This window comes from Sulfuricystis multivorans (assembly GCF_003966565.1).
Lineage (GTDB): Bacteria > Pseudomonadota > Gammaproteobacteria > Burkholderiales > Rhodocyclaceae > Sulfuricystis > Sulfuricystis multivorans.
In genome coordinates, this window is the sequence record NZ_AP018718.1 from 1 (window position 1) to 111,340 (window position 111,340).

Here is a 111,340-nt window from a genome sequence, read left to right on the forward strand (position 1 = left end):
CGAAATGGGGAGTCGATCAGTCGCCGTGACGACGGCGAAGTTCCCGTCCTCCCTTGGTCATCGATATAAATATTCAAATAATTCAAAAAGTTGAATGAAAGAATTCTGGGCGGACTGTTTGGCGCGTTTCGAAAGCGAATTGCCGGCGCAGCAATTCAACGCATGGATCAAATCGCTGCGCGTCGAGACGGACGACGCTGAACGCCGGCTGCGTCTGCTCGCCCCGAATGGTTTCATTCTGCGCTGGGTGCGCGAGCGCTACCTCGATCGCGTCGAATCGCTTGCGCGGCAATATTTCCCGGAACCCATCACGATCGACCTCTCACTCGACGAGAAACCCACCGGCCTGCTGCAGGAATCCTCGGGCAAGGTTGCCGAAGGCATTGCCATCCTGCCTGACAGGAAAGAAATCGACGCAAGCAGAAAAAAATTCGCCGATCCGGTCGATCTGCCCGAATATGGGTTGACGCGGCTGAATCCCGATTTCACGTTCAGCACTCTGGTCACCGGCCGTTCCAACGACATGGCGCGCGCCGCTGCCCAGCAGGTCGCCGTGAATCCAGGCTCCTCATACAACCCGTTGTTCATCTACGGCGGCGTCGGATTGGGCAAGACGCACCTCATTCACGCCCTGGGCAATGAAGTGTTGCGCCACTCTCCGAACAAGGTCATCCGCTATCTCCATGCAGAGGACTACTATTCCGACGTAATCCGCGCCTATCAACAAAAATCCTTCGACACCTTCAAGCGTACCTACCGTTCGCTCGACGTCCTGCTGATCGACGACATCCAGTTTTTCAATGGCAAGGCACGCACGCAGGAAGAGTTCTTCTACGTCTTCAATGCACTGGTCGAAGCGAAAAAGCAGATCGTCATCACCTGCGACACCTATCCGAAAGACATCCAGGGCATCGAGGAGCGGCTGATTTCCCGCTTCGACTGGGGGCTGACCGTCCAGATCGAACCACCCGAGCTGGAAATGCGCGTCGCCATCCTGAAGAAAAAGGCAGCCAGCGAGTCGATCGAACTCGGCGACGACGTCGCCTTCCTGATCGCCAAGCATCTGCGCTCCAATGTCCGCGAGCTCGAAGGTGCACTGAAGAAGGTGCTCGCCTTCGCGCGTTTCCACAATCGCGAAATCAATCTCGAGCTCGCCAAGGAAGCGCTGAAGGACATCATCGGTGCTCACAACCGCCAGATCACCCTGGAACTGATCCAGAAGACCGTCGCCGACTATTTCAAGATCAAGGTCGCCGACATGTATTCGAAAAAGCGCAACCGCGCCATTGCCCGTCCTCGCCAAGTGGCGATGTGGCTGGCACGTGACTTGACACCCCACAGCCTGCCGGAAATCGGCGAGGCTTTCGGTGGCCGCGACCATACGACGGTGCTGCACGCCTGCCGCACGATCGCCGAGTTGCGCAACAAGGATAGTCTCCTCAACAAGGACCTGCTCGTGCTCTCGCAAACCATCAAAGGCTGAAAAAATTCACAACACCCGCATGAGCAAGACTTGGAAAAAATGTGAATAACTCGTCCGACTCGCTCACCCAAGGATTCCATCCACTTTCGTCCACAGCTTTCCACAACCCTATCCACGACCCGCAACGAATTGTCAATCCATTGTTTCATATGGATTTAAACTCTTCATCCACAGTTTCGCCCTTCCCTCAATATCATCATTAGGGGTTATCAAGATGCTTCTATACAAAGGCCCTCGCGATCAGTTGCTGGTTCCCCTGCAAGCGGTGTGCGGCATCGTCGAAAAACGGCACACCTTGCCGATCCTTTCGAACGTGTTGATCGAGAAGATGGGCGAACGCCTGATGTTGCTGGCGACCGACATCGAGATGCAGATCCGCACCTCGACGGTATCGAGCGGGCCTGAGGCTGCTGCCATCACGGTAGCAGCGCGCAAACTGCAGGACATCCTGCGTTCTCTGCCGGAATCCAGCGAGGTGAGCCTGACTCTCGATGACAAGCGCTTGCAGCTTACGGCCGGAAAGAGCCGCTTTAGCCTCCAGACCTTGCCAGCGGAAGATTTTCCGCGCATGGCAGAAGCCGGCACCAAGACGCTCACCCTGCGTCTGTCACAAAAACAGTTCAAGCGGCAGCTATCGCTGGTGCAGTATGCGATGGCCCAGCAGGATATCCGTTATTACCTGAATGGCCTGCTGATCAATGTGCAGGGCAACGAGCTGCGCTTGGTAGCCACTGACGGCCACCGTTTGGCATTCGCCAGTGAAACCATCGAACGCAGCGAACAGGAGCGAGTCGAGGTCATCCTGCCGCGCAAGGCGGTATTGGAGCTGTCACGCCAACTTGCCGACAACGACGAGACTCTGGAGATTTCCCTGACTCCGACACAGGCGCGCTTCACTTTCGGCAACGTCGAATTCGTCAGCAAGCTGATCGACGGCAAGTTCCCCGACTACGAGCGCGTCATCCCGCAGCACCAAGGCAAGATCGTGCGGCTCGGCCGGGCGGCCTTTCAGCACGCCCTGCAGCGTGCTGCCATCCTCACCAATGAGAAGTTTCGCGGCGTGCGGCTCGTGCTCTCGGCTGGCAGCCTGAAGATCATTTCCAGTAACTCGGAAAACGAAGAAGCTCAGGAAGAGCTGGAAATCGATTACGCTGGCGATGGGCTGGATGTCGGCTTCAACGTCACTTACCTGCTCGACGTGCTCAACAACATTGGCAGCGACCTGATCGAGATGCGTCTGGCCGACAGCAATTCCAGCGCCCTGATCACCCTGCCCGAGAACGACCGCTTCAAATATGTCGTGATGCCGATGCGCATCTGACGGTGAGAGATAGATGACGGAACAGGAAACACAAAACAGCGGTTACAACGAGGATTCGATCACCCAGCTCGAATTTCCGGACAACGTGCGGCAGCGGCCGGGCATGTACATCGGCGATACCTCCGATGGCACCGGCTTGCATCACATGGTGTTCGAGGTCGTCGACAATGCCGTCGATGAGGCGCTGGCAGGCTACTGCGATGACATCGTCGTCACCATCCACGCCGACAATTCGATTTCGGTGACCGACAATGGCCGTGGCATTCCGGTCGGTATCAAGTATGACGACAAGCACACGCCGAAGCGTTCCGCAGCGGAGATCGCGCTGACCGGTCTCCATGCCGGCGGCAAGTTCAACCAGAATTCCTACAAGGTTTCCGGCGGCCTGCACGGCGTCGGCGTCTCCTGCGTCAATGCCCTGTCGGAATGGCTGCGCCTGACGGTACGGCGAGATGGCAAGAAGCACTTCATCGAATTTCGCCGCGGTCTGCCCGTCGAGCGCATCATCGAGGTGCAAGACGGCGTCGAAGTCTCGCCGCTGAAAGTGATCGGCGAAACCAAGGGACGCGGCACAGAAGTGCATTTCCTCGCCGATGCGCAGATCTTCGGCAACATCGAATACCACTACGACATCCTCGCCAAACGGCTGCGCGAGCTGTCTTTCCTCAATAATGGTGTGCGTATCCGCCTCATCGACCAGCGCAGCGGCAAGGAAGAAGACTTCGCCTTCGCCGGCGGCGTCAAGGGCTTCGTCGAATACATCAATCGCAGCAAGAACGTGCTGCACCCGAACATCTTCCACGCCGAAGGCGTTTCCGGACCGATCGCCGTTGAAGTGGCGATGCAATGGAACGATTCCTACGCCGAGCAGGTTCTCTGTTTCACCAACAACATCCCGCAAGCCGACGGCGGCACGCACCTGACCGGCCTGAGGCAGGCGATCACGCGCGTCATCAACAAATACATCGAGGAAAACGAGATCGCCAAGAAGGCGAAGGTCGACATCGCCGGCGATGACATGCGCGAAGGCCTGACCTGCGTGCTGTCGATCAAGATGCCGGATCCAAAATTCGCCTCACAGACGAAGATGAAGCTGGTATCGAGCGAGGCCCTGCCGGCAGTACAGGAAGTCGTCGCCGCCAAGCTCACCGATTTCCTGCTGGAAAATCCCGTCGATGCGAAAATCATCACCGGCAAGATCGTCGAGGCCGCCCGAGCGCGTGAAGCGGCGAGGAAGGCCAGGGAGATGACGCGCCGCAAGGGGGTGCTCGACAGCATCGGTCTGCCCGGCAAGCTCGCCGACTGCCAGGAGAAGGACCCGGCGCTGTGCGAGCTCTACATCGTCGAGGGCGATTCCGCCGGCGGTTCGGCCAAGCAAGGCCGCGACCGCAGGTTCCAGGCAATCCTCCCGCTCAGAGGCAAGGTGCTGAATGTCGAGAAGGCACGCCTCGACAAGGTGATTTCCTCGGAACAGATCGTCACCCTGTTGACGGCGTTGGGTTGCGGCTTCGGCAAAGAAGATTACAAGCCCGAGAAGCTTCGTTATCACCGCATCATCATCATGACCGATGCGGACGTCGATGGCGCGCATATCCGTACCCTGCTGCTGACCTTTTTCTTCCGCCAGATGCCGGAACTCGTCGAGGGTGGGCACATCTATATCGCCCAACCGCCGCTCTACAAGATCAAGCACGGCAAGACCGAACGCTACCTCAAGGATGACAACGAGCTGAACCAGTATCTGCTCAGCCTGGCGTTGGAAGGCGCAGCCCTGATTCCCAGGGCAGGCGCACTGGCCATCGAAGGCAGTGCCCTTGCAGAACTGGCGAACAGCTATCTGACGTCGGAAGCGATCATCCGCCGCCTGGCCGATTTCGTAGACGGCGAAGCCCTACACGCGTTGATTGCCCATGACATCGCGCTGGATTTGAGTAGTGAAGCCGCTGCCCTCGCCAGTGCGGCTCGCATGCGCGCAGCGCTGTCGGACAAGCTGCAGGTGACGGTGGATTTCGATGCACGCAATGAACGCTGGCAATTGCGTCTCGCCAAGATGCGCCACGGTAACTTGCGCGTCAGTCTTATCGACGAAGAATTCCTCGTCTCGGGTGACTACGCGCAATTGCGCAAGACCGCCAGCCTGCTCGCCGGCCTGGTAGGCAATGATGCCGTAATCCGGCGCGGAGAAAAGTCACAGCAGGTAACGAGCTTCGCTGCAGCGATGCAATGGCTGTTTTCCGAAGTCGAACGCAATCTCGTCAAACAGCGCTACAAAGGGCTGGGCGAGATGAACCCGGAACAGCTGTGGGAGACGACGATGGATCCGAGCGTGCGGCGTTTGCTCAAGGTCAGAATCGAGGATGCGATCGCGGCGGACGAAATCTTCACCACGCTGATGGGAGACGTCGTCGAGCCGCGCCGCAAGTTCATCGAGGAAAACGCCCTCTACGCGCGCAATATCGACGTTTGAGGGCTTGTGAAATCGCTCCGCTACTAGAAGTTGGCGCCTGCCTTGTTGGCGAGGTATGCCACCGCGCGGGCGAGCTCTTCATCCGTCGCGTCGGAGCCCCCCTTGGGCGGCATCGCACCCTTGCCGGCCTTCGCAGAGGCGACGAGCGCATCGTAGCCTTGTGCAATACGCGGCCCCCAGGCAGCCTTGTCGCCCGCCTTGGGGGCGCCAGCGACGCCGGCTTCGTGACAGGCGCTGCAAACGGCCTTGTAGAGCTCTTCACCGCTGCGGCTGCCTTTTGCCGCACCTGCAGCAGACAATGGCGCGAGTTTGACCTTGGCGACCGGTTGGATGCGCAGGTTCGCGGCTTCCTCATCGGCGGCTTTGGGGGTGCTGCCCATCGCTAGGGCGATGGTAGGAATCACAACAAGACCGGCAAGCGCCAGCCGTCGAGCAAAACAATTTTGCATCATGCTATCCCTTTCCGGAAACGAATCGAGCGTTTTGGCCGCACGGGCCATTTCGAATTATCTGCGAATTCGCCCGGCTTGTGGGCTGGCCTCGTGGCCAGCCGATTTGGACCCGCGACGAAGCGGGCCAAGTCTGTCAGGCCGCCTTACCTGCCGACCGCTGCCAGGGTCGTTGCATCCAGCGTGGGAGCCCCAAGGTCGCCGATGCGACGCTAGCCTGTGATTTGTTCGTCGCCTTTCGAGACGCCGAGCCGTCGTAGCTTTTCCCACAGTGTCTTGCGGGTGATACCGAGCGCCTCGGCAGCCCGGGTCATGTGACCGCCATGCCGTTCTAGCGTCAACATCAGATAATCGCGTTCGCAGGCCATCAGATAGTCGGCCAGAGATGCGGAGACCGGCTGAACGGCCAGACCGACGTCCTGGCCATTGTCGAAAAAGGCCTCTGGGCCAAGCACCGGACCGGAGGCGAGAATGCAGGCACGTTCGACCGCATGCTTGAGCTCGCGCACGTTGCCCGGCCAGGAATAACTGAGCAGAGCCTGTTCGGTGCGCGGGTCGAGGCGTCGCCTCTCGTCGGGATGCTGGCGATTGAATTCATCGATGAAATGACGCACGAACCAGCGAATGTCGTCCGGACGCTCGCGCAGTGGGGGTATGCGCAAATGGATCACGTGGATGCGGTAATAGAGGTCTTCGCGGAACTTTCCTTCCTCGACCATGGCCTTGAGATCGCGATGGGTCGCACAGATCAAACGGAAATCGCTGGTGAGGGGCTTTTCGGCACCGAGGCGAACAAAACGGCGATCCTGAATGACACGCAGCAACTTGGCCTGCATCGACAGTGGCATCTCGCCGATCTCGTCGAGAAACAGGGTGCCGCCATCGGCCTGTTCGAACAGCCCGCGCTTGGCCCGCATAGCGCCAGTGAAAGCGCCTTTTTCATAGCCGAACAGTTCCGCCTCCATCAGCGTCTCCGGAATCGAGGCGCAATTGACGGCGACGAATTCGCCTGTGCTACCGACGGCGTGATGATGAAATAGACGCGCGACGTGTTCCTTGCCGGAGCCGGATTCGCCGGTGATCATCAAGGCAGATGCGTGGCGCGCCAGCCTGGGCAAGGATTCGGCAATGCGCCGCATCGCGGCGGAGACGCCGAGACTGATATCGTCCGCCTCGCCGCCGGCGCCATAGATTTCGGCGAGGCCGCGAACTTTCTGCACCAGGGAATCGACGTCGAACGGTTTGGTGACGTAATCGGCCGCGCCTGCCTTGAGCAGCTCGACGGCACGATCGATCGTGCCATAGGCCGTCATGAACAAAAACGGCGGCAAAGCCGGCTGCTGTGTGACGAGTTCCAGAAACAAATCGCCGCCATTCATATCTGGCAGGCGGATGTCGCTGACCACCACGCAGTAACGTTCGGCAAGCAACGCTTGCCGGGCCGCAGCAGCGGTCCGGTACCAGGAGACGTCGAAGCCTTCCAGCGAGAACAGCTGGGCGAGCGACTCGCCCATGATGGCGTCGTCCTCGATCAGGCAAAGGCGCGGTTTTCGATCAGGCGGGCATCTCATAGGGAATTTCGACGCTGAAAACGGTGTGGCCGGGATGGCTTTCGACGGATAGGCCGCCGTTGAGCTGGCGCACGATTTGATAGACGACCCACAAACCCAGACCATGACCGGAGCTACGGCCGCTGGTGAAGGGTTCGAACAGATAGGCCATCCGCTCTTCGGGAATGTATTCCCCGTCGTTGCCGACCGTCAAGAGCAGCCTGCCTCGATGTGCATGTGCCCCCAGTTGCACCTTCCCTCCTTCGGCAGCTGCGGCGATCGCATTGAGCAGCAAATTGAGCAGGATTTGGCGCACCAGGGTCGCTGGCAGCGGGAGCACGGCACCGATGTCGATTTCGGCCTCGATCTTGACCGAGCGCGCCTGGGCCTCACCTTCGACGAGGATCAACAGGTCATCGATGTCGGCGGGCTCGAAGGAACGATCCTGCATTTTGGTCTCGACCAGCAGTGCGGACACCGTGTTGCGGATTTGCGTCAATCCCCGTTCCAGCAGCGAAAGCATCTGTGTTGCCATCGGGTCATGACTGCCATGCTTTTGCCAGGTCTTGATCGCCGTCAGCATGCCGCCCAAAGGATTGTTAATCTCGTGGGCGATACCAGCCGACATACGGCCGACGGCGGCGAGCCGCTCGGAGACCAGCATCTGGTTTTCCAGTTCCTGCTTCTTCTTGAGCTCTCCAACCATGCGGCGGAAGGCGTCGCCCAGCTGGCCGATCTCGTCGCGGCTTTTCGGCAGCTCGGCGAGTCTGGCTGCTTCGAGCTGGTCGGGTACCTGGCGCATCGCTTCGGCCAGCGCCACCAGGGGTTCTCCGGTGCGTCGCGCCCAGATCCACGAGATCGGCATGATCAGGGCCAAGGCGAGCATCGTGACGAAGATCGCCTGCCCCACCAGTCCGATGAAACGCGGCAGGAAGGAAATCTTCGAGTAGCCGAGAATGACATGGCCCAGATTGACGCCATCGGCGACCAGCGGCGACATGACGTAGTAATATGGGGCGTCTGCCGGCTCGATGATTTTCTGATCTGCTGGATTGCCTTCGAGCATCGCCGCACGCAGTCTGCCATAGGCGCTGCCCTGAGCCGCCGGGCTGCTGCCGATCGGAAACAGGCGCGGCTGATTGGAGACGAAGACGCGAAATTCATTGTCCGTCACCAGCACGATCTTGGCCTGCAATTCAGGCGCGATGGCGGCGGGATCACGGGCAGATTGAATGATCTCCCAGGCGCGCCAGATATCGTCGTGCAGAACCGGCACGACCAAGGTGTTGGCCAGCACGCGCGCCAGGCTCTTCCCATGGGATTCGAGGTTCTGGCGCATCTCATCATACTGGCGCGCCACGAGTGCAGCCGTCACGGCGAGTGCGGTGCCGACCACGGCGAGCATCACGCGCAGGGGAATCTTCCAGCGCAGTGACAGGTCATCGAAGCGATATTTCATCGTCGCAGCCTTGCCGCCATTCTGGCGATGCCGTCGTAGAGCGACGGGTGGCCAGCGATGAAACCATCGAGTCGCATCTGACGGAGTAATTCAGCGCCTTCGGCATCCTCGGCCATGCCGAGCAGAAGCATCTGGAAACGGTGCAGCTCATCGGCACCGATACCGGGGCGCGCCACGAACGGTGTGTGGCCGAATTCCGGCGATTGTTCGATGACCCGGGTGCCTTCGGTCAGATGTGGATAGAGCTCGCGCAAGGTCTCCCAGACATAGCTGTCGACGGCGCCAGCATCGGCCAAACCCACGCCGACGGCTTCGACGACGCCGCGGTGTGACCAGGTAAAGAAGGTGCGCGCAAAGAAGGTAGCGGGGTTGTGGCCCTCGGTGATCAGCCGGTATTGGGGATAGAGAAAACCGGAATTCGAATCGGGATCCGAGAAGGCGAATACCTTGCCGCGCAGATCGTTCAGGCTGGCAGGCGAAGCCGCAGCGGACGCTGCGATCAGATAGGAGCGGTAGTAGGGTCGGCCATGCCAGAGCGGCACGGCGACGAGGTGGAGCTCGTCGCGATAGCGCACATAGGGATAACCGCAGATCCAGGCGAAATCGACCTTGCCGCCGCGGATCAGATCGATCACTTCGCGATAATTGCCGCGCTGGACGAAGACCACGCTGCGTTTCAGTTTGCGTTCGAACCAGTCGCGCCAACGCCCAAGAAAACTCACCTGATCGTCGAGGAAAACCGGTGTCAGGCCGATGCGCAACGGCTCATCCTGCGCACGCACTGCGCGAGGGATTGCCGCGGCAACCAGGAGCGCTTGGCAGATACGGCGACGGGAAAGGTTGGCCACGCTCATGCGGTCAATGATAAGCGCTGCAAGCTGGCTTGGACAGCGGCTCGGCAGCAGCCGTTACGCTGGCGTAGCAAGTTGCGGCGCAACATCCGTAATCATCGTTACGCGTGCGTAACGATGAGCGAAACGAGAGGCTGCGGCCTTTCGTTGAAAAATCTTTTCGGAAGAAGGACTTTGCCCGGCTTTCCGCTCCCTGGCCCGGATGTTGCGTAATAGCTGCCGCCGTTTCTGGTCTGCGGCGGTTTCCTCGTCGCCTGGCCGTCCGGCACACATCGATAACGCATCGCTGCATTCAAGAGGAGATAGAGCAGATGAGCGAGGAACTGAGGGTCTCGCCGATCGAGACCAGAGGCCTGGCCGGCAAACGGCGTTTCGCGATGGTCGTGGACACACGCCGCTGCATCGGCTGCATGGCTTGCCAGGTGGCCTGCAAGGCCGAATACGACACACCGCTGGGCGTCAATCGCACTTGGGTACCCTACAAGGTCGCGGGCAAGTATCCGAACGTCAAGAAACATTTCCTGCCACGCTTGTGCAATCACTGCGACGATCCGCCTTGCGTGCGCAACTGTCCGGTGGAGGCGACTTTCAAGGTCGAGGATGGTGGCTTCGTGCTGCAGCGCTATGAGCGCTGCATCGGCTGCCGTAGCTGCATGGCGGCCTGCCCCTACAACGCGCGCTTCATGCTGCCGTCGCACCGCACCTACACGCCGATCACCAACGTGGTCGACAAGTGCACCTTCTGCTTCCATCGCGTCACCCAAAATCTCGTGCCGGCTTGCGTGCAGACCTGCATCGGCCGCGCGCGCGTGTTCGGCGACATCAACGATCCGAACAGCGAGGTGTCCTATCTCGTCGCGAATAACCCGACCCAGGTGCTGCGTCCCGAGGAAGGCACCAAGCCGCATGTCTTCTACATCGGTGCCGACCGCAACCATACCGAGTTTGGCCGCGACGCCTACCGCAAGATCGAGGTGATGGAGCTCGAACGCGCGGCCTTCAAGAACCACTTCAAGATCTGAGAGGGACATCATGGGTGAATATGTCTGGTTCCACGACGTTTCGTGGCATGCGACTTACGCGATCTACTTCTTCGTCATCGGCATCCTCGCCGGGCTGTCCTTCCTCTCCTACGGTTCCTGGCGCACGCCGGCGCTGCGGCCGTTGCGCGAGAAGGCGGCCTATGGCTCCTTCGGTCTGCTGATCATTGGCGGTCTGCTCTTGATCGCCGATCTCTCGCAGCCGATGCGCTTCCTCAACATCCTCAACCCGGCGTATCTGCACTTCACCTCGCCGCTGGCCTGGGGGGCGGTCAACATCGTCGCCTTCGGCATCAGCTCGGTCCTCTACATCCTCGCACTGCAGAAGGGGGACGAGGCGAAAGGCAAGCTGCTGGCGCTGGTCACGGCGCTCTTGGCCCTCGGCCTGCCGGTCTACACCGGCTACGATTTGACCGTGCACCAGTCGCGGCCGCTCTGGAACACGCCCATCATGCCGGTGCTGTTCGTCGCGCTGGCCATCGCTTCCGGTTCGGCCGTCGGCTCGCTCATTGCCGGCGCCAATGCCGAAGCGCAGAAGGTGCTGCGCGAATACATGCTCTGGTCGGCAGGCGCCGTCGCGGTGATCCTCGTCTCGATCATGGGCACCACCAACTATGGCGGCGCGGCTTCCGAGCTCACCTTCATGATCATGACCACCGGCACGATGGGCTTGCTGTTCATCGGCGTGGGCTTCCTGGCTGGCAGCGTCGCACCGGCGGTGATGCTCTATGCGCCGATCGGCAAGAGCCAGGGCGTGCTGATGATCTCGGCCCTCTTGATCCTGATCGGCAGCGCCGCGCTGCGCTATGTGATCCTGATGGGCCCGCAACAACTGCAAACCCTCTACTGACCGCTTCGAGGAGAGAGAAAACATGGAAATGCCAAAAGTCACGCGTCGCACCTTCCTCAAGGTCAGCGCCGCCACCGGCACGGCGGCCGCCACCGCGCCGCGCCTTCTGCAGGCGATGGAAAACGAACTGGGCGGCAAGGACTTCGGTCCAGTCACCGGCGCCGAGCGTCAAGCGATTCCCTACACCTGTCACGTCTGCAACATCCAGGACGGCGCGATCGCCTATGTCGAAAACGGTCGCATCGTCAAGCTCGAAGGCAACCCCGAGCATGTATCCACGCGCGGCCGTCTGTGCGCCAAGGGCAATTCGGGCATGTGGTACACCTACAATCCGGATCGCGTGCTCTACCCGTTGAAGCGCGTCGGCGCGCGCGGCGAGGGCAAGTGGAAACGCATCACCTGGGACGAGGCGCTGACCGAGATCGCCCAGAAGCTCGACGCGGCGCTGAAGGAAGACCCGAATACGATCTTCCTCAAGTGGGGCCGCGACCGCACCGGTGGCGCGCTGACCCGCTTCATGCACACGCTCGGTTCCGACAGCACGATGAACCACACCTCGGTGTGCGAGTCGTCGAAGAAGGTTGGCCTGGAGCCGTCCTGGGGGCCGGACATCGAGACGCCGGACTTCGCCAACACCAAGTACGTGCTCAACTTCGGCTCCAACGTGCTGGAAGCCTCCTACTTCCACAATCCGCTCTCGCAGCGCGTCACCGAAGGCCGCATCGACAACCACATGAAGATCGTCACCTTCGATGTGCGCCTGTCGAACACCGCCGGCTTCTCGGACGAGTGGATTCCGGTCCATCCGGCCACCGACGGCGCGGTGGCGCTCGCCATTGGTCATGTGATCCTGCGCGACGATCTGCAGGATTCCGACTTCATCAATACCTGGACCAATGTCACAGTCAAGGAGCTCAAAGAGCACTACAAGCAATTCACGCCGGAGTGGGCGGAAAAGATCTCCGGCGTGCCGGCCGCGACGATCGAGCGGCTGGCGCACGAGTTCGCCACAGCCAAGCCGGCAACGGTGTTCACTTACCGGGGCCCGGCCAAGCACCTTTATGGTTCCTACAACGAAAAGGCCTGCATGATGCTGCCGATCCTCACCGGCAACGTCGAGACCAAGGGGGGGTATTGCCTGCCGCGCGGCATGGGCTGGCCACAACCCGACCCGAAGCCGCCCAAGCCGGCCAAGCATGCCTATTCGAACCACCATCATCATCCGCTCTATCCGCTGGCAAGCCACAGCGTGTCGCACCTGACGCCATTCGACATCGTCGAGGGCAAGCGCAAGGTGAATGTCTACTTCACCTACATGGACAACCCGACCTACACCAACCCTGGCGGGATGGCCGTATGGGGCAAGCTGTTCAAGGACGAGAAGCTGATTCCCTACTATGTCTCGATCAGCACGGTGATCGGCGAGGAGACGGCGCTGGCCGACATCATCCTGCCCGACTGCATGTTCCTCGAGCGCTGGGAGCCGGAATCGATGCCCAACTCGCTGTGGCCGTGGCTGGGCATCCGTCAGCCGGTGATCGCGCCGCTGGGCGAGACGCGCGAGACGCGCGTGATCCTGCGCGACATCATCCACAAGCTCGATCCGGACGGCTCGCGCGGCATGAAGAAGTACTGGAACTTCAAGGATGGCGAAGACTACATGCGCCAGCACTTCGACAACATCCCCGGCCTCAAGGAAGCCGGCGGTCTCGACTTCCTGAAGAAGAAAGGCGTCTGGCCGATCTACGGCAAGCTCAATCCGGCCACCGGCAAGATCAGCGACAAGACCGGGCGCGAGATCAAGGCCGAATACGAGCTCTACAAGAAGGAGCTGTCGGCCGCCGATATGATGGGCGCCACCGTCGGCAAAGATGGCGTGATCATGAAGAACGGCAAGGCGATCGGCGTGCAGCGCAACGGCAAGAACTACGTCGGTTTCCCGACCCCCAATCGCCTGATCAATGTGCGTGTCGATGAGTGGGCGAAGTATGGCTTCAACCCGATGCCGACCTTCAAGCGCATTCCCTGGCACGAGACGATGAAGGACGACGAGCTGATCATGACCACCTACAAGTTCAACGTCCATGTCCAGTCACGCACGGCGTCGGTCAAATGGCTGGCCGAGATCGCCCACAACAATCCGATGTGGATCAACACCGAGACGGCGAAGAAGATCGGCGTCAAGACCGGTGATCTGGTACGCGTCGAATCGAAGGTGGGGTATCTCGTCACCAAGGCCTATGTCACCGAGGGGATCCATCCGAAGACCGTCGCGATTGCGACCGGCTGCGGCCACTGGGAGTACGGGCGGCTCGCCACGCTCAAGCTCAAAGAGCAGCCTCAGTTCGGTGGAACCGAAGACCCGGACCTGAAAAACGTCTGGTGGGATGACAAGGGCGTGCATCCGAACGCGATCATCCCAGCCATCGCCGACCCGATCGGCGGCTCTCAGGCCTGGTACGATACGGTGGTCAAGGTAACCAAGGCCGGCCCGAACGACAAGTATGGCGACGTGCAGGGTGACTGGCAGAAGCATCTCGAAGCCTTCAAGGAAGGCCTACGCTATGCCTATACGGGTGATCTGCACCGCAAGATGCATCCGGAAATGGCCAGCTGGGCCGGGCCCGAGAGCGCCGAACACGAGGGCCACGGCTGACGCAAGGTCACAATCCTACGAGGAGAGCCGGCCGTCGCGCGTCCTCCCGCAGGCGGCCGGGATTTTCTGGCCCGCATTCCGTCGGGCCTCTTTTTCGTGAAATACAGAGCACAATGAGTAAGCCGACCACAGTATCCTCGACGGCAGCCAAACTTCGTAGCGCTTGCCGCGCTGATAGTCTCCCCGCCCGCGAGGGGGGCTTGAGGGTGGGCGGGTGTTCATTTTTGCGCATGGGGTTTTCATGCCTTCGCGGGTGATAATGTCCGTCATGCGCGTTAGAGAGGAAGCATCATGCTGATGGAAGCTTTGAGAATCGACGAGGGAGCAGCGCAGGAAATCGGCGTTGGCGAGACGGCAGCCCTCTTCGCCTCGCCTGCCGAGACCGCCGCCGAATGCCGAGCGCGCGCATCGATCTATCGTCTGCTGGCGGGGGTCTTCGTCGAAGAGGTCTCACCGTCTTTTCTGACGGCGCTCAGGCAAGAGGAACTCCTTGCGCAGCTGGAAGTTAGCGGCATCCGTTTCGATGACGATTTCCTGCGCACGCCGGCGGACGAGTTGATCGACGCGCTGGCCGTCGAATACACCGCGCTGTTCGCATCGAGCGGCGGTTTTCCTCCGGTCGAGTCGGCACGGCTGTTCGGGCTGCTCAGGCAAGAACCCGCCTTCCAGGCCGAGGCGACCTACCGGCGTCTCGGCTTCGCGCTGCAGTCGGGGAAGCACCCGGTCTTCCCGGATCAGCTCGGTGTCGAGCTCACGTTCGTCGCCGAGCTGCTGGAGCGCTCGGCGGCTGCCCTCGATAGAGGTGACTTGGCGGCGCAGCGCAAGCTCGACAAGGAGATCAAACGTTTCTGGGCGCAACATTTGGGCCGCTGGGTACGCGGTTACGCACGCCTGATCCAGCGCGCCGCAGCGCATTCCTTCTATCGTGAAATGGCGCGTTTTCTCGAAGGTTTCGCCACCGAGGAAATCCAGACGATGGGACTCAAGGTCGAAGATGCCGACCAGGGCCGGCTGGTGGTGCCGAAAGCCGAAGTCAAGGTCGAGTTCAACCCGGACGAGCCGGTGTGCAATGCCTGCGTCGGCGAGGCCGTGGCGCACAAGCAAGTCAAGGTGCAGCCGCTGCAGGATTTGCGCTGATAAACTCGAGTGCCATGAAGATTCTCGAACTCGCGCCGAAAGAACTGCCGCCGCCCGACCGGCAGGTGCTCACCGATATCGACTGGTCGGAAGCCGCGGCGATGTGGAATGGCAACCAACTCGGGCAGCTGCACGATTGGCTCAACGAGCGCTGGTCGCGACTGATCCGCAACAGCCCCGCCGGCATGCGCGATCCGGAGGCGGAGTTCCTCCAGGGGCTCGCCTATGCCACACTTGCGCTGTTCTTCACCCAGAACCGCAACCAGGAAGGCGCGCTGTTGATGATCGACGACGCAACGATGGCGCTGGCGCGTTACCGGCCGCGCTTTCTCGGCGTGCATGTCGAGCCGATCCTCGGCGCGCTGCAGGAATTGCGCCCGCTCTTGGTCGGGCTTGCGCCCGATGACGACTGTCCGCTGTATCCTTTCGTCTTTCCAAAGTTCGAATACACCGCTTGAGTTTGGATGACTGCAGAAGCCACTGAGAAGTCGGCGCTGGCGCTACGCCGGCTGCTGGTGTTCGACCCTGCGCGGGCAAGCGAGGTCTGCGCGCAGGATTTCCTGTTCGATGCGCCGGGTGCGGAGGCCGGCGCCGCCGAATGCGCGGGCATCGTCGTAGCGAAAGACGATGCTGCACGGGCCGACGCCTTGTTGGCCGCCGGCGCCCTCTGCGTCTTCGTCGGCGAGGCGGCATTGCGCGACAGCGAGTCCGTCCGACGGCTTGCGGCAGCTTACCCGGGCCGCATCGGTATCTACACGCCGGCGCGGCGAATGAGTGTCAGCTGGTCGTTCGAAACCGAATCGAATGCCGATTTCAAGACCGTCGCGCCTTCGCTTGCCGAACCCGCCTGGGAAGTTCTCACGGCCGACGGTTCGACCACTGGCACTCATGCCGCCTGGTGGCTCAAAGCGATGCGCGAGCTGGGCGCGTCGCAGTTTATCGTTCTTGCCGATGTGCGCGACGATGCCGATCTCAACATCCTTGCCGGCTTGGTCGAGGATTTCGGTGACAGCCTCTGGATCGCACCGCGGGATGAGGAACGGCTGCCGCTCGCCGACTGGCTGACTTACGGCCAATGCCGGCAGTTGGCCCTGGTCGAGGACGACTTCGCGCGCCGTGGCGAACTGCTCGGCGCATTCTTGCAACCCGCAGCCTTAGAAAGTGAAGAAACCGTTTCATGAAACTCAAACTCCTCCTCGTCGCTTTCGTTCTTTCCAGCACCGCCTATGCAGACGTCACGCCGATGAACAAAACACAGCTCGTCCATGCGCTCAAAGACGGGGCGCCGTGCTGCGTCATCGACGGCCGGGTGGAAGCGAATCGCAAGAAGCGTCCGCTTGGCGATGCCCTGCCTTACAAGGAAGGCTTGCAGATCAATCCGACCGCGGCGGTCGTCGTCGTCGCCGACAGCGACGAGCAGGCGCTGAAAATCGCCAGCGCGCTCGACACAGCTTATCCCGGCAAGCGCATCCTCTCCGTCAAAGGCGGGATCGACGCTTGGGAGGCGGCTCAAGTCGATCTGAGTCGCGAGGCAGCGAGCGGCCCGCCTGCCGGCTTGGGTTTCATGATTCCGAGAAATACCTGCGAATCGGGTTCGAGTATCCAGAATCTGAAGAGCAAATTCAAATGATCTGCTAGCCGCGTGGCGATCGCCTATCCAGAATTCCGCAATACGCGCTGTACGCGCTTCCGCTTTCGTTACAGCGAATGCCGGCGCTGCCTCGATGCCTGCCCGCACGAGGCGATCGTGCTTGCCGACGATGGCGCGCGTCTCGACGAGGCGCGCTGCCGTAATTGCGGCTTATGTATTCCTGCCTGCCACACCGGCGCCTGGGCCTCGGCAAGCTTCAAGCCGATCGATCTGTTGCGTCAGGCCATCAAGCAGCCGAGCTTTTCGGTCGCCTGCGCGCCCTCGGGCCTGGCCGCCGATGCGATCATCCCCTGCTTGGGCGCCCTGAGCGCGGCTTTCGTCGCCTATCTGGGCAAGCGGCGCATACCGCTCACCCTCCTGGGCAGCGGGCATTGCAGTCAATGCGAGCATGGCGCCAAGGGCGCAAGCCAGCTCGCCGCCTGTCTCGATGCCGCGGCACGGTTGCGCGAAGCAGCGCAGGAACCCGACAAGGAATGGCTCGAGCCGCAACTTTCCGATGCCGCTCCACGGGTCGGCCAGACAGCCGCAAGGCCAACACCGACGGCACGGCGGCAACTCTTTCGCCGCCTGCTCGGCCGCGGCGTCGAGGCGATCGCCGCGCCGCAAAGCGCCGCACCGCCGCCGGCTCCCGACAAGGCGATCCGCGCTGGCGCCTATGCCGGCACCGAGGAACGCGAGCTGCTGCAGATCGTCTGCGAGCGCAAGGACGGGCAGCCGACGCTGATCGAATGGCATGAGGCGTTGCCGCTGATGCAGCTGACGCTCAAGCCCGGCTGTACGAATTGCGAAGCCTGTTTCCGTGCCTGCCCGACCGGCGCGTTGCAAATCGTCGAGAACCCCGGCGAATGGTCACTGGCCGTTCAAGTGGATCGGTGCGTCGCCTGTGAGGTCTGCCTCGAAGTCTGTCAGCCGCGCGTGCTCGATGCCGAAGCGCGTTTCGACGCACGCCCCGAGCAACCCCCGCGCGTCTTGCACAGTCTGGTCAAGCAACGCTGCGCACGCTGCGAGCGCTTTTTCGTCTCTGCAACTCCGCAAGAGCATTGCCCGATCTGCGCAGACGACGAAGACGCTTTCGCGCAAATCTTTGGCTGAAACGGAGAAGCATGCAATGGAATGGGAATTCACCCCGGAAGACGTGGTCAAGGGCCGCTCGGGCTATGGATTGGCGGAATTCCGCCGCGACCTCGCCGAGGAAGTGTTGCAGAACATCGGCGGCGAAGATGTCGGGCGCTTCCAACGCGTCTATCACCTGCTCTACGACCTCTGCTATGCGCTGGCGACGAGCAAGGATTTCGAGGCGCATCTGGCCGCCTACGCCTATGATCCGCCGACCGTGCAGTTTTTGCGCGAAATGCAGCCCTTGATGGAAAACAACGTCGCGATGCTCGGCGCGATCCTGCAGCGTCAGATCATGGATCGCGTCGAGGCCGGCATGCCGCTGGAAGCCGCGGTGAACGACGTGGCCGAATGGCACCGGCAGACGGTGGCCGCCACCGATCCGGTGGTCAATTGATGGAATCGGCGCCCGCTTCGCGGATGCCGTGCTTCTTCATCTTCTCCCACAGGTTCTTGCGGCTGATGCCCAGTTGGGCGGCCGTTTCGGCGATGCGTCCGTGATTGGCGGCCAGCACCGAGAGGATGTGGCGGCGCTCGGCTTCGGCCACATGCGCGGCGAGCGTGGGTGCCGCCTCACCAGCGCCGACTTTTTCTTCCGCATCGGTGAAGGCCGAGGCAGTAAGCAGCGGGCCATCGGAGAGGATGCAGGCGCGCTCGAGCGCATGCCTTAGCTCGCGAACATTGCCCGGCCAATCGGCATGGATCAGCCATTGCTCGGCATCCGCATCGAGCCGGCGCACCCCGCCGCCTTGCGCAAATTCCGCCAGAAAGCGGTCGGCCAGCCACAAGATGTCCTCGCGCCGCTCGCGCAGGGGAGGGATGTCGATCTGCACGACATGAACGCGGTAGTAGAGGTCTTCGCGGAAACGGCCCTCCTCGACCATCTTCTTGAGGTCGCGGTGCGTGGCGAGAATCAGGCGGAAATCGATCTGGATCGTCTTCTCCCCGCCGACGCGCACGATGCTGCGTTCCTGTAGCGCGCGCAGCAGCTTCACCTGCATCGATAGAGGCATGTCGCCGATCTCATCGAGGAACAGCGTGCCGCCGCGCGCGAGCTCGAAGGCGCCGCGCCGCTCTTTCACCGCGCCGGTGAAAGCACCGCGCTCATGGCCGAACAGCTCGCTTTCCATCAGACTCTCGGCGATGGCGCCGCAATTGACGGCGATGAAGGGCTCCTTCTGCCCCGCAGCGGCCAGCTCATGCAAGGTGCGCGCGACGACCTCCTTGCCGACACCGGACTCGCCCGTGATCAGCACGGTGCGCGCCTGTTTCGCCAGCCGCGGCAGCATCGCTTCGATGCGGCGCATCGCGTTGGAGATGCCCAGGCGCGGCTCGCCTTCTCCGCCGGCTGGATGGCGGCCGGCCAGCTCGCGCACCTTCGCGATCAGTGCCGGAATGTCGAGCGGCTTGGTCAGATAGTCGGCCGCGCCGAGTTTCAATAGGCGCACCGCTTGATCGATCGCGCCATGCCCGGTGATGAAGAGAAAAGGTGGCAAGGCCGGCGTTTCCCGTTGCAGTTCGACGAACAGATCTTCGCCGGAAAGATCGGGTAGGCGGATGTCGCTGATCGCCAGCGCATAGCGTTTGTGCTGCAAGGGCAAGAGCGCGTCGCGGCCGCGCTGGAACCAGTCGCAGCCGTAGCCTTCCATTTCCAGGCGCTCGACGAGCGCCTCGCCCATGATCGGATCGTCCTCGATCAGACAGATGACGGGTTTCATGCGGATGCGGCTTCCAGTGGCAAAGTGACCGTGAAGCGCATCTCGCCATCTTGCCAGCCGGCCTCGATCTGGCCGGCAAGCTGCGTCACGGTCTGATAGGTGACCCATAGTCCCAAGCCGTGCCCGTCCTCGCGCCCGGAGACGAAAGGCTCGAACAGGTGGCTGCGCACGGCTTCGGGCAGCGGCTTCCCGCTGTTGGCGATCTCGATGCGCACAGCAGCCTCATCCGCCCGCGCGGTCAGCCGCACATGGCCGCCGGCATCTGTCGCCTGCACGGCGTTGAGCAGCAAGTTGATCAGGATCTGGCGCACCACGCTGGCCGGCAGCGCCAGTCGCTCGGGTAGATTGACGTGCCAGTCGAGCATCAGTTGTTTTTTGACCAGCTGCGGCTCGATCAGCGTGCGCACATCCTCGAAGTCGTGCCGGTCGAGCGGCCGGCTCGCCACGCGCGCTTCGACGAGCAGCGCGCCGACGATCTCGGCCACTTGCTGGAGCCCGCGCTCGAGCAGCGCGACGGTTTTCGCCGTCGCGGCATCGAGCGGGCCGCGTTGCTTCAGGGTGTCGAGGGCCATCAGCATGCCGCCCAGCGGGTTGTTGATTTCGTGGGCGATGCCAGCGGCCAGCCGGCCGACGGCGGCGAGCCGCTCGGCGTGCAACATCTCTTTTTCCAGCATGGCCTTTTCATTGAGGGCGACGGCCGCTTCGCGGTAGGCCGCGAACAGCCGACCGAGCTCGTCGCGATAACTGTAGCGTTCGGCCGCCGGCATGGGCAGCGGACGGCCGTGAACGAGCGCATCCATGCCCTTCGACAATTCGACCAGCGGCTCGGCCATGCGCCGTCCCCAATACCAGTTGATCGGCAGCAGCGCGGCGAGGGCCAGCAGGCCGATCAGAGCGCCTCGTACCGCGAGCGCCAGAAAGCGCGCCCAGACGACATCGCGGTCGTGGGCGACGACGAGGGTGCCGAGCCGGCGTCCTGAGGATTCGATCGGCATCGCAGTGAAAAAATGATGCGCGCCGGCAAGATCGAGGGTCTGCGTATCCGTCAGTGTCCTGGCGCGCAAGGGCTTGGCCAGAACCGAAAACGCGTTGGCCAAATCGTCCAGGCGCGAAAGCGTCGGCAGGCGAGCCGGGTCGGAAGCGACCAGGATGTGCATGTCCCCGTCGAGCACGAAGATCGCATCCGGCTGCAGCGGATTCCGGCCGGCGCCTTCATGAAACGGCGCGCGCACGATCTCGAAGGCGCGCCATAGATCATCGTGCAGCAAGGGCGGAAACAGCGTCTGGGCCAGCGTTTGCCCGAGACTCGCCGCGCTGGTGAACACGTCCTGCTTGAGATCATCGTAGGCGCGCACCATGTAGGCCGCGCCGATCGCGATAGCGGCGGCAAGGATCAGCGCGCTGCCCCATAGTGGCACCTTGTGGCGCAGGCTGAGATCGAACAGACGCATTAGCCCAGATCGTCCATTGGAACGCGAGCGGGTATCAAAAGCGAGGGCGAGCAGGTTTGCGTCAGCGCGACGAACCAATAGCGGTGCCTGGCGATACGCGAGGGCGCAAAGATACCGCCCGCAGCGTGAAAACCGCCGCGTAGGGCGATGAAATGATCGTATCGAATGCTCATGGCGAATCAGCCCGATCTCAATGGACGATCTGGGATTAGTATTCGCCGAACGCACGCATCATCTTCGCGACATCCTCGTACAGGCGCCGATCGCCCGCGACGAAGCCGTCGATGTTGAGGCGATCGAGCAGCATCTTGCCGGTCAGATCGTCCTTCATGCCGATCAGCACGCGCTGCATCGCTTCGAAATCGGCCCGGGTAACGTTGCGGTGCGCGACGAAGGGCGGAAAGCCGTAGTCGGGCGAACGGGCGATGATGCGGGTCTTGGCGGTCAATGCCGGCTGGGTACGCGCCAAGGTGTCCCAGACGAAACTGTCGATCGCTGCGCCCTGCGCGAAACCGGTCGCGACCGCCTCGACCGCCTTGCGGTGCGACCAGGTGAAAAAGGTCTTCTTGAAGAAAGTCGCCGGGTCCTCGCCAAGTTCTTTGACCATGTAGCGCGGCCTCAGATAGCCGGTATTCGAATAAGGATCGGCATAGGCGAACACGGCGCCCTTGAGATCGCGCATCGAATGGCGCGTCGTGTCGTCTGCGGCGACGATCAGATAGGAACGGTAGGTGGGTTTGCCCTGGTTGAGCGGCACGGCCAGCAAGCGCACCAGGTCTTTCAGATACAGGTACGGGTAATCGCAGATCCAGGCGAAGTCGAGCTTGTCCAGACGCAACAGATCCATCGTCTCGCGGTAGCTGTCGCGCTGCACGAACTCGATCGGACGCCCCAGCTTGGCCTGCAGGTAGCTGCGCCATTCTTCCATCAGGCTGTATTCATCGTGGACGAAGGCCGGTGTCAGGCCCACCCGGATCGGTCTGGCCGCCCAGGCACAAAGCGGCAGGCTGGCGCCAGCCGCCAGAGCACCCAGGGCATGCAAGACTCGACGTCTGCCCAAGTTACCGGATCGTAACTGTATGCGCTTCATGGTTAGCCCTCGGTTACCAATCGGTAACTAATTCTAGCCCTTCTGTGTGGATGTGTCCGGGCATGGTTTTTTCGTCATCGCCGCCATGACTATTGAAACCCATCGGCCTTTGCCTGCCGATCGCCATCTCGCGTTTTGGCCGGCCGCCTGCCTTGCGGTGCGCGGCGGTGTGGCGGCCTGCGATCGCTGTGCGAATGCCTGCCCGGTCGGGGTGCTGAAAGTCGGCGCTGACGGGACGGCACTGGTCGGCGATTGCCTCCATTGTGGTCGCTGCGCGGCGGCCTGCCCGAGCGGGGCGCTCGTCGCCAAGGGCTTTGACGAGGCGCGGTTACCGTCCGGTAACCTGCCTGTAGCGATCGAGTGCTGGAAGGTGCCCCGTGAAATCGCTGGCGAACAGGCGGTGCGCGTGCCCTGCCTCGGCGGGCTTGCGCTTACCCGCCTGATCGAATGGCTCGTCGAGGCCGGCAGCCGACCGCTACGGCTCGTCGACCGCGGCTGGTGCGCGAACTGTGCAGCCGGCACGGATGGCTTCGCCGGCGCGGCCATACTCGCTGCACTCTCGCCTTGGCTGTCGGCCAGCGGCCTGCCGCCGGCGCACTGGCCGAAGCAAAGCGAAAAGCCCTTACCCAAGGCGCTGATGCCCAGGGAGATTCCATCGGCCGAGCGCCAGATCGCGATGGGCCGGCGCGCGTTTTTCGGGCGTCTGGCCAAGGAAATCGCGCGCAGCGAGCGACCGGTCGAAGCGCCCGCCGGCCCGCGCGCCGCCTTGCGCCGCACTCGCTGCCCGTTGCCGGCGCACGAGCGTTTCTTGGCCGCGCTCACCCAACTCGCCGCGACGCAGGGGCGGCCGCTGCCGCCGCGAGCCTTGCCGCGTCTCGAAGTATCGCCCGCCTGCCGCGATCACGGCTTGTGCGCATCCTCGTGTCCCACTGACGCGCTGGTGATCCGCGACGGAGAGAAAGGTCGCCAGTGGCGTTTTTCCAGCGCTCGCTGCACGGGTTGCGGGCGTTGCGTGGCGGTCTGCCCTGAGCAGGCGCTGCGGCTCGGGGAGGGCGGGCAGTTCGAGGAGGTCGTCCTGCGCACGGTATCGCTTACCTCCTGCCTCGAATGCGGCCGCGATTTCGTGCCGCAGGCCGCGGAGCACATCTGCCCCCAGTGCCTTGCGCAACGCGCGCTGGCGCAGAGCATGTTCGCTCCTGGCCCGAATGTTGCAGGGCAATAGCCGCTCGTTTTCATCAACCGGAGGAAGTGAAATGAACGAATCGATCCTCAATCCCAAACTGACCCGTCGGCGTTTTCTGCAAGCGACCGGCGCGGCAGGCGCCCTGGGTGCCGTCGGCGTCGGCGGCCAGCTCACCACCATCGAGAAGGTGCATGCTCAGCCAGAAGCCGCGGCTGCGGGACAGACCGTGATCACCAAGAGCTTCTGTCACCAGTGCCCGGCACGCTGCGGCATCGACGTCTATACGACCAACGGCCGTATCCATGCGATCTACGGTACGCTCGACAACCCGCTCTCCAACGGCAAGCTGTGCCCGAAGGGCCATTACGGCGTCTATCTGACCTATGATGCCGATCGCATCAAGGGGCCGATGAAGCGCACCAACCCGAAGAAGGGCAGGAACGAGGATCCGAAGTTCGTGCCGATCTCCTGGGACGAGGCGCTCGATATCGTCGCCGGCCGCCTGAATGCATTGCGTGAGAAAGGCGAGTCGCATCGCTTCGCGGTGCTCACCGGCCGTGGCTGGGGCTACACCGATGTGGGTCTTTTGAAGGAGTTCGGCCAACTGTACGGCACGCCGAACTACAACCTCGGCCACTCCTCGATGTGTTCCGACGCATCGGAAACCGTCAAGCACATCATGGACGGGCATCACGCCTATAGCGCTTACGACTACTCGAACAGCAACTATGTGCTGGTCTTCGGCGCCGGGCTGCTTGAAGCCTTTCGTCCCTACAACGCCAACATGCAGAACTGGGGCAAGATGCGCACCAAATCGCCGAAGACCAAGGTCACCGTGGTCGATGTGCATCTGAACACCACCGGCTCTGCGGCCGACCGGCTGCTGCTGGTCAAGCCCGGACGCGATGGCGCTTTGGCGCTGGCGATGGCCCACGTGATCCTCACCGAAGGCTTGTGGGACAAGAACTTCGTCGGCGATTTCGTCGATGGCGTTAATCGCTTCAAGACCGGTGCGTCGATTCCGCTGACGGTGAGCCAGGAAGACGTCGATGCCTGGAGGCAGGCAAGGGCCGAAGCGGCGGCGAAAAAGGAAGCGGCGGCGAAGAAGGCTGCCGAGGCACGCGAGAAAGCGCTCGCCGAGCTCGACAAACTGAAGAAAGCGCTCAAGGGCGCGAAGGGCGACGAGAAGGCGGCGCTCGAAAAGAAACTCGCCGAAGCGCAGAAGAAGTTCGACGAGGGCGAAGCGAAAGCCAAGAAGATTGCCGAACAACGCGCTTTGCTTGAAAAGGACAAGAAGACGGAAATGGCGCCGGTGGTCGGTCAGCCCTTGTTCAACGAGAAATGGACGGTCGGCCTGATCGAATGGTGGAACGTCGAATTGAAAGATCGGACGCCCGAATGGGCCGCGGAAGTCTCCGGCGTTGCGGCCAAGGACATCATCACCGTCGCACGCGAGTTCGCCACCACCAAACCAGCCGTCGCATTGTTCGAGCGCGGCGCATCGGCGCATACCAACGGCGTCTATAACGGCATGGCGATCCATGCGCTCAATGCCCTGACCGGCAACATGTTCGCGAAGGGGGGGTTACGCGGCTATCAGATGAAGACTGCCTGGGCCAAGCTGCCGATCAAGGTCGAGGACTATCAGGACGACTATGCGAAGAACGGGCCGTGGAAGAAGTTTCCGCGCATCGACATGGCCAAGACCAAGAAGTGGCCGTTGGTGAAAAACATGATGCAGGAGATCGCCATCAACCACCTGAAAGGCGAGCCCTACAAGCTCGACACGGCGATCATCTATATGACGGGCGCGATCTTCTCCGGCCCGGACTGCACGAAATGGGAAGAGGCCTGGCGCGAGGTCTTCGTCATCGACACCTCCCCCTATCCGGGCGAGACCAACAAATTCGCCGATTTGATCCTGCCCGATCACACCTATCTCGAACGCCTGCAGATCGCCGACACCTACCCGTACGAGGGCTATCCGATTTCGATGATCCGCACTCCGGCGATCAAGCCGCTCTTTGATACCAAGGTGTTCGGCGACATGATCATCGAGCTGGGCAAGCGCATCAAGGGCCCGACGGCCGACTACTACAACAAGGTCGGCAACACCGAGAACATCATCAAATGGATGTGCGAAGGTTTCAAGGACAAGCCGGGCGACAACGGCGTGGTCGACTTCGAAACCTTCAAGCAGAAGGGCGTCTGGTATCGCAAGCCCTATGCCTATCTGCAAAAGGATGGCGTGTTCTACGAGTGGGACGGCAAGGGCTACAACAAGGTGCTCACCGAGGCCGAGGTCAAGGAAAAGGTGATGCCCACACCGACCGGCAAGTTCGAGCTCAAGGTCACCGAGCTCGAGCATCACGCCGATTACGTGCAGGAGAAGCTCGGTATTCCGCCCGAGCGCGCGCCTTTCCCGCAGTGGATCGAGCCGAAACACGGCGGCGATGGCGATCTGCATTTCGTCAGCCCCAAGCTTGCTGGTCAGGCCGAGGGACGCAGTTCCAACCTGCCGCATGTCGCGGCGATGATCCAACCGGTGCAGGGCGGCAAGCGCGAGGTGTTCCTCGAAATCCATCCGGAGGCGGCCGCCAAGCGCGGCATCAAGGACGGCGACATCGTGCGCATGAAAAACAAGATCGGCGAGATTCGCGTGCGCGCCCGGGTGACGCACACCACGCGTCCCGATACCGTCGTGCTGCCGATGATTCACGGTCACTGGGCGCAGGGTCGCTGGGCGGAAGCCAAGGATCGCCTACCCTCCGGTAGTACCAACGAAATCACCGAAAACCTATCCGAACCGCTATCGGGTCTGGCTTGTTATCACAGCGGCCTGGTCAGCGTGGAACGCGCTTAAGGAGTACATCATGGCAAAGTGGGGAATGGTCATCGACCTCGAAAAATGCGTGGGCTGCCAAGCCTGCACGATCGCCTGCGGCATGGAAAACACACGCTTGCCTGGCGAGCACTGGCAGGACGTCATCTTCTTCCAGGAAGGCGAGTATCCGAACACCGAAATCAAGTGGTTCCCGCGTCCTTGCATGCATTGCGAGAACCCGTCCTGCGTCGCGGTCTGCCCGGTACGTGCCACCTACAAGTCGGAGGACGGCCAGGTGCTGATCGACTGGGAACGCTGCATCGGCTGCAAGTACTGCATGATCGCCTGCCCGTATGGTGTGCGCTTCTACACCGAGGAGAAGGCGCGCTACGGTGGCCCGAACATGAAGGACGTGTTCCCGAGCAACGACGCGCATTCCTGGAATCCACCCTGGAGGATGCCGCAGGAAGACTGGAAGCACGGTGTCGGCGTGCAGCCGCACGATGTGGTGTCGAAATGCACCTTCTGCTATCACCGCGTGTCCAAGGCGCCCAAGGGCACGGTAGACCTCGATCCACAAAACCCGGCTACACGCGAATTCACGCCGGCCTGCGTCGTCACATGCCCGACCGGCGCGCGCTTCTTCGGTGACCTGGCGAACCCGGATTCCGAGGTCAACAAACAGATCGCCTACAAGAATGGCGTGCGCCTGCTGGATCACCTTGGCAACAAGCCGCAGGTCTACTACCTCACTGGCGAGGGGGGCTCGGTCCCGGCCACGCGTTCGATCAAAAAGATTTAAGGAGAAAACGTCATGATCGCAAACAATCGCAACAATGACATCAGCAGCCATGTCCGTTCGGAGGCCAATGCCTGGCTGGTGGCATGCATCATCGTCGGTGGTCTGTCCGGCGCCTATATGCTGTATCAGCTGATGACGGTCGGCCATGCTTCGTTCAACACTTCGAGCGACGGCATCAACTGGGGTTTGCCGATCGCCGCCTATGTGTTTTTCGCACTGACCTCGTCGGGTCTGACGATGATCGCCTCGCTTGCCACGGTGTTCGGCTTCGAGCAGTTCTATCCGATCGTCAAGCGCTGCATCTGGGTGGCGATCGTCACCCTGGTCGCTGGCTTCTCGGTGCTGGCGTTCGAGCTCGGTCATCCTTTCCGCATGCTCTGGGCCATGCCCACCGGCATGCAGGTGATGAGCCCGATGTTCTGGATGGGCGTGTTCTATCTGATCGACCTCGTGCTGTTGATCATCAAGTTCTATTTGATCGTGCAAGAGGACTGGCATAGCAGCTTCTCCAGGCTGATCGGCATTGCCGGCTTCGTCGCCGTCATCCTGGCCTCAGGCATGCTGGGACTGCTGTTCGGTTCCGTTGCAATGCGGCCGATGTGGTTCGGCTCCTTCACATCGATCTACTACATGCTTACCGCTGCGCTATCAGGTGCCGCCGCCATCGTGGTGACGACGTACATGGCCTTCGATTTCGACAGCCGCAACATGCCTGCCAATCTGCGTGCCTTTGCCGAAGGCGATCAAATGCCGAAGGTCTTCGCCACGCTGATCGGCATCACCCTGGTGATGATCCTCACCCGCATGTGGACGGGCTTGTGGAGCAACCTCGATGGTCTGGAGGGCTTCCATGTGCTGGTCAAGTCGCCGCTCTTTTGGGTCGAACTATTGTTCGGTCTCGTCCTTCCCTTCTGGATGATGCTGCAGCCGGGCATGCAGACGCGCGTCGTTCCGCAGATGACCGCCGCCTTCCTGGTGCTCGGCGGCATGGCCATCAACCGTTACGAGTTCATCGTCAGCGGTCAGGTCGTGCCGATGTTCAAGGGCACCTGGGTGAATAGCCTCGAGCCCTACTTCCCCTCGATGACCGAATGGGCGATGGCGGTGTTCGGGCTGGCGGTCGCACTGGGCGGCTACGCGATCGGCGAAAAGATGTTCCGGTTGTCGGCGGCGCCCGCGCACGAGGAGAGCGGCAAACTCGCCGGCGCAAGCGCATAATTAATCAAACCCAGATTGTCCATTGGAACACGAGCGGGTATCAAAAGCGAGGGCGAGCAGGTTTGCGTCACCGCGACGAGCCAATAACAGTGTCTGGCGATACGCGGGGGCGCAAAGATGCCGCCCGCAGCGTGAAAACCGCCGCGTAGGGCGATGAAATGATCGTATCGGATGCTCATGGCGCATCAGCCCGGTCTAATGGATAATCTGGGTTAAACTCACAGGCCGGCGCGTTTCCTCACCTCTGGCGCGCCGGCTTTTTTTTGCCATGAACGATCAAGACACCCAACTCGATTGGCAAGCCTTTTGGCTCACGCTGGCCAATGCCTTCATGCCACCCAAACGGCCGGAAGTCGCCGCGGCGTTTCGCGACGTGCTGGCTGACGATCTCGAAGCGCTCGGCACGGCGCTGGATCTCGATCTTTCCGTCGAGCTTGCCGACTTGCGTCAGGCCATCGCAGCGCTGTCCGACGACGAGGCGCTGCTCGTCGCTTACAGCCACCTTTTTCTGCAACCGCCCCTGCCGGCCAGTTTGAACCTCGGCCTCTACGTCGATGGCGCGCTCAATGGCCCCTGCCTCGACGTGCTCGAAAACGCCTATCGCAAGATCGGCATCGCCAAGCGCGAGGACCTGCACGATCTACCCGATCATGCCGCGATGCAGATGGAAGTCCTCGCCGTACTGTTCGGTGAGCGTGAGCCGGCGATGACGCCCAGCGATTTCGCCAATCTCTGCCTGGTCGGCGCCCTGCCGCGGCTGGCGAACGCAGTGGTTGCCGACTCGCCTGCTTCGCCTTGGGCCGCGCTGTCGCGCATCGCCGCTCGTGCGATCCAGACTTTTGCCCTGGCGCCGGACAAGGAAACCCTGCATCGCAGTCGCCGTGCGCAAGGCCGCGCCGACACCGGCATCGGCGTCTGGCGCCACTGCGCACGCTGTGGCAAACCCTTCGCGCGCGAAAAGGAAATCCAGATCATGGCCAAGGCTCTGGAGCAGGCGAACCTGCCGAGCGATTTCCTCGTGAATTGCCCAGACTGCCGCGATGCCGCGCAAGGTTTTTTCCGTCGGCCGATCAAGTAGCAGGAAAACCAGTCGCTGGGCAATCTTTGCGCCCTGGCTTGCCGCACTCGTGCTGATGACGGCGCCCCCGGCGCACGCCGAGGCCGCACCGGACGATCTGCTCGCACGCAAATGCACGAGCTGTCATAACGCGGTGCGTTGGCAGAGCGCACGCCATACCTCGATCGGCTGGTGGGCCGTCACGTCGCGGATGCGCTGGATCCACGGTGCATCCTTGAGCTGGAGCGAGCAGGCGGAGGTGGTCGATCTCTTGGTCGCACGTTTTCCCGCGACGAATGATGATGCACGCGACGAATGGCTTCTCGCCCTCGTCGTTATGTCCCTGCCGCTCGTCGGTTGGTGGGTGGGGCGGAGGAAACGATTCTGGTGAGTGTTCCCGCGCTCCGTTCATTTGTGACTCACCCCAATATTCGGTTACCAAGCGGTAACAAATCGTAGAGGAATATTTTCCCGAAGTTACCGGCCAGTAACATTGGTCTAATAAGAATATCATTATATATCAATACGTTGTGTGATCCTATGGTGAAGCGACCATTCATAAATCAATAGCTTGTGCTTTTCTTATCCAACTTCCTGATCGGGGAATAAAACCATTCTTTCAATAGGGCTAATGGCATGCCTTCTGCTTGAAAGAAAGGGGCAAATTGCATCCGAAGATGCTGAGCAATGGGAACCGAGGGAGGAAGCAAGCATGGGTGTCAGTCGCAGGGGATTCCTGAAGACGAGTGGCGCACTGAGCGCCTTGGCTACGGCAGGGGCACCTCTGCCAGTCATTGCCGAAGCAGCAAAAAAGTTCGCCGTACCGTATTCGCCCGGTACCGAGAAATACGTCAAGAGCCAGTGTTGTCATTGCGTCAATTTCTGTGGCATCGAGGTCAAGCTGCAGAATGACGTGATCCGCGCGATCTATCCGGACAAGGCTCGCGCCGACTATTACAACTGGGGCATCTGCCCGAAGGGCGCCTCGGGTGTGTTCAACACCTACAATCCATATCGGTTGAAAAAGCCGATGAAGCGCACCAATCCAGACAAGGGCATCGGTGTCGATCCAAAATGGGTCGAAATCAGCTGGGAGGAGGCTTTCTCGACCATCACCGACAAGCTCGCCAAGATCAGGGCCGATAATCCGTCCAAGCTGATCTGGCATCATGGTCACGGCAAGTACCTGATCGGCGACCAATTCCCGAAAGCCTTCGCCGCAGCGTTCGGCACGCCCAACGTCATTCATCGCACTACCACCTGCGAAGCTGCTCGCCACGTCGCCGACGAGCTGACTTGGGGTTATCACGGCATCCTGCCCGATCTCGAATACACCAACCTCTACCTCAACTTCGGCGCCAATGCTTTCGAGAGCGAACAGTGGGCGCGTTGGCTCGACCATGCGACGATCGATGCCAAGGCACGCGGGATGAAGCTCATCGCCATCGAGCCGCGCTTGTCGAATACCGGCGCCAAAGCCGACGAGTGGCTCCCGATCCGTCCGGCCAAGGATGTGCTGCTACTGCTCGGCATGGCCAAGGTGCTGCTCGACGATGGCACCATCGACAAAGAATTTCTCGTCAATTACACCAACGCGCCGCAGCTGGTCGGCGCCGATGGCAGATTTCTGCGCGACAAGGATGGCAAGGCGCTGGTTTGGGACAGCGTCAGTGATTCCGCCAGACCCTTCACCGAAGGTGTGAAGCCGGCGCTACTCGGCCACTACGAGGTAAATGGCAAGCCCTGCGCGACCAGCTTGCAGCTGCTCGCCGACGAGGTCGCCAAGGTGACGCCAGAACACGTCGAACAGGTCGCTGGCGTGCCGGCTGCGCGCGTCGTTTCGCTGGCGCGCGAGTTCGCGCGCGAGGCGAAGATCGGCGCAACGATCGAGATCGATGGCAAGCGTTTGCGTTACCGACCTGTAGCGATCTATAGCTTCCGTGGTCTTGCCGCCAAGGAATTCGGCGTGCAGAACTGGCGCGCCGCGCTGATCTTGCAGATGCTGGTCGGTAGCATCGATGCGGTGGGCGGCCTGCACCTGCATGGTGTCTATCGCAACCCGGCGTATTTCGAGCCAGCGAAGTGCGAATACCCACCCCAGCGCGCCGATTTGGCGAAGAGCGTCTATTTTCCGCACAGTCACCACGACGTCTGCCAGCAGGTGGCCCTGACGTTGCTCGATCCAAAGGCTTATGGCCTGCCCTACGAACCCGAGATGCAGATCTTCTACGCCACCAACCGGCCGATGTCCACCTCAGATGCGAAGAAGCAGTTCGAGGGTTACAAAAAGACCTTCAACGTGGTGATCGACATCGTCGAGACCGAGCTGGCGCAGCTGGCCGACATCGTGCTGCCCGATCTGACCTATCTCGAATCCTGGCACTACTTTCCAGGCCGCTGGACGCCGAGCACCAAGCACGAGGCGATCCGCCAGCCTGTCGTCAATGTCTATGGCATTCCACATGATGGCTATTCGATCATCTGGGAATTGGCCAAACGCCTTGGCCTGCGTGATGCCTACATCGAGCAGTTGAACAAGATCTGGGGACTCAAGGAGCACAAGTTCCTAGCTGGCCGCGATTACACGGCAAAGGAGGCCGTCGCTCTGCTGTGGGAGGAGAAGGCACACAAACCTTTCGATTACGCGCTCGAACACGGCTTCCTGGGCAAGAAGGTCGGCGTCGAAGATCGCTATCTGAAAGGCGTCGAAGACAAGTTCAAGGGGCCAAGCAAACCGAAGATGAACCTCTATGCCGAACAGCTGGTGGCCGGCTACGAGAAAGTGAAGGAGACGGTCGCCAAGCACGGTATCGAGAACATCGATCTCGACCAGTATCGTATCGCGATGTCGCCGTTGCCGCGCGCGGTGCATGCCGAGCCGACGCCGCATCGTCAGGCGCATGATCTTCCCTTCTATCTCGTCACACATAAGCGCATGTATCGCAACCAGTGTGGCAACACGGCGCAAAACCCGATTCTCGATGCCCTGGGCGGTAGCGACACGAATGCGATCGTGATCCATCCCGAGGCGGCGCAACGGCTGGGCATCCGGGACGGTGATTGGGTGATCGTCGAAACACGCGTCGGCCGCGCGCGCGGCCGGACGAAATTCAGCCAGGGCGTGCGTCCCGACGTGGTCACCGTCTCTTATCACTACGGCCATTTCAGCCCCGGTTTCCCCGCTTATGCGAAGAAAGGCACCTGGATCAACCAGGCATTGGAGCTGCACCCGGACAAGCTGTCGGGCATGAACTCTTTCAATGACACCAAGTGCAAGTTGATCAAAGCCTGAGCCGGAGACGATCATGACCAAGTTCGTTCGCGTCATCGATACCAAGCGTTGCATGGGCTGCCGCGCCTGCATAGCGGCCTGCGCGGTGGAAAACAACTTCACGCCCGACGCACCGTGGAACGTGATGATCGAATACGAGACCGGCGTCTATCCCAACGTCGGCCGTGTGTTCGTGACCATGAATTGCATGCATTGCGAGAAGCCGCCATGTAAGGCCGCCTGCGACGCCGCCGGCTTCAAGGCCATCAGCAAGAACGAGTTCGGCATCGTGCTGATCGATTATGACAAGTGCAGCGGCTGTCGCTATTGCGTCGCTACCTGCCCTTACGGCGTGCCTCAATTCAACGAGCGGCGCTCGAATCTCTTTCCAGGCTCGAAGGAAATCACACCCTACGAAGCGATCGCCGAGGAAAACCGCCATCCGACGCATCGCAAGATCGCTGGCGTCGTCGAGAAATGCACTTTCTGTTGGCACAAATTGGAACCGGCGATCCAGGCAGGCAACAGCAAGGCCATCGGCAAGGATCCGCGCCATACACCCACATGCGATCTGGTCTGTCCGGTCGGCGCGCGCCTGTTCGGCGACCTCGACGATCCCGACAGTGAAGTCTCGCAAGTGGTCGGCAGAAAAAAGGCGGCACGGCTGAAGGCCGAGTTCGGCACCCGACCGCAGGTGTATTACGTGCTCGAGGGAGGAGACAACTGATGGAACGCTTGATCGCAAGCCTGGCGCTCGCCTTGGTCACGGCATCGTTTCCAGTCCAGGCCGGGCCGTGGGCCGAGGCGCTAGACGGCACCGCCGAGAAGATCCGCAGCGGAGAGATCGACGTCGGCAAGCAGTACACCATGGACTTTTCGGGGCGTTTTCATACCATCCATTCGAAGGTGCTGGGCATTGGCTGTGTCTCTTGTCACGCCACCCGTGCTTATGCGCCCGATCACCTATTTCTGCGTGCGGCGGAATTCCCGCAGCGGGGCCATCCTGGTGCCGTGCCGCGTGCGGACTGCATCGGCTGTCACCAGGTCAATGGATCGGCAACCCCCTGGTACGGTGTGATCAAAAAATGAATGACCTGGTCGACTTGGGCGATTGGGCCGAAAAGCGCAGCCAAATTTACTGGCTGTTCGCGCGCTTTTTCTTGGTGCCACCCGATGCCGAATTCATCGCGGCCCTGTCAGGGGTTTCTCTGGCGGTCGGCGACGATGACATGGATCCGATCGACGGCGCAGCAGCGCAATTACAGCGTTGCCTGGGTACGGCTTCTTTGCAGGATTTGCAGGTCGAGCATCTGCGCCTTTTCGGCGGCGTGCGCGAGGGCTACGGACCGCCGCCACCCTACGAGTCGATCCATCGTGAAGGCCGCCTGTTGGGAGAGAGTACCGAATCGGTGCTGCGGCATTACTGCAAACATGGATTCTTCCTCGAAGGTGAGCATGGCGGGCGGGGAGATCATTTGGGCCTCGAACTCAAATTTCTCGCCCTGCTTTGTCATGAAGAAAGTCGGCGCTGGCGGGACGGCAATATCTCGTTGGGTCTTGCGGCCTTGGCGGCGCAATGGGCGTTCATCGTCGAGCATCTGCATGCCTGGGCGCCCAATTATTGCCGTCGAATACAAGGCGAAACGGTGCAAGCATTTTTCCAGGCCGCGATGGCATTGACTGCGGCAATGATCGAGCAGGATGCTCTCCGGTTGCCAGCCTTGCTGAACGAGCTGAGCACAACGAACGAGGTCGAAGTAATGGAAGGAGAATTGCAATGACGCAAGCGAAAGGCAAATTGCTTTTGCTGGTGGTGGGCCTGGTGCTCGCTTTGAGTGCGCGCGCCGATCTGGGCTCGATGCTGGGCAATACCTGTGCCGGTTGTCATGGCCTGAATGGCGCGAGCGCCGGCGAGACGATGCCGATCATTGCCGGCCTGCCGCGCGACTTCATTTTGATGGCAATGAAGGAATACCGTGAAGGGATACGTGGTTCGACCATCATGGGGCGCATTGCCAAGGGTTACAACGATCAACAACTGATGGCGATCTCAGAATTCTTTGCCAAGCAAACATGGTTGCCGGCTGCGCAGAGATTCGATCAGAGCGTGCTCGAACGCGGCGAGAAGCTGCACCGCAAGCGCTGCGAGGCATGTCACCGCGACAATGGCACCAGCATGGCGCTCGACATGCAGCCGCTGGCCGGCCAATGGGCGGGTTATTTGAGAATCTACATGAGCACATGCCGTGATGCGAAATGGAAAAGCCGGCATCCGGATGCAATGACCTCGATCTGCAACGACCTCAGCGATGGTGACGTTGCGGCGCTCGTGCAATTCTATGCCAGTCAGAAATAAGGGGGTGGTCATGATGACATTCACGAATCGGCGAGATTTCCTGAAAGCGCTGAGTGCGGCATCTCTGGTCGCGTGGGGGATCGCCCCGAGATTTGCCAATGCGGCGGCCAAGGCGCGCGTCGTGGTCATCGGCGGGGGCTACGGTGGAGCGATCGCGGCCAAATATCTCAAACTGGCCGAACCCGGAATGGAAGTGATTCTGATCGAGAAGAACAAGCAGTATGTTTCCTGCCCGTTCAGCAATGAAGTCATCGGTGGTCATGCGGGCATGGATTTGCTGACTTTTGGGTACGACAACCTTGCCAGGCGCGGCATCAAACTGGTTTTCGATACGGTCGAGGCCATCGACCCTGAGGCGCGTATCGTGCGCATCAAGAGTGGCACCAAGTTCAATTACGATTATTGCATCGTCTCGCCTGGTGTCGATTTCATGTGGAACGAAATCGAAGGTTACGAAGAAGCGGCCAGCCAGATCATGCCCCACGCGTGGAAAGCCGGCCCGCAGACCGAACTCCTCGCCAAGCAGATTAGGGACATCCGGGATGGTGGCGTGGTCGTCATCAGCGCTCCCGCCGACCCTTTTCGCTGTCCGCCCGGGCCCTATGAACGAGCATGCGAGATTGCCGGCTATTTCAAGAAATACAAGCCCAGGTCAAAGGTGATCATCCTCGACGCAAAAGAGACTTTCTCGAAGAAGGCGTTGTTCGAACAAGGTTGGAAGCAACATTACGAAGGCTATATCACTTGGGTGAGCGGCCAAAAAGGTGGCGAGGTCACGCGTGTCGATCCAAAGACCATGACCGTCTACACAGACTCCGGAAAGATCCAGGCCGATGTGGTCAACGTCATCCCTAGCCAGGGTGCCGGGCAAATTGCGGTTCAAGCCGGATTGGCGAAAAAAGGTGACTGGTGTCCGGTCAACTTCGCCACTTTCGAGTCGAAAATTCACAAAAACATCCATGTCCTCGGGGACGCAGTCGATAGCCCGATGCCCAAGTCGGGTTACTCGGCAAATTCGCATGCCAAGGTGGCGGTGGCGGCGATCCTCGCTGCACTCCGCAATGAACCGTTGGTTCCGCCAGCGCTGACCAATACCTGCTACAGCCTGATTGCCCCCGATCATGGCATTTCGGTTGCGCACATTTTCGAGCTGGTGAATGGCAGGCTGGTAACGGTCAAAGGGGCAGGTGGCACTTCACCTCTGGACGCCACGCCGGAATTCCGCCGGCTCGAAGCGGTTTATGCCCATAGTTGGTACAGGAACATCACCACGGAAATGTTTGGATGACATCGATGCCAAAGGGCGTCCGTCATTCCAACTGGAGAAGAGCCATGAACAAGTTAACCATGACCGATTGTTCGTTACCATCCGATACCGAGTCGGGGACGAAAAAGACCGGCAAGATCATTTGCGGCTGGTGCATCTTGCTTGCGATGGCAATCCCCGTGGTGTTGGTCATCATCGCACTTGCAGCGAAGCTGCATGGCTATTTCTAGCACCCAGAGAGAGGGTTGGTCCCTCTCGGTGCCAGGTTCGGTTGCCGAGGGGGGCCAGCCCTGCTCACCGCTTGCGCAGATAGAACTCGTAGGCCCCGCGCGGCGCCGGGAAGCTGGCGACGAGCTCGATTTGCGGTGAGGCATTACTCCAGGCGCGGATGTCGTCGAAGGCCGCAGTACAGTCACTGACCAACAGCAGTGTTTCGCCCGAGTGCATGCCTTCGATGAGACGGCGCGCCTCGACGATCGGGCCCGGGCAGGTGATCCCGCGCATGTCGAGCGAGGCCTGCGCCGTCGGCCGATGCTCGCCTGCAGCCATCTTGCGGATGCGGTAGGCGGTCTTTCCGCCTGCCTGTTGCGATTCCTCGACGAGCTCGTGACCGGTGACACGGCACCAGGCGGTGAGATCATCCCGGGTACCAGCGCAATCGGAGACGAGAATCAAGTCCTGGCCGGGTGCCAGATCGTCGATTAGCTTTTTCGCGCCGACCAGCGGCGCCGGGCAGGGCAGCCCGGAAAGATCCAGTGTGATCGTGGTTTCCATTTCTTCCTCCTTCCACCAATTGGTTTTCAAAGTATCGTTCAAAGGAAGAAACAAGCCAAGTATTTTCGCTACAATTCGATCATTCTGGAAATATCGAATGGATGCTGCTGCGATCATCGACAAGCTCGCCGCTTTGGCGCAGGAGAATCGGCTGGCGATTTTTCGCCTGCTGGTCGCGACCGGACCGGAAGGCCTTGCGGCCGGTGCCATCGCCGATGCCCTCGGTCTTGCCGCACCGACGCTGTCTTTCCACCTCGCGCACCTTGCACGTGCTGGTCTGGTATCGGCACGGCAAGAGGGCCGTTTCATCTACTATTCGGCCAACTTCGCGGCGATGGACGCGCTGATCGCTGTTCTCACCGAAAACTGCTGCCAGGGCGGTGGGCAATGCCTGCCGAAGACCGCAGCAGCCGCGATTTCAACCCGTTCCCGCCGCAGGGCGGCATGAGGAGACCACATGCCCTTCAACGTCCTCGTTCTGTGCACCGGCAACTCGGCTCGCTCGATCCTCGGCGAGATGCTCTTCAATCATCTCGGCCAGGGCCGCATCAAGGCGTATTCGGCGGGCAGCAAGCCGGCCGGCCAGGTCAATCCGGTGGCGATCGAAACCCTGCGCAAGCATGGGGTGCCAGCGGATGGCGCGCGCAGCAAGTCCTGGGACGAGTTTGCCGTCCCGTCAGCGCCGACTTTCGACTTCATTTTCACTGTTTGTGACAACGCCGCCAACGAGCCCTGCCCGGTCTGGCCCGGCCATCCGACCACCGCGCATTGGGGGATTCCCGATCCGGCGCACGTCGAGCCGCTGGCGGCGCGCCGCGCAGCCTTCGAAGAAGCCTACCAGGCGCTGAAAAAACGCATCGAAGCCTTCCTTGCCTTGCCGCTGGAGACGATGGGCAAAGACGAAATCCTCGCCGCCGCGCGGCGCATCCACGAAGGAGACTGATCGTGTCGGCCCAATGCGAAGTCACCGCCAAGGTCGCTGCCGGCGCGCCGCTGTCGACCTTCGAGCGTTATCTCACCGTCTGGGTTTTTCTCTGCATCGTTGCCGGCATCGCGCTCGGCCAGTTCGTGCCCGGGCCATTCCAGGCGCTCGGGCGCATGGAGGTCGCCAAGGTCAATATCCCGGTGGGCCTGTTGATCTGGGTGATGATCATCCCGATGCTGGTCAAGGTCGATTTCGGCGCCTTGCACGAGGTGAAGAGCCATGTCAAAGGCATCGGCGTGACGCTGTTCGTCAACTGGTTGGTCAAGCCCTTCTCGATGGCGCTGCTCGGCTGGATCTTCATTCGCCATCTATTCGCAGCGTTGTTGCCCGCGGATCAGCTCGACAGCTACGTCGCGGGACTGATCCTGCTCGCCGCCGCGCCGTGCACCGCGATGGTCTTCGTCTGGAGCCGGCTCACCAACGGCGATCCGTTGTTCACTCTCTCGCAGGTCGCCCTGAACGACACCATCATGGTGTTCGCGTTTGCACCCATCGTCGGCCTGCTGCTCGGCATCTCGGCGATTACCGTGCCGTGGGACACCTTGCTCGCCTCCGTGGTGCTCTACATCATCATCCCGCTGCTGATCGCGCAAGCCTGGCGCAAGCAACTGCTGGCGAAGGGACAGGCGCATTTCGATGCCGCGATGGAGAAGATCGGCCCGTGGTCGATCACCGCCCTGCTCGCCACGCTGGTGCTGCTGTTCGCCTTCCAGGGCAAGGCGATCGTCGACAAGCCCATGATCATCGCGCTCCTGGCCGTGCCGATCCTGATCCAGGTCTTCTTCAACTCGGCGCTGGCTTACGGGCTCAACCGTTGGGTGGGCGAGAAGCACAATGTCGCCTGCCCCTCTGCCTTGATCGGCGCCAGCAACTTTTTCGAGCTGGCCGTAGCTGCGGCCATCAGCCTGTTCGGCTTCGAATCGGGCGCGGCGCTGGCCACCGTCGTCGGCGTGCTGATCGAGGTGCCGGTGATGCTCCTGGTGGTCAAAGTCGTCAATGCTACGAAAGACTGGTACGAACGAGGGGAAACTGCATGAGCGCCGCCGCCCCCTGCATCCGTCCATCATCGCGATGATTTCGCTGGCCGCCCATATCGCGGCCAATCACCCGAAAAACGGCAACGCCTGCTGCTGAGCCATGAACTGCATCATCGACGCCTGGCAGAAACACGAAGCCGAGCTGCGCCGCTTCCTGCGATATCGCGCGCACGACGACGCTGCGGCCGACGATCTCTTGCAGGAAGTCTTCCTGCGCGCGTTGCGGCAGAAGAATGGCCTGTGCGGCATCGACAATCCGCGCGCCTGGCTGTTCCAGACCGCGCGCAACCTGCTGATCGATCGCCTGCGGCTGACGAAAGAGCAGGTGGAACTGCCGCCCGACCTGGCCGCCGAAACCCACGAACCCGCGCCGCCGGTCGATGGTCTGGTGCAATGCCTGCCGCGCGTGCTTGCCGAGCTCTCGCCGCAGGATCGCGAAGCGATCCAGCTGTGCGACATCGAGGGCATGACACAGCAAGAATACGCGCGTCGTCTCGGCCTGACTTTGCCGGCCGCCAAGTCGCGCGTGCAGCGCGCCCGCGCCCGGCTCAAAGCGCGCATCAGCGAAGCCTGTCAGGTCAGATACGACGAGACCGGCCGGGTCGAGACATTCACTCCGCGCCAGCCGGTGTAGCTGCCGTTCCGCCAGCGCCGAATTTTCCGACTGCATTCTTTTCGCCCGAAGCCCGTCCGTCGAACCCAGATTGTCCATTAGCCCGGATATTTCACCGGCCCTCTGATCGAACGGTCGATTTGACCTTGGCTGGGCGCCTGTGAGACGAACAGAATCGGGATGCGCAGCCAATTGGCCAGGCGCTTCTGGCTGCTGGCGTGGGTGCCGAAGAGATCGAGCTGGGTCTCCTTGATCCGGTTCAGGGCCTCGCCCCGCTGGCAAAACAGGCCAGCGTAGAGCTCGTCCGCCGGAAGACTCAGGTGGGTCACGATGAAGCGGGGGTTGGCGCCCTGAGCGCCGAACTCCAGGCGGGTGACGAGGCGACGCTCGATGTTCCAGGCGTCCGTCGCATAACGGAACTCGCAAACCGCCCGCTGCTTCGTGCCGTCGCGACTCAAAATTGGCTTCGATCACGCGGCGCCCAAGACCCCCCGATAAGCGCTACACCTTTGGCATCGGCACAGCTCCCCTCAAGAACCTTCTTCGCACGTCGTTTTTTGCGGGCTTACACGCTGTGCCGATACCTTCCCTATGAAATATCCGGGCTAGCACCAGCTGCTCGGCAGCGTCGTCCAAGGTTTCGAGTCACTTGTCGATCTCGTCGCCATCAAAGGCCTGGCTGGAGGACAACCATTACCTGAACATGATGCTCCTGACGGAGCAGAAAAAGGGGGCATTGAGACTGGCCGCCTGAAGCGACCGCGCAGTTGGCGCCCCTACGGGCTACGCCCTTCGTACCGCCAACTGCGCAAACAGATTCAACCAATTCCCTGAACCACTGCTGTCCGGTTAAATGAGAGGGTGAACCGCTGTAAGCCATGACTGATGCAGGTTTCCGAGCGACGAGGGGTGTCTCCGATTTGAAATCGGAAACGGGGTTCCCGCAGAATTCCGAGCTTTGGCCCGGAGACTGCCATGAACACCGGCAAGACGCTGTTCGCCCAGATCATGGACTTTCTGCCGTGGAAGACATTCCATCGGATCGTGGCACGACACGGCGGCGACAAGGGGGTGCGGGCGCTGACCTGTGCCGAGCAATTCCGGGCCATGGCCTTTGCGCAACTGACCTACCGGGAGAGCCTGCGGGACATCGAGGCCTGCCTGCTGGCCCAATCGGCGAAGCTCTACCACATGGGGTTTCGCGCTCCGGTGGCCAGATCGACATTGGCCGACGCCAACGAGTCGCGAGATTGGCGCATCTGGGAAGCTTTTGCCAGTCGCTTGATCATGCAAGCCCGCAAACTGTATATGAGCGAGGACTTGGGACTCGATCTGTCGAACACCGTCTATGCGCTGGACTCGACCACCATCGACCTGTGCCTGTCGGTGTTTCCGTGGGCGCACTTTCGCACCACCAAGGCGGCGGTGAAGATGCATACGCTGCTCGACCTGAAGGGCAGCATTCCCAGCTTTATCCATGTCTCCGACGGCAAACTGCACGACGTGCATGCCCTCGATCTGCTCGAACTGGAACCCGGGGCCATCTACACCATGGATCGGGGCTACGTCGATTTCGCCCGCTTGCATGCGCTGCACCTGGCCGGGGCGTTCTTCGTCACACGCGCCAAGTCGAACATGCGCTGGCATCGTGTCTATTCGGTGCCAACCGACCGAACCACGGGCGTCATCTGCGATCAGCGCATTGCGCTCGATGGTTTCTACACCCGGCAGGAGTATCCCGCCCAGCTGCGCCGGGTGCGCTTCAACGATCCGGAGACAGGCAAGACGCTCATCTTCCTTACCAACCAGATGACCTTGCCGGCCACGACGATCTGCGCGCTCTACAAGAATCGCTGGCAAGTCGAGTTGTTCTTCAAGTGGATCAAGCAGCATTTGCGGATCAAACGGTTTTTCGGAACATCGGAGAATGCGGTCAAGACGCAAATCTGGATCGCCGTGTCGGTCTATGTGCTCGTTGCCATCATCAAGAAGAAACTGCAACTGGACGCCTCGCTCTACACTTTGCTACAGATTTTGTCGGTCACCCTGTTCGAGAAGATGCCCTTGCAGCAAGCCTTTCCAGCCAGCGAGTGCATTCTTCCACAGGGTGTGCCGCGCAACCAACTGAATCTATTCACGATTTAACCGGACGGTAGTGTCCCTGAACAGAATATTTGCACAACTCGACACACACGACTTTCGAAAAGGAATGGGGGACAGGTCGCGTTTTTCCGTGCCGGATCAGGCGCATAATCCTGACCCGCCCCTCTTTTCTCTTCGTTCCGCGTTTTGCCAATCCTTGGAGAAGTCATTGGTGGAGAGGGAATTGGCGCGCCTGAGACGATTCGAACGTCCGACCCCAGCCTTCGGAGGGCTGTACTCTATCCAACTGAGCTACAGGCGCGCGGCAAGAGGGATTATAACCCCTTGTCCAGGCCGGTCGCAGTCGGGTATGTCCCGCTGAGCCTGCGCGGGCTGCGTTTCTGGTCGGGTTGCCGTCGCTGGCCGGCGGGGGCGACTGCCATCGACCTAGCTGGAACAAGGGAACAGACCGCGGTTCTCGATCCGTCATTTAGGATCGACCGCCGAGCGCGACTGCTAGCATCATCACCCATGCCCACCTGGCTTGCCACCCTCCTTTCACGCCGCATGCTGATTTGTGTGTTCACGGGCTTCGCTTCGGGCATGCCGCTGTATCTGCTACTCAATCTGCTCCCGGCCTGGTTGCGCAGCGAGGGCGTCAGCCTCAAGACGATTGGTCTGTTCGCGCTGATTCAGTTTCCCTATACCTGGAAATTCCTCTGGGCGCCGCTTTTGGACCGCTTCGTCTTGCCGCTGGGCCGGCGGCGCGGTTGGATCTTCCTCACGCAAACGTTGCTGCTCTTGATCATCGCGCTGCTCGGCCGTTTCTCCCCGGCCGGGGCGCTCACTGCGATCGTCTGGCTCACCGCTTTGCTCGCCTTCGTTTCCGCCACTGCCGATGTCGCGCTCGATGCCTATCGGCGCGAGCTTTTGGCCGAAAACGAGCTGGGGTTGGGCAATGCGGTGCATGTCAATGCCTATCGGATCGCCGGGCTCGTGCCGGGTTCGCTCTCGCTGATTCTCGCCGATCATTTCCCCTGGGAGACGGTGTTCTCGATCACGGCCCTTTTCATGCTGCCAGGGATGATCATGGCCTTGCTGGTCGAAGAGCCGGCCATGGCCCGTGGCGCCCCGCATACCTTGCGCGAGGCGGTCGTCGAGCCGTTTCGCGAGTTCATCACGCGCGCCGGCGCCAAAGACGCCCTGTTGATCCTCGCCTTCATTTTCTTCTACAAGCTCGGCGATTCAATGGCCACCGCGCTGGCCACCCCTTTTTATCTCGATCTCGGCTATGCGAAATCGGACATCGGCCTGATTGCCAAGCATGCGGGCTTATGGCCGGCGGTGCTCGGTGGGCTGCTGGGCGGCTTGTGGATGGTGAATCTGGGCATCAACCGCGCGCTGTGGCTGTTCGGCGTCGTGCAGGTCGTCTCGATCTTTGGCTTTGCCTGGCTGGCCGCGCTGGGCCCGCAAAGCAGCATCGACGCGGCGGCCTTGGCACGTCTGGCGGCCGTGATCGGCTTCGAGGCGCTCGGCGTGGGCTTGGGCACGGCGGCCTTCGTCGCCTTCATCGCCCGCGCCACCCATCCGGCCTACACGGCCACGCAGTTCGCACTGTTTACCAGCCTTGCGGCCGTGCCGCGCACCTTCATCAATGCCAGCACCGGCTGGCTGGTCGAAACGTTCGGCTGGACGCCGTTTTTCCTGCTGTGCGCTTTGCTTGCCCTGCCGGGCATGGCACTGCTCTTGAAGGTCGCACCGTGGCACAGATGCAACACGTAACGTCGGCTTGCGGAACGAATCGCGAGGTGGTTCAACTTTTTTCCAGCAACGTCGTTATGTTTGTCATGTCGCTTCGAATGGACGGGGGGACGCAACAATGGTGATCGTGATGGACATGGCAACAGGAAAAAAAGCGGGTTGCGTGGAAGCCGAGATCGAGGAATTCGGCGCATACGTCGATGAAGTGCTCAATGCCGGCTGGCTGCCGCAGCCGGAAGCGCGGCTCGAGACGCTTGCTGCGGGCGGCAAGGCGCCCGCCAAGGGTATCGAGCCCGAAGAATTTCTGCGCAATCTCTACCGCAATCAGGAGTAGCCTCGGCGTGCCGTCCTGCCAGCGCCGAGCTTCACAGCGCATGGCGACGGTCGCCATGCGCGAAACCCATGAGCGGCGTCTCGATCCCTTTTCCGAGGGCGATGACCTTGACGAGCTCGCCCATCTCGTATGGCGAGAGCAGCATCTGCACCGCGCCGCTCGCTGAGTAGGCGCGGGTGCTGCCGCTCGACTGGCGTTGCGCGAGCAGCTCGCCGATCCCGCAGTTGATCAGGAACGTCGCCTGGTTCGTGTAGCCGAGCACCTCGAGTCCGGCCTCGAAACCCGCCTCGGCGATGGCGGTGAAATCGACGTGCGCGGTGATGTCCGACAGACCCGGCCACCAGAATGGGTCTTCATGCAGATGTTGCTGGTAATGGCAGCGCAGCGTGCCCTGGTTGCGTAGCGGGTGATACAGCTCGCGCTGCGGCAGGCCGTAATCGAGCAAAAGCAGTGCGCCGCATTCCAGCCGTGGCCCCCATTCCGCCACCCAGGCGCGTGCCGCCAGCCCGATTTCACCCTGATAGGGCGCCTCGACCGGCAAGGCCGCCATCGCTTGAGCGAGCATGCCCTGCGCCTGGCGTTCCTCCGCCCAGCCGAAGCCCTCGCCGCGCATCGTCACGCCCCGTTCCATCAATCCGGTGTCACGCCAGGCCACCGCATGCACTGGCAGCGCATCGAGTAATTCGTTGGCGATCACGCAGCCGGTGAATTTTTCCGGCAGCTCATCCCGCCAGACCACGCGCGCGGCCAGATGCGGCGCTTCGGCTTCGATGGCGGCCTGCTGGCGCGCGCGCAACTCGCCGGAAAGCTCGAGAATCTCGTAGCGTGCTGGCAGCGCATCCAAGGCCTCGAGCGCGAGCAGCAAATCGGCCGCGAGCCGGCCGCTGCCGGCGCCGACCTCGAGCAAAGTCGGCGGCTGTGGGACGGCACGGAGAATCTCTCCCACCTGCCGCGCCAGCGCTTGGCCAAACAGCGGCGAAAGCTCCGGCGCAGTGACGAAATCACCGCCCGCACCGAACTTGTGCGCCCCGCCGGCGTAATAGCCCAGCGCCGGCTGGTAAAGCGCCATGTCCATGAATTCCGCGAAGGGAATCCAACCGCCCGCCGCCTCGATACGCGCAGCGATGCGTGCGCAAAGCTGCCGACTGGCGGCTTGGGCATCGGCGGAAGGAGTGGGCAGTTCTGGACGCATCGGGCCGCCATTCTAATGGTTGCAGGGTGCTGCACCGTCGGCCCGGAACACCGGGGATGGAATGACCAGCGACTTTCCCACCGCGCTGCTCCCCCCCGGCCATACAAGGGCCGGCGGCGGCACCGTGACCGCCGCATCGGCGGAAGGAGTCGGTAATGCGGGCATGCGCCATCCTACAATGCAGCACATGGACGCAAACGATCGCGCGCGCCGCTTCGGCGGCATCGAACGCCTCTACGGCGAGGGCAGCATCAATCGGCTGGCGGCAGCGCACGTCTGCGTGATCGGCATCGGTGGGGTCGGCTCCTGGGCGGCGGAAGCCCTGGCGCGCTCAGGGATAGGGCGGCTGACGCTGATCGATCTCGATCATGTGGCCGTAAGCAATCTCAACCGCCAGGTGCATGCGTTGGAAGTAACCCTCGGTGAAGCGAAAGTGCAGGCGATGGCCGCGCGCATCGCGGCGATCGATCCGGCGTGCGCTGTCACGTGCATCGAAGAATTCGTGACGGAAGAGAATGTCGCGGCACTGATCCCGCCTTGTGATCTCGTGCTCGACTGCATCGACCAGGTGAGACCCAAGGCGGCACTGGTCGCACACTGCCGAAGGCTTGGAATTGCCGTGGTGACGACCGGCGGTGCGGGCGGGCGAGTCGATCCGACGCGGATTCGCATCGAGGATCTTTCCCGCACCACGCAGGATGCGCTGGCTTCCAAGCTGCGCGCGAGGCTGCGCCGCGACTACGGCTTTCCCCGTGAGGCAAAGAAGAAGTTCGGCGTACCCTGCGTGTTTTCGGACGAGCCGATCCGCCGGCCGCAGGCATGCGACACCGACGAGGCTGGTGTGCATGGGCTTTCCTGCGCTGGCTATGGTTCGTCGATGGCGGTGACCGCCGCCTTTGGGCTAGCGGCAGCGGCGCACGGCCTGGGTATACTGCTCGGATGAGCAAGCCCCACCCCGTCGTCCTGATTACCGGCGCAGCCAGGCGCGTCGGCGCCGAGATCGCGCGCACCTTGCATGAGGCGGGCGCAAATGTGGTGCTGCACTATCGCGCCTCGGCTGAACATGCCGAGCGGCTCGCAGCCGATTTGAATGCGCGGCGCGAGAACTCGGCGCGGGCAGACCGGCACGATCTGCGCGACAGTGCCGGCGCGGCGCGGCTGGTGAAGGCGACGGTGGCCCATTTCGGCCGTCTCGATGCGCTGGTGAATAATGCCTCGAGCTTCTTCAAGACGCCGATCGGCAGCATCGACGAGGCCGCCTGGGACGATCTGGTCGGCAGCAATCTGAAGGGCCCGCTGTTCCTGTCGCAGGCGGCCGCGCCATATCTGGCCGAGGCTCACGGTTCGATCGTCAATATCACCGACATCCATGCCGAGCGGCCGCTGAAAGGCTATCCACTCTATTGCACCGCGAAGGCGGGGCTGCTCGGCCTCACCCGCGCGCTGGCGCTCGAGCTGGGGCCGCGCGTGCGCGTGAATGCGGTCGCGCCGGGCGCGATCGAATGGCCGGAAAACGCGACGGATTTTCCGCCCGAGGAACAGACAATGATCATCGAGCATACGCTCCTCAAACGCATCGGCTCGCCGCGCGATATCGCGCGCACGGTGAAATTCCTGATCTTCGATGCGCCATACATCACCGGGCAAGTGATCAATGTCGATGGCGGCCGCACCGCGCATCTGTAACGCCATGACGACCCACAAGCAGGCACACAAGGCCGAGTTCGAAGCCAACAAGCTCGCCAAGTTCCTCTATCGGATGGTCGGCAAGGCGATCGCCGACTACAACATGATCGAGGATGGCGACCGGGTGATGGTGGCGCTCTCCGGCGGCAAGGATTCGCATTCCCTGCTCGACATCCTCTTGACGCTGAAAGAGCGTGCGCCGATCCGCTTCGAGGTGATCGCCGTCAATCTCGACCAGAAGCAGCCGGGCTTTCCCGCCGAGGTGCTGCCGGCCTATCTGGAGAAACTCGGCGTGCCGTATCGGATCGTCGAGGAGGATACCTATTCGATCGTCAGGCGCGTGGTGCCGGAGGGCAAGACCACCTGTTCGTTATGCTCGCGGCTGCGCCGCGGCGTGCTCTACCGGGTGGCGACCGAGTTGGGCGCGACCAAGATCGCGCTGGGACATCATCGCGACGACATCCTCGCCACGCTGTTCCTGAACCTGTTCTTCGGCGGCAAGCTGAAGGCGATGCCGCCGAAACTGGTCACCGACGATGGCCGGCACATCGTGATCCGCCCGCTCGCTTATTGTCCGGAGAAGGATCTGGCCGAGTGGGCGAGGATTCGCCAGTTTCCGATCATCCCCTGCAACCTGTGCGGGAGCCAGAATCTCCAGCGCGCGCAGATCAACGAGATGTTGCGCGATTGGGACAGGCGACATCCCGGCCGCATCGAGACGATGTTCAGAGCGCTTGCCGACATCGTCCCTTCGCACCTGATGGATGCGAAGCTCTACGACTTCGCCGGATTGAAAGCCACCGGGCGGTATGAGCCCGATGGCGACATCGCTTTCGATGCCGACGAAGCGCTTGCGTCGCCGGCCGCCGTCAAGCTTGCTTCGACAGACATTCCTTCATGAACGCCTTGCGGGCATCGCCCTTGAGCCCCTTCGTTTTCGCTTCGGCGTTGCAGGTTTTCATTTTCTCTTGCTGAGCGGTGCGTGCGCTCTTGGCTTCTTGCTGCTTGCCGGACAAGCAGTCTTTCATGAATGCCTTGCGTGCGTCGCCGGCCAGATTTTTCGCCTTGGCCTCGGCGTTGCAGGTCTTCATGCGCTCTTGCTGCTGCGTTCCGGCGAACGCTGCGGGTGACAGGGTGAATTGGCTGGCGAGGATGAGGGCTGCGGCGGAAATCAGTTTCTTCATGATCATTCCCCTTTTCACTGGGTGGGTGGGACGGCCTCGAGAATACGTCATAGGTGTTGCGACGTTGACTTGCCGCACGATCATTCCAGCACGGCGGCATGCCGGCTTCGATGGGGCGTCAGCCAGGAGCCGAGCAACATGCCGATGCAGGCCATCAGGAAGCCCGCGAACTGCGGCGGGATGTCGCCCTCGGGCAGGAAAAGCTCGAGCGGAATCCAGGTGATGAGTCCCAGCGCGATCGCCCAGTAGGCCCCGCGTGTCGAAGCGCGCGGCCAATAGAGGCCGGCGGTCAGTGGCACGAAGGCCAGCACCAAGGTCACCTTGTAGGCGTTTTCGACCATCTTGTGGATGCCGGTGTCCTTTTCGAGCGCCCACAGCGCATAGGCGGTGACCAACACGGTGAATACCGCGACGACCCAGCGCGTGATGACCAGCAGCTGGTGGTCGGGCAAATGACGGCGACGAGTGATGAAGTCCTTGATGACGTTTTCCGAAATCGTCACCGATGGCGCGAGCAGCGTGCCCGAGGCGGTGGACATGATCACCGCCAAGAGGGCGCCGTAGAAGATCACCTGGGCGAATAGCGGCAAGTGGCCCTTGATGAGCTCCGGCAACAGTTTCTGGCTGTCAGCGGCGAGCCACTTGGCCGCGAGATCCGGGTCGATCAGGTTCGCCGAATAGGCCATGAACAGCGGGACGGCGGCGAACAGGAAGTAGGCCAGTCCGCCGGCGACCGTGCCCCAGACGGCGACGGTCTCGTTTTTCGACGAGTTGGCGCGCTGGAAGACGTCCTGCTGCGGGATCGAGCCAAAGCCCATCGTCAGCAGGCCGGAGATGAAGGCGATCAGTGCGACCGCATTCATCTCCGGCCAGAAATGGAACTTCGCGTTGTCTGCGGCATGCGCGATGACGGGCGCAACACCGCCGGTCATGCCGGCGAGCAGCCAGGCGATGTAGATGAGGCCGATGACGATGACGATCATCTGGAAGAAGGTGGTCAGCGCCACCGACCACATGCCGCCGTAGAGCGTATAGAGCAGCACCACCGCCGCACCGATCAAAATGCCTTGCTGTTGCGTGATGACGCCATCGGAGAGCACGTTGAAGACCAGCCCGAGCGCGGTGACCTGTGCGGACACCCAGCCCAGGTAGGAGAGCGCGATGGCGATGCCGGTGACGACCTCGACGGTGCGATCATAACGTTGCCGGTAGAAATCGCCGATGGTGAGCAGGTTCCTCCGATACAGCTTGCGGGCGAAGAACAGGCCGAACAGCACCAGGCACAGCGAGGCGCCGAACGGATCGGAGATCAGTCCGGCGAGGTCCTCCTTGAGGAAGGTCGCCGGGATGCCCAGCACGGTTTCGGCGCCGAACCAGGTGGCGAACACCATCGCCGTGACGATGTAGAACGGTAGCGAACGTCCGGCGGCGATGTAATCCTTGGCGTTGTGCACCTTGGTGGCGGCATAGATGCCAATGCCGATCGAGGCGATCAGATAGAGGATGACGAAGCCGAGCAGCATGGACGGTCTCCGAAGAAGAGGTTAAACAATCTGGAGGGTGGCAAGCAGCAAAGCGGCCAGCGCAACGAGCATGGCCAATGCGGCAAGGCGGCGGCTGTTCGCCGCCTCTTCGCGCAGGCGCGCAAGTTCTGCGGCGGCTTCGGCATTGCGCTCGGTGGCCTGGCTGAGCGCCTGATGCGCCAGGCGCGGCAATGCGGGCAGCATCGTGGCCCACTGCGGGCCTTCCTTCCTGATGTGATTGATGAAGCCGCGCCAGCCGACCTGCTCGCGCATCCAGCGCTCCAAAAAAGGCTTGGCCGTCTGCCACAGGTCGAGGTCGGGGTCGAGCTGGCGGCCCAGACCCTCGATGTTGAGCAGGGTCTTTTGCAGCAACACGAGCTGCGGCTGGATTTCGACGTTGAAGCGCCGCGAGGTCTGAAACAGGCGCAGCAGCACCTTGCCGAAGGAAATCTCCTTCAATGGCCGGTCGAAGATCGGCTCGCAGACGGCACGCACCGCGGCTTCCAGCTCATCGACGCGGGTCTTGCTCGGCGCCCAGCCGGATTCGATGTGGGCCTCGGCTACCCGCTTGTAGTCGCGGCGGAAGAAGGCAAGGAAATTGATGGCGAGATAGTTCTTGTCGGTCTCGGTGAGCGTGCCGACGATGCCGAAATCGAGCGCGATATAGCGATTGAAGCTCGCTGGAGCGGCCGAGACGAGAATGTTACCCGGGTGCATGTCGGCATGAAAGAAACCATCGCGGAACACCTGGGTGAAGAAAATCTCGACGCCGGCGCGGGAGAGTGCTTTCAGATCGATGCCAGCTTCGCGCAGCCGGTCGATCTGGCCGATCGGGATGCCGTGCATGCGCTCCATCGTCATCACTTCGTGCGTGCAGTAATCCCAATACACCTCCGGGACGAGCAGCAGTTGCGCATCGGCGAAGTTGCGTCTGAGCTGCGAGCAGTTGGCGGCCTCGCGCATCAGGTCCAGCTCGTCTTCGAGATGCTTGGCGAATTCGCGCACCACCTCGCGTGGTTTCAAGCGTTTGCCGTCGGACCAAAAGCGCTCGAGGAGAAGAGCGAAGCTGTCGAGCAGCGCGATATCGTGGGCGATCACCGGCGCGATGCCGGGACGCAGCACCTTGACGGCGACCTCGGTGCCATCGTACAGCGTCGCGAAATGCACCTGCGCGACCGAGGCCGAAGCGACCGGCTCGCGTTCGAAGGTCGCAAAAATCTCGTGCAAGGGCCGTTTGAAGCTTAGCTCGATCACCGCGATCGCCTCGTCAGAGGGAAATGGCGGTACCTGATCCTGCAGTTTCGCCAGCTCGTCGGCAAGGTCGTCGGGCAACAAGTCGCGGCGCGTGGAGAGCACCTGGCCGAACTTGACGAAGATCGGCCCGAGTGTCTCGAGCGCCTCGCGCAGTCGCACGCCGCGCGGCGCGGCCAGCCGGTTGCGGTCGCGCCAGAAATACAGACCATTCAGCAGCTTGAGCGGCCAGGCCAGCCGACCACTCGGGTCATGCTCGAGGATCAGCCGGTCGAGGCCGCACTTGAGGCCGACGCGGGCGATTTTGACGAGACGGAACAGGCGCACAGGGAAAGACCGCAGGAATCAAAGGGCGAAACTTTAGCACCTGGCTGCCATTTTGGCCGCGCGTATGCCGTTCCGCCAGCGCCGACTCCGGGCTGTTGCGCTTCAACCCAGATTGTCCATTAGACCGTCCTGTCACCGGATGAGCGTGAGCAAGCCTTGCCATCCTGGACTGCGCGGGCGTTTCCGGTCTGCGGGCGGGCCCTTCGCGCCCGCGCTCCTCGCCAATAGTCACGGCTATTGACTCGTCACGCGGACGCAAATCGCCTCGCCCTCGCCTCGGAATCGCCTCGCGCCCTAATGGACGATCTGGGTTCAATCCGGCACGAACTTCAGCACGTTGCCGTTGATGCAGTAACGCTTGCCGGTCGGCGGTGGGCCGTCGTCGAAGACGTGGCCGAGATGAATGCCGGAGCTGGCGCTTCTGACTTCGATACGCCGCATGCCATGCGAAAGATCGACGTGTTCGGTGAGCGCGCCGGGAAGAGGCTGAAAGAAGCTCGGCCAGCCGGTGCCGCTATTGAACTTCGCGTCGCTTCTGAACAGCGGCGCGCCGGTGATCGGATCGACGAAGGTGCCGGGGCGTTTTTCGTCGAGATGCGAGCCGGTGCCGGGGCGTTCGGTGCCCTGCTCGAAGGCGATTTTCTGCTGTTCGGGCGTCAAGAGATGAAAGCCGAGCCACTTCCAGAAGCGCACCTTGTCGCCGTTCCAGCCGGTGTAACGCGAGACCTCCTTGCCGTTTTCGAACAGCACGATGGTCGGTGTCGCAAACAGCGTTTTTTCCAGCGTCCAGCCGGCAGGCGGCTTTGCGCTCAAGCTGCGCGCGACGGGCACGTCAGACTTCCACTGGTCGAGCACCTCGGCCTTGAATCGCTTGCAATACGGGCAGTCCTCGGCCTCGAAGACGATCAATTGACGCTCGAAGTGTAAAGTCTTCGGGTCGAGCGGCTCGTGGGCTGCAGTCGCTTGGGCCGGTGCGCGTGCAGTGGGAAAGCTCACGCCCGTGCCGCCCAGCCCGCAGTAGCCGTGAGGGTTCTTCTTCAGATAGTCCTGGTGATATTCCTCGGCGCGAAAGTAGTTCGTCAGCGGCGCGATCTCGGTGGTGATCGGGCCGAAACCGGCTTTCGTGAGCGCGGCCTGATAAACGTCGCGGCTACGTTGAGCGACTTCGAGCTGCGCATCGTTCGTCGTGTAGATCGCGCTGCGATAGTTGCTGCCGATGTCGTTGCCCTGGCGATCGCCTTGCGTCGGATCGTGATTTTCCCAAAAGTGGGCGAGCACGGTCTCGAGACTGATCTTCGCCGGATCGAAGGTGACCTTGACCACCTCGGCGTGGTTGCGCTTTTTCGTCATGCCGAAACGCAGCGCGCGTTCGTGGGCGAGGATCGCTTCATAACGGCCCTCGATCTCGCCGTTGGCGTAGCCGCTCTCGACGTCGATGACGCCGGAAAGCTCGCTCATGCGCTTTTCGGCGCCCCAGAAGCAGCCCATTCCCAACACGATGGTTTCGGCATTGGCAAATGTCGTCATGATGAGTAACCCCAAGAACAGAAATGGTTTGAGCATGGTGCATGTCTCACATGATAGGAAACCGAACGGGCAAAATACCTGTCATGCTTGTATTTGCCTCTTTCAGTCCAATTTAGACCATCATGCGCGCGAAGGTTCGTTTTTCCGCCATCCTGCTGGCGCTGGCCGCGAGCGCGGCGAGTCTTTCCGCCTGCGCCCGCGGTGAGAAACCTGAGCCCTGTGGGGCGGCGGGCGAGTGGCGCGTGCCGGGCGAGTCGGCCGCGCAGCCGATCGCTGCGCCCGTCCTGCTCGAACGCCTGGCGCAGCAGCAGGTAGTGCTGCTCGGTGAGGCGCACGACAGCGCCGAGGATCATCGCTGGCAGCTTTATACGCTCGCGCAGCTCTACGGTCGCCAGCCCAACCTGGCGATCGGCTTCGAGATGTTCCCGCGCCGGCTGCAGCCGGTGCTCGACGAGTGGGTGGCCGGGCGACTCGCCGAAGACGAGTTCCTGCGCAAGGTCGAGTGGGAGAAGGTCTGGGGTTTCGATCCGCGCGACTATTCTCCGCTGTTCCACTTCGCGCGCATGAACCGCATCCCGATGCTGGCGGTGAATGTCGAGCGCAACCTGATCGACGCCGTCGGCAAGCAGGGCTGGGACAATGTCCCGGAAGCGCAGAAGGAGGGCATCGGCAAACCCGCGCCGGCGACGGCAAGCTACCGCCAGGCGCTGCGCCGCGTATTCGATCATCATCCAGCGAAGGCGCGCGGCGAACAAGCATTTCCGCGCTTCGTCGAGGGCCAGACGGTCTGGGACCGCGCGATGGCGCAAGGCATGGCCGAGTATCTGGTCAAGCATCCCGATGCGCTGGTGGTCGGCATCATCGGTGCCGGGCACGTGAAGAACGGTCATGGCGTCGTCCATCAGCTCAAGGCGCTGGGGGTGACGAAGAGCAGCATCCTGCTGACCTGGCACCGCGACAATGCCTGTGTGGCGCTGGGTAAGGACTTTGCCGATGCGCTCTATCTGGTCGAGGCGCCGAAAGAGAATGCGCCCCGCCTCGGGGTGGCGACCGAGCAAGCCGGCGAGGTGCTGCGCATCACCGAAGTGATGACGGGCAGCGTCGCCGAGGCGGCGGGATTGAAGCGCGGCGATTTGATCGTCTCGATCGCCGGCCGGCCGGCGAAAAACTTCCTCACCCTGCGCACCCTGGTGCAGCGCCAGACCCCCGGCACCTGGCTGCCGCTGAAGATCCGCCGCGGCGACGAGGAAATGGAAGTCGTCGCGCGCTTTCCGCTTGGCTCCTGAGATGGTCGGCGTCCAGGCCACTTGGCTCATCATGGTTCGCGGTCGGGGGCGCCGTAAGGATTGGGCAGCTTTTCCGTGTCCTTCGCCAACGGCCGCCCGACTTCCGCTCAGAGCTTGTGAAAAAATTCGTTGCGAGCGGGCTGATGGCAAGGCGCACGGAGCGCAGCGACCGAGACATAACAATGAGTTAGGCGAGGGAGCGAGCACCGCGCAACGCAGCCAGCGGGCCGCGCAGCAGTATTTTTCACAAGCTCTCACAAATCGCCTCGTGGCCTGGACAGTGATCTTCGTGCTGCTCGCCCTCCCTCTTTTCGCCTGGGCCTTGCCGCATCTCGAACTCGAGGTGTGGCTCGATCCGGCCGCGCGTGCGTTCAACGCCCAGGCGACGCTGACCGATCCGCAGGGCCTGACCGGCATGCATCTTGGCCAGGGTTTCGAAATCACCGAACTCAAGCTCGACGGTCGACCGGTCGAAAGCCGGCGGCTTTGGGATGGCACGCGCAAGGTCGAACTCCGCTATCGGGGTATGCTTGCGCCGATGCCGGCACTCGATCACCGCCAGGTGCTGACCCTGCGCGAGGGTTACAGCGGGCCGGAAGGCAGCTTCCTGCCAGCGTCTTCCGGCTGGTATCCCGATCCGGGCACGCTCTTTTCTCATCGCGTCACGCTCCATCTGCCCGCCGGGCAGAAAGGTCTGGTGCCCGGCACGCTCGTCGAGGAAAGCGACACGGCCGCCGGCTATCGCGCCGTGTTCGAGTTTGCGCATCCGGCCGACGCGCTCGAGCTGATGGCCGGGCCCTATCGGGTCAGCGAGCGCACGCTCAAGCTCGCAGACCGCACGGTGCTCATCCGCACCTGGTTCCACCCGGAGCTCACGGATTTCGCGCCGGGCTACCTCGACGACTCGGCGCGCTACCTCGAGCGTTACAGCAGGCAGATCGGCCCCTATCCGTTCGGCATGTTCAGCATCGTCTCGAGCCCCCTGCCGACCGGCTATGGCATGCCGACGCTCACCTATCTCGGTCGCGAGGTGATCAAGCTGCCCTTCATCCGCGCCACCTCGCTCGGTCATGAAGTGCTGCACAACTGGTGGGGCAACGGCGTCTATCCCGACTGGCAAAGCGGCAACTGGTCGGAGGGGCTGACCACCTTCCTGGCTGATTACGCCTTCAAGGAAGACGAGGGTGAAGCCGCAGCGCGCGAGATGCGCATCGGCTGGCTGCGCGACTATGCCGCCGTGCCGCCGGAGGAGGATTTCGCGCTCAAGGATTTCGCCGCGCGTCATCACGGCATCGCCTCGATCATCGGCTACGCCAAGGCGGCGATGGTGTTCCTGATGCTGCGCGACCGGATCGGGCGCGAGGCCTTCGAGCGCGGGCTGCGCCTCTTTTGGCAGCGCCATCAGTTCAAAACCGCGGGTTGGCGCGATCTCGAAGCCGCGTTCAGTGAGACCTCGGGACAGCCCTTGCGGGATTTCTTCCATACTTGGGTGGAGACGGCCGGCGCACCGCCGTTCGCCGGCCGCGATCCGGATTTCCGCATCTGGCGGCGCGTCGATCCCAGGGTGTTCCCGCCGATCCTGCGCGAGGTGTTCGTCGCGCCCAAGGCCGGCGTCGTCATCACCGATCCGGCTCTGCGCGAACCGGCGCTGGCACTGGCGCAACGCGTCCTCGATGCGCAATCGCTCTCGGTCGGCACGACGCCGACGACGCAGGGTCCGTTCCTGGTCGTCGGGCCTGCCGCGGACATCGATGGCTGGCTTACGCATCACGGGTTGCCGGCCCGTCCCTTCCCGCCGCGCGGCTCGGCGCAGGTCTGGGCCGGGCGGGATGCGAAGCAGCGCCCCTATGTCGTCATCGCGGCGCGGGATGACGACGCCCTGCTGGCGTTGCAGCGCGCGCTGCCGCATTACGGCAAGCAAAGCTGGCTCGTCTTCGAGGGCGCGAAGGTTGCCGACAAGGGTGTGTGGCCGCCGCAGCGGGATTGACGATGGCGAAGAAATTTCCCCTGCACCCGAAACATCCCGAGCGCATCTGCTGGGGTTGCGACAAGTATTGCCCGGTCGAGGATCTCGCCTGCGGCAACGGCTCCGAGCGCACGCCGCATCCGGCCGAGCTGCTCGGCGAAAACTGGTTCGAGACCGGCGACTGGGGCGAAATCGATGAGATGAGCGGCGCGATCAAGCCCGCCGCGAAGAAGTGACGATGCCAATGATCAGCGCGATCCAGCCGGCGAGATAGCACCAGCCGCCGTAAGGCGTGAGCCAATGGACTGCCTGGATGCCGGCCATGCTGCGCAGATAGAGCGTGCCGGAGAACAGCACGGTGGCGACGATCAGCAGCGTGCCGGCCAAGGCGAACCAGCGCGAGGGCCAGTGGGCGGCGATGAGGCCGATGGCCAGCAAGGCGAGCGCATGGAATTGGTGATACTGCATTGCCGTGTCGAACCATTGCTTGGCGGCGATGAGCTGCTCGCTCGGTGCGTGCGCGGCGATGGTGCCGAGGATGATCGAGGAGAGCGCCAGGAAGGCGGCGATGACGAGGAAGGTCTTGGCGGTAGCGTTCATGAGACAAAAGTCGGCGCTGGCGGGACGGCATGGAATGATACCCAAATGCCCCGCCGGCGCCTTATTACGGGTCAATGCAGATCGAAGCGGTCGGCGTTCATCACCTTGACCCAGGCGGCGATGAAGTCGTCGACGAACTTCTTCTTCGCGTCATCCTGCGCATAGACCTCGGCGTAGGCGCGCAGGATCGAGTTTGAGCCGAACACCAGATCGACGCGCGTGGCCGTCCATCTGAGCTTGCCGCTCTTCCGTTCGCGGATTTCGTAAAGATTGCTGCCGACCGGCTTCCACGTGTAGGCCATGTCGGTGAGATTCACGAAAAAGTCGTTGGTGAGCGCGCCGACCCGGTCGGTGAATACGCCATGCGGCGTGCTACCGTGATTGGCGCCGAGCACGCGCAGTCCGCCGATCAGCACCGTCATCTCGGGCGCGGTGAGCCGTAGCAATGAAGCTCGGTCGAGCAGTAGTTCTTCCGGAGTGACCGCGTAGTCTTTCTTGAGCCAGTTGCGAAAGCCGTCGGCCACCGGTTCGAGCACCGAGAAAGATGCGACGTCGGTCATCTCCTGCGTCGCATCGCCCCGACCTGGCGCAAACGGCACCGTGACCTCGAAGCCGGCCGCCTTGGCTGCCTGCTCGATAGCGACGTTGCCGCCAAGCACGATCACATCGGCGATGGAAGCGCTCGTTTCGGCGGCGATCTTTTCATAGGCCGCCAACACTTTCGCCAGGCGAGCCGGCTCGTTGCCTTCCCAATCCTTCTGGGGTGCTAAACGGATACGCGCGCCGTTGGCCCCACCGCGCTTGTCGGAGCCACGAAAAGTGCGCGCCGAATCCCAGGCGGTGGCGATCATTTCCTGGATCGAAAGATTGCTTGCGGCGATCTTCGCCTTGACGGCGGCGATGTCGTAGTCGCTACGGTCCGTTGGCACCGGGTCTTGCCAGATGAGATCTTCCTGCGGCACATCCGGGCCGAAGTAACGCGACTTCGGCCCCATGTCGCGGTGGGTGAGCTTGAACCAGGCACGCGCGAAGACCTCTTCGAAATAGGCTGGCTCACGATAAAAGCGCTCGGCGATCTGGCGATAGATCGGGTCGAACTTCATCGCCATGTCGGCGTCGGTCATCATTGGCAGCACGCGAATCGACGGGTCCTCGACATCGACGGGCATGTCCTCTTCCGCGATGTTGACCGGTACCCACTGCCAGGCACCCGCCGGCGACTTCTTCAGCCACCAGTCGTGGTTGAGCAACATGTCGAAATAGCCCCCCTTGCCGGTGTTCCACTTCATCGGCTGGCTCGTCCAGGCGCCTTCGAGGCCGCTGGTCACCGTGTCACGACCGATGCCGCGGGTCTTGTGGTTCATCCAGCCCAGTCCCTGTTCCTCGATCTCAGCGCCTTCGGGTGCCGGACCGAGATTGGCGGCAGAGCCGTTGCCGTGCGTCTTGCCGACCGTGTGACCCCCAGCGGTGAGGGCGACGGTTTCCTCGTCGTTCATCGCCATGCGCGCGAAGGTGATACGCACCATCTCGGCAGTCTTCAAGGGGTCGGGCTTGCCATTGACACCTTCCGGGTTCACATAGATCAGGCCCATTTGCACGGCGGCGAGCGGGTTTTCCAGCGTGTCGGGCTGGTCGACGTTGCCGTAGCGCTCGTCGCTGGGCGCCAGCCACTCGCGCTCCGCGCCCCAATAGATGTCCTTCTCCGGATGCCAGATGTCCTCGCGACCGAAGCTGAAACCGAAGGTCTTGAAGCCCATCGATTCGTAAGCCATCGTGCCGGCAAGCACGATCAGGTCGGCCCAGCTGACCTGGTTGCCGTATTTCTTCTTGATCGGCCACAGCAGGCGCCGCGCCTTGTCGAGGTTGGCGTTGTCGGGCCAGGAGTTCAGGGGCGCGAAACGCTGGTTGCCAGTGCCGGCGCCGCCGCGGCCGTCGGCGATGCGGTAGGTGCCCGCCGCGTGCCAGGCCATGCGGATCATCAGGCCACCGTAGTGACCCCAGTCGGCGGGCCACCAATCCTGACTTTGCGTCATCAGCGCCTTGAGGTCGTTTTTGAGCGCTTCGACGTCGAGCTTCTTCAGCTCCTCGCGATAGACGAAATCCTTGCCCAGCGGGTTGGTCTTCGTATCGTGCTGGTGCAGGATGTCGAGGTTGAGGGCTTTGGGCCACCAGTCGTGCTGCTTGTCCGCCGTGGTTGCGCCGCCATGTGCGAACGGGCATTTGCCTTGGGTGTTCATGTTTCTCTCCTTTCGTGGTCAGGTGGATGAGAGTCACTCTCCACGATGAGAGACTACGGCCGGGCCTTCCTCATAACAATTGAATTGTCACTATCGGGTCGATAGCTATGCTGCGCCAAAGTCGGCGCTGGTGGGACGGCACCTGTAGGGTATTCAGGCTCGGATCAACCGTCCGCAATGACGGTTCGCTTCCAGCGCGATGGGCAAGATGTCCGGCAGGCCATTGACGATCGGCGTGCTGGCAAAGCCGTCACGGCTGACGTTCAGGAACAGTGGATTGCTTTCGCGCTCCTCGCCGATGCTGGAAACGCGCCGGCCGTTGATGCAATGCGCGGGATAGACCAGGGTCTCGTCCGGGAAGGCGAACAGCCGCCGGACGACGCTGTCATACAGGGTGGCGGCGTCGCTGCCCGGTTCGTCGGTGCGGCCGCAGCTGCCGATCAGCAGGCAGTCGCCGGTAAACAGCCGGCCGCACCAGTGGAAGCTGATGCAGCCGGGTGTGTGACCCGGCGTGGCCAAGACTTCGAGCTCGATCGAGCCGCAGCGTAGGTGGTCGCCGTCGTGAAGCAGGCGATCCGCATCGGCGATGCCGGTATGGGCGCCGACGGCCACCTGCGCCCCGGTCCAGGCGCGCAGCGAATCCGCCGCGCTGATGTGATCGGCGTGCAGATGCGTTTCCAGCACCCATTCCAGCCGCAACCCCAGCTCGCCGAGTAGGCTGAGATACAGCGGTGTCTGGTTGACCACCGGATCGATCACCAGCGCGCGTCCCGTCTCACCGCAGCCGATGAGATAGGAATAAGCCCCGGTGGGCTCGTCGCGCAGCTGGCGAAAGTGGTCCATCTTCAGCCGAGGTCCTTGAGCGCCTTGGCCCAGGCTTCCATCGCCTCGTTGGCCAGTTTCATCGGCGCTTCCATGAAGTTGACGATGAACTTGTCACCGCAATCGACGATGCCGATCGATCGTGGCCGCACCGCCAGCACGTTCGGGTTGGGCAGCGCGAGGCCGAAACAGAACACCAGATTCTTGGCGGCCTTGATCTCGGGCGCGATCTCGCCGCCGAGCTTTCGCGTATGGGCATAGTGGTCGAACTCGGCGATCCAGGCCACGCGGCTGTCGGCGGCGATCTTCTCTTTCAGCTTCGCGGCAATGTCATCGACCGAGCGGCAACTCGTCTCGGTCTTGCCGAGTTCGAGGACGAAGATGGGGTATTTTTCCTGCAGCAGCATTTGTTTCATCGGTTTCTCCTTCTGATCGGCGAGAATGCTTGACGGAAGTTGTAGTTTGCTTTTCCTTCATCATCAGGTAGTTCAAAAATCATGCCAAGGCTAGAAGCATGAAATTCTGAATATAAGTATTTGGTTATACAGAAGAAGCCCTGAGAGTTGGATCGATGACCGCCAATTTTGGCGGCATCCGCTGACAGTCGACCGTCTGCTATGGCTTTCTGGATAACTGCGCGACGGAAGCCCAAAAGGTGAAATCCCTGCTTTATCGGTTTTTTCGCAGGCGCGGCTGGGTGTAGGATTTCGTGCATCTATTGCTTGGGAGGAGTCGCCGTGAAGCCGCAAATCGTTCCCACCCAGCGTGAGGTGAGTTTCGCCCCGGACGAATTCATCGTCAGCAAGACCGATCTGAAAGGCCGCATCACCTACGCCAATCGCGTGTTCATGCGTGTCGCCGATTATGCGGAAGACCAGCTGCTCGGCGTGCAGCACAACATCGTGCGCCATCCGGACATGCCGCGCGGCGCCTTCAAACATCTATGGGACACGATCCAGAACGGCCGCGAATGGTTCGGCTTCGTCAAGAACATGACCTCACGCGGCGATTTCTACTGGGTATTCGCCAATGTCACGGCCGACTACCTGGACGGACAGATGATCGGCTACTACTCGGTGCGCCGCCAGGCGCCGAGGAAGGCGATCGAGGTGATGGCGCCGATCTATGCCGAGATGTTGCGCATCGAGCGCGAAGCGGGGCCGGCGCAGGCCTGTGAAGCCTCGCTTGCCTGGCTGACCGCCCAGCTAGCCGCGAAGAAAGTGAGTTACGAGCGGCTGGTGCTCGATCTGTTCCATCATGCCTGAGGGAGAGCGCACCATGGCCATATACAACCCGACCAGCGAGGCAAGCCGGGGCGTTCCCTTCGTCCGGCATCGCATTTTCTACGGCTTGACTCTCATCGTCATCGTCGACTCGCTGCTGGCGCTGTGGCTCTACTGGCTGCAGGCCTTCCTGCCCTTGCTGGCGTTGCCGGCGATCACGGCGCTGATGGCCTTTGGCGTTTTCCACTGGACGACTGGGCCGCTCGATACGCTCGCGCGGATCTCGGATGCGCTCGAAGCGGCCAAACGCGGCAACACGTCGGTGCGCATCACCGGCACCAAGGGCTTGGGCGAATTTGGCAAGGTGGCCTGGCAGTTCAACGATTTCCTCGACATCGTCGAGGCCTTTTTCAAGGACGTGACGATCTGCTTTGCGCGGGCCGCCCAAGGCGATTTCGAACGCCAGGCCTTCAAGGCGGGCATGCCCGGGATGTTGGCCGACTCGATGGAGGGCATCAACCAGGCGCTGGCGGCGATGAAGGCGGCAGCCGAATTTTCCAACCGCAACCGGCTGATGAGCGAGCTGCACCATCTCAACAGCGGCAGCCTGCTCAAAAACCTGATCGGCAATCAGGCCGATCTGGTCGAAGTCGGCAAGGCGATGGAGGGAGTCGTCGCGCAGGCCCAGAACAACGAACGCAACGCCGATGAGAGCCGCAGCGCGGTGCGCGAGATGACTTCGGGATTCGCGGCGATGCGCGCGCAGATGACCGAAACCGGCCAGACCGCGCAGGCGTTGGGCGAGGCGACCGGAACGATCCAGCAGACCGTGCGGCTCATCTCCGAGATCGCCGAACAGACCAATCTGTTGGCGCTGAATGCGGCGATCGAGGCGGCGCGCGCCGGGGAGGCCGGCCGTGGTTTCGCGGTCGTCGCCGATGAGGTGAGGAAGCTCGCGGAGCGCACGCGTGTGGCGACCCAGGAGATCGGCAAGATCATCGCCACGCTCTCGGAACGCGTCGAGGCGATGGTCACCCAGACCAACGCGCTCGGCGAGCAGGTGCAGACGATCGGCGGCCGGGTGGGCGGTTTCGCCAGCCAGTTCGAAGCGGTCGCGACTTCCGCCCAGCAGACCATCGAGGCCCTCAATCGCGCGAAGGATCTGGCTTTTTCGTCGCTGGTCAAGCTCGATCACGTGATCTACATGCAGCGCGGCTACGTGGCCGTCGAGAGGTGCGGCGAGGGCGAAGAGGCGCAGGCGGTTGCCGTCGATCACCACAACTGCCGGCTCGGCAAGTGGTACGAGGAAGGACATGGCAAGCAGGCCTTTGCCCAGCTGCCGGCCTATGCGGCGCTGGAAGCGCCGCACCGTCAGGTGCATGCGGGCGTGCAAGGCGCGGTCGCAGCCGCGCGCCAGGACTGGATGCACGACCCGGCGGTGCTGGCGGGCATCGTCGAGCGCATGCGTGAGGCCGAGGCCGGCAGCCGCGAGGTGATCCGCCTGATCGGCGAGATGATTGCGCAGAAGTATCCGCCGGCTCTCAAGTCTTGAGCATGCGCTCGACGTAGCGCGCGATCAGATCGACTTCGAGATTCACCTTCGCGCCGGGATGGAGGCGCTTCAATGTCGTCACCGCGACGGTGTGCGGGATCAAGTTGATCGAGAATATGCGCCCCTTGACCCGGTTGGTGGTGAGCGACACGCCATCGACGGCGATCGAGCCCTTCCTGGCGATGTACTTCGCCAGCCCCTTCGGCGCCTTGATTTCGAGCAGATGCGATTCGCCGACCGGCTCGAATCGCGTCACCTCGCCAACACCATCGACATGGCCGGAGACGAGATGGCCGCCGATGAAGTCATTGAGCCGCAGCGCTTTTTCCAGATTGACCTCGCCGCCGAGCGTATCGAGGCCGACGGTGCAGGACAGCGTCTCCTGCGAGACATCGACCTGATAGCCATTTTTCTTCTTGGCAATCACGGTCAGGCAGACACCCGAATGGGCGATCGAATCGCCGACTGCGACATCCTTGAGGTTCAGGGCGGGGGCTTCGATGGTCAGGCGCAAGCCCGTTTCGAGGGGTTCGATGTGAGTGATCTTGCCGGTGGCGGCGACGATGCCGGTGAACATGGGGTTCCCCTTTTTCAGTGGCGCAGGGCCTGGTCGAGCGTTTGCAGAAATGCTTCGGCCGGTTGGTAGCCGACGACGCGGAGATTGCTGATTTCCTTGCCGTTCCTGAAGAAAATCGTGCCCGGCGGACCGAACAGTCCGAAGCGTTTCAATAGCGCTTGGTCGTCTTCATCGTTGGCGGTGACGTCGGCCTTGAGCAGCACGAATTCCCTCATCTTCGCGGCGACCCGCGGATCGGCGAAGGTGAATTTCTCCATCTCCTTGCAGGAGACGCACCAGTCGGCGTAGAAGTCGAGCAGCACGGGTTTGGTCGCGGCGGCCACACGCGCGTTGAGCTCGGCGAGGCTTTTCACGACCTCGAAAGTCGGCGCTGGCGAGACGGCAGCCGTGGCCTGGGCGGAGACCCGCAGGAAGCCGAGTGGCTGCAGGGGGTCACGGCTGCCGCCCAGCAGGCCGAGCAACGACGCCGCGCCATAGAGCAGCATCGTGACACCGATGCCTTTCCAGAACCGGTGCCAGCCGCCGGCATGGGGCGGCAACGGATCGAGCGCAGAAAGATAGATCGCCGGCACGATCGCGAGCAGCGCCCAGCCGAGCATCACCGCCCAGGCGGGCAACACCGGCGAGACGAGCCACAGCGCGGTGGCCAACAGCACGACGCCGAAGAATCTGCGCACGCCTTCCATCCAGCCGCCGGGTTTGGGCAGCAACGAGCGAGAAAACACGCCGACGGCGATGAGCGGTGTGCCCATGCCGAGCGCCATCGCGAACAACGCCGCGCCGCCGAGCACCGCATCCTTCGTCTGCGCGATGTAGAGCAGCGCGCCGGCCAAGGGTGCTGCGACACAGGGGCCGACGACCAGTGCCGAGAGCGCGCCCATCAGCGCGATGGCCGGCAGCGAGCCGCCCTGACGGTTGGCCTCGTCCGACAGTTTCGATTGCAACGCGGCGGGTAGCTGCAGTTCATAGAAGCCGAACATCGACAGCGCCAATGCGACGAAGACCAGCGCGAACGCGGACAGCACCCAGGCGTTCTGCAGCGCATTCGAGAGCAGCGTGCCGGAGAAACCGGCAGCGACGCCAACCGCCGCGTAGGTCACCGCCATGCCGAGCACGTAGGCAGCCGAGAGCACGAAGGCGCGCGCATGGGTGACGGCATGGCCGTGATTGACGATGATGCCGGAAAGGATCGGGATCATCGGAAAGACGCAGGGCGTGAGCGCCAGCAGGAGGCCAAAGCCGAAGAAGCTGATGATGGCGACCCAGAAGCCGGCGTTCTTCAACAGCCCGGCGATGCGGCCGGATTCGTCGGCGGAAGCATCGAAAGTCGGCGCGGTCGAGACGGCACCCGCGGCAGCAACGGCAGGTGCTACGCCGCTCATCGCCGCCAGGGTGATTTTCGCCTCCTGGGTCATCGGCGGGTAGCAGATACCCTCGTCCCAGCAGCCTTGTGAGTCGGCGTGCAAAGTGATCGTGCCGCTGCCCTCGACGACGGGGATGAGGATCGTCAGCGTGCCGCGATAGGTCTCGACCTTGCCGAAAAAGTCATCCTCCTTCTCCTTGCCTTTCGGCAAGGCCGGCTCGCCGAGCGTTGCACCATCGGCATGGAAGGCAATCTTGTGGCGGTAGAGATAGTAGTCGGGCGCGATGTCCCAGCGCGCTTCGATGGTTTTCTCGTCGAGCGCGCGGGCCGAGAATCTGTAGGCGGCTTCGGGGTCGAGGGGCTCGGCGGCATGGGCCAGGCCGGTCATGATTAGCCAGAGAAGCGCAAGCAGGCGGATCAGCATGTCGTGGGTTCCGTGGTTTCAGAGGCGACCCAGGCGAGATACTCCGGCAGGCCGCGCTCGATTGGGACAGCGACGATCTCTGGAAGTTCATACGGATGCCGCGCGCGGATCGCGGCTTCGAGCGCCATGTAACGCGCTGCGGTGGTCTTGATCAGCACCGGCACTTCCTCGGCGTTTTCCGTCTTGCCCTGCCAGCGATAGATCGAGCGGCAGGGCGCGAGGATGCTCACGCAGGCGGCGAGCCGCGCCTCGATCAGCGCGCCGGCCAGCGCATGGGCGCTGTAGCTGTCGGGCAGGTTCGTGATGACCAGCAGGGCAAAAGAAGTGTCAGCCATCCTGTTATTCTAGCGGGCATGGAGCTCACCCCCAGCCAGATCGTCGAATTCCTCGACCACCATGTCGTCGGCCAGGAGGATGCCAAGCGCCAGCTCGCCGTCGCCGTCCATACCCATTACCGCAAACTGGGGCTGGCCAGAGACCAGGGCCTCGAGCTGGTCAAGAGCAACGTGCTATTGGTCGGACCCACCGGCACCGGCAAGACGCTGTTGTGCGAGACGTTGTCGAAAGTGCTCGCCGTGCCCTTCGTCACGGCGAACGCCACCTCACTGGCGCAGAGTGAATACGTCAATGAGGAGATCGAGGCGATCCTCACGCGTTTGATCGACAAGGTCGGCGGCGAGCTCGGCCGCGCCCAGCGCGGCATCGTCTTCATCGACGAAATCGACAAACTGAAAGCGCCCGCCGAAGCTGGCGGGGCGAGAACCCCTGCCGGCGAGCGGGTGCAGCATGCTCTCTTGAAATTCATGGAAGGCGCGCCGGTGAAACTTTCGACCGGCGGCCATTTCGATACCACCGAGACGCTGTTTATCTGCGGCGGCGCTTTCAGTGGCATCGACGAGATTCTCTCCCAGACGCACACCTTCGGCTTCATCGCCACCGGCGAGGATGACAATCAGAAGATCCTCGATCGCCTCAACGCGCGCATCAAGCCGACCGACCTATTCCGCTATGGGCTGATCCCCGAGTTCGCCGGCCGGCTGCCGATCGTCGCACGCCTCAAGCCGCTCAGCCGCGAAATGATGGTGCGCATCATGACCGAGCCGCAAAATGCGCTCTACAAGCAGTTCCGCGCCATTTTCGCCGCCGATGGGGTCGAGCTGACGATCGCGCCGCAGGTCCTCGAGCAGATCGCCGATCTGGCGATGGAATACAAGGCCGGCGCACGCAGCTTGCGTGGCATCTTCGAGGAAATGTTGATGCCGGCGCTCTATCTCGTGCCCGACCATCCCGAAGTGAAGCAGGTCGTGTTCACTTCGTTGTTCGACGAACCGCGCTATCTGGGCGGCGGATCAAGTTAGCGCTGCGGCGACGATCTGCTGGGCCTCGGCGACGATCCGTTGCAGGTGCTCGGCGGAGACGAAGCTCTCGGCATAGAGCTTGTAGATGTCCTCGGTGCCCGACGGGCGCGCCGCGAACCAGCCGTTCGTCGTCGTCACCTTGAGGCCGCCGATCGGCGCGCCGTTGCCGGGAGCGCGCGTGAGCTTGGCGGTGATCGGGAAGCCGCCGAGCGTCGTCGCCGTCACACGTTCCGGTGTGAGATTCTTGAAGGCGGCCTTCCGTTCGGGTGCAACCGGCGTATCGATGCGCAGATAATGCGGCGCGCCATACCGCGCGGCGAGCTTTTCGTAATGACGGCCAGGATCGGCGCCGGTGACCGCGGTGATCTCGGCGGCCAACAGGCCCAAGAGGATGCCATCCTTGTCGGTGCTCCAGGCCGTGCCGTCCATTTTCAGGAAGCTCGCGCCGGCCGACTCCTCGCCGCCGAAACAAATCGTGCCGTCGTGCAAGCCCTGCGCGAACCACTTGAAGCCGACCGGCACTTCGAGGAGCACACGGCCGCGGCCTTCGACGACACGATCGATCAGCGCGGAGGAGACCAAGGTCTTGCCCACCGCCGCCGTCTGTGGCCACTGCGGTCGATGCATGAGCAGATAATCGATCGCCACCGCGAGATAGTGATTCGGGTTCATTAGACCGACGGAAGGCGTGACGATGCCGTGGCGATCGACGTCGGCGTCATTCCCCCAACTGATGTCGAACTGATCTTTGAGGCCGACGAGGCTGGCCATGGCAAAGGGGCTCGAGCAGTCCATGCGGATCTTGCCGTCGTGGTCGAGCGTCATGAAGGCGAAGCTGGGATCGACCTGCGGATTGACCACCGTGATGTCCAAGCCGTAATGCGCGGCGATCCGCGGCCAGTAATGGACGGCTGCACCCCCCATCGGATCGACGCCGATCTTGAGCTTCGCGGCACGGATCGCCTCGATGTCGATGACTTCGCCGAGCGCGGCGATGTAGGGCGTCATCAGGTCGACGGCATGCACATTCGGCGCGAGGAGCGCCGCCTCGTATGCCATGCGTTTCACGCCGCGATTGCCGTCAGCCATCGAGGCATTGGCGCGGCTTTCGATCCAGCCGGTCACATCCGTATCGGCCGGCCCGCCATGCGGCGGGTTGTACTTGATGCCGCCATCCTGGGGCGGATTGTGCGACGGGGTGATGACGATGCCGTCCGCCGTGCCGTGCCGCGAACGCCGACTTTCATCGTCATTATGGGCGAGGATCGCGCGCGAGATCACTGGCGTCGGTGTGAAGCCGCCATCCTTCTGGAAATGCACCTCGACGCCGTTGGCGGCGAGCACCTCGATGACGTTCCGTTGCGCCGGCGCGGACAGCGCATGGGTGTCCATTCCCAGGAACAGCGGCCCAGTGATGCCGGCTTGCAGCCGGTATTCGGCGATGGCCTGAGCGATCGCGAGAATGTGCGCTTCATTGAAGCTGCCATTGAATGCGCTGCCACGATGGCCGCTGGTGCCGAAAGCGACGGGTCGTGTCGCCGGGCCATGATACGCGGCAGCCAATGCCGGGATGTCGGTGAGCAGTTCGGTGGGCGCGGGTTTGCCGGCAAGCGGGTGGGGCATGGGAAGTCCTCCTTTCTGAAGCAATTCTAATGCTGCCCCCCCGCGCCGGCTTTCAGATGTGGATCGGCTGCCCCAGCGCGCGCAGCGCCGCTTCCTGCACCGCCTCGCCGAGCGTCGGATGGGCGTGGATGGTGCCGGCGATGTCTTCGAGGCAGGCGCCCATCTCGAGCGACTGGGAAAACGCCGTCGCCAGCTCCGCGACGCCGCGCCCGACCGCCTGCCAGCCGAGGATCAGGTGATTGTCGCGGCGCGCGAGCACACGAACGAAGCCGTTGGCCACATCGATCGTCAGCGCGCGGCCATTGGCGGCGAACGGGAAGTGGGCGTGGATGGCGTCGATGCCGGCCGCTTCCGCTTCCTGTGGCGAGAGGCCGACGACGACGATTTCCGGATCGGTGTAGCAGACGGCGGGGATCGCCGCCGGCACGAATTCGCGCCGGCGGCCGGCGATGAGCTCGGCGACCATTTCGCCCTGCGCCATCGCGCGATGCGCGAGCATCGGCTCGCCGGTCAGATCGCCGATCGCCCAGACGTTGCGCATCGAGGTGTGGCAGCGGCTGTCGATCTGCACGGCATTGACGTTCATCGCCAGGCCGAGCGACTCCAGCCCCCATCCGTCGGTGCGCGGCTTTCTGCCGATCGCGACCAGCACGCGGTCGGCGGGCAGCTCGCGCTCCTCGCCGGCGAGGTTGCGGATACGCACCGCGGTGCCGGCGGCATTCAGGCCGCGCACCGTGCCGCCGGTATGCACTTCGATGCCCAGCTGGCGCAGCGAGGTGGCGACCGGCCTGGTGAGTTCCTCGTCATAGGCGGGCAGGATGCGCGGCTGCGCTTCGACGATGGCGACCTCGACGCCGAGCTTGCGATAGACGATGCCGAGCTCGAGGCCGATGTAGCCGGCGCCGACGACGACCAGCCGTTGCGGCAGGGTTTGCGGCGAGAGCGCTTCGGTCGAGGAGATCACGTTGCCGCCGAAAGGCAGTCCCGGCAGCGCGCTGGCGACCGAGCCGGCGGCGAGCAGCAGATGTTCGCAAGCGATGCGCCACGGCTCGCCGCCGTCGGCGGGTTTCACCTCGACGGTCTTGCCATCGACGATGCGCGCGAAGCCCTTGACGACGCGCGCGCCGGCCTTCTTCAGCAGCGCGGCGACACCGCCGGTGAGTTTCTTCACGACGCCGTCCTTCCACTGGACGGCCTGGGCGATGTCGATCGCGGGCGAGTGCACCACGATACCGAGCGGAGATAGGCCGGCGAAGTGGCGCGCGCGGGCGAATTCGTCGGCGACGTGGATCAACGCCTTCGACGGAATGCAGCCGACGTTGAGGCAGGTGCCGCCGAGATGTTCGCCTTCGACCAGCACGGTGGGAATGCCCAGCTGCGCGGCGCGGATCGCGGCGACATAGCCGCCGGGGCCGCCGCCGACGACGAGCAGGGTGGTGGATTCGGTGAGCATGACTTACTCCACGAGAAGCGTCGCCGGGGCTTCGAGAAAGCCGCGCACGGCTTGGATGAAGCGCGCCGCATCCATGCCGTCGACGACGCGGTGGTCGAAGGACGAGGAGAGATTCATCATCTGGCGCGCGACGATCTGGCCATTCTTGATCACCGGCCGTTCGACTATCCGGTTGACGCCGACGATCGCCACCTCGGGGTGATTGATCACCGGCGTCGAGACGATGCCGCCCAAGGCGCCGAGGCTGGTGATCGTGAGCGTCGAGCCGGACAGCTCCGCGCGGCTGACCTTGCCGTTGCGCGCGGCTTCGGAAAGCCGTGCGATTTCCGCGGCGATCTGCCAGAGATCGAGCGTCTCGGCATGGCGCAGTACCGGCACCATCAAGCCGCCGTCGGTCTGCGTGGCGATGCCCAGATGCACCGCGCCGTAACGGGTGACGATCTGCGCTTCGTCGTCGTAGCGCGCGTTGACCTGCGGGAACTCGCGCACCGCGAGCACGATCGCGCGCACCAGAAACGGCAGCAGCGTGAGCTTGCCGCGCGTTTCGGCAACCTTGGCATTCAGCTGCCGGCGCAGCGCCTCGCAGTCGGTGATGTCGATCTCCTCGACATAGGCGAAGTGCGGGATGTGGCGCTTCGCTTCCTGCATCTTCTGCGCGATCTTGCGACGCAGCCCGATGACCGGGATCGCTTCTTCCCACTCGATGCGCGCGCGCTGCGGGATCGGGGTGGCGATGCCCTGCCGGCCGGCGATGTAGGCATCGACGTCCTCGCGCAGGATGCGTCCGACCGGGCCACTGCCGGAAACGAAGCGCAGATCGATGCCGCGATCCCAGGCATAGCGGCGCACCGCTGGCGAGGCCAGCGGTTTCTCACCCGGCTGGCGCAGCGGCGCGGTGAGCGCCGGGTGCCGTTCCACCAGCGCCGAATTTTGCACGACCGCGGCCGCTGCAACCGATCCAGCCGTGACAGGCTTGGCTGGCGAAGGTGCAACTGGCGTGGATTCGAATGTCGACTGCGGCAGGGCGGCGCTTTCCTTGACGTTGCCTTCGCCGGCCACTTCGAGGCGGATCAGTTCGGAGCCCACCTGCATGATGTCGCCCGCCTTGCCGCCGAGGGCGATGACCTTGCCCGCCACCGGCGACGGGATCTCGACGGTGGCTTTGTCGGTCATCACGTCGGCGAGCGGTTGGTCCGCGATCACCGTGTCACCAGGCTGCACATGCCAGGCGGCGAGCTCGACCTCGGCGATACCTTCGCCGATGTCCGGCATCTTGATCACGTGAATGCCCATGTCAGTTGCCCTCCAGCGCGCGCTTGAAGCCCTCGGCCACCCGCTGCGGGCCGGGGAAGTAAGCCCATTCCTGCGCGTGCGGATATGGGGTGTCCCAGCCGGTGACGCGCACGATCGGCGCCTCGAGATGCCAGAAACAATGTTCCTGGACCAGCGCGACGAGCTCGGCGCCGAAGCCGCTGGTGCGCGTCGCCTCATGGACGACGACGCAGCGGCCGGTCTTTTTCACCGAGGCGACGATGGTGTCGAGATCGAGCGGCCAGAGGCTGCGCAGGTCGATGATCTCGGCATCGATGCCGGACTCGTTGGCCGCGCATTCGGCGACATGCACCATCGTGCCGTAGGTCAACACCGTCAGCTGCGTGCCGGGGCGGTGGACGGCGGCGGAATCGAGCGGCACCGTGTAGTAGCCCTCAGGCACCTCGCCTTTTGGATGTTTCGACCAGGGCGTGACCGGACGCTCGTGGTGGCCGTCGAACGGGCCGTTGTAGAGACGTTTCGGCTCGAGGAAGATCACCGGGTCGTTGCATTCGATCGCGGCGATCAGCAGGCCCTTGGCGTCGTAGGGGTTCGAGGGCATCACCGTGCGCAGGCCGCAGACATGGGTGAAAAACGCCTCTGGGCTCTGGCTGTGGGTCTGCCCGCCGTAGATGCCGCCGCCGCAAGGCATTCGGATCGTCAGCGGGGCGATGAACTCGCCGGCCGAGCGGTAGCGCAGGCGTGCCACTTCCGAGACGATCTGGTCGGTGGCGGGATAGAAATAGTCGGCGAACTGGATCTCGACCACCGGCCGCAGACCGTAGGCGGCCATGCCGACCGCCGTGCCGACGATGCCGCTCTCCGAGATCGGCGTGTCGAACACCCGCGACTTGCCGTATTTCTGCTGCAGTCCCTCGGTGCAGCGAAACACCCCGCCGAAGTAGCCGACATCCTCGCCGAAGATCACCACGTTCTCGTCGCGCTCGAGCATCACGTCCATCGCCGAACGCAGGGACTGGATCATCGACATCGTCGCCATCTCAAACCCCCAGTTCCTGACGCTGGCGCACGAGGTGCGCAGGCATCGTCTCATAGACGTCCATGAACATGTCGGCGGCGCTATGCACGTGGCCATCGGCGAGCGAACCAAAGCTTTCTGCCTCCTTCTGCGCGGCGGCGATCTCGGCCTCGAGCTCCTGCACCAGCGCCGCATGCCGTTCTTCCGACCACTCGCCGCGGCGGATCAGATGCTGTTTCAGGCGCGCGACCGGGTCGCCGAGCGGGAAATGCTGCCAGTCGTCGGCCGGCCGGTATTTGGTCGGGTCGTCCGAGGTCGAATGCGCACCGGCGCGGTAGGTGACCCATTCGATCAGTGTCGGGCCGAAATTGTTGCGCGCCCGCTCGGCCGCCCAGCGCGAGGCGGCATAGACGGCGAGGAAATCGTTGCCATCGACTCTGAGCGAAGCGATGCCGGCGCCGATGCCGCGCGCGGCGAAGGTGGTGCCCTCGCCGCCGGCGATGGCTTCGAAGGTCGAGATCGCCCACTGGTTGTTGACGACGTTGAGGATCACCGGCGCGCGATAGACGTGTGCAAAGACCAACGCGGCATGGAAGTCGGACTCGGCCGTCGAACCGTCGCCGATCCAGCCCGAGGCGATCTTCGTGTCGCCCTTGATCGCCGAGGCCATCGCCCAGCCGACCGCCTGGGGATATTGGGTGGCGAGGTTGCCCGAGATGCTGAAGAAGCCATACTTGCGGAACGAGTAGAGCACCGGCAACTGGCGGCCCTTCATCGGGTCGCGCTCGTTCGAAAACAGCTGGCACATGATATCGACGAGCGGCACACCGCGCGCCATCAAGAGGCCCTGCTGACGATAGGTCGGGAAGGTCATGTCGTCCGGTTCGAGCGCCAGCGCGTGGGCCACCGCGATGGCTTCCTCGCCGAGGCACTGCATGTAGAAAGAAATCTTTTTCTGTCGCTGCGCGATCAGCATGCGCGCGTCGAAGAGGCGCGTCTTCAGCATCGTGGCGAGGCCGAAGCGCAGCTGTTCGGGTGTCAGGTCGGGAATCCAGGGGCCGACGGCATTGCCCTCGTCGTCGAGCACGCGCACCAGCGCGAAGGCCAAGTCCGAGGTGTCGTAAGGCTGGGTGTCGAGCGGCGGGCGGCGCACGCTGCCTGCCGGGGAGACGTGCAGATAGGAAAAGTCGGTGTGCTGTCCCGGCCGTCCGGTGGGCTCGGGCACGTGCAGCCGCAGGGGTGCGAATGTGCTCATGTCACTCCTCGCTCGATCGTGTCTTGCGTTGTCGTGGCGGACGGCGCTGGCGGGTGGGCCCGTGCCGACCGTGTGATGCAGTGCGTAAGGGGTTGCCTTCCAGACCGCTGGCGTGAAGTATCGCGCGGGAGCCCGTCCGGTGCAACAGGATCATTTGAGGAAGCGACGCCGGGCGAGCACGACGGCGATCCAGAAGGCCGCCACGGTGATTGCCGCCAGCGCGCCGGCATGCTGCAGGATGTCGGCCGGCAGGTGGCCGAAGATCAGTGGCCGGATCAACGCGACCGAATGCGACAGCGGCAGCCAAGCGGCGATGGCCTGCACGAAGGCTGGCAACTGATCGACTGGAAAGAATACGCCGCAGACGATCACCATCGGCGTGATGAATAACGTGAAGTAATACATGAAGAAATCGAAGGACGGCGAGAGCGCCGTGACGATCAGACCGAGCGCGGCGAAAGTGAGGCCGGTGAGGAAGATCGCCGGCAGCGCCAGGAGCGCGAGCGGTCCGGCGACATAGCCGAGCGCCCAGATCACGGCGAGGATCGCCGCGCCGGAAAGGCTCGCCTTCGCCGCGGCCCACAGACATTCACCGGCAAGCACGTCGTCGAGGAGCAGGGGCGCATTCATGATCGCTTCCCAGGTGCGCTGCACGTTCATGCGCGAAAAGGCCGAATAAAGCGCCTCGAAGGAGGCGGCGTTCATCGTCGAGGCGCACACCGTGCCAGCGGCGAGAAAGGCGATGTAGGGCATGCCCCCGATCGGCGGCAGCAGGCCGCCGAGGCCGTAGCCGAGGCCAAACAGATAGATCATCGGATCGGCGAGATTGCCGAGCAGCGAAGGCAGGGCGAGCTTCCTCCACACCAGCAGGTTACGGCGGAATACCGCGATCGCACGCCAGGAAAGTGTTGGGAAACGGGTGTCCATCAATCCCTCAGTTCGTGGCCGGTCAGCTCGAGGAACACGTCTTCCAGATTCGCCGGCCGCCGCGGATCCGGCGAGACCGGCACATGCGCCGCGATCAGCGCGCGCGGCGTTCCTTCGGCGATGCGGCGACCGTGATCCATGATCAGCAGCCGGTCGCACAGACGCTCGGCTTCCTCCATGAAGTGGGTGGTGAGCAGGATCGTCTTGCCTTGCGCAACGAGTTCGCGCAGCCGCTCCCAGATCAGGTGGCGCGCCTGCGGATCCAGCCCGGTGGTCGGTTCGTCGAGCACCAGCAGCTCCGGGTCGTTGATCAGCGCCCGGGCCAGCGTCAGCCGCCGCTTCATGCCCCCCGAGAGCGTGCGGATGTTGCCGCGTTCCTTGCCGGCGAGACCGGCGAATTCCAGCAGCCCCGGAATGCGCGCGTGCAGCGTGGCGTCGGGGATGCCGAAATAGCGACCATAGACGAGCAGGTTCTCGGCCAGGCTGAAATCAGGATCGAGGTTGTCGAATTGCGGCACGACGCCGATGCGCATCCGCGCTTCGCGGCCATGCGGCGGCACCGGCAGGCCGAGCACGGTGATATGGCCGCCGTCGGGCGCAGTCAGACCCAGGCAGCAGCGCAGCGTGGTGGTCTTGCCGGCACCATTGGGGCCGAGCAGGCCGAAACATTCGCCCCGGGCAACGGCAAACGACAGATCGTCGACGGCCGGCTTGCCCTCGTAGCGTTTGACCAGGTGCTCGACGACGAGAGCAGCGGCGGCAGAGTGCATCGGATCGGATAACATCGCAGGCATGGAATACGCCATTTTGCCCGTAACGCCCTTCGAGCAGAACTGTAGCCTGCTCTGGCAGGCCGAAACGCGCCGTGCGGCGGTGGTCGATCCCGGCGGCGACGTGGAAGAGATCCTCGCGGCGATCGCCGTGCGCGATCTCGCGGTCGAGAAAATCCTGCTCACGCATGGCCACATCGACCATGTCGGCGGCGCCGCGGCCCTGGCGCGAGAGCTTTCCGTGCCCATCGAAGGGCCGCAGCGCGAGGATGCCTTCTGGCTCGATGCGCTGCCCGAGCAATGCCGCATGTTCGGATTCCCGCCCACGCCGCCGCTCGTGCCCGACCGCTGGCTCGGGGACGGCGATGTGGTGAAGGTGGGCGATCTTGCACTCGAGGTGCTCCATACGCCCGGTCACACGCCCGGCCATGTGTGTTTCATCCAGCGACCGTCGCGACTGGCGATCGTCGGCGATGTGCTGTTTGCCGGCTCGATCGGCCGCACGGATTTCCCACGCGGCGATCATGCTGCGCTGATCCATTCGATCCGCGCGAAGCTGTTTGCCCTCGGCGACGATTACGTCTTCATCCCCGGTCACGGCCCGCTGTCCACCTTCGGGGCGGAGAGGCGCAGTAATCCGTTCGTCGCCGACTAAATCGAACCCCCCGCGAGGGGGGCGAAGGGGGCAGGTATTACTTTTTCAGCGCATCACGAATCTCGCGCAGCAGGACGATGTCTTCCGGCGTCGGTGGCGGGGCGGCCGGCGCGGCGGCATCCTCGCGCTTCAGGCGATTGATCTGCTTGACCATCACGAAGATGATGAAGGCGAGGATCAGGAAGTTGAGCAGCACGGTGATGAAGCTGCCATAGGCGAACACCGGCACGCCGGCCTTCTTGACCTCGGCGAGCGTCATTGCGACGCCGGCGGGTACTTCCTTGAGGGGGATGAAGTAGTTGCTGAAATCCAGTCCGCCGACGACCCGGCCAACGAGCGGCATGATCAGGTCGCCAACCACCGAATCGACGATCTTGCCGAAGGCGCCGCCGATGATCACGCCGATCGCCAGATCCATTACGTTGCCCTTGACCGCGAATTCGCGGAATTCCTTGAAAAAGCCGCTCATGTTTTTTCCCTGACCGATGACGGAAGAATGCACTATGGAAACGCTGAAGAAGGCCGCGAGCGGGATGCAGCGCAAGGCGCACGGAGCGCAGCGACCGAGACATAACATGGAGTTAGGCGAGGGAGCGAGTACCGCGCAACGCGGCGATGCGCCCGCGCAGCAACTTATTCAGCGTTTCCCTATATCGTAACCCGACATGTTCCCGAAGAAGGGCAAAACGATTATCATCATTCCATGCCTCTCGATCCCATCAGCGCCGCGATCGTCAGTTCTCTCATCGGCTCGGCCGTCGAGTCGGCCTTAACGCCTGCTGCGCCTCGGCCTGCCACGGGGTTGGTGCGCCATCTGCCCGCCGAAGCGAAGCGTGGTGTGATGGGCATGCCTGCCGATGGCCGGGTTCAGATCGACGGCCAGACCTATCTGCTCTCGCCCGGGGTGGTGATCCGCAACGAATACAACATGGCGATTCCGTCGATGCTGGTATCTGCCCCGGTGCTGGTGCGCTACCAGACCGATGCGATGGGCGCGGTGTCTCGGGTGTGGATTCTTTCTGCAGCCGAGGCGCAACTGGCCGAAGCACAGAAGTGAAAGGCGGCGCTGGCGAGTCGGCACGACGCTCAGTGAAAACCAAGAGTTTTTCCGTCGAACTGCAACCGGTCGACAACGTCCGATTGGCGAATCTGTGCGGCGCGCTCGACGAAAACCTGCGCCAGATCGAGCTGGCCTTCGACGTCGTGTTGACGCGGCGCGGCGAGCATTGCCGCATCAACGGCGAGCCGGCCCAGGCGCGGCTCGCGGCGACGGCGCTGCGCCATTTCTACACGCTGGCGGCAACCCCGCTGTCGGTCGATGACATCCAGCTCGGTCTGATCGAGCTCAAAAACCGCGGCGAGATTCCTGCGCCTGCCGCCGGACTGCTCACCCGCAAAGCCGACCTGCATGGCCGCACGCCGCATCAGGTCGAGTATCTGAAGAATATCCAGGAACACGACATCACCTTCGGCATCGGACCGGCCGGCACCGGCAAGACCTATCTCGCGGTGGCTTGCGCGGTCGATGCCTTCGAGCGCGAGCAGGTGCAGCGCATCGTGCTCACCCGCCCGGCGGTCGAGGCCGGCGAGCGGCTCGGTTTTCTGCCCGGCGATCTGGCACAGAAGGTCGATCCTTATCTGCGGCCGCTCTATGACGCGCTCTACGACCTGATGGGCTTCGACAAGGTGATGCGCCTGTTCGAGAAGCAGGCCATCGAGGTCGCGCCGCTCGCCTACATGCGCGGGCGGACATTGAACCATGCCTTCATCATTCTCGATGAGGCCCAGAACACCACGCCCGAGCAGATGAAGATGTTCTTGACGCGCATCGGCATCGGCACCAAGGCGGTGATCACCGGCGATGTGACACAGATGGATTTGCCCAAGGGGCAGAAATCCGGACTCATCGAGGCGCGACGCATTCTTGCCGATGTGCGGGGCTTGGCCTTCACCGAATTCGATGCTTCCGACGTGGTGCGCCATCCGCTGGTTGCGCGCATCGTCGCGGCTTATGAAAACGAGGCGTCGACGGCGGTCGCGAGTCGCCATCGCGCCGAAGTTTCGGCGCAGGCCAATGCCCGCGAAGCGGGCGTTAGCCGGAGCCAACGCTCAGATTATGAAACCTGAACTGCATCTCGCGGTGCAATATGCCGTCGCCGGCGATGATCTGCCGGAACGCGCGCAGGTACGCCGCTGGGTGCGTGCGGCGCAGGAAAAACCTGCGACCGTGACGGTGCGCCTATGCGATGACGACGAGGGTCGCGAGCTCAATCGCGCCTATCGCGGCAAGGATTACGCGACGAATGTGCTGTCCTTCGTCTATGAAGACGAACCAGTGGTCGGCGATCTGGTCATCTGTCTGCCGGTGGTGCGGCGCGAGGCGGTCGAGCAGGGCAAGGCCTTGCGCGACCATCTGGCGCACATGGTGGTGCATGGTATGCTTCATCTGCAAGGGTATGACCACGAGACGAACGTCCGTGATGCCGCGCGCATGGAAGCGCGCGAGCGCGAAGTGCTCGCCCGTTTCGGCATTCCCGACCCCTATCGTTGAACATGGACCCTTCCCGACCTCGTCCGTCATTGCTGGAACGTCTTTCGCTGCTGTTGCTCGGCGAACCGGAAGACCGCGAACAACTTCTGCAACTGTTGCGCAAGGCGCACGACCGCAACCTGATGGATGCCGATGCGCTGTCGATCATCGAAGGCGCCCTGGCGGTCTCCGAGATGCAGGTGCGCGACATCATGGTGCCACGCGCCCAGATGGATGTCGTCTCGATCCACGATCCGCTCGAGAAGATCGTCGCTTTCGCGCTCGACACCGCGCACTCGCGCTTTCCTGCGATCGGCGAGAGCAAGGACGACGTGATCGGCATCCTGCTCGCCAAGGACCTGCTGCGCCCCTTTGCCGGCCGCGAATTCGACTTGCGCGACAGCCTCAGACCGGCGGTGTTCATTCCCGAATCGAAGCGCTTGAACGTCTTGCTGCGCGAATTCCGCGCCTCGCGCAACCACATGGCGATCGTCGTCGATGAATATGGCGGCGTCGCCGGGCTGGTCACCATCGAAGACGTGCTCGAGCAGATCGTCGGCGACATCGAGGATGAATACGATTTCGACGAGACGGCGGGCAACATCGTGCTCGACAACGCTGGCCGCTATCGCGTCAAGGCGACCACCGAGATCGCCGATTTCAACGCCGCCTTCGGCACGCATTTCCCAGACGAGGAGTTCGATACGGTCGGTGGGCTGGTGATCAAACAGCTCGGTCGGCTGCCGAAGAGAAACGAGGTCGTCGTCATCGACGGGATGCGCTTCCAGGTGCTGCGCGCCGACTCTCGCCGCGTGCATACTCTGCTGGTCGACCCGCAAAGGCGGCTGCCCATCGATTCCGCTTCATGAGGCAGGCATTGTTCGCCGCGGGCCTGGGCGCGGCGACGGTCCTCGGTTTCGCGCCCTTCGGCATCTTCCCGTTGCCGGTGGTGACACTCGCGCTCTTGTTCCGCTTCTGGGCGCGCGCGCCCTCCGCCCGCGCTGCAGCCGGCTTGGGCTTTGCCTGGGGGCTGGGCTTTTTTCTCACCGGCGTCTCGTGGGTCTATGTGAGCCTGCATGACGTCGGCGGCATGGCCGCACCGCTCGCCGTCGTCGCGACGCTGCTGTTTTGCGCCTATCTCGCTCTGTTTCCCGCGCTCGCCGGCTATCTCTCATGCCGCCTCACCAGCGCCGACTTTTGGCACAACGCCTTGCTCTTGGCCGGTATGTGGACGCTGACGGAAGCCTTGCGCGGTGTGCTCTTCACCGGCTTTCCGTGGCTGGCGATCGGCTATTCGGCCACGCCGCCCAATCCCCTGGCGGGCTTTGCGCCGGTGCTCGGCAGCCACGGCCTCGATTTCCTCGTCGCGCTGCTTGCGGCAGCCTTCGCGAGGGGCTTACGGCGAAAAGCGGCCTGGCTGTTGCTGATCCTGCTCGCAAGCCTTGGACAATTCTTGCGCGCGATGGACTGGACCCAGCCCGTGGGCCAGCCGCTCACGGTGAGCCTGCTGCAAGGCAATGTGCCGCAGAGCCTGAAGTGGCAGCCGGAAAATCTAGAGCTGTCGATCGCTACCTATCTCGATCTGGCGCAGCAGCATCCCGCCGCCCTCACGGTGCTGCCGGAGACCGCGATCCCGCTGTTCTTCGACGAAGTGCCAGGGAAGGTGCTGCAAAGGCTCACCCGGCATGGCGACGTACTCTTGGGTATCGCGATCCGTCACCGCTCGGGCGGTTATGTGAATGGCGCGGTGGCGCTCACCCCTGCGCAGGCGCAAAGCTATGCCAAGCGCCATCTGGTGCCGTTCGGCGAATACGTGCCGCCGGGCTTTGCCTGGTTCTTCGCTCTGGTGAACATCCCGATGGCGGATTTTTCCGCCGGCCCCACCCGGCAACCGCCGCTTGCCATCGCCGGACAAAAGATCGCGCCGAACATCTGTTTCGAGGACCTGTTCGGCAACGAGCTGCGCACTGCCCTGCCCGAAGCGACGTTGCTGGTCAATCTCTCGAACACCGCCTGGTTCGGGCGCTCGCTTGCCCAGCCGCAGCATTTGCAGATTTCCCGCCTGCGCGCGATCGAGACCGGGCGCATGATGCTCAGAGCGACGAACACGGGGATCACCGCAGCGATCGCGCCGGATGGCCGCGTGCTCGCGGCTTTGCCGCCCTTCACCCGCGGGGCGCTTATCGTCGAGGCGCAAGGCTATGCAGGGGTGACCCCCTATGTGCGCTGGGGCGATGCGCTGGCGTTTTCGATCGCGATCGGCGCCCTAATACCCTCCTGTTTGGCGGCTTACCGCCGGCGGCGCAGCGGCTAAAATCGGGTTTTCAGCGAACAAATCATGAAACCCACATTCCAATCCATCATCCTGCGCTTGCAGGACTTCTGGGACCGGCAGGGCTGTGCGCTGTTGCAGCCCTACGACATGGAAGTCGGCGCCGGCACCTCGCATACCGCCACCTTCCTGCGCGCGCTCGGCCCCGAGCCGTGGAAGGCCGCTTACGTGCAGCCCTCGCGGCGGCCGAAGGATGGCCGCTATGGCGAGAATCCAAACCGCCTGCAGCACTACTACCAGTATCAGGTGGTCTTGAAACCCGCGCCCGAGAACATCCTCGATCTCTATCTCGGCTCGCTCGAAGCCCTGGGTTTCGATCTGACGCAAAACGACGTGCGCTTCGTCGAGGACGACTGGGAAAACCCCACGCTGGGCGCCTGGGGCCTGGGCTGGGAAGTGTGGATGAATGGCATGGAGATCACGCAATTCACCTATTTCCAGCAGGTCGGCGGGATCGATTGCAAGCCGATCACCGGCGAGATCACCTATGGCCTGGAGCGGCTGGCGATGTATCTGCAAGGGGTCGAGAACGTCTTCGACCTCGTCTATGCGCCCGGCCTGAAATACGGCGATGTGTTCCATCAAAACGAGGTCGAGCAGTCAGCCTACAACTTCGAGCACAGCGACGTCGAGTTCTTGCTCACCGCCTTTGCCGCGCATGAAAGGCAGGCCAAGTATCTGATGGCGCAAAAGCTCGCGCTGCCGGCGTACGAACAGGTCTTGAAGGCCGCGCACACCTTCAACCTGCTCGACGCGCGCGGCGCGATTTCGGTGACCGAGCGCGCCGCCTACATCGGCCGTATCCGCACTCTCGCCAGAAGCGTGGCGCAAAGCTATCTCGAATCGCGCGCCCGGCTCGGCTTCCCGATGGCGCCGCGGGAACATGCCGCCGAAGTGCTGGCGAAACTGAACGAGAAGAAGGCAGCCTGACCATGACGACGAAAAACCTGCTCGTGGAACTGTTCGTCGAGGAGCTGCCGCCGAAGGCGCTGAAGGAACTCGGCGAAGCCTTCGCCGCCACGGTGGCCGAGAGGCTCAAAGCCGCCGGGCTCGTCGCCAAGACGACGGTCTCTCGATACGCCTCACCGCGGCGTTTGGCAGTGCATCTCACGGATGTCGCCGCCAAGGCGGCCGACAGACGAGTCACCCAGAAACTGATGCCGGCCGCCGTCGGGCTCGATGCCGACGGCAACCCTACCCCGGCGCTGCTCAAAAAGCTCGCCGCGCTCGGCAAAGATGCCGCAGTCGTGCCGAGCCTCAAACGGCAGCTGGACGGCAAGGCCGAGGCGCTGTTCCTCGACAGCGTCTTGCCCGGCATGACCCTGCAAGAGGGCCTGCAGGCCGCGTTGGATGCGGCGCTCGCCAGCTTGCCGATCCCGAAGGTGATGAGCTATCAGTTGCAGGACGGTTGGACCACCGTGCATTTCGTGCGTCCTGCGCACCGGCTCGTCGCGCTGCATGGCGCCGAGGTGGTACCGGTTGCCGTGCTGGGCTTGACCGCCGACCGTAAGACCCAGGGCCACCGCTTCGAGGCCAGCGCCAATCCGGTGGTGATTCGCGAGGCGGACAGTTATGCCGAGCAGCTGGAGGCCGAGGGCGCGGTGATTCCCGGCTTCGCCGCACGCCGGGCCGAGATCGAACGGCAGTTACAGGCTGCCGCCGCGCGCGAGGGGCTCGTGCCGATCGCGGACGACGCGCTGCTCGACGAAGTGACGGCGCTGGTCGAACGGCCCAACGTGCTCGTCTGCCAGTTCGAAAAAGAGTTCCTCGACGTGCCGCAGGAATGCCTGATCCTGACCATGAAGGCGAACCAGAAGTATTTTCCGCTGCTCGATGCCGCCGGCAAACTGACGAACAAGTTCCTCGTCGTCGCCAACATCCGGCCACACGATCCCGCGGCGGTGATCGGCGGCAACGAGCGCGTCGTGCGCCCGCGGCTGGCCGATGCGAAATTCTTCTTCGACCAGGATCGCAAGAAGTCGCTGATCGACCGCATCCCGGGGCTCGCCAAGGTGGTTTATCACAACAAGCTCGGCAGTCAGGGAGAGCGGGCCGAACGCGTCGCGCGGCTGGCGCACATGATCGGCGAGCGGCTAGGCAGCGCAGAGCTCGCCAATGCCGCGGACCGCGCCGCGCTGCTCTCGAAGGCGGATTTGCTCACCGACATGGTCGGCGAATTTCCGGAACTGCAAGGCATCATGGGCCGCTACTATGCGCTCCATGATGGCGAGCCGGTCGAGATCGCCGACGCGATCGAGGATCACTACAAGCCGCGCTTTGCCGGCGACGGCCTGCCGCGCAATGACGTCGGCCTCTGTGTCGCGCTCGCCGACAAGCTGGAGACGCTGGTCGGCCTGTTCGGCATCGATGAAAAGCCGACCGGCGACAAGGATCCCTTCGCGCTGCGGCGTCACGCGCTGGGCGTGCTGCGCATGCTGATCGAGAAAGAGCTCGCATTGCCGCTCGACGAACTGATCGAGGCCGCATTCGCCGTCTTTCCCACCGGCATGCTGCGCGATGCGCGGGGCGAGCTCATGAGCTTCGTGTTCGAACGCCTTGCCGGTCTTGCGCGCGAGTATGGCCATACGGCCCAAGAGGTCGATGCGGTGCTTTCGTTGCAACCGATGCGCATCGACCTCGTGCCCAAGCGTCTTGCCGCGGTGCGCGCCTTTGCCCGGCTGCCGGAAGCGGAAAGCCTCGCCGCCGCCAACAAGCGCGTCGGCAACATCCTGAAGAAAGCCCAAGGCATTGGGCTGATGCCGAAGGTCGATCCCCTGCTTTTCGAAAAGGAGGCCGAACGTGCCCTCCATGCCGCGCTCGTGTCCGTCGGGCAGGAGGCGGACGCACTGTTCGAGTTGGGTGATTACGCCGCGTCGCTGTCGCGGCTTTCCGCGCTCAAAACGCCGGTCGATCGGTTCTTCGACGAGGTGATGGTGAATGTCGAGGATGCGCGGCTGCGCGCCAACCGGCTGGGCTTGCTGGCGAAACTGCATCAGGCGATGAACCGCGTCGCCGATCTTGCGCGTCTTGCCGCTTGATCGCCACCCATGCCTGCGACGAAGCTGATCATCCTCGACCGCGACGGCGTCATCAACCAGGACTCCGAGCTCTACATCAAGTCACCCGAGGAGTGGGTGCCGATCCCCGGCAGCCTCGAAGCGATCGCGCGACTCAACCAGTGGGGGTTTCGCGTCGTGGTGTGCACCAATCAGTCGGGCATCGGCCGCGGCCTCTTTGACATGGATACGCTGAACGCGATCCACGACAAGATGATCAAAGCAGTCTCCCACGCCGGCGGCGCGATCGATGCGATCTTCTTCTGCCCCCATACCAACGCCGACAATTGTGAATGCCGCAAGCCCAAGCCCGGCATGTTGAAGGAAATCGCCGCGCGCTACAACGTCAGCCTCGCCGGCGTGCCGGTGGTCGGCGACAGTTTGCGCGATCTCGAATCGGCAGTGGCGGTCGGTGCGCAGCCGATCCTGGTGCTGACTGGCAAGGGCAGGAAAACCGAGAAAGATGCTGCACTGCCAAGCCACACGATGGTCTTCCCCGACCTGGCGACCGCCGTGGCGAAGCTGACCGCATGACGGAATCGACCGGATGAACCTGCTGCGTTCTCTGCTCTTCATGCTGGTGATGGTGCCGTCGCTGGTGCTCATCGTCGCCTTGCTGTTGTTGCTGTTCTGGTTGCCACCGCGCAGCCGCCGGCTGCTCGTGATGCCCTGGGTGCGCTTCGTGATGTGGCTGACCGAGCATGTGCTCAGGCTACGCATGCGCGTCATCGGTGCCGAGAACGTGCCGGCCGGCCCTTGCGTGATCCTGGCCAAGCATCAGTCGGCCTGGGAAACCTTCGCGCTGCAGCTGATCTTTCCGCTCACCGCGTTCGTCTACAAGCGCGAGCTCAATTGGCTGCCGTTCTTCGGTTGGGGCATGAAGCTGATGCCCTTCGTCGCGATCGACCGCGCTTCCGGCAAGGCGGCGTTGAAGCAGGTCATCGAGCGGGGTAAGCAGCGGCTGGCCGAAGGGTATTCGGTGGTGGTCTTTCCAGAAGGCACACGTGTGGCGCCGGGGACGAGCCGGCCCTTCAAGATCGGCGGCGCGTGGCTGGCCGTCGCCGCGAAAGTTCCGGCCGTGCCGGTGGCGCACAATTCCGGCGAATGCTGGCCGCGCAGGGCATTCATCAAGCGTCCCGGCATCGTGACGGTGAGCATCGGCCCGCCGATCGACACCGCCGGCCGCAACCCCGGCGAGGTGAATGCGCTCGCCGAAGCCTGGATCGAGGCCGAAATGCGTCGCATCAGTCCGCATCTCTATCATGCCGAAGCGAGACCCGCAACTGAGACTGCGGCTTGACGCCGTCGCGAACGCTGCCGATGCCGCCTGGCGGGACGGCGCGCGTGTCGCCTATCTCGGCGGCTGGCTCACGCTCGAGCTCGATACCGACCGGCCGCGGCCCGAACGGCTGGGCGATGCATTGCACTTGCCCCTGCCGCCCGCTGCGACGCCGCGGCAGATCCGCGACATGACGGAGTCCTGGCTGCGTGACGAGGCGCTGCGGGTGTTGCGAGATTCGGCGCTGGCAACACGGCACCCGGATGCCGCAACGCTGCGCATCGTGCTGAGTTTCAGCCGTCATGGGGATTGGGTTGCGCGCGATGGCGGCGTGCTGCGCTGCTACTGGCGGCTGATCGAGCAGCCGCTGCCCGTCATCGAGCAGGCGCTTGTCCGGGCGATGACCGAGGCGACACCCACCGCCGTCGAAGACCTGTTTGCGTTGGGATGATGCAGCTCGAGCTGTTCCGCGCCCTGCCGCCGCATGACACGGCGTCGAGCCGGCCGCGCCACATCCTCATTGGCGCCCATATCGTCGCTTACACGCTGCGGCGCGACCGCCGCCGATTGTCCATGCGCATCGACGAGCGCGGGCTCAGTGTCGGCGCGCCGCGCAGCGTGACGCTGGGCGAAATCGAGGCGTTCATTCGGCAGCATGGTGCCTGGGTCGTGGACAAACTCGCGGCCTTCGCGGCCCAGGGTGCTCGCCGGCATCTACCGATCTTCGACGGTGCGCGCCTGCCGCTCTTGGGCGGCGAAGTGCGCGTGCGCGTGACCAACGGCGCCAATCGCGGCTACTGGAGCGAGGACGAGCTCTGGCTTGCCGCACGACCCGATGCCGATCTGTCGGCACTGACACGTCGGGCGCTGCAACGGCGCGCCCTCGAACACTTCCGGCCAAGGCTCGTCGAGATGGCGGCGCGGATCGGCCAGCCGGCGCCGCCCTTGGCCTTGAGCTCGGCGCGCACACGCTGGGGCAGCTGCAGCCTGCGAAGCGGCATCCGGCTCAACTGGCGGCTCATTCATTTGGCGCCGGCGACGATCGATTACGTCATCGCCCACGAAGTCGCGCATCTGGTCGAGATGAACCACAGTCCGCGCTTCTGGCAGGTCGTGGAACGACTTTACCCCGACTGGCCTGCCGCGCGCGCGCGGCTCAAGCAAGAGGGTGCCGCGTTACCGCTGATCTGAGGCTGCAGACAGGCGCGTGGCGAGAAAACGCTCGAGGTGGCGGTCGGTGATGCTGATGTGGCTGATGAACCAATCCAGCAAGAGGAACTGACAGCGGAAGGCCAGCCGCAGCGGTGAGACGGTGCCGGCGGCGATTTCGCGCAGCAGCGTGGCGAGAAACGCGGAGAACTTGAGATGCTGCTGCCGATGTTCGGCGCGCGGGGAGAGGGGGTAGCCGTGCGCTTCCATCAGCCTTTCTTCGGCGTCGAAATGCTCGGCGGTGATTTCGACGAGGCGAGCGATCAGCCGTTCGGCCCGGGCGGCCGACTCCGCTTGCAGCGCCTCGGCAGCCGCGACGATGTGGTCGAAGATCAGCCGGTGCATCTCGTCGAAGGCGGTGAAGTCGAGAGAATATTCCGGCTGCCAGGTGGCGAAGCCATCGCTTTCGGAGATGCCGGCGGAATCGCCATGGCCGGGATGCTGGCAACGCTGCCAATAGACGGATGCCGGAGTATCGCCCGGATTGCGTTCGAGGCATTCGGCAAACAGCCGCCGCGCATCATCGCTGCGGCGGAAATGATAGTGGGCGAGCGCGTCCTCGAAGGTGTCCAGACTGGCCAGCTTCGCGGCCTTGAGCGGCGCTGGGTCGGCATCGAACACCTCGTAGATCGATTGCGCCAGATGCTTGCCGCGCACCCGTACCCGATCGATGAAGCGGATCGAGAAGGCGGCGGGATCGCGGATGCTGTTCAGCGTGTGCTGGGTGATGAGGATCGGCGTCTGCCAGGTCTTGGTCAGCGTTTCGACGCGCGCGGCGAGGTTGACCGCGTCGCTGATCACGGTGACTTCCATGCGCTTGTCGCCACCGATCACGCCGAGCATCAACAAGCCGGAATTGAGCCCGATGCCGATGCGGATCGGCTGCTCCGGGTTCGGCTCGGGCAAGCCGGCAAGCCCGGTCGCGCGGTGGGCATTGAAGCGCTCCAGTTCGGCGAGCATCGCCAGCGCCGCATGCAGCGCGTCGTCGCCGCGGGAAGGAAACAGCGCCATCACCGCATCGCCGATGTATTTGTCGATGAAGCCGCCGTGCGCGAGCACGACGGGCTCCATGAAGGAGAGATAGGCGTTGATGAAATCGAAACACTGCTGCGGCGACATCCGTTCCGACAGCGAGGCAAAGCCGCGGATGTCGGAGAACAGGATCGTCATCTTCTTTTCGGCCTGGTTGCCCCAGTCGACGTCGAGGATGCTGTCCTTGCCGAGCAGTTCGATCAGTTGCGGCGGCACGAAGCGGGCGTAGGCCGTTTGAAGATCGGCAAGGCGTTTCTCCACCCCGTGACGTGTCGCGATCTCGGCCTCGAGGCGCGCCCGCAGGCGTTTGAGCTCGTCCGTGGCGTCGTCGCCGAGAGGGAGTTCGCCTGGCCTGGCAGGGTTCGTCATCGCCCTTCGTTTCGCAAGTTGCATGATGGGCTCGCAGGGACTCGAGCCCAGGACCAAAGGATTATGGGACTGCTTCAATGACTACGGCGCAGCGGCCCTCGTCAGTGGCCGCGGCGAGAATGCTGGTGGGCCCGCTGGGGCTCGAACCCAGGACCAAAGGATTATGAGTCCTCTGCTCTGACCGACTGAGCTACAGGCCCGCCGCTGCCGATTATAGGCCGAGCGAACCCATTGATCTTGGCATCAGGAGCGCTCGGAAGCGGGCAGGATCCAGAAAAGTCGGCGGCTCCGAGACGGCACGCTGACGGCCGGCAGCTCGCGGTCGAGAATTTCCATCGTCGCGCGGCCGACATATTCGCCGGCGGTGTCGTCCATCTTGCTCGAGTATTCGAGCGCCCGCAGATAGGCGCGGCCGATCAGGCGGCCCAGCGGCGGCGGGTTGTAGAGCAGCTTCTTGATGATGAACGGATTGAGCGTCAGCGGGTCGTAGTTCTTCGGCAGATAGCCGCTCGCGAGCAGCCGCTTTTCGACCGGGGTGTTGGGTTGCACACCGACGAAGAAGATGAACGGCAGCACCTTGTCGCGGCCGAACAGCGCATAGAGTTCCTCGATGCGCGCCATCGTCGCCCGCAGCGTCGCCGGGGTTTCGCCCGGCGCATTGAGTGGCATATACAGCTTCACCTTCAGATCGGCATACTCACCAGTCATTGCTGCCTTGAAGTAGCGGAAGGCGCCCATCTGCTGTTCGAGTTCGTAGCCAAGCGTCAGGCTCTCGATCATCTCCTGCGAGCCGGTAAAGGACAGATCGAGGCTCTCCAGACCGGAATCGAGCATCTTGCGCGCGATTTCCGGGGTGATGTAATTCAGGCGCAGATAGCCGGTCCACCGCACCTTGACCTGGCGTCTGATCATCTCGTCGAGGATCGCTTCGGCATGCGTCATGCTGCGCCGGGTCGAGCAGAACTGCGCGTCGGTGAACCAGATGCGCGAGACGCCATACTGCTTGTTGAGCGTCTCGACTTCCTTGGCGACCTCGACTGGATCGCGATAGCGCTGGCGGGCGCCTTCGATCTTGTTGTAGAGGCAGAAATGACACTGGTATGGGCAGCCGCGCTTGGTGTGCACGCCGATCGAGATGTCCGGCTTACCGACGTATTCCCGAAAAGCGGGAAAGATCGATTCGATGTAGGAAAAATCGACCGCCGTGAGCTGGCCGAGATCGAAGTTTTCCTCGGCCGGGCGGTGATGTACCTGGCCTTCGGTGTCCTTGTAAAAATGGTGGCCGGCAGGCACTTCGTTGCCATCGACGATCGACAGCATCGCCGCCTCGCCCTCGCCGACGACGACGACCGTGTCGGTCGGACAGCGCTCGGCCACGTATCTGCCGAAGATCGACACCGCGGTGCCGCCGACGACGAGGCGCGAGTGCGGCGAGAGCTTGCGCACCAGCTTCAGGTAGCCGAGATTGCGCAGTCGCTGGCTTGCATAGTCGTAGATGATGCCGAGCGCCTGCCAGGCGGCCTTCAGGCGCTTGAGTGGATTCGGCGAATGGTCGTAATTCATCACCACGTCGAGCGCATCGTTTTCCGGATGCGGCCCGAAAGTCTGCATGTTGCGCCAGGAGAAGGCGATCACGTCGGGGCGCAATTCGCGCACGCGACTGATCAGGGCAGCCTTGCGCTGACGTGGCGGAATCACGGCGAGATCGAGGATTTCCTGTCGGACGCCCGGGCGTTGCCTGTGGATGAAATCGGCCAGATAGACGATGCCCCCAGGCCAGATCTTCCAGACGGGAAGGCGCACGTAGAGTACGGAGCGGGCAGGGATTGGCATGGCGCGTTGTTGTTTTTGCTCTCTGGCTGAGCATAGAGCATGTTGGCCGTCGCGCCTATGCCCTATTTTGGGTATATAAGGAGATACTGAATAAAGGGTGAAAAGCTGCCCGCGCGCGACGATTCAACGCTTGAAAGGCGCCAGAACCCGTGACGGGAAATTGGCCCGCCAGAACTGCCAGGCGAGAAAAGCGCGCTTGCCCCAGCGCCACAGGAAGCGTCGGGTACCTGGCCGCACCGCCGCCAGGAGCGCGATGCCGGTGGCGACGATCTCGGGATGGCGCTTCACCCAGCGCACCCCCTCCTGCAGACGATCGGCCGCATCGATAAGCGGCGCCAGACCTTGCAGATGATCGCCCAGGGCGACGCGCTGACTCGCGGCTTCGAGTTGCAGCCGTTGTTTTTCCAGAGCCAGTTCGATCGCATTCATTGCGCGGCATCCTCGTTGCGCAGTGCCGTCTCATCGCGCTCGAGCTCGGCCAGACTGGCGGCGAAGAGGCGCGAGCCTTGCCGCAACAGGCGCAGCGTCACGCTGCCGGCGATCGCGGCGGCGACGAGGAACAACGCGGTGAAGATGCCCAGCGCCAATACCCTGTGGCTGTCCCACAGCAAGACGGTGAGAAAGACGCCCAGGAATGCGACGCCAAGCACCCCGCACAACACTGCCGTCGCGCCCCACAGTAGCAGCCCGGAGATACGCCCGACCTCCTCCTGCGCCTCGACCTTGAGCAGTTCGAGACGCGTGCGGACCAGCGCGACGCTGGTCGTCGCAAGTCCGCGCAGCGAAGCCAGCAGGCCGGGAGAAGCGTCGGACACGCTTTACTCCCGCCTTTCTCAGCGCCGGCCGATCAAGAGGCCGACGATGAAGCCTAGCCCTGCGGCGATGCCGACGGAACGCCAGGGATTGTCCTGCACATAGCTGTCGGCAGCGCGGCCGACCTGCTTGGCCTTGTCGACCAACGCGGCTTCGGCGTCGGCGAGACGCACTTTCGCATCGGCCAGACGGCTCTGGATGCGCGCGCGCAGGTCGGCGGCCTTGTCACCCGCCACGTTGGCGGTGGCGCGCAGCAGTTCTTCGGCATCGGCGACGACCACCTTGAAATCATTGATCAGTTTTTCTTTGCTGACTTCGGTCATTTCGGTCATTTTCGGCTCCTTGCAGTGGGGTTCGAACTTTGCCATTGTTGCACAATTTTCGGCCATGCATAGTCGATCGTCAGCGGAGCGTGATCGGAAAAACGCACATCCTTGAAAACGCTCGCGGCGACGGCGGTTGCGGCGATGCCAGGCGTGGCGAGCTGATAATCGATGCGCCAGCCGACGTTCTTCGCCCAGGCCTGGCCGCGATTGGACCACCAGGTGTAACCCTCGTCCTCGGCATCGGGGTTAAGCCGCCGATAGACGTCGACCCAGCCGAGCTCATCCTTGACGCGGGCGATCCAGGCGCGCTCCTCGGGCAGGAAGCCGGAGTTTTTCTGGTTCGATTTCCAGTTCTTCAGGTCCTTTTCCGTTGGCGCGATGTTCCAGTCGGCGCAGATGATGAATTCGCGGCCGGTTTTGCGTGCTTCATCGCGCAAGGCGGCCAGATGGGGAAAGAAGACCTCCATGAAGCGGAACTTGGCGGCCTGGCGTTCGGGGGAGGAGGAACCCGAGGGCACATACAGCGAGATCACGGCAAGTCCCGGCCAGTCGCAGCGCAGGAACCGCCCCTCGGCATCGAACTCCCGATTGCCGATGCCCTCGGTCACCCGCTGCGGGGCATGGCGCGCATACAGGCCGACGCCGCTGTAGCCTTTCTTCTCGGCAAAGTGGAAATAGCCGTGGTAGCCGGCCGGATGGTGCTCGGCAGGAGACAAATCGGCATCCTGCGCCTTGAGCTCCTGGACGCAGACGATGTCGGCATCCTGGTGCGCGAGCCAGTCGAGCCAGCCCTTTTTGACCGCGGAGCGGATGCCATTCAAATTCAGCGTGACGATTTTCAGCATGTAGAATGAAGCGATGATGAGCGAGGCAAACGATTTCAGCCGCGACTTTATCGCGTTCGCCTGCGAGCGGGGGGTGTTGCGCTTTGGCGAATTCAAGACCAAGGCCGGTCGTCTGTCGCCGTACTTCTTCAATGCCGGGCTGTTCAACGATGGCGAATCGCTTGCCCATCTCGCCGATTTCTACGCGCGCGCCATTCTCGGCTCAGGACTTCCGATCGACATGCTGTTCGGGCCTGCCTACAAAGGCATTCCGCTGGTGGCGGCGGTGGCGATCAAACTGGCCGAGCGCGGCCGCAATTTCCCTTTCGCCTTCAACCGCAAGGAAGCCAAGGATCACGGCGAGGGCGGCAGCTTGATCGGCGCGCCGATCAAGGGCCGCGTGCTGATCGTCGATGACGTGATTTCCGCCGGTACCTCGGTGCGCGAATCGATCCAGATCATCCGCGGCGCCGGCGCGATCCCGGCAGGGGTCGCGATTGCGCTGGACCGCCAGGAACGCGGCACGGGGAAGCTTTCCGCCGTGCAGGAAGTCGAACGGGAACTGGGGCTGCCGGTCATCACTGTTGCGCGCCTTGCCGACCTGATCGATTATCTGGCCGGCCAGCCGGCGCTGGCAGAAAACCTTTCAGCGGTGCGCCGCTATCGGGAGGTCTATGGTGTCGATTGAATCCCGTACCCTGCTGTTCGCCGTCGGCCTCGCGCTGGCTTGGCCGGCCGCGGCGCGCATCGTCTGTTGTGACGTGAATGGCAAGCGGGTGTGCGGCGATCCGCCGCCGCCGGTGTGTGACAGTCGGGCGAAGACCATCTATCTACAAGGCGGCTCGTCCAAGGAAATCGAGGCGCCGCTCACGGCCGAGCAACGCGCCGCGCGCGAAGCGGAAGAAGCCCGCAAGAAGGAAGAGGCCAGAAAGGCCGCCGAACAGGCGCGCAAGGACCGCGCGCTGCTCGACAGTTTCACGAACGTCAAGGAACTCGATGCGGCGCGCGAGCGGGCGATCGCCGACCTCGAAAAGAATGCCGAGCAGGCGAAGAACCGGCTCGAAGCCGCGCTCGCCAAGCAGAAAAAGCTCGACGACGAGAAGGAGTTCTATACCAAGAAGCCGCTGCCGGCGGCGCTGAAGAAACAGATCGAAGAGAACGAACGCGAAATCGCCGCGCAGCGCCAGGCGCTCGAGCAGAAGGAAAAGGACGTCGCTGCGGTGCGCGAGCGCTTCGCCGCCGACCGGGAACGTTACCTGCAGCTCACCGGCAAGACGGCCAGGAAATAGCCGGCGTGCCGGTCAGCCAGCGCCGAGTTTTTTCCTCAGTAGCTCGCCGACCTGCTGCGGATTGGCCTTACCCTTGGTCGCCTTCATCACCTGGCCGACCAACGCGTTGAAGGCCTTTTCCTTGCCGGCACGGAATTCCTCGACCGATTTCGGATTCGCGGCGATCACCTCGGCGACGATCGGCTCGATCGCGGCAGCATCGGATACCTGCTTCAGTCCGCGTGACTCGATGATCGTGTCGGCATCGGTTCCTTCCTGCATCCACAGCGCCTCGAAGACTTCCTTGGCAAGCTTGGAGGAGAGCGTGCCATCACTGATGCGCCGAATCATGCCGGCCAGCTGCATGGCCGAAACTGGCGCGGCGCCGATATCCTTTTCCGCGCGGTTCAATCGGGCCGCGAGCTCGCCCATGATCCAGTTGGCACAGAGTTTCGCATTCTCCCTGCCTGCGGCGGCAACGGCATCCTCGAAATAACGCGCCGTCGCACGCGTCGCGGTGAGCGTCGCGGCATCGTAGGCGGAAAGGCCATAATCGGCCTGGAAACGCACCTGCATCGCCTGCGGGAGCTCGGGCATGCCGGCCTTCACTTCGGCGATCCACTCCGGCCCGATCTCGAGCGGCAAGAGATCGGGATCGGGAAAGTAGCGGTAATCGTGCGCATCTTCCTTGCTGCGCATCGCGCGCGTCTGACCGCTGTCTGGATCGAACAGCACGGTGGACTGTTCGATGGCCCGGCCTTCCTCGAGCTCGTTGATCTGCCACTGGATTTCGAAGTCGATCGCCTGTTGCAGGAAGCGAAAGGAGTTCAGGTTCTTGATCTCGCGGCGCGTGCCGAGCGGCCCGCCGGGACGGCGCACCGAGACATTGGCATCGCAGCGGAAACTGCCTTCCTGCATGTTGCCGTCGCAGATGCCGATCCAGGTGACGAGCGCGTGCAGCGCCCTGGCATAGGCGACGGCCTCGCTGGAGGAACGCATGTCGGGCTCGGAGACGATTTCGAGCAGCGGCGTGCCAGCGCGGTTGAGGTCGATGCCGGTCTTGCCGTGGAAATCTTCGTGCAAGGATTTGCCGGCATCCTCTTCGAGGTGGGCGCGGGTCAGCCGGATGAGTTTTTCCGAGTCATTGACGCGGATCGTGATGCCTCCGCCGGAGATCACCGGCGTTTCGTACTGGCTGATCTGGTAGCCCTTCGGCAGATCGGGGTAGAAGTAGTTCTTGCGCGCGAAGATCGAGCGCGGCGCGATTCCGCCACCGACGGCGAGGCCAAATTTGATGGCGCAGACCACCGCCTCGCGGTTCAACACCGGCAGCACGCCGGGCAGCGCGATGTCCACTGCGCAAGCCTGGCGGTTGGGTTGCGCGCCGAAGGCGGTGCTGGCGCCGGAGAAGATTTTCGATTGCGTCTGCAGCTGGACGTGGGTTTCGATGCCGATCACGACTTCCCAGCTCATTTGATACCTCCGGGCATGCGCCGATGCCAGTCCGTGGCTTGCTGATAACGATGGGCGACATTGAGCATCTTCGCCTCGGCAAACCACGGCGCGATGATTTGCAGCCCCACCGGCAGGCCCGCATCGAAACCGCAGGGGATCGACATCGCCGGCAGGCCAGCGAGGTTGACGGCGATCGTGTAGATGTCGGACAGATACATCTGGACCGGATCGGCGCTCTTTTCACCGAAGCGGAAGGCGGGCGTCGGCGTGGTCGGCCCGATGATCACGTCGCAGGAGGCGAACGCAGCCCGAAAGTCCTCGGCGATCAGCCGGCGCACCTGCTGAGCCTTCAGATAATAGGCATCGTAGTAGCCGTGCGAGAGCACATAGGTGCCGATGAGGATGCGCCGCTTGACCTCCGACCCGAAGCCTTCGGCGCGGGTCTTTTCATACATCTCGATCAGGTCGCGGTACTCGGCGGCGCGATGGCCGTAACGCACGCCATCGAAACGGGCGAGATTCGAGCTCGCCTCGGCCGGCGCGATCACATAGTAGACCGGCACCGAAAGATTGGAATTGGGTAGCGAGACCTCGACGGTCGTCGCGCCTAGCCGGCGATATTCGGCAAGCGCGTCCTCCACCGCGGCGCGCACGCCGGCAGCCATGCCGGTGCCGAAAAATTCCTTTGGGAGACCGATCTTCAGGCCATCGAGGGGCTTATCGAGTTCAAGCGTGTAGTCTTCGGCTGCGCGATCGAGCGAGGTCGAGTCGCGCGCATCGAAGCCGGCCATCGCGTTTAGGAGCAGCGCGCAATCCTCGGCCGATTTGGCCATCGGCCCGCCTTGATCGAGGCTGGAGGCGAAGGCGATCATGCCAAAGCGCGAGACCACGCCGTAGGTGGGCTTGAGGCCAGTGAGGCCACACAGCGCCGCAGGCTGGCGGATCGATCCTCCCGTGTCGGTGCCGGTGGCCGCCGGCACGAGGCGAGCCGCGATGGCCGCCGCCGAACCGCCCGAAGAACCACCGGGCACGCGCGCCAAATCCCAGGGGTTCTTCACCGGCCCGAAGAACGAGGTCTCGTTCGACGAGCCCATCGCGAACTCGTCCATGTTGGTCTTGCCGATCAGCACCATGCCGGCAGCGGCCATCCGCTCGACCACATGGGCGTCATATGGCGAGACGAAGTTGGCCAGCATCTTCGAGCCGCAGGTGGTGCGCCAACCTTGTGCGCAGAAGATGTCCTTGTGGGCGAGCGGGATGCCGGTCAGCGGGGATGCCGTCTCTGCCTCGCCGAGTTTCGCATCCGCGGCGCGCGCGAGGCTGAGCGCCTTCTCGCGGTCGATGGTGATGAAGGCATTGAGCGTCGGGTTGAGTTTCTCGATACGGTCGAGGAACAGCGTGGTGAGCTCGACGCTGGAAATCTCTTTCCCGACGAGGGCGGCGGACAGTTCCTTGAGAGACGAATCGATCATAAAGCGAAGCGACCACAAAGTCTCCCCTCCGAGAGGAGGGGCTGGGGGAGGCGGGCGATCCGTTTCATTCGATCACCTTCGGCACCAGATACAGGCCGGCTTCAGACTCGGGCGCGATCGCCATGAAGTCGTCGCGGCGGTCGCTTTCGGTCACGCGGTCTTCGCGCAGGCGCTGCACGACATCGACGGCGTGGGCCATCGGCACGATGCCGGTGGTGTCGACGGCCTGCAACTGTTCGACGAAGGCGAGGATCGCATTCAGCTGTTCGCGGATCTGCGCGGATTCGCTGGCGGAGATCTCGATGCGCGCCAGATGCGCGATGCGACTGACGTCGGCCGGGCTCAAGGACATGGTTTCAAAGTGAAATTTCGGGTTGTCCCCACTCGCGGGGCAGATTTGCCAAGCTCGTTAGGTTATCATAGGTATCCCTTTCCCCGACAGTGCTGGTTGGCTTTGCGGCACTGTCTTTGACAGACAGGACACCGATGTTTTCCTTCCTCCGCTCCTATTTTTCCAACGATCTGGCGATCGACCTGGGCACCGCGAACACGCTGATCTACGTGCGCGGCAAGGGCATCGTGCTCGACGAGCCTTCGGTCGTCGCGATCCGCACCGAAGGCGGCCCGAACGCAAAGAAGACGATCCAGGCCGTGGGTGCCGCCGCCAAGCAGATGCTCGGCAAGACGCCCGGCAACATCACCGCCATCCGGCCGATGAAGGACGGCGTGATCGCCGATTTCACCGTCACCGAGCAGATGTTGAAGCAGTTCATCAAGAAGGTACACGACTCGCGTCTGTTGAGCCCCAGCCCGCGCATCATCATCTGCGTGCCCTGTGGTTCGACGCAGGTCGAGCGCCGCGCGATCCGCGAGTCCGCCCTGGGCGCCGGGGCGAGCCAGGTCTATCTGATCGAGGAGCCGATGGCCGCCGCGATCGGCGCCGGCCTGCCGGTATCGGACGCCACCGGCTCGATGGTCGTCGACATCGGCGGCGGCACGACGGAAGTCGGCGTAATCAGCCTAGGCGGCATGGTCTATGCCGGCTCGGTGCGCGTCGGCGGCGACAAGTTCGATGATGCCATCATCAACTACATCCGCCGCAACTACGGCATGCTGATCGGCGAGACGACGGCGGAGCTCATCAAGAAGACCATCGGTTCGGCCTTCCCGGGCTCCGAAGTCAAGGAAATGGAAGTCAAGGGCCGCAACCTCGCCGAGGGCATTCCGCGCAGCTTCACGATTTCCTCGAACGAGATCCTCGAGGCGCTGTCCGATCCCTTGAACCAGATCGTCGGCGCGGTGAAGATCGCCCTCGAGCAGACGCCGCCGGAACTCGGCGCCGACATCGCCGAGCGTGGCATGGTGCTCACCGGCGGCGGTGCGCTGCTGCGCGACCTCGACCGCCTGCTGATGGAAGAAACCGGCCTGCCGGTAGTCGTTGCCGAAGACCCGCTCACCTGCGTCGTGCGCGGCTCTGGCATCGCGCTCGAGAAGATGGACAAACTCGGCAGTATTTTCGCCAACGAATAAGTTCCGCTCCGGTAAGGTGTGCGGTGGCATGGTGCCCATGCCACGTTGAACCACCGGGGGAGAAATGCAGTCTTGATGTCCGTCGCGGGTCATTCGCCTCCACCATTTTTCAAGCGCGGGCCGGCGCCCCTGGTGCGGTTGGCCTTTTTCCTCGCGCTATCCGTGGCGGCGATGGTCGCCGATTTGCGCTTCAAAATGCTCGAACCGGCGCGCGCCGCGGTCGCGGCGCTGCTTTGGCCTTTGCAGAAAGCCGTCATGCTGCCGGTCGAGGGCGCTGGCGAGGCAGGCACTTATCTCGCCGACCTGGCACGGCTGAAAAAAGAAAACGAGGAACTGCGCGCGCGCCAGATCATGCAGGCCAATCAGCTGTTGCGCCAGGCGCATCTGGACCAGGAAAACCGTCGCCTGCGCGCTTTGCTCGACATGCGCGAGCGGCTGGACGCGCCTGCCCAGGCCGCCGAAATCCTCTATGCGGCGCGTGACCCGTTTTCCCGCCGCATCGTCATCGACCGCGGCATGACGCATGGCATCGAGGCCGGCCAGCCGGTGATCGACGAGGTCGGCGTGATCGGCCAGGTGACGCGCGTTTTCCCTTTGACCAGCGAGGTGACCCTGCTGACCGACAAGAACCAGGCCATTCCGGTGCAGGTGCAGCGCAATGGTCTGCGCGCCGTGCTGGCCGGCGCCGGCAACGGCCTCTTGGAATTGAAGTTTTTGCCGATGAATGCCGATGTGCAGGCCGACGATCTGCTCGTCACTTCCGGACTCGACGGCATCTTTCTACCGGGTCTGCCAGTGGCGCGCGTGACGAAGATCGATCGCGACAACTCCTTCGCGTTCGCGCGCATCGAATGCGTACCGATCGCCGGCGTCGAGCGCCAGGGCCAGGTGCTGGTGCTAGGCTCGCGTGCCGCGCCGCCGCTGCCCGAAGAGCGGACCGAGGAACTTCCCAAGACTGGCAAAGGTCGCAAGACACGAGGCCAATGATCCTAAAAACCTCAGTTGGACGCGCCCGATGGTACGTGCCGGCGGGCGGATGGCGCGACGCGACGACGCAGCAGGCTCATGCCTGCAAGGAGGAGCAACAAAGCCAGGCGCCCGTCGGCGCGTACCAGGGGGTGCGTAGCGGGGTCACCTCTCCGGTGAGCAGAATCAGTGAGACATCTTTCGATCTTCTCAGGCATTTTTTGCCTTCAGGAGCGGTCAACTGGGGTTTTTAGGATGATCCAGCCTACCCATTCCTCGCGGCGCATTTTGCTGCCGGCACGCACCTGGTTCATCTACCTGTCATTGCTGGTGGCGGCTTTGCTGAACCTGATCCCCCTCGGCCGCCTGCCCGGCGTGCCCGACTGGGTGGCGCTGGTGCTCGCCTTCTGGTGCATCCATCAACCGTTGAAGGTCGGCATGGCGGCGGCCTTCTGCTTCGGGCTGGCGATGGATGTCGCCGATGCGGCCGTGATGGGTCAGCATGCATTCGCCTATGTGCTGCTCGCCTTCTTCGCCGCCGGCTGGTCGCGCCGTGTGCTCTGGTTTCCGCTCGCCCAGCAGGCACTGCACGTGTTGCCGATGCTGCTCGGCACGCAGCTCGTGATGCTCTTGATCCGTCTTGCCACCGGCGCCGAGTTTCCCGGCCTCGGTTACTTCCTGTCGAGCTTCACCGCCGCGCTGCTCTGGTATCCGGCAAGCTTCGTGCTGCTGCTGCCGCAGTATCAGCCAGTCGACCGCGATGAGACCAGACCCATCTGATGAGAATCAAGGACGCACAGGAGGGGCTGGAACAGTTCAACCGCCGCATAGCCAGCGCAGGCGGCCTGGTGATCGTCTGCTTCGTCCTCTTGTTCGGCCGTTTCTTCTGGCTGCAGGTGATCCAGCACGATTACTACAAGACGCGCGCCGAGGACAACCGCATCTCGCTGGTACCGATCGTGCCCAACCGGGGCTTGATCGTCGATCGCAACGGCGAAGTGTTGGCGAGAAACTACTCCGCCTATACGCTGGAGATCACGCCTTCGCAGGTCAGCGATCTCGAGGCGACGATCGACGCTCTGGCGGAATTCATCACCATCGAGCCGAAAGACCGCAAGCGTTTCAGGAAGCTGATGGAAGAGAGTAAGCGCTTCGAGTCGCTGCCGATCCGCACGCGCCTGACCGACGAGGAGGTGGCGAAGTTCATCGCCCGCCGCTATCGCTTTCGCGGCGTCGACATCAAGGCACGCCTGTTCCGCCAGTATCCGAAAGGCGCCTTCGCTTCCCATGTGCTCGGCTATATCGGCCGCGTCACCGACCGCGATCTGGAGCGGATCGCCGAGAATGACCAGGAAGCCAATTACCGTGGCACCGATTATTTCGGCAAATCTGGTCTGGAGCAGCACTATGAATTCGAGCTGCACGGGCAAACCGGCTTCGAGCAGGTCGAGGTCGATGCCGGCGGCCGCGCGGTACGGACGCTCTCGCGCGTCGCGCCGGTGCCGGGCAACAACCTGACGCTGACGCTGGACGCCAAGCTGCAGGAAGTCGCCGAGCAGGCCTTCGGCGATCGTCGCGGCGCGCTGATCGCGATCGAACCGTCCACCGGCGGCGTTCTCGCGCTGGTCTCGGTGCCGAACTATGATCCGAACCTGTTCGTCGATGGCATCTCCGCGGCCGACTGGCAGGCGCTCAACGAAGCGGCGGACAAGCCAATGGTCAACCGTGCGCTCAACGGCGCCTATCCACCCGGCTCGACTTTCAAGCCGTTCATGGCGCTGGCCGCGCTCCACTACGGCAAACGCCGGCCAGAACAGGCGATCATGGATCCGGGCGGATTCAATTTCGGCGGCCATTTCTTCCGCGACGACAAGAAGGGCGGCCACGGCATGGTGGATATGTACAAGTCGATCGTCGTCTCCTGCGACACCTACTACTACCTGCTCGCCAACGACATGGGTATCGACGCGATCGCCGCCTTCATGGGGCCGCTGGGTCTGGGCAGCAAGACCGGCATCGACATCGAGGGCGAGTCCGAAGGCGTGCTGCCGTCGCCAGCCTGGAAGAAGAAGCGCTTCAAAAAGCCCGAGCAGCAAAAGTGGTATGCCGGCGAGACGATTTCGATCGGCATCGGCCAGGGTTACAACGCCTACACGCCGATCCAGCTCGCCCAGGCGGTGGCCACGCTCGCCAACGATGGCGTGATGTTCCGCCCGCACCTCGTCAAATACATCACCGACACGAAGACCGGCGAAAAGCGTTTCATCGAGCCGCAGCCGATCAGGAAACTGCCCTGGAAGCAGGAGCACATCGACGTGATCAAGCGCGCGATGATCGGCGTCACCAAAGAGGGCACGGGTGCGCGCGCTTTCGCCGGGGCGGAGTACGTGGCGGCCGGCAAGACCGGCACGGCGCAGGTGTTCTCTTACAAGGGTGCCGAGCACAAGACGGAGACCATGAAGGCGCAGTTGCGCGACCATGCGCTGTTCATCGCCTTCGCGCCGGCCGATCAGCCGAAGATCGCGCTGGCGGTGCTGGTCGAAAACGGCGGCTTCGGCGCCCAGGCCGCCGCGCCGATTGCGCGCCAGGTGCTCGACTATTACCTGCTCGGCAAGCTGCCCAAGGGCATGGCGCCGACCGACGAGGCCGCGGTGGAGGCGGATCCCGAATGAGCGTGCGCCGATACTGGCAGATGCTCGTCGCCCCACTCGATGGGCCGCTGTTCGGCTTCAGCGTGCTGTTGTTGATCCTCGCCACGGTCGCTTTGGCCAGCGCCGCGCCGGAACGGCTCAGTGCCCATTGGCTCAATCTCGGCGTGGCGTTGGCGGTGATGCGCATCGTCGCCCAGGTGCCGCCGCAGCGGTTGATGCACATCGCGTTGCCGATCTATGTGCTCGGGCTGTTGCTGTTGATCGCCGTGGCATTGTTCGGCGACGTCTCGAAAGGCGCGCGGCGCTGGCTCAGCCTGGGTTTCATGCGCATCCAGCCCTCGGAGCTGATGAAGATCGCGATGCCGTTGATGCTCGCCTGGTATTTCCAGAAACGCGAGGGCCTGCTCGTCTGGCGCGATTGGTTCATCGCCACGCTGTTGCTCGTGATGCCGGTGGCATTGATCGCGCGCCAGCCCGATCTGGGTACCGCGGTGCTGGTGTTCGCCGCCGGCTTTTACGTGATCTTCCTCGCCGGCCTGTCCTGGAAGGTGATGCTCGGCCTGCTGGGGCTGGCTGCCGCCGCCGCGCCGTTTGCCTGGAATTTGCTCCACGACTATCAGCGGCAACGCGTTCTGATGCTGCTCGATCCGCAACAGGACCCGCTTGGCAAAGGCTTCCACATCATCCAGTCGATGATCGCAATCGGTTCGGGTGGCCTCTTCGGCAAGGGCTGGGGACAAGGCACGCAATCCCAGCTCGACTTCATTCCGGAGCGCCATACCGACTTCATCTTCGCCGTCTGGTCGGAAGAGTTTGGTCTGACCGGCAATGCCGCGCTGTTGATCCTCTACCTGCTGCTGATCGGCCGCGGCCTGCAGATCGCGCTCGCGGCACCGACGTTGTTCACGCGCCTTCTGGCCGGCGCGCTGACGCTGATCTTCTTCACCTATGCCTTCGTCAATATGGGGATGGTGTCGGGCATCCTGCCCGTGGTCGGCGTGCCGCTGCCGTTCGTCAGCTATGGCGGCACCGCACTGGTCACGCTCGGCATCGCGATGGGCATTCTGATGTCGATCCAAAAGAATCGTATGCTGGTGCAGAAATGAACCGGATCATCCTGCTATCCTTGTCGCTACTGCTCGCCGCCTGTGGCGGTCAGCCGCCCAAGCCTGCCGTGCAGACAACCGCCGCGGGTGCCGCCCCGCCAGCGCCGACTTTTCGTAGTGAGTCGGCGCCCGGCGGAACGACTTCATTTCCGCCAGCGCCGAGTTCGGGCGAGCGGAAACCGGCCGCAACGCCGCAGGGTGGGGGTTACTATCTCGACGATGGGCCGCTCGACCATTCGATCGATCTGGCGGCGATCCCCGATGCCGTGCCCAAGCCTGAACCGCTCAACCGCTTCGCCAACCGGCCTTATTCAGTGTTCGGCCGCGATTACGTGCCGCTTGCCGATGCCACCGGCTACCGGCAGCAAGGCGTGGCGAGCTGGTATGGCCGGCGTTACCACGGCCAGAAGACCTCGAGCGGCGAACCTTACGACATGTTCGCGATGACCGCCGCGCATCCGACGCTGCCGATTCCCTCCTATGCGCGCGTCACCCGGATCGACGCCGGGCCCGATTTCGGCAAATCGGTCGTGGTGCGCATCATCGATCGTGGCCCCTTCCTGCACGATCGCCTGATCGATCTTTCTTACGTTGCGGCCTGGAAGCTCGGTCTCGTCGATGACGGCAGCGGCCGGGTCCTCGTCGAGAGCGTGCTTCCCGAAAGCACAGGCGCGCCATTCGCCCGGGCGGAAACCGCGCCTGCCGCGGAGCCGATCGCGCTTGGCGCCGCCAGCGCGAGTCCTCCGCAGCAGTCGCAGGCCGAGCTGCGCGACGTCGTCGAAAAGGGGGGCCACTATCTGCAGCTTGGCGCTTTCGCCAGCCGCGACAATGCCGAAGCGCTGAAGGCCAAGCTGTATCGCGATCTCGGCGAGCTGGGCGACAAGCTGGTGATCAGAAGCGCGGGTAATCTGCATCGGCTGCAGCTCGGCCCCTGGCTGGATGAAGCCGCCGCGCGCCGCATCGCCGAACGGCTGAAACTCGCCTTCGATCTGCCCAGCATGCTCGTGAAATAGCCATCACGGGTGGCAAGGTATACTTTTTCGAAATCTCACCGGTGAATCTCCATGCGTTTTCTTCTCCTGCTGCTTTCCCTGTTTTGCCTGAACGCCTTCGCCCAGACGAGCGAACCGCCCCCGCCGCTGGCCGCGCGCGCCTGGCTGCTGATGGACCAGACCACCGGCCAGATCCTCGCCGCCCAGAATCCCGAGATGAAGGTCGAGCCGGCCTCGCTGACCAAGATCATGACGAGCTATGTCGTCTATGGCGCGCTGCGCGACGGCAAGCTCAAGCGCGACCAGATCGTGCCGGTGTCAGTCAAAGCCTGGAAGGCGCCGGGCTCGCGGATGTTCATCGCGCCTGACCAGCAGGTCACCGTGGGTGCGCTCATCGATGGCATGGTGATCCAGTCGGGCAACGACGCCTCGATCGCGCTCGCCGAAGCCGTTGCCGGCAGCGAGGAGGCCTTCGCCGAGCTGATGAATGCCGAAGCGAAGCGGCTCGGTCTGACCAACACGCATTTCGTCAACGCCACCGGCCTGCCCGATCCGGCGCACTACACCACCGTGGTCGATCTGGCGCGGCTGACTACCGCGCTGATCCGCGATTTCCCCGAGGAATACAAGCGCTATGCGGTAAAGGAGTTCACCTGGAACAAGATCAGACAGCCCAACCGCAACCGCCTGCTGTGGCTCGACCCGGCAATCGATGGCGTCAAAACCGGGCATACCGAATCGGCAGGCTTCTGTCTGGTCGCCTCGCGTTTCGACGGCGTGCGGCGGCTGACCACCGTAGTCGTCGGCACCGCTTCCGACAACGCACGGGTACAGGAAACGCTGGCGTTGCTGCATTACGGCGCACGCGCCTTCGATGCGGTCAAGCTCTACGACAAGGGCCAGGCGCTGACCCAGCTCAAGGTGTTCAAGGGCCAGCAGAACACCGTCGGCGCCGGCTTCGCGCAGGATTTCGTGCTGTCGCTGCCGAAAGGCGTGGCGAGCAACCCAGAGCGCATCAAGGTCGAGGTGGTGAGCAAACAGCCACTGCTCGCCCCCGTCAAGCAGGGCGATGTGGTCGCCACGCTGAAGCTCACCGTCGATGGCCAGTCCTGGGGCGAACACCCGCTCATCGCGCTTACCGATGTGCCGGTGGCCGGCTTTTTCGGTCGGGCTTGGGATGCCCTCAAGCTCTACTTCCAGAAATGACGCTCTGTTATCTGAACGGCGAATTTATGCCACTGGCCGAGGCGAAAGTCTCGCCGATGGATCGCGGCTTCCTGTTCGGCGACGGCGTCTATGAAGTCGTCCCGGTCTATTCGCGCCGGCCGTTTAGGCTCGACGAGCATCTGGATCGGCTGCAACGGAGCCTCGACGCGATTCGGCTCGACAATCCACTCGGGCGCGAAAAATGGCGCGCCATCGTCGCGCGCCTCAGCCAGGCTGCCGACTGGGACGACCAGTCGGTCTATCTGCAAGTCACGCGCGGGCCGATGACAATTCGCAACCATGCGTTTCCCGAAGTCGTCACCCCCACGGTATTCGGCCTCGTCGAACCCCTCGTCATACCCAGTGCCGAGCAGGTCGAATCGGGTGTGGCCGCTGTCTCCGCCGCCGATTTCCGCTGGCTGCGCTGTCATGTCAAGGCGACTTCACTGCTGGCCAACTGCCTGTTGCGCCAGATGGCTTATGACGCCGGTTGCGCCGAGACGGTGATGTTCCGCGACGGCATCCTCACCGAAGGCGCCGCCTCGAACATCTTCGTCGTCCGGAACGGCACGCTGCTCGCCCCGCAGAAGAACCACCTGATGCTGCCCGGCATCACCTACGACGTCGTGCTCGAACTCGCCGCCCGGCATGGGCTGCCAGTCGAGGTGCGCGACATCTCCGATGCTGAAGTGCGTGCCGCCGACGAGCTGTGGCTTACCTCCTCGACCAAGGAAGTGCTGGCGATCGTCGAGCTCGACGGCCGCAAAATCGGCGGCTCCAACACGGCAGGCAAGCCTGGGCCGGCGTTCCGGCGGATGTATCGCTGGTATCAGGATTTCAAGCGGACGGTGATGCGTGGCGATGACTGAACAGGAAACGCTGCTCGAGTTCCCCTGCGACTTCCCGATCAAGGTGATGGGCGCAACGCGCGAGGGCTTCGCACAGACCGTCGTCGAGGTGGTGATGAAGCATGCACCCGACTTCGATGCCGCCACGGTCGAGATGCGCCCCTCGCGGGCCGGCCATTATCTTTCCATCACCTGCGTCATCCGCGCGACCTCCAGGCCGCAGCTCGATGCGCTGTATCGCGAACTGACCTCCCACCCGTGGGTGAAAATCGTCTTGTAGTGCGCCGGCTCGGCCTAGTCGAGTATGAGCCGACCTGGCGCGCGATGCAGGCCTTCACTGCCCGGCGGGGCCCGGCGACCCCAGACGAGCTCTGGCTGTGCGAGCACCCTCCGGTATTTACCCTCGGCCTGGCCGGCAAACCGGAGCACCTGTTGCGCGACGTCGGCATTCCCGTGGTGAAGATCGACCGCGGCGGACAGATCACCTACCACGGTCCCGGCCAGCTCGTCTGCTACCTGCTGCTCGACTTGAAGCGCCGGGGTCTTTCCGTGAAGACGCTGGTCCATCGCATGGAGCAGGCGGCGATCGATCTTCTCGCCGGTTACGGCATCGCCGCAGAACGGCTGGAAGGCAGACCGGGTGTTTATGTCGGCGGTGCGAAGATCGCCGCGCTGGGGTTGAAGATCAAAAACGGCTGCTGCTATCACGGCCTGGCGGTCAACGTCGCGATGGATTTATCGCCCTTTGAAGCGATCAACCCGTGCGGCTATCCCGGCATGGCGGTGACGCAGCTCGCCGCGTTCGCCCCTGCTGCGGACGTGGCAACGGTCGGCGTTAAACTGCTCGCACAGCTTGAGGAGAAACTATGAAGCAGAAGGGCGCAGCCAAGACCGCACGCATCCCGATCAAGATCGTGCCGGCCGCCGAGCCGCTGAAAAAACCCGACTGGATCCGCGTCAAGGCCGGCAATTCCGCGGCGCGCTTCGGGGCGGTGAAGGCGATCCTGCGCAGCCACGGCCTGCACACGGTCTGCGAAGAGGCCACCTGCCCGAACATCGGCGAATGCTTCGGCAAGGGCACCGCCACTTTCATGATCCTAGGCGATCTGTGCACGCGCCGCTGCCCGTTTTGCGACGTCGGCCACGGCGTGCCGGCCCCGCCCGACCCCGAGGAGCCGGCAAAGCTCGCTGCCACGATCGCGGCGATGAAGCTTCGCTATGTGGTGATCACCAGTGTCGACCGCGACGATCTGCGCGATGGCGGCGCGGGGCATTTCGCCGCCTGCATCCGCGCGATCCGCGCTGCCACACCTGAAACCAAGATCGAGATACTGGTGCCGGACTTTCGCGGCCGGCTGGCAATCGCGCTCGACATCCTCGCTCATGATCCGCCGGATGTGATGAACCACAACCTGGAGACCGTCCCACGCCTCTACAAGCAGGCCCGTCCCGGGGCCGACTATGCGCACTCGTTGCAGCTCTTGCAGGCATTCAAGCGTCGCCTGCCGCACATTCCAACCAAGTCCGGGCTGATGGTGGGCCTGGGCGAGAGCGACGAGGAGATCCTCGCGGTGATGCGCGACTTACGCGCCCACGACGTCGAGATGCTGACCATCGGCCAGTATCTCGCGCCATCGAGCCATCATCTGCCGGTCGTGCGCTATGTGCATCCCGAACTGTTCAGGATGTATGCGGACGAGGCGGAGAAGATGGGCTTCACCCATGCTGCCTGTGCGCCGCTGGTGCGCTCGAGCTATCACGCCGAGCTGCAGGCGCACGACGCTGGTGTGGCCTAGATTTCAAAAGTCGGCGCTGGCAGGACGGCATCCGCAGCGTCGAAACGGTGCTCGACCGCATCGATGAGCATCGTTTCGTAACGCTCGACGACGCTGTTCCAGCTCAGGTGGCGCACGCTGGCGGCACAGCCAGCGCGATCGATGCCGTTGCGGGTGAGCCGTCGCACGGCTTCGCGGCTGGCGGCGATGAAGCCGACTGTATCGCCGGGCTTGACGAGCCAGCCATTGACGCCTTCGACGATAAGCTCGCCGGCGGCGGCATGGTCGAAGGCGACCACCGGCAGGCCGCTCGCCAGTGACTCGGCTACGACGTTGCCAAAGGTCTCGGTCAGGCTGGGAAAGAGAAACAGATCGGCGCTGGCGTAATGTGTGGCAAGGTCTTCGCCGGTTCGCATGCCGCAGAACAGGACATCCGGATAGCGGCGTGCCAAGGCGAGTGCGGCCGGGCCATCGCCGACACAGACCATACGTGCTTGCGGCCATTCTTGGCGGATCGCCGTGAAGGCCTTGAATGCCAGCGCCAGATTCTTTTCCGGCGCCAGCCGGCTGACGACCAGACAAACCGGCGCATCCGGACGCGCTCCCCATTCCAGGCGCAGCAGCGGCGAGCGGCGTGCCGGTGAAAACAACCGTGTGTCCACACCGCGCGAGAGCACCCGCACATTGCCAAATCCCGCTTGGCCGAGCGCCATGGCGAGACTGGCCGTCGGCACCAGGATCATGGCCGTGCGATTGTGGAACCAGCGTAAGTAGGATTCGATGCCGCGCTGCAGCCAGCCGATGCCGTAGTGCCGGCTGTAGCTGTGGAAGTTGGTGTGGAAGCTGGAAATCGTCGGAATGCCAAGCCGTCGCGCCGCCGCGAGCGCCGAATGGCCGAGCGGCCCTTCGGTGGCGACATGCACGACATCCGGCATGGCTGTACGCCACAGCGAGATGAGGCGCCGAGCCGCCGGCAGGCCGAAGCGCAGTTCGGGATAGCGCGGAATCGGCAGTCCCGGCACCAGTAGCCCGCCATCCGGCAACGTTGCGCTCACCTCATCCTTCTGGCGCGGCCGCACGATGCTTACGGCATGGCCGCGGCTGCGCAGACCCTCGGCCAGCCGCCCAAGCGTCATCGCCACGCCATTGACTTCGGGCGGAAAGGTTTCGCTGACGAGCGCGAGGCGGAGCTTGCGGGCGCTCATCAGGCCGCTGTCCGCAAGGGCACGACGTTCGTCCCGACGTGGCGCCATTCGATCAGCTCGAGCGCGCCATCGAGATGCTCGACGATCGCGGTGCAGCTATCGACCCAGTCGCCGCAATTGACGTAGAGCACGCCATCCCTTTCGCACAGCGCGGCGCTATGGATATGGCCGCAGATGATGCCGTCGAGACCGCGGCTGCGCACCGTGCGGATGACGGCATCCTCGTAATCGCAGATGAAGGAGACCGCACGCTTGATGCGCCGTTTGGCATAACCGGCCAGCGACCAATAGCCCGGGATGCGCAGGCTGCGCCGCAACCAGGAAAGCCCGGCGTTCATTCGCACCAGCGCGTTGTAGCCAATGTCGCCGAGCAGCGCGATCCAGCGGTGATGGCGAGTGACCTGATCGAACTCATCGCCATGCAAAAGCAGCAGCCGCCGGCCGTCGGCGGTTTCGTGCACATGTTCGGCCGCCAACTGGATGTCGCCGAAACGAGCGCCGACATATTCGCGCAAGGCTTCGTCATGGTTGCCGGGAATCAGCATCACCTTCTCGCCATGCCGAGCGCGGCGCAGCAGCTTTTGCACTACGGTGTTCTGCGCAGCGCTCCAATGGATGCCGCGCCTCATCGCCCAGAAATCGACGATGTCGCCGAGCAGGAACAGCTGCTCGGCCTCGTAGTGGCGCAAGAAAGCGATCAGGCTGTCGGCCTGGCAGCCACGCGTGCCGAGGTGGATGTCCGAGAGGAAGATGCTGCGTACTCGCATAGCCAGCAGCTTGCCGGGCGGATGCGACGCGAAGATGAAAGAATCATGACGGAATGGTGACAATGGCTTTGTCGGCCACCCTGCGGGTTTCCAGCACCGTGCGATAGACCTCGGCCAGTCGACGGGCGCAGGCCGTAGTGGTCCATTCGTTGGCGAAGCTGCGCGCCGCGCGCCCCATTGCCTCGCGGCGCTGAGGATCGTCGATCAACGCGGCCAGCGTCGTGCCGAAGGCTGGGGCCTCCTGGGGTGCCGGCAGAGCACCGCGGCGCGGCTCGACGATCTCGCGCGTGCCCAGCGCGGAAAAGGCCAGCACCGGCAGGCCGGCCGCCATCGCTTCGAGTAACACCAGACCCTGCGTCTCGGTGCGCGAGGCGAACACGAAGACGTCTGCTGCTGCGTAGCAGGCCGGCAATTCGCTGCGTCGGTCGAGATAGCCGACGAAGCGCACGTTCCGCGTGATGCCCAAGGCCGCCGCCTGACGTTGCAAGGCCGGCAAGGCGGGGCCTTCGCCGGCGATGACCAGGATCAGCTCCGGCCGCCGTTCAAGCGCATGCGGCATGGCATCGAGCAGGAAGCCGATGTTCTTTTCATGTGCCGTGCGACCGACGAACAAGGCCACTGGCGCTGTGGCAGGTATGGCGAAGCGGGCGCGAAAGCCGGCGCTGCCAGTACGGCAGCCGGTGCTGAAATGCTCGACGGGGATGCCGGTCGGCACGCGATGCAGCGGCGCGGTCACACCATAGCTGCGTAGCGTCTCGTGCATCGCCTGGGACGGAACGACGACGGCATCGAGCGCATTGCACTGGCGACGCGCGAGTCGGCGCGCGAAGGCGCGCAGTGCGCCTTGCGGCAATGCCGGTAGGTAGTTGTGGAGGTATTCCTCGAAATGGGTGTGATAGGTGGCGATGCAGGGCAGGCCATGCCTGCGCGCATGGGACAATCCGGCGTAGTGGGCAGCGAAGGGGGTTTGGACGTGCACCAGGTCGACCGCGGGAGCCCGCTTCAGCGCCTGCCGCAGGCGCCAAGGCAGCATCAGCCGGTCTTCGGGATCGAAGGGCACCCGGTGCGCCGGCACGCGAAAAATGTGCTCGTCATCGAGGTGGGGCTTGGGGTACGCCGGCGCGATGAGACTGATCGTGATGCCTTCCGCCGCGAGCGCCTGCCGGAAGGACTCGATCGACGTCGCCACGCCATTGATGCGGGGAAAAAACACGTCGGAGATCATCAGCACACGCATTGAACGCATTGACACATCTTCGCGCGCGCATGTGACGGCGATATTTCATTTCGCAGCGACTCATGTCATCGCGGCGTCACTGCCGAGTCAAATTTCCGTAACGCCGTTTTCCTACAGTGCCGTTGCCCAACACACTGACAAGGAGACCGGCCAATGGAGACCCGGAATGAAAGAGACGAACAGGCAGCTCTGCTACGCCCCGCGCGCGTCAAACTGCACGTCGGCCTGGCGAGCTCCCCCTCCGAAATCCTCGCCGCGCAAAAGCTGCGCTGGCGTGTCTTTGCCGAGGAGCTCGGCGCCACGCTGCCGACGCGCATCCCCGGCGTCGACCAGGATTTCTACGATGCCTACTGCGAGCATCTGATCGTGCGCGACGAAGCCAACGGACGGATCGTCGGCACCTATCGCATCCTTTCGCCGTTGGCGGCGCGCCGGGTCGGCAGCTACTACTCGGAAAACGAGTTCGATCTGACGCGGCTTACGCATCTGCGCCCGCGCATCGTCGAAGTCGGCCGTTCCTGCATCGACCCGGAATACCGCACCGGCGCGACGATCGCGCTGCTGTGGTCGGGCCTGGCGCGCTACATGGTCGACAACGGCTACGAATACCTGATCGGCTGCGCCAGCATCGGCATGCAGGATGGCGGCCACAACGCGGTGGGCATCTACCACGCGCTCACCGCGCACGAAGCGCCGCCCGAGTATCGCGTCTTTCCCCGCCACCCCTTGCCGCTCGAGCGCATCTGGGCTTCGCCACATCCGGACGTGCCGCCCTTGATCAAGGGCTATCTGCGCGCCGGCGCCTGGGTGTGTGGCGAACCGGCCTGGGATCCGGATTTCAACACCGCCGATTTGTTGCTGCTGTTGCCGATGAGTCGTGTCAATGCGCGTTACGCCCGCCACTTCGTCGAGCGAAAGGTGTGAAAGCCATGCTCCGCGAGCTACGCGCGGCGTTTCGCATCACCCGCGTCGGGCTTCATCTTTGCTGGGGAGCAGCGACGGTCGCCGTAGCTTATCCGTGGCTCGATGAGCGCTGGCGGCGCGCGTTGAAACGGCGCTGGTCGCGTCAGCTGCTGGAAATACTCGGCGTCAAACTCGGCGCTGGCGACACGGTACCCCCGCCTGGGCTGATCGTCTGCAACCACATCTCCTGGCTCGACATCTTCGTCATCAATGCCCTCACGCCGGCTGCCTTCGTGGCAAAAGCCGAGGTGAAAGACTGGCCGCTGATCGGCTGGCTGTGCGCACGCACCGAAACGCTCTTTCTCGAGCGTGGCTCGCGCACTTCGGCGCGTCGCACCATCGAGGCCATGGTCGAAAGCTTAAAGCGCGGCATTCATGTCGCCGTGTTTCCCGAAGGCACGACGACGGCTGGCGACTGCGTGCTGCCCTTCCGCGCCGCGTTGTTCCAGGCGGCGATCGAGGCCGAAACGCCCGTCATTCCCCTCGCGCTCGGCTATGCCGATCACCGCGGCAAGCCGAGCCGAGCGCCCGCCTACGACGGCGAAATAACCTTCTGGCAGTGTCTGCGTGCCATCGCCGCTGAGCGCCGGCTCGTGGCCGAGCTGCGCGTGCTGGGTGCGCTCGAGAGCCGCCAAAGCGCCCGTGGCGAGCTCGCGAGGCGCAGCCGGGAAAATATCATCTTGCAACTGGGCAACCGCCACTTTGCCCCTGCTGGAAAGATCGCTACCGACGGCGATCTGCTCGAGCTCGGAATACAACCAGCGCAATAGTGCCGCGATGGATGTAGATTGCCGTTACCGCTGCCTTGCGCCGCATGCCCTCGCTGTCAGACCCGCCGTTCGGCAGGGAAGCGGCAGGAAAACGTGCTGCCGCGATTGGGCGTCGAACGGATCTCGAGTTTGCCGCCGTGGCGCGCGAGCACGTGCTTGACGATCGCCAGTCCAAGGCCAGTGCCGCCCGAGGCCGTGGCGCGGCCCTTATCGACGCGGTAGAAACGTTCGGTCAGACGGGGAATGTGCTCCGCCGGGATACCGATGCCGGTATCGATGACGGCGAAGGTGGGCTGGCCATCGACGATGCGCCAGTCCAGCGTGATCCTGCCGCCGGACGGCGTGTAGCGCACGGCGTTGAAGACCAGATTACCGAAGGCGCTGCGGATTTCCTCGCTGCAGCCGACGAGCTTGCCGGCCGAAGTCGCGGCGATGATGATCTCATGGCGCTGGCCGGACAGCGCCAGCGCTTCGTCGCGCAGCGCTGCGAGCAGCGCCGGGATATCCACGACTTCTTCGCGCAACGGCCGGTCGCTGCTTTCGAGGCGCGAGAGTGTCAGCAGATCATTGATCAGACGATTCATGCGAGCGGCCTGCTCGGC

At 63.1% G+C, this 111,340-nt stretch carries 112 protein-coding genes, 2 tRNA genes and 1 pseudogene (1 of these 115 cut by a window edge); 69 read left to right on the plus strand and 46 right to left on the minus strand.

What is annotated here, in order from left to right:
- Positions 1-94 precede the first annotated feature (94 nt).
- The 3 genes from dnaA to gyrB all read left to right on the plus strand — a co-directional run bounded on the left by dnaA (position 95) and on the right by gyrB (position 5,271).
- Positions 95-1,483, plus strand: a complete 1,389-nt coding sequence (gene dnaA / locus EL335_RS00005; RefSeq protein ID WP_126443649.1) for a chromosomal replication initiator protein DnaA — start codon at positions 95-97, stop codon at positions 1,481-1,483.
- A 214-nt stretch (positions 1,484-1,697) separates the two neighbouring features.
- Entirely contained in the window at positions 1,698-2,804 is a 1,107-nt protein-coding gene (gene dnaN, locus EL335_RS00010; RefSeq protein ID WP_126443650.1) for a DNA polymerase III subunit beta, read from the plus strand.
- 13 nt (positions 2,805-2,817) lie between these two features.
- Entirely contained in the window at positions 2,818-5,271 is a 2,454-nt protein-coding gene (gene gyrB / locus EL335_RS00015) for a DNA topoisomerase (ATP-hydrolyzing) subunit B (RefSeq protein WP_126443651.1), read from the plus strand.
- 23 nt (positions 5,272-5,294) lie between these two features.
- Here the strand turns inward: gyrB and EL335_RS00020 are convergent, their stop codons facing one another.
- The 4 genes from EL335_RS00020 to EL335_RS00035 form a co-directional block, all read right to left on the minus strand.
- A complete protein-coding gene (locus EL335_RS00020; protein ID WP_126443652.1) occupies positions 5,295-5,723 on the minus strand; it encodes a c-type cytochrome in 429 nt (142 codons plus the stop codon).
- 209 nt (positions 5,724-5,932) lie between these two features.
- The gene (locus EL335_RS00025) at positions 5,933-7,291 is read right to left on the minus strand and encodes a sigma-54-dependent transcriptional regulator (protein WP_126443653.1); all 1,359 of its coding nucleotides are present in this window, start codon (positions 7,289-7,291) and stop codon (positions 5,933-5,935) included.
- Positions 7,275-8,729, minus strand: a complete 1,455-nt coding sequence (locus EL335_RS00030; protein WP_126443654.1) for an ATP-binding protein — start codon at positions 8,727-8,729, stop codon at positions 7,275-7,277. The genes EL335_RS00025 and EL335_RS00030 overlap by 17 nt, the downstream gene beginning before the upstream one ends.
- Positions 8,726-9,583: a substrate-binding domain-containing protein gene (locus EL335_RS00035; protein WP_126443655.1), complete on the minus strand. Its 858-nt coding sequence runs from the start codon at positions 9,581-9,583 to the stop codon at positions 8,726-8,728. Before EL335_RS00035 ends, EL335_RS00030 begins: the two co-directional genes overlap by 4 nt.
- Before the next feature lie 308 nt (positions 9,584-9,891).
- Between EL335_RS00035 and EL335_RS00040 the strand changes: the two genes are divergently transcribed.
- The 9 genes from EL335_RS00040 to EL335_RS00080 all read left to right on the plus strand — a co-directional run bounded on the left by EL335_RS00040 (position 9,892) and on the right by EL335_RS00080 (position 18,427).
- Positions 9,892-10,602 (plus strand): 4Fe-4S dicluster domain-containing protein, encoded by a 711-nt coding sequence (locus EL335_RS00040; RefSeq protein ID WP_126443656.1) that lies wholly within the window; start codon positions 9,892-9,894, stop codon positions 10,600-10,602.
- Positions 10,603-10,612: 10 nt separating this feature from the next.
- Positions 10,613-11,470 (plus strand): NrfD/PsrC family molybdoenzyme membrane anchor subunit, encoded by an 858-nt coding sequence (gene nrfD, locus EL335_RS00045; RefSeq protein WP_126443657.1) that lies wholly within the window; start codon positions 10,613-10,615, stop codon positions 11,468-11,470.
- A gap of 22 nt (positions 11,471-11,492) precedes the next feature.
- Positions 11,493-14,126, plus strand: a complete 2,634-nt coding sequence (locus tag EL335_RS00050) for a molybdopterin-dependent oxidoreductase (protein WP_126443658.1) — start codon at positions 11,493-11,495, stop codon at positions 14,124-14,126.
- Between the two features lie 291 nt (positions 14,127-14,417).
- The gene (locus EL335_RS00055) at positions 14,418-15,263 is read left to right on the plus strand and encodes a TorD/DmsD family molecular chaperone (protein ID WP_126443659.1); all 846 of its coding nucleotides are present in this window, start codon (positions 14,418-14,420) and stop codon (positions 15,261-15,263) included.
- 14 nt (positions 15,264-15,277) lie between these two features.
- Entirely contained in the window at positions 15,278-15,721 is a 444-nt protein-coding gene (locus EL335_RS00060) for a DUF309 domain-containing protein (protein WP_126443660.1), read from the plus strand.
- Positions 15,722-15,727: 6 nt separating this feature from the next.
- Positions 15,728-16,444, plus strand: coding sequence for a hypothetical protein (locus tag EL335_RS00065; protein ID WP_284155375.1), 717 nt, complete (start codon positions 15,728-15,730; stop codon positions 16,442-16,444).
- Positions 16,441-16,893, plus strand: coding sequence for a hypothetical protein (locus EL335_RS00070; RefSeq protein ID WP_126443661.1), 453 nt, complete (start codon positions 16,441-16,443; stop codon positions 16,891-16,893). Before EL335_RS00065 ends, EL335_RS00070 begins: the two co-directional genes overlap by 4 nt.
- 12 nt (positions 16,894-16,905) lie before the next feature.
- Complete coding sequence (locus tag EL335_RS00075) at positions 16,906-18,006, plus strand: 4Fe-4S dicluster domain-containing protein (RefSeq protein ID WP_126443662.1); 1,101 nt, start codon at positions 16,906-16,908, stop codon at positions 18,004-18,006.
- 16 nt (positions 18,007-18,022) lie between these two features.
- Positions 18,023-18,427 carry a hypothetical protein gene (locus EL335_RS00080; protein ID WP_126443663.1) on the plus strand — a complete coding sequence of 135 codons (405 nt, stop codon included), beginning with the start codon at positions 18,023-18,025 and terminating at the stop codon, positions 18,425-18,427.
- On the opposite strand, the gene EL335_RS00085 is transcribed toward EL335_RS00080, so the two are convergent.
- From EL335_RS00085 to EL335_RS00095, 4 genes are read right to left on the minus strand one after another with little or no spacing between them, the layout of a single operon-like run.
- On the minus strand, positions 18,420-19,748 hold the full coding sequence (locus EL335_RS00085) for a sigma-54-dependent transcriptional regulator (RefSeq protein WP_126443664.1): 1,329 nt from the start codon (positions 19,746-19,748) through the stop codon (positions 18,420-18,422). The genes EL335_RS00080 and EL335_RS00085 overlap by 8 nt on opposite strands.
- The gene (locus EL335_RS00090) at positions 19,745-21,199 is read right to left on the minus strand and encodes a sensor histidine kinase (RefSeq protein ID WP_126443665.1); all 1,455 of its coding nucleotides are present in this window, start codon (positions 21,197-21,199) and stop codon (positions 19,745-19,747) included. The genes EL335_RS00085 and EL335_RS00090 overlap by 4 nt, the downstream gene beginning before the upstream one ends.
- Entirely contained in the window at positions 21,199-21,372 is a 174-nt protein-coding gene (locus tag EL335_RS14250) for a hypothetical protein (RefSeq protein ID WP_172599972.1), read from the minus strand. Before EL335_RS14250 ends, EL335_RS00090 begins: the two co-directional genes overlap by 1 nt.
- Positions 21,373-21,407: 35 nt before the next feature.
- Positions 21,408-22,241 (minus strand): substrate-binding domain-containing protein, encoded by an 834-nt coding sequence (locus tag EL335_RS00095; RefSeq protein WP_284155376.1) that lies wholly within the window; start codon positions 22,239-22,241, stop codon positions 21,408-21,410.
- A gap of 133 nt (positions 22,242-22,374) precedes the next feature.
- On the opposite strand from EL335_RS00095, the gene EL335_RS00100 reads away from it, so the two are divergent.
- The 13 genes from EL335_RS00100 to EL335_RS14255 all read left to right on the plus strand — a co-directional run bounded on the left by EL335_RS00100 (position 22,375) and on the right by EL335_RS14255 (position 36,497).
- Positions 22,375-23,511 (plus strand): 4Fe-4S dicluster domain-containing protein, encoded by a 1,137-nt coding sequence (locus EL335_RS00100; protein ID WP_126443667.1) that lies wholly within the window; start codon positions 22,375-22,377, stop codon positions 23,509-23,511.
- Positions 23,512-23,542: 31 nt separating this feature from the next.
- Positions 23,543-26,335: a molybdopterin-dependent oxidoreductase gene (locus tag EL335_RS00105; RefSeq protein ID WP_126443668.1), complete on the plus strand. Its 2,793-nt coding sequence runs from the start codon at positions 23,543-23,545 to the stop codon at positions 26,333-26,335.
- A gap of 10 nt (positions 26,336-26,345) precedes the next feature.
- A complete protein-coding gene (locus EL335_RS00110) occupies positions 26,346-27,098 on the plus strand; it encodes a 4Fe-4S dicluster domain-containing protein (RefSeq protein ID WP_284155377.1) in 753 nt (250 codons plus the stop codon).
- A gap of 12 nt (positions 27,099-27,110) precedes the next feature.
- Entirely contained in the window at positions 27,111-28,316 is a 1,206-nt protein-coding gene (gene nrfD / locus EL335_RS00115) for an NrfD/PsrC family molybdoenzyme membrane anchor subunit (RefSeq protein WP_126443669.1), read from the plus strand.
- 268 nt (positions 28,317-28,584) lie between these two features.
- A complete protein-coding gene (locus tag EL335_RS00120; RefSeq protein ID WP_126443670.1) occupies positions 28,585-29,394 on the plus strand; it encodes a molecular chaperone TorD family protein in 810 nt (269 codons plus the stop codon).
- Between the two features lie 55 nt (positions 29,395-29,449).
- Entirely contained in the window at positions 29,450-29,764 is a 315-nt protein-coding gene (locus tag EL335_RS00125) for a hypothetical protein (RefSeq protein ID WP_126443671.1), read from the plus strand.
- A gap of 321 nt (positions 29,765-30,085) precedes the next feature.
- Positions 30,086-32,665, plus strand: a complete 2,580-nt coding sequence (locus tag EL335_RS00130; protein ID WP_172599973.1) for a molybdopterin-containing oxidoreductase family protein — start codon at positions 30,086-30,088, stop codon at positions 32,663-32,665.
- 13 nt (positions 32,666-32,678) lie between these two features.
- A complete protein-coding gene (locus EL335_RS00135) occupies positions 32,679-33,371 on the plus strand; it encodes a 4Fe-4S dicluster domain-containing protein (RefSeq protein ID WP_126443673.1) in 693 nt (230 codons plus the stop codon).
- Positions 33,371-33,733, plus strand: a complete 363-nt coding sequence (locus EL335_RS00140) for a hypothetical protein (protein ID WP_126443674.1) — start codon at positions 33,371-33,373, stop codon at positions 33,731-33,733. Before EL335_RS00135 ends, EL335_RS00140 begins: the two co-directional genes overlap by 1 nt.
- Complete coding sequence (locus tag EL335_RS00145) at positions 33,730-34,425, plus strand: TorD/DmsD family molecular chaperone (protein ID WP_126443675.1); 696 nt, start codon at positions 33,730-33,732, stop codon at positions 34,423-34,425. Before EL335_RS00140 ends, EL335_RS00145 begins: the two co-directional genes overlap by 4 nt.
- A complete protein-coding gene (locus EL335_RS00150; protein ID WP_126443676.1) occupies positions 34,422-35,000 on the plus strand; it encodes a c-type cytochrome in 579 nt (192 codons plus the stop codon). Before EL335_RS00145 ends, EL335_RS00150 begins: the two co-directional genes overlap by 4 nt.
- A gap of 10 nt (positions 35,001-35,010) precedes the next feature.
- Complete coding sequence (locus EL335_RS00155) at positions 35,011-36,288, plus strand: NAD(P)/FAD-dependent oxidoreductase (RefSeq protein WP_126443677.1); 1,278 nt, start codon at positions 35,011-35,013, stop codon at positions 36,286-36,288.
- Between the two features lie 44 nt (positions 36,289-36,332).
- Complete coding sequence (locus tag EL335_RS14255; RefSeq protein ID WP_172599974.1) at positions 36,333-36,497, plus strand: hypothetical protein; 165 nt, start codon at positions 36,333-36,335, stop codon at positions 36,495-36,497.
- Positions 36,498-36,561: 64 nt separating this feature from the next.
- Here the strand turns inward: EL335_RS14255 and EL335_RS00160 are convergent, their stop codons facing one another.
- Positions 36,562-37,041 (minus strand): sulfurtransferase TusA family protein, encoded by a 480-nt coding sequence (locus EL335_RS00160; protein WP_126443678.1) that lies wholly within the window; start codon positions 37,039-37,041, stop codon positions 36,562-36,564.
- Here EL335_RS00160 and EL335_RS00165 point away from each other — a divergent pair.
- The 4 genes from EL335_RS00165 (at position 37,025) to sigZ (ending at position 39,697) form a co-directional block, all read left to right on the plus strand.
- Positions 37,025-37,489, plus strand: coding sequence for an ArsR/SmtB family transcription factor (locus EL335_RS00165; protein ID WP_348541418.1), 465 nt, complete (start codon positions 37,025-37,027; stop codon positions 37,487-37,489). The two genes, EL335_RS00160 and EL335_RS00165, sit on opposite strands and share 17 nt — an antisense overlap.
- A 9-nt stretch (positions 37,490-37,498) precedes the next feature.
- On the plus strand, positions 37,499-37,984 hold the full coding sequence (locus EL335_RS00170; RefSeq protein ID WP_126443679.1) for an arsenate reductase ArsC: 486 nt from the start codon (positions 37,499-37,501) through the stop codon (positions 37,982-37,984).
- Positions 37,985-38,034: 50 nt separating this feature from the next.
- On the plus strand, positions 38,035-39,063 hold the full coding sequence (gene arsB, locus EL335_RS00175; protein ID WP_126447546.1) for an ACR3 family arsenite efflux transporter: 1,029 nt from the start codon (positions 38,035-38,037) through the stop codon (positions 39,061-39,063).
- A 100-nt stretch (positions 39,064-39,163) separates the two neighbouring features.
- Positions 39,164-39,697, plus strand: a complete 534-nt coding sequence (sigZ, locus tag EL335_RS00180; RefSeq protein ID WP_126443680.1) for an RNA polymerase sigma factor SigZ — start codon at positions 39,164-39,166, stop codon at positions 39,695-39,697.
- Between the two features lie 77 nt (positions 39,698-39,774).
- Here the strand turns inward: sigZ and EL335_RS00185 are convergent, their stop codons facing one another.
- Positions 39,775-40,134: a transposase gene (locus EL335_RS00185; RefSeq protein WP_172599976.1), complete on the minus strand. Its 360-nt coding sequence runs from the start codon at positions 40,132-40,134 to the stop codon at positions 39,775-39,777.
- Positions 40,135-40,651: 517 nt separating this feature from the next.
- Here EL335_RS00185 and EL335_RS00190 point away from each other — a divergent pair.
- Entirely contained in the window at positions 40,652-41,821 is a 1,170-nt protein-coding gene (locus tag EL335_RS00190) for an IS4 family transposase (protein ID WP_126443682.1), read from the plus strand.
- 182 nt (positions 41,822-42,003) lie between these two features.
- Here EL335_RS00190 and EL335_RS00195 read toward each other — a convergent pair.
- Positions 42,004-42,080 (minus strand) — tRNA-Arg (locus EL335_RS00195).
- 209 nt (positions 42,081-42,289) lie between these two features.
- Between EL335_RS00195 and EL335_RS00200 the strand changes: the two genes are divergently transcribed.
- The gene (locus EL335_RS00200; RefSeq protein WP_126443683.1) at positions 42,290-43,540 is read left to right on the plus strand and encodes an AmpG family muropeptide MFS transporter; all 1,251 of its coding nucleotides are present in this window, start codon (positions 42,290-42,292) and stop codon (positions 43,538-43,540) included.
- 115 nt (positions 43,541-43,655) lie between these two features.
- Positions 43,656-43,853, plus strand: coding sequence for a hypothetical protein (locus EL335_RS00205; protein WP_126443684.1), 198 nt, complete (start codon positions 43,656-43,658; stop codon positions 43,851-43,853).
- 31 nt (positions 43,854-43,884) lie between these two features.
- Here EL335_RS00205 and EL335_RS00210 read toward each other — a convergent pair whose 3' ends face one another.
- Entirely contained in the window at positions 43,885-45,045 is a 1,161-nt protein-coding gene (locus EL335_RS00210) for a class I SAM-dependent methyltransferase (RefSeq protein WP_126443685.1), read from the minus strand.
- Between the two features lie 187 nt (positions 45,046-45,232).
- On the opposite strand from EL335_RS00210, the gene EL335_RS00215 reads away from it, so the two are divergent.
- The 3 genes from EL335_RS00215 to ttcA are packed head-to-tail and all read left to right on the plus strand — an operon-like array spanning position 45,233 to position 47,632.
- Positions 45,233-45,988 carry a tRNA threonylcarbamoyladenosine dehydratase gene (locus EL335_RS00215; protein ID WP_126443686.1) on the plus strand — a complete coding sequence of 252 codons (756 nt, stop codon included), beginning with the start codon at positions 45,233-45,235 and terminating at the stop codon, positions 45,986-45,988.
- Entirely contained in the window at positions 45,985-46,731 is a 747-nt protein-coding gene (locus EL335_RS00220; RefSeq protein WP_126443687.1) for a pteridine reductase, read from the plus strand. The genes EL335_RS00215 and EL335_RS00220 overlap by 4 nt, the downstream gene beginning before the upstream one ends.
- Positions 46,732-46,735: 4 nt before the next feature.
- Positions 46,736-47,632, plus strand: a complete 897-nt coding sequence (gene ttcA, locus EL335_RS00225; RefSeq protein ID WP_284155378.1) for a tRNA 2-thiocytidine(32) synthetase TtcA — start codon at positions 46,736-46,738, stop codon at positions 47,630-47,632.
- Here the strand turns inward: ttcA and EL335_RS00230 are convergent.
- The 4 genes from EL335_RS00230 to msrA all read right to left on the minus strand — a co-directional run bounded on the left by EL335_RS00230 (position 47,601) and on the right by msrA (position 52,579).
- Positions 47,601-47,999: a PsiF family protein gene (locus tag EL335_RS00230; RefSeq protein WP_348541419.1), complete on the minus strand. Its 399-nt coding sequence runs from the start codon at positions 47,997-47,999 to the stop codon at positions 47,601-47,603. The two genes, ttcA and EL335_RS00230, sit on opposite strands and share 32 nt — an antisense overlap.
- Positions 47,996-49,438 carry a high affinity choline transporter 1 gene (locus EL335_RS00235; protein WP_126443689.1) on the minus strand — a complete coding sequence of 481 codons (1,443 nt, stop codon included), beginning with the start codon at positions 49,436-49,438 and terminating at the stop codon, positions 47,996-47,998. The genes EL335_RS00230 and EL335_RS00235 overlap by 4 nt, the downstream gene beginning before the upstream one ends.
- A gap of 21 nt (positions 49,439-49,459) precedes the next feature.
- Positions 49,460-51,016, minus strand: coding sequence for a ubiquinone biosynthesis regulatory protein kinase UbiB (gene ubiB / locus EL335_RS00240; RefSeq protein ID WP_126443690.1), 1,557 nt, complete (start codon positions 51,014-51,016; stop codon positions 49,460-49,462).
- A 312-nt stretch (positions 51,017-51,328) separates the two neighbouring features.
- Positions 51,329-52,579, minus strand: a complete 1,251-nt coding sequence (gene msrA / locus EL335_RS00245) for a peptide-methionine (S)-S-oxide reductase MsrA (protein WP_284155379.1) — start codon at positions 52,577-52,579, stop codon at positions 51,329-51,331.
- Between the two features lie 86 nt (positions 52,580-52,665).
- Here msrA and EL335_RS00250 point away from each other — a divergent pair, with 86 nt between their 5' ends.
- The 3 genes from EL335_RS00250 (at position 52,666) to EL335_RS00260 (ending at position 56,031) form a co-directional block, all read left to right on the plus strand.
- On the plus strand, positions 52,666-53,829 hold the full coding sequence (locus EL335_RS00250) for a ChaN family lipoprotein (protein ID WP_126443691.1): 1,164 nt from the start codon (positions 52,666-52,668) through the stop codon (positions 53,827-53,829).
- Between the two features lie 268 nt (positions 53,830-54,097).
- Positions 54,098-55,816: a M1 family metallopeptidase gene (locus EL335_RS00255; RefSeq protein WP_126443692.1), complete on the plus strand. Its 1,719-nt coding sequence runs from the start codon at positions 54,098-54,100 to the stop codon at positions 55,814-55,816.
- Between the two features lie 2 nt (positions 55,817-55,818).
- A complete protein-coding gene (locus EL335_RS00260) occupies positions 55,819-56,031 on the plus strand; it encodes a DUF3079 domain-containing protein (RefSeq protein WP_126443693.1) in 213 nt (70 codons plus the stop codon).
- Here the strand turns inward: EL335_RS00260 and EL335_RS00265 are convergent.
- The 5 genes from EL335_RS00265 to EL335_RS00285 all read right to left on the minus strand — a co-directional run bounded on the left by EL335_RS00265 (position 56,009) and on the right by EL335_RS00285 (position 60,169).
- Positions 56,009-56,395 carry a DUF423 domain-containing protein gene (locus tag EL335_RS00265; RefSeq protein WP_126443694.1) on the minus strand — a complete coding sequence of 129 codons (387 nt, stop codon included), beginning with the start codon at positions 56,393-56,395 and terminating at the stop codon, positions 56,009-56,011. The genes EL335_RS00260 and EL335_RS00265 overlap by 23 nt on opposite strands.
- Before the next feature lie 71 nt (positions 56,396-56,466).
- Positions 56,467-58,632 (minus strand): catalase/peroxidase HPI, encoded by a 2,166-nt coding sequence (gene katG / locus EL335_RS00270; protein WP_126443695.1) that lies wholly within the window; start codon positions 58,630-58,632, stop codon positions 56,467-56,469.
- A gap of 153 nt (positions 58,633-58,785) precedes the next feature.
- The gene (locus tag EL335_RS00275) at positions 58,786-59,475 is read right to left on the minus strand and encodes an MBL fold metallo-hydrolase (RefSeq protein ID WP_126443696.1); all 690 of its coding nucleotides are present in this window, start codon (positions 59,473-59,475) and stop codon (positions 58,786-58,788) included.
- Positions 59,476-59,477: 2 nt separating this feature from the next.
- Positions 59,478-59,870 (minus strand): DUF6858 family protein, encoded by a 393-nt coding sequence (locus EL335_RS00280; RefSeq protein ID WP_126443697.1) that lies wholly within the window; start codon positions 59,868-59,870, stop codon positions 59,478-59,480.
- Positions 59,867-60,169 (minus strand): hypothetical protein, encoded by a 303-nt coding sequence (locus EL335_RS00285; protein ID WP_126443698.1) that lies wholly within the window; start codon positions 60,167-60,169, stop codon positions 59,867-59,869. The genes EL335_RS00280 and EL335_RS00285 overlap by 4 nt, the downstream gene beginning before the upstream one ends.
- Before the next feature lie 22 nt (positions 60,170-60,191).
- Here EL335_RS00285 and EL335_RS00290 point away from each other — a divergent pair, with 22 nt between their 5' ends.
- The 3 genes and pseudogenes from EL335_RS00290 (at position 60,192) to EL335_RS14555 (ending at position 62,229) form a co-directional block, all read left to right on the plus strand.
- Complete coding sequence (locus EL335_RS00290) at positions 60,192-60,719, plus strand: PAS domain-containing protein (RefSeq protein ID WP_126443699.1); 528 nt, start codon at positions 60,192-60,194, stop codon at positions 60,717-60,719.
- 724 nt (positions 60,720-61,443) lie between these two features.
- Positions 61,444-61,752: pseudogene (locus EL335_RS14550) on the plus strand (methyl-accepting chemotaxis protein); the annotation flags it as partial.
- A gap of 129 nt (positions 61,753-61,881) precedes the next feature.
- Positions 61,882-62,229, plus strand: coding sequence for a CZB domain-containing protein (locus tag EL335_RS14555; protein ID WP_431306276.1), 348 nt, complete (start codon positions 61,882-61,884; stop codon positions 62,227-62,229).
- Here EL335_RS14555 and EL335_RS00300 read toward each other — a convergent pair.
- From EL335_RS00300 to cutA, 3 genes are read right to left on the minus strand one after another with little or no spacing between them, the layout of a single operon-like run.
- Complete coding sequence (locus EL335_RS00300) at positions 62,219-62,806, minus strand: riboflavin synthase (RefSeq protein WP_126443701.1); 588 nt, start codon at positions 62,804-62,806, stop codon at positions 62,219-62,221. The two genes, EL335_RS14555 and EL335_RS00300, sit on opposite strands and share 11 nt — an antisense overlap.
- A gap of 14 nt (positions 62,807-62,820) precedes the next feature.
- The gene (gene dsbD / locus EL335_RS00305) at positions 62,821-64,593 is read right to left on the minus strand and encodes a protein-disulfide reductase DsbD (protein ID WP_126443702.1); all 1,773 of its coding nucleotides are present in this window, start codon (positions 64,591-64,593) and stop codon (positions 62,821-62,823) included.
- Entirely contained in the window at positions 64,587-64,928 is a 342-nt protein-coding gene (gene cutA / locus EL335_RS00310) for a divalent-cation tolerance protein CutA (RefSeq protein ID WP_126443703.1), read from the minus strand. The genes dsbD and cutA overlap by 7 nt, the downstream gene beginning before the upstream one ends.
- 18 nt (positions 64,929-64,946) lie before the next feature.
- Between cutA and EL335_RS00315 the strand changes: the two genes are divergently transcribed.
- The gene (locus EL335_RS00315; RefSeq protein WP_284155380.1) at positions 64,947-65,951 is read left to right on the plus strand and encodes an AAA family ATPase; all 1,005 of its coding nucleotides are present in this window, start codon (positions 64,947-64,949) and stop codon (positions 65,949-65,951) included.
- Here the strand turns inward: EL335_RS00315 and pgm are convergent.
- The 7 genes from pgm to EL335_RS00350 all read right to left on the minus strand — a co-directional run bounded on the left by pgm (position 65,943) and on the right by EL335_RS00350 (position 74,293).
- Complete coding sequence (gene pgm, locus EL335_RS00320; RefSeq protein ID WP_126443705.1) at positions 65,943-67,574, minus strand: phosphoglucomutase (alpha-D-glucose-1,6-bisphosphate-dependent); 1,632 nt, start codon at positions 67,572-67,574, stop codon at positions 65,943-65,945. The genes EL335_RS00315 and pgm overlap by 9 nt on opposite strands.
- Positions 67,575-67,626: 52 nt before the next feature.
- A complete protein-coding gene (gene lpdA / locus EL335_RS00325; RefSeq protein WP_126443706.1) occupies positions 67,627-69,027 on the minus strand; it encodes a dihydrolipoyl dehydrogenase in 1,401 nt (466 codons plus the stop codon).
- 3 nt (positions 69,028-69,030) lie between these two features.
- Positions 69,031-70,320, minus strand: coding sequence for a dihydrolipoamide acetyltransferase family protein (locus EL335_RS00330; RefSeq protein WP_126443707.1), 1,290 nt, complete (start codon positions 70,318-70,320; stop codon positions 69,031-69,033).
- 1 nt (position 70,321) lies between these two features.
- A complete protein-coding gene (locus tag EL335_RS00335) occupies positions 70,322-71,323 on the minus strand; it encodes an alpha-ketoacid dehydrogenase subunit beta (protein WP_284155381.1) in 1,002 nt (333 codons plus the stop codon).
- A gap of 16 nt (positions 71,324-71,339) precedes the next feature.
- Complete coding sequence (locus EL335_RS00340) at positions 71,340-72,572, minus strand: 3-methyl-2-oxobutanoate dehydrogenase (2-methylpropanoyl-transferring) subunit alpha (protein ID WP_126443709.1); 1,233 nt, start codon at positions 72,570-72,572, stop codon at positions 71,340-71,342.
- A gap of 150 nt (positions 72,573-72,722) precedes the next feature.
- Positions 72,723-73,499, minus strand: coding sequence for an ABC transporter permease (locus EL335_RS00345; protein ID WP_126443710.1), 777 nt, complete (start codon positions 73,497-73,499; stop codon positions 72,723-72,725).
- Entirely contained in the window at positions 73,499-74,293 is a 795-nt protein-coding gene (locus tag EL335_RS00350; RefSeq protein WP_284155382.1) for an ATP-binding cassette domain-containing protein, read from the minus strand. The genes EL335_RS00345 and EL335_RS00350 overlap by 1 nt, the downstream gene beginning before the upstream one ends.
- Between EL335_RS00350 and EL335_RS00355 the strand changes: the two genes are divergently transcribed.
- Positions 74,292-74,924 carry an MBL fold metallo-hydrolase gene (locus EL335_RS00355; protein WP_126443711.1) on the plus strand — a complete coding sequence of 211 codons (633 nt, stop codon included), beginning with the start codon at positions 74,292-74,294 and terminating at the stop codon, positions 74,922-74,924. The genes EL335_RS00350 and EL335_RS00355 overlap by 2 nt on opposite strands.
- A gap of 37 nt (positions 74,925-74,961) precedes the next feature.
- Here the strand turns inward: EL335_RS00355 and mscL are convergent, their stop codons facing one another.
- A complete protein-coding gene (gene mscL, locus EL335_RS00360; RefSeq protein ID WP_126443712.1) occupies positions 74,962-75,393 on the minus strand; it encodes a large conductance mechanosensitive channel protein MscL in 432 nt (143 codons plus the stop codon).
- A gap of 234 nt (positions 75,394-75,627) precedes the next feature.
- Between mscL and EL335_RS14430 the strand changes: the two genes are divergently transcribed.
- The 11 genes from EL335_RS14430 to EL335_RS00410 are packed head-to-tail and all read left to right on the plus strand — an operon-like array spanning position 75,628 to position 85,312.
- Positions 75,628-75,981 (plus strand): hypothetical protein, encoded by a 354-nt coding sequence (locus EL335_RS14430; protein WP_284155383.1) that lies wholly within the window; start codon positions 75,628-75,630, stop codon positions 75,979-75,981.
- 32 nt (positions 75,982-76,013) lie between these two features.
- Complete coding sequence (locus EL335_RS00365; RefSeq protein WP_284155512.1) at positions 76,014-77,051, plus strand: PhoH family protein; 1,038 nt, start codon at positions 76,014-76,016, stop codon at positions 77,049-77,051.
- Entirely contained in the window at positions 77,041-77,475 is a 435-nt protein-coding gene (gene ybeY, locus EL335_RS00370; RefSeq protein ID WP_126443714.1) for an rRNA maturation RNase YbeY, read from the plus strand. Before EL335_RS00365 ends, ybeY begins: the two co-directional genes overlap by 11 nt.
- 2 nt (positions 77,476-77,477) lie before the next feature.
- Positions 77,478-78,323 carry a CorC family transporter gene (locus EL335_RS00375; protein WP_126443715.1) on the plus strand — a complete coding sequence of 282 codons (846 nt, stop codon included), beginning with the start codon at positions 77,478-77,480 and terminating at the stop codon, positions 78,321-78,323.
- The gene (gene lnt / locus EL335_RS00380; protein WP_126443716.1) at positions 78,320-79,768 is read left to right on the plus strand and encodes an apolipoprotein N-acyltransferase; all 1,449 of its coding nucleotides are present in this window, start codon (positions 78,320-78,322) and stop codon (positions 79,766-79,768) included. The genes EL335_RS00375 and lnt overlap by 4 nt, the downstream gene beginning before the upstream one ends.
- Positions 79,769-79,792: 24 nt before the next feature.
- On the plus strand, positions 79,793-80,716 hold the full coding sequence (gene glyQ, locus EL335_RS00385) for a glycine--tRNA ligase subunit alpha (RefSeq protein WP_126443717.1): 924 nt from the start codon (positions 79,793-79,795) through the stop codon (positions 80,714-80,716).
- Between the two features lie 2 nt (positions 80,717-80,718).
- A complete protein-coding gene (glyS, locus tag EL335_RS00390; protein WP_126443718.1) occupies positions 80,719-82,824 on the plus strand; it encodes a glycine--tRNA ligase subunit beta in 2,106 nt (701 codons plus the stop codon).
- A 9-nt stretch (positions 82,825-82,833) separates the two neighbouring features.
- Positions 82,834-83,376 (plus strand): D-glycero-beta-D-manno-heptose 1,7-bisphosphate 7-phosphatase, encoded by a 543-nt coding sequence (gmhB, locus tag EL335_RS00395; protein ID WP_126443719.1) that lies wholly within the window; start codon positions 82,834-82,836, stop codon positions 83,374-83,376.
- 13 nt (positions 83,377-83,389) lie between these two features.
- Complete coding sequence (locus EL335_RS00400; protein WP_126443720.1) at positions 83,390-84,142, plus strand: lysophospholipid acyltransferase family protein; 753 nt, start codon at positions 83,390-83,392, stop codon at positions 84,140-84,142.
- Positions 84,105-84,572 carry a SprT family zinc-dependent metalloprotease gene (locus EL335_RS00405; RefSeq protein ID WP_126443721.1) on the plus strand — a complete coding sequence of 156 codons (468 nt, stop codon included), beginning with the start codon at positions 84,105-84,107 and terminating at the stop codon, positions 84,570-84,572. The genes EL335_RS00400 and EL335_RS00405 overlap by 38 nt, the downstream gene beginning before the upstream one ends.
- Entirely contained in the window at positions 84,569-85,312 is a 744-nt protein-coding gene (locus tag EL335_RS00410) for a M48 family metallopeptidase (protein WP_284155384.1), read from the plus strand. The genes EL335_RS00405 and EL335_RS00410 overlap by 4 nt, the downstream gene beginning before the upstream one ends.
- Here EL335_RS00410 and EL335_RS00415 read toward each other — a convergent pair.
- The 7 genes from EL335_RS00415 to EL335_RS00445 all read right to left on the minus strand — a co-directional run bounded on the left by EL335_RS00415 (position 85,298) and on the right by EL335_RS00445 (position 90,548).
- The gene (locus EL335_RS00415) at positions 85,298-86,731 is read right to left on the minus strand and encodes a hemerythrin domain-containing protein (protein WP_172599978.1); all 1,434 of its coding nucleotides are present in this window, start codon (positions 86,729-86,731) and stop codon (positions 85,298-85,300) included. The genes EL335_RS00410 and EL335_RS00415 overlap by 15 nt on opposite strands.
- A gap of 123 nt (positions 86,732-86,854) precedes the next feature.
- Positions 86,855-86,931, minus strand: a tRNA-Ile gene (locus EL335_RS00420).
- Between the two features lie 43 nt (positions 86,932-86,974).
- Entirely contained in the window at positions 86,975-88,564 is a 1,590-nt protein-coding gene (locus tag EL335_RS00425; RefSeq protein WP_126443723.1) for a B12-binding domain-containing radical SAM protein, read from the minus strand.
- Between the two features lie 123 nt (positions 88,565-88,687).
- Complete coding sequence (locus tag EL335_RS00430) at positions 88,688-88,993, minus strand: YqjK-like family protein (protein ID WP_126443724.1); 306 nt, start codon at positions 88,991-88,993, stop codon at positions 88,688-88,690.
- Positions 88,990-89,379: a phage holin family protein gene (locus EL335_RS00435; protein ID WP_126443725.1), complete on the minus strand. Its 390-nt coding sequence runs from the start codon at positions 89,377-89,379 to the stop codon at positions 88,990-88,992. Before EL335_RS00435 ends, EL335_RS00430 begins: the two co-directional genes overlap by 4 nt.
- Positions 89,380-89,397: 18 nt before the next feature.
- Positions 89,398-89,709 carry an ElaB/YgaM/YqjD family protein gene (locus EL335_RS00440; protein WP_126443726.1) on the minus strand — a complete coding sequence of 104 codons (312 nt, stop codon included), beginning with the start codon at positions 89,707-89,709 and terminating at the stop codon, positions 89,398-89,400.
- A complete protein-coding gene (locus tag EL335_RS00445; RefSeq protein WP_126443727.1) occupies positions 89,706-90,548 on the minus strand; it encodes an exodeoxyribonuclease III in 843 nt (280 codons plus the stop codon). Before EL335_RS00445 ends, EL335_RS00440 begins: the two co-directional genes overlap by 4 nt.
- 13 nt (positions 90,549-90,561) lie before the next feature.
- On the opposite strand from EL335_RS00445, the gene pyrE reads away from it, so the two are divergent.
- Positions 90,562-91,215: an orotate phosphoribosyltransferase gene (gene pyrE / locus EL335_RS00450; RefSeq protein ID WP_126443728.1), complete on the plus strand. Its 654-nt coding sequence runs from the start codon at positions 90,562-90,564 to the stop codon at positions 91,213-91,215.
- The gene (locus EL335_RS00455; RefSeq protein WP_126443729.1) at positions 91,205-91,816 is read left to right on the plus strand and encodes a coiled-coil domain-containing protein; all 612 of its coding nucleotides are present in this window, start codon (positions 91,205-91,207) and stop codon (positions 91,814-91,816) included. The genes pyrE and EL335_RS00455 overlap by 11 nt, the downstream gene beginning before the upstream one ends.
- A gap of 12 nt (positions 91,817-91,828) precedes the next feature.
- Here the strand turns inward: EL335_RS00455 and gatB are convergent, their stop codons facing one another.
- The 3 genes from gatB to gatC form a co-directional block, all read right to left on the minus strand.
- The gene (gene gatB, locus EL335_RS00460; protein ID WP_126443730.1) at positions 91,829-93,268 is read right to left on the minus strand and encodes an Asp-tRNA(Asn)/Glu-tRNA(Gln) amidotransferase subunit GatB; all 1,440 of its coding nucleotides are present in this window, start codon (positions 93,266-93,268) and stop codon (positions 91,829-91,831) included.
- A complete protein-coding gene (gene gatA, locus EL335_RS00465; RefSeq protein WP_126443731.1) occupies positions 93,265-94,722 on the minus strand; it encodes an Asp-tRNA(Asn)/Glu-tRNA(Gln) amidotransferase subunit GatA in 1,458 nt (485 codons plus the stop codon). Before gatA ends, gatB begins: the two co-directional genes overlap by 4 nt.
- Positions 94,723-94,786: 64 nt before the next feature.
- A complete protein-coding gene (gene gatC / locus EL335_RS00470) occupies positions 94,787-95,074 on the minus strand; it encodes an Asp-tRNA(Asn)/Glu-tRNA(Gln) amidotransferase subunit GatC (protein ID WP_126443732.1) in 288 nt (95 codons plus the stop codon).
- Positions 95,075-95,208: 134 nt separating this feature from the next.
- Between gatC and EL335_RS00475 the strand changes: the two genes are divergently transcribed.
- The 11 genes from EL335_RS00475 to lipA all read left to right on the plus strand — a co-directional run bounded on the left by EL335_RS00475 (position 95,209) and on the right by lipA (position 105,817).
- On the plus strand, positions 95,209-96,252 hold the full coding sequence (locus EL335_RS00475) for a rod shape-determining protein (protein ID WP_126443733.1): 1,044 nt from the start codon (positions 95,209-95,211) through the stop codon (positions 96,250-96,252).
- A gap of 75 nt (positions 96,253-96,327) precedes the next feature.
- The gene (gene mreC, locus EL335_RS00480; RefSeq protein ID WP_126443734.1) at positions 96,328-97,239 is read left to right on the plus strand and encodes a rod shape-determining protein MreC; all 912 of its coding nucleotides are present in this window, start codon (positions 96,328-96,330) and stop codon (positions 97,237-97,239) included.
- A 234-nt stretch (positions 97,240-97,473) separates the two neighbouring features.
- Positions 97,474-97,998 carry a rod shape-determining protein MreD gene (gene mreD, locus EL335_RS00485; RefSeq protein ID WP_284155385.1) on the plus strand — a complete coding sequence of 175 codons (525 nt, stop codon included), beginning with the start codon at positions 97,474-97,476 and terminating at the stop codon, positions 97,996-97,998.
- A complete protein-coding gene (mrdA, locus tag EL335_RS00490; protein ID WP_126443735.1) occupies positions 97,998-99,890 on the plus strand; it encodes a penicillin-binding protein 2 in 1,893 nt (630 codons plus the stop codon). The genes mreD and mrdA overlap by 1 nt, the downstream gene beginning before the upstream one ends.
- On the plus strand, positions 99,887-100,975 hold the full coding sequence (gene rodA, locus EL335_RS00495; RefSeq protein ID WP_126443736.1) for a rod shape-determining protein RodA: 1,089 nt from the start codon (positions 99,887-99,889) through the stop codon (positions 100,973-100,975). Before mrdA ends, rodA begins: the two co-directional genes overlap by 4 nt.
- Positions 100,972-101,988 carry a septal ring lytic transglycosylase RlpA family protein gene (locus tag EL335_RS00500; protein WP_126443737.1) on the plus strand — a complete coding sequence of 339 codons (1,017 nt, stop codon included), beginning with the start codon at positions 100,972-100,974 and terminating at the stop codon, positions 101,986-101,988. Before rodA ends, EL335_RS00500 begins: the two co-directional genes overlap by 4 nt.
- Before the next feature lie 51 nt (positions 101,989-102,039).
- On the plus strand, positions 102,040-103,173 hold the full coding sequence (locus EL335_RS00505) for a D-alanyl-D-alanine carboxypeptidase family protein (protein ID WP_126443738.1): 1,134 nt from the start codon (positions 102,040-102,042) through the stop codon (positions 103,171-103,173).
- On the plus strand, positions 103,170-104,042 hold the full coding sequence (locus tag EL335_RS00510) for a D-amino acid aminotransferase (protein WP_126443739.1): 873 nt from the start codon (positions 103,170-103,172) through the stop codon (positions 104,040-104,042). The genes EL335_RS00505 and EL335_RS00510 overlap by 4 nt, the downstream gene beginning before the upstream one ends.
- Positions 104,035-104,301 carry a YbeD family protein gene (locus tag EL335_RS00515; RefSeq protein ID WP_126443740.1) on the plus strand — a complete coding sequence of 89 codons (267 nt, stop codon included), beginning with the start codon at positions 104,035-104,037 and terminating at the stop codon, positions 104,299-104,301. Before EL335_RS00510 ends, EL335_RS00515 begins: the two co-directional genes overlap by 8 nt.
- Positions 104,280-104,891, plus strand: a complete 612-nt coding sequence (gene lipB, locus EL335_RS00520) for a lipoyl(octanoyl) transferase LipB (protein WP_126443741.1) — start codon at positions 104,280-104,282, stop codon at positions 104,889-104,891. Before EL335_RS00515 ends, lipB begins: the two co-directional genes overlap by 22 nt.
- Positions 104,888-105,817, plus strand: coding sequence for a lipoyl synthase (gene lipA / locus EL335_RS00525; RefSeq protein WP_126443742.1), 930 nt, complete (start codon positions 104,888-104,890; stop codon positions 105,815-105,817). Before lipB ends, lipA begins: the two co-directional genes overlap by 4 nt.
- Here lipA and EL335_RS00530 read toward each other — a convergent pair.
- The 3 genes from EL335_RS00530 to EL335_RS00540 are packed head-to-tail and all read right to left on the minus strand — an operon-like array spanning position 105,814 to position 109,014.
- Entirely contained in the window at positions 105,814-107,001 is a 1,188-nt protein-coding gene (locus EL335_RS00530; protein WP_126443743.1) for a glycosyltransferase family 4 protein, read from the minus strand. The two genes, lipA and EL335_RS00530, sit on opposite strands and share 4 nt — an antisense overlap.
- Positions 107,001-107,768, minus strand: a complete 768-nt coding sequence (locus EL335_RS00535) for a UDP-2,3-diacylglucosamine diphosphatase (protein WP_126447558.1) — start codon at positions 107,766-107,768, stop codon at positions 107,001-107,003. The genes EL335_RS00530 and EL335_RS00535 overlap by 1 nt, the downstream gene beginning before the upstream one ends.
- A gap of 43 nt (positions 107,769-107,811) precedes the next feature.
- Positions 107,812-109,014, minus strand: a complete 1,203-nt coding sequence (locus tag EL335_RS00540) for a glycosyltransferase (RefSeq protein ID WP_284155386.1) — start codon at positions 109,012-109,014, stop codon at positions 107,812-107,814.
- Between the two features lie 144 nt (positions 109,015-109,158).
- Here EL335_RS00540 and EL335_RS00545 point away from each other — a divergent pair, with 144 nt between their 5' ends.
- Both EL335_RS00545 and EL335_RS00550 read left to right on the plus strand, forming a co-directional pair.
- Entirely contained in the window at positions 109,159-109,929 is a 771-nt protein-coding gene (locus EL335_RS00545; protein ID WP_126443744.1) for a GNAT family N-acetyltransferase, read from the plus strand.
- Positions 109,930-109,934: 5 nt separating this feature from the next.
- Positions 109,935-110,738, plus strand: coding sequence for a lysophospholipid acyltransferase family protein (locus EL335_RS00550; protein WP_126447562.1), 804 nt, complete (start codon positions 109,935-109,937; stop codon positions 110,736-110,738).
- Between the two features lie 56 nt (positions 110,739-110,794).
- Here EL335_RS00550 and phoR read toward each other — a convergent pair whose 3' ends face one another.
- Positions 110,795-111,340: the 3' end of a phosphate regulon sensor histidine kinase PhoR gene (gene phoR / locus EL335_RS00555; protein ID WP_126443745.1), read on the minus strand. Its footprint extends 696 nt past the window's final position; the window shows 546 of its 1,242 coding nt (coding positions 697-1,242); its start codon lies beyond the right edge, outside the window; it ends in the stop codon at positions 110,795-110,797.

Coding starts and splice junctions, on each gene's coding strand:
- dnaA (WP_126443649.1), top strand. CDS start 95: ATGAAAGAATTCTGGGCGGACTGTTTGGCGCGTTTCGAAAGCGAATTG.
- dnaN (WP_126443650.1), top strand. CDS start 1,698: ATGCTTCTATACAAAGGCCCTCGCGATCAGTTGCTGGTTCCCCTGCAA.
- gyrB (WP_126443651.1), top strand. CDS start 2,818: ATGACGGAACAGGAAACACAAAACAGCGGTTACAACGAGGATTCGATC.
- EL335_RS00020 (WP_126443652.1), bottom strand. CDS start 5,723: ATGATGCAAAATTGTTTTGCTCGACGGCTGGCGCTTGCCGGTCTTGTT.
- EL335_RS00025 (WP_126443653.1), bottom strand. CDS start 7,291: ATGAGATGCCCGCCTGATCGAAAACCGCGCCTTTGCCTGATCGAGGAC.
- EL335_RS00030 (WP_126443654.1), bottom strand. CDS start 8,729: ATGAAATATCGCTTCGATGACCTGTCACTGCGCTGGAAGATTCCCCTG.
- EL335_RS00035 (WP_126443655.1), bottom strand. CDS start 9,583: ATGAGCGTGGCCAACCTTTCCCGTCGCCGTATCTGCCAAGCGCTCCTG.
- EL335_RS00040 (WP_126443656.1), top strand. CDS start 9,892: ATGAGCGAGGAACTGAGGGTCTCGCCGATCGAGACCAGAGGCCTGGCC.
- nrfD (WP_126443657.1), top strand. CDS start 10,613: ATGGGTGAATATGTCTGGTTCCACGACGTTTCGTGGCATGCGACTTAC.
- EL335_RS00050 (WP_126443658.1), top strand. CDS start 11,493: ATGGAAATGCCAAAAGTCACGCGTCGCACCTTCCTCAAGGTCAGCGCC.
- EL335_RS00055 (WP_126443659.1), top strand. CDS start 14,418: ATGCTGATGGAAGCTTTGAGAATCGACGAGGGAGCAGCGCAGGAAATC.
- EL335_RS00060 (WP_126443660.1), top strand. CDS start 15,278: ATGAAGATTCTCGAACTCGCGCCGAAAGAACTGCCGCCGCCCGACCGG.
- EL335_RS00065 (WP_284155375.1), top strand. CDS start 15,728: ATGACTGCAGAAGCCACTGAGAAGTCGGCGCTGGCGCTACGCCGGCTG.
- EL335_RS00070 (WP_126443661.1), top strand. CDS start 16,441: ATGAAACTCAAACTCCTCCTCGTCGCTTTCGTTCTTTCCAGCACCGCC.
- EL335_RS00080 (WP_126443663.1), top strand. CDS start 18,023: ATGGAATGGGAATTCACCCCGGAAGACGTGGTCAAGGGCCGCTCGGGC.
- EL335_RS00085 (WP_126443664.1), bottom strand. CDS start 19,748: ATGAAACCCGTCATCTGTCTGATCGAGGACGATCCGATCATGGGCGAG.
- EL335_RS00090 (WP_126443665.1), bottom strand. CDS start 21,199: ATGCGTCTGTTCGATCTCAGCCTGCGCCACAAGGTGCCACTATGGGGC.
- EL335_RS14250 (WP_172599972.1), bottom strand. CDS start 21,372: ATGAGCATTCGATACGATCATTTCATCGCCCTACGCGGCGGTTTTCAC.
- EL335_RS00100 (WP_126443667.1), top strand. CDS start 22,375: ATGACTATTGAAACCCATCGGCCTTTGCCTGCCGATCGCCATCTCGCG.
- EL335_RS00105 (WP_126443668.1), top strand. CDS start 23,543: ATGAACGAATCGATCCTCAATCCCAAACTGACCCGTCGGCGTTTTCTG.
- EL335_RS00110 (WP_284155377.1), top strand. CDS start 26,346: ATGGCAAAGTGGGGAATGGTCATCGACCTCGAAAAATGCGTGGGCTGC.
- nrfD (WP_126443669.1), top strand. CDS start 27,111: ATGATCGCAAACAATCGCAACAATGACATCAGCAGCCATGTCCGTTCG.
- EL335_RS00120 (WP_126443670.1), top strand. CDS start 28,585: ATGAACGATCAAGACACCCAACTCGATTGGCAAGCCTTTTGGCTCACG.
- EL335_RS00125 (WP_126443671.1), top strand. CDS start 29,450: ATGACGGCGCCCCCGGCGCACGCCGAGGCCGCACCGGACGATCTGCTC.
- EL335_RS00130 (WP_172599973.1), top strand. CDS start 30,086: ATGGGTGTCAGTCGCAGGGGATTCCTGAAGACGAGTGGCGCACTGAGC.
- EL335_RS00135 (WP_126443673.1), top strand. CDS start 32,679: ATGACCAAGTTCGTTCGCGTCATCGATACCAAGCGTTGCATGGGCTGC.
- EL335_RS00140 (WP_126443674.1), top strand. CDS start 33,371: ATGGAACGCTTGATCGCAAGCCTGGCGCTCGCCTTGGTCACGGCATCG.
- EL335_RS00145 (WP_126443675.1), top strand. CDS start 33,730: ATGAATGACCTGGTCGACTTGGGCGATTGGGCCGAAAAGCGCAGCCAA.
- EL335_RS00150 (WP_126443676.1), top strand. CDS start 34,422: ATGACGCAAGCGAAAGGCAAATTGCTTTTGCTGGTGGTGGGCCTGGTG.
- EL335_RS00155 (WP_126443677.1), top strand. CDS start 35,011: ATGATGACATTCACGAATCGGCGAGATTTCCTGAAAGCGCTGAGTGCG.
- EL335_RS14255 (WP_172599974.1), top strand. CDS start 36,333: ATGAACAAGTTAACCATGACCGATTGTTCGTTACCATCCGATACCGAG.
- EL335_RS00160 (WP_126443678.1), bottom strand. CDS start 37,041: ATGGAAACCACGATCACACTGGATCTTTCCGGGCTGCCCTGCCCGGCG.
- EL335_RS00170 (WP_126443679.1), top strand. CDS start 37,499: ATGCCCTTCAACGTCCTCGTTCTGTGCACCGGCAACTCGGCTCGCTCG.
- sigZ (WP_126443680.1), top strand. CDS start 39,164: ATGAACTGCATCATCGACGCCTGGCAGAAACACGAAGCCGAGCTGCGC.
- EL335_RS00190 (WP_126443682.1), top strand. CDS start 40,652: ATGAACACCGGCAAGACGCTGTTCGCCCAGATCATGGACTTTCTGCCG.
- EL335_RS00200 (WP_126443683.1), top strand. CDS start 42,290: ATGCCCACCTGGCTTGCCACCCTCCTTTCACGCCGCATGCTGATTTGT.
- EL335_RS00205 (WP_126443684.1), top strand. CDS start 43,656: ATGGCAACAGGAAAAAAAGCGGGTTGCGTGGAAGCCGAGATCGAGGAA.
- EL335_RS00210 (WP_126443685.1), bottom strand. CDS start 45,045: ATGCGTCCAGAACTGCCCACTCCTTCCGCCGATGCCCAAGCCGCCAGT.
- EL335_RS00215 (WP_126443686.1), top strand. CDS start 45,233: ATGGACGCAAACGATCGCGCGCGCCGCTTCGGCGGCATCGAACGCCTC.
- EL335_RS00220 (WP_126443687.1), top strand. CDS start 45,985: ATGAGCAAGCCCCACCCCGTCGTCCTGATTACCGGCGCAGCCAGGCGC.
- ttcA (WP_284155378.1), top strand. CDS start 46,736: ATGACGACCCACAAGCAGGCACACAAGGCCGAGTTCGAAGCCAACAAG.
- EL335_RS00230 (WP_348541419.1), bottom strand. CDS start 47,999: ATGATCGTGCGGCAAGTCAACGTCGCAACACCTATGACGTATTCTCGA.
- EL335_RS00235 (WP_126443689.1), bottom strand. CDS start 49,438: ATGCTGCTCGGCTTCGTCATCCTCTATCTGATCGCCTCGATCGGCATT.
- msrA (WP_284155379.1), bottom strand. CDS start 52,579: ATGCTCAAACCATTTCTGTTCTTGGGGTTACTCATCATGACGACATTT.
- EL335_RS00250 (WP_126443691.1), top strand. CDS start 52,666: ATGCGCGCGAAGGTTCGTTTTTCCGCCATCCTGCTGGCGCTGGCCGCG.
- EL335_RS00260 (WP_126443693.1), top strand. CDS start 55,819: ATGGCGAAGAAATTTCCCCTGCACCCGAAACATCCCGAGCGCATCTGC.
- EL335_RS00265 (WP_126443694.1), bottom strand. CDS start 56,395: ATGAACGCTACCGCCAAGACCTTCCTCGTCATCGCCGCCTTCCTGGCG.
- katG (WP_126443695.1), bottom strand. CDS start 58,632: ATGAACACCCAAGGCAAATGCCCGTTCGCACATGGCGGCGCAACCACG.
- EL335_RS00275 (WP_126443696.1), bottom strand. CDS start 59,475: ATGGACCACTTTCGCCAGCTGCGCGACGAGCCCACCGGGGCTTATTCC.
- EL335_RS00280 (WP_126443697.1), bottom strand. CDS start 59,870: ATGAAACAAATGCTGCTGCAGGAAAAATACCCCATCTTCGTCCTCGAA.
- EL335_RS00285 (WP_126443698.1), bottom strand. CDS start 60,169: ATGCACGAAATCCTACACCCAGCCGCGCCTGCGAAAAAACCGATAAAG.
- EL335_RS14555 (WP_431306276.1), top strand. CDS start 61,882: ATGCAGCGCGGCTACGTGGCCGTCGAGAGGTGCGGCGAGGGCGAAGAG.
- EL335_RS00300 (WP_126443701.1), bottom strand. CDS start 62,806: ATGTTCACCGGCATCGTCGCCGCCACCGGCAAGATCACTCACATCGAA.
- dsbD (WP_126443702.1), bottom strand. CDS start 64,593: ATGCTGATCCGCCTGCTTGCGCTTCTCTGGCTAATCATGACCGGCCTG.
- cutA (WP_126443703.1), bottom strand. CDS start 64,928: ATGGCTGACACTTCTTTTGCCCTGCTGGTCATCACGAACCTGCCCGAC.
- EL335_RS00315 (WP_284155380.1), top strand. CDS start 64,947: ATGGAGCTCACCCCCAGCCAGATCGTCGAATTCCTCGACCACCATGTC.
- pgm (WP_126443705.1), bottom strand. CDS start 67,574: ATGCCCCACCCGCTTGCCGGCAAACCCGCGCCCACCGAACTGCTCACC.
- lpdA (WP_126443706.1), bottom strand. CDS start 69,027: ATGCTCACCGAATCCACCACCCTGCTCGTCGTCGGCGGCGGCCCCGGC.
- EL335_RS00330 (WP_126443707.1), bottom strand. CDS start 70,320: ATGGGCATTCACGTGATCAAGATGCCGGACATCGGCGAAGGTATCGCC.
- EL335_RS00335 (WP_284155381.1), bottom strand. CDS start 71,323: ATGATCCAGTCCCTGCGTTCGGCGATGGACGTGATGCTCGAGCGCGAC.
- EL335_RS00340 (WP_126443709.1), bottom strand. CDS start 72,572: ATGAGCACATTCGCACCCCTGCGGCTGCACGTGCCCGAGCCCACCGGA.
- EL335_RS00345 (WP_126443710.1), bottom strand. CDS start 73,499: ATGGACACCCGTTTCCCAACACTTTCCTGGCGTGCGATCGCGGTATTC.
- EL335_RS00355 (WP_126443711.1), top strand. CDS start 74,292: ATGGAATACGCCATTTTGCCCGTAACGCCCTTCGAGCAGAACTGTAGC.
- EL335_RS00350 (WP_284155382.1), bottom strand. CDS start 74,293: ATGCCTGCGATGTTATCCGATCCGATGCACTCTGCCGCCGCTGCTCTC.
- mscL (WP_126443712.1), bottom strand. CDS start 75,393: ATGAGCGGCTTTTTCAAGGAATTCCGCGAATTCGCGGTCAAGGGCAAC.
- EL335_RS14430 (WP_284155383.1), top strand. CDS start 75,628: ATGCCTCTCGATCCCATCAGCGCCGCGATCGTCAGTTCTCTCATCGGC.
- ybeY (WP_126443714.1), top strand. CDS start 77,041: ATGAAACCTGAACTGCATCTCGCGGTGCAATATGCCGTCGCCGGCGAT.
- EL335_RS00375 (WP_126443715.1), top strand. CDS start 77,478: ATGGACCCTTCCCGACCTCGTCCGTCATTGCTGGAACGTCTTTCGCTG.
- lnt (WP_126443716.1), top strand. CDS start 78,320: ATGAGGCAGGCATTGTTCGCCGCGGGCCTGGGCGCGGCGACGGTCCTC.
- glyQ (WP_126443717.1), top strand. CDS start 79,793: ATGAAACCCACATTCCAATCCATCATCCTGCGCTTGCAGGACTTCTGG.
- glyS (WP_126443718.1), top strand. CDS start 80,719: ATGACGACGAAAAACCTGCTCGTGGAACTGTTCGTCGAGGAGCTGCCG.
- gmhB (WP_126443719.1), top strand. CDS start 82,834: ATGCCTGCGACGAAGCTGATCATCCTCGACCGCGACGGCGTCATCAAC.
- EL335_RS00400 (WP_126443720.1), top strand. CDS start 83,390: ATGAACCTGCTGCGTTCTCTGCTCTTCATGCTGGTGATGGTGCCGTCG.
- EL335_RS00405 (WP_126443721.1), top strand. CDS start 84,105: ATGCCGAAGCGAGACCCGCAACTGAGACTGCGGCTTGACGCCGTCGCG.
- EL335_RS00410 (WP_284155384.1), top strand. CDS start 84,569: ATGATGCAGCTCGAGCTGTTCCGCGCCCTGCCGCCGCATGACACGGCG.
- EL335_RS00415 (WP_172599978.1), bottom strand. CDS start 86,731: ATGACGAACCCTGCCAGGCCAGGCGAACTCCCTCTCGGCGACGACGCC.
- EL335_RS00425 (WP_126443723.1), bottom strand. CDS start 88,564: ATGCCAATCCCTGCCCGCTCCGTACTCTACGTGCGCCTTCCCGTCTGG.
- EL335_RS00430 (WP_126443724.1), bottom strand. CDS start 88,993: ATGAATGCGATCGAACTGGCTCTGGAAAAACAACGGCTGCAACTCGAA.
- EL335_RS00440 (WP_126443726.1), bottom strand. CDS start 89,709: ATGACCGAAATGACCGAAGTCAGCAAAGAAAAACTGATCAATGATTTC.
- EL335_RS00445 (WP_126443727.1), bottom strand. CDS start 90,548: ATGCTGAAAATCGTCACGCTGAATTTGAATGGCATCCGCTCCGCGGTC.
- pyrE (WP_126443728.1), top strand. CDS start 90,562: ATGATGAGCGAGGCAAACGATTTCAGCCGCGACTTTATCGCGTTCGCC.
- gatB (WP_126443730.1), bottom strand. CDS start 93,268: ATGAGCTGGGAAGTCGTGATCGGCATCGAAACCCACGTCCAGCTGCAG.
- gatA (WP_126443731.1), bottom strand. CDS start 94,722: ATGATCGATTCGTCTCTCAAGGAACTGTCCGCCGCCCTCGTCGGGAAA.
- gatC (WP_126443732.1), bottom strand. CDS start 95,074: ATGTCCTTGAGCCCGGCCGACGTCAGTCGCATCGCGCATCTGGCGCGC.
- EL335_RS00475 (WP_126443733.1), top strand. CDS start 95,209: ATGTTTTCCTTCCTCCGCTCCTATTTTTCCAACGATCTGGCGATCGAC.
- mreC (WP_126443734.1), top strand. CDS start 96,328: ATGTCCGTCGCGGGTCATTCGCCTCCACCATTTTTCAAGCGCGGGCCG.
- mreD (WP_284155385.1), top strand. CDS start 97,474: ATGATCCAGCCTACCCATTCCTCGCGGCGCATTTTGCTGCCGGCACGC.
- mrdA (WP_126443735.1), top strand. CDS start 97,998: ATGAGAATCAAGGACGCACAGGAGGGGCTGGAACAGTTCAACCGCCGC.
- rodA (WP_126443736.1), top strand. CDS start 99,887: ATGAGCGTGCGCCGATACTGGCAGATGCTCGTCGCCCCACTCGATGGG.
- EL335_RS00500 (WP_126443737.1), top strand. CDS start 100,972: ATGAACCGGATCATCCTGCTATCCTTGTCGCTACTGCTCGCCGCCTGT.
- EL335_RS00505 (WP_126443738.1), top strand. CDS start 102,040: ATGCGTTTTCTTCTCCTGCTGCTTTCCCTGTTTTGCCTGAACGCCTTC.
- EL335_RS00510 (WP_126443739.1), top strand. CDS start 103,170: ATGACGCTCTGTTATCTGAACGGCGAATTTATGCCACTGGCCGAGGCG.
- EL335_RS00515 (WP_126443740.1), top strand. CDS start 104,035: ATGACTGAACAGGAAACGCTGCTCGAGTTCCCCTGCGACTTCCCGATC.
- lipA (WP_126443742.1), top strand. CDS start 104,888: ATGAAGCAGAAGGGCGCAGCCAAGACCGCACGCATCCCGATCAAGATC.
- EL335_RS00530 (WP_126443743.1), bottom strand. CDS start 107,001: ATGAGCGCCCGCAAGCTCCGCCTCGCGCTCGTCAGCGAAACCTTTCCG.
- EL335_RS00535 (WP_126447558.1), bottom strand. CDS start 107,768: ATGCGAGTACGCAGCATCTTCCTCTCGGACATCCACCTCGGCACGCGT.
- EL335_RS00540 (WP_284155386.1), bottom strand. CDS start 109,014: ATGCGTTCAATGCGTGTGCTGATGATCTCCGACGTGTTTTTTCCCCGC.
- EL335_RS00545 (WP_126443744.1), top strand. CDS start 109,159: ATGGAGACCCGGAATGAAAGAGACGAACAGGCAGCTCTGCTACGCCCC.
- EL335_RS00550 (WP_126447562.1), top strand. CDS start 109,935: ATGCTCCGCGAGCTACGCGCGGCGTTTCGCATCACCCGCGTCGGGCTT.